Origin of the sequence: Arthrobacter sp. ok909 (genome assembly GCF_900104405.1) — a bacterium.
GTDB classification, from domain to species: Bacteria; Actinomycetota; Actinomycetes; order Actinomycetales; family Micrococcaceae; genus Arthrobacter; species Arthrobacter humicola.
Window position 1 is genome coordinate 57672 of sequence record NZ_FNJS01000011.1, and the last position, 87172, is coordinate 144843.

The 87172-nt window shown below is 64.0% G+C and carries 81 protein-coding genes and 4 pseudogenes; 43 read left to right on the forward strand and 42 right to left on the reverse strand.

Annotated elements, in window-relative coordinates; translation table 11 throughout:
- Position 1: 1 nt before the first annotated feature.
- The 16 genes and pseudogenes from BLR03_RS10965 to BLR03_RS25285 form a co-directional block, all read left to right on the forward strand.
- A complete protein-coding gene (locus tag BLR03_RS10965) occupies positions 2 to 1411 on the forward strand; it encodes an FGGY-family carbohydrate kinase (RefSeq protein ID WP_217639766.1) in 1410 nt (469 codons plus the stop codon).
- Entirely contained in the window at positions 1408 to 2208 is an 801-nt protein-coding gene (locus BLR03_RS10970) for a DeoR/GlpR family DNA-binding transcription regulator (protein WP_091252502.1), read from the forward strand. The genes BLR03_RS10965 and BLR03_RS10970 overlap by 4 nt, the downstream gene beginning before the upstream one ends.
- A complete protein-coding gene (locus tag BLR03_RS10975; protein ID WP_091252642.1) occupies positions 2205 to 3176 on the forward strand; it encodes a 1-phosphofructokinase family hexose kinase in 972 nt (323 codons plus the stop codon). The genes BLR03_RS10970 and BLR03_RS10975 overlap by 4 nt, the downstream gene beginning before the upstream one ends.
- A gap of 103 nt (positions 3177 to 3279) precedes the next feature.
- The gene (locus BLR03_RS10980; RefSeq protein WP_175460498.1) at positions 3280 to 4356 is read left to right on the forward strand and encodes a sugar ABC transporter substrate-binding protein; all 1077 of its coding nucleotides are present in this window, start codon (positions 3280 to 3282) and stop codon (positions 4354 to 4356) included.
- A 12-nt stretch (positions 4357 to 4368) separates the two neighbouring features.
- Positions 4369 to 5913 carry a sugar ABC transporter ATP-binding protein gene (locus BLR03_RS10985; RefSeq protein ID WP_091252506.1) on the forward strand — a complete coding sequence of 515 codons (1545 nt, stop codon included), beginning with the start codon at positions 4369 to 4371 and terminating at the stop codon, positions 5911 to 5913.
- Between the two features lie 38 nt (positions 5914 to 5951).
- Complete coding sequence (locus tag BLR03_RS10990; RefSeq protein WP_091252508.1) at positions 5952 to 7064, forward strand: ABC transporter permease; 1113 nt, start codon at positions 5952 to 5954, stop codon at positions 7062 to 7064.
- Positions 7051 to 7611, forward strand: a complete 561-nt coding sequence (locus BLR03_RS10995; protein WP_091252510.1) for a gluconate 2-dehydrogenase subunit 3 family protein — start codon at positions 7051 to 7053, stop codon at positions 7609 to 7611. Before BLR03_RS10990 ends, BLR03_RS10995 begins: the two co-directional genes overlap by 14 nt.
- Positions 7604 to 9301 (forward strand): GMC family oxidoreductase, encoded by a 1698-nt coding sequence (locus tag BLR03_RS11000; RefSeq protein WP_091252512.1) that lies wholly within the window; start codon positions 7604 to 7606, stop codon positions 9299 to 9301. Before BLR03_RS10995 ends, BLR03_RS11000 begins: the two co-directional genes overlap by 8 nt.
- A 105-nt stretch (positions 9302 to 9406) precedes the next feature.
- Positions 9407 to 10501, forward strand: a complete 1095-nt coding sequence (locus BLR03_RS11005) for a nitrilase-related carbon-nitrogen hydrolase (RefSeq protein WP_091252514.1) — start codon at positions 9407 to 9409, stop codon at positions 10499 to 10501.
- A 122-nt stretch (positions 10502 to 10623) separates the two neighbouring features.
- On the forward strand, positions 10624 to 11637 hold the full coding sequence (locus tag BLR03_RS11010; protein WP_091252516.1) for an alcohol dehydrogenase catalytic domain-containing protein: 1014 nt from the start codon (positions 10624 to 10626) through the stop codon (positions 11635 to 11637).
- Positions 11634 to 12734 (forward strand): Gfo/Idh/MocA family protein, encoded by a 1101-nt coding sequence (locus BLR03_RS11015; protein WP_091252518.1) that lies wholly within the window; start codon positions 11634 to 11636, stop codon positions 12732 to 12734. Before BLR03_RS11010 ends, BLR03_RS11015 begins: the two co-directional genes overlap by 4 nt.
- A gap of 75 nt (positions 12735 to 12809) precedes the next feature.
- Entirely contained in the window at positions 12810 to 13751 is a 942-nt protein-coding gene (locus BLR03_RS11020; RefSeq protein WP_091252519.1) for an aldo/keto reductase, read from the forward strand.
- A gap of 1300 nt (positions 13752 to 15051) precedes the next feature.
- Positions 15052 to 16206, forward strand: coding sequence for a galactose-1-phosphate uridylyltransferase (gene galT / locus BLR03_RS11035; protein WP_091252524.1), 1155 nt, complete (start codon positions 15052 to 15054; stop codon positions 16204 to 16206).
- 64 nt (positions 16207 to 16270) lie between these two features.
- Positions 16271 to 17443: a galactokinase gene (gene galK / locus BLR03_RS11040; RefSeq protein ID WP_091252526.1), complete on the forward strand. Its 1173-nt coding sequence runs from the start codon at positions 16271 to 16273 to the stop codon at positions 17441 to 17443.
- The gene (gene galE / locus BLR03_RS11045) at positions 17440 to 18426 is read left to right on the forward strand and encodes a UDP-glucose 4-epimerase GalE (RefSeq protein ID WP_091252527.1); all 987 of its coding nucleotides are present in this window, start codon (positions 17440 to 17442) and stop codon (positions 18424 to 18426) included. Before galK ends, galE begins: the two co-directional genes overlap by 4 nt.
- 235 nt (positions 18427 to 18661) lie before the next feature.
- A pseudogene (locus tag BLR03_RS25285) lies at positions 18662 to 19159 on the forward strand (hypothetical protein); the annotation flags it as partial.
- An 863-nt stretch (positions 19160 to 20022) separates the two neighbouring features.
- Here BLR03_RS25285 and BLR03_RS11055 read toward each other — a convergent pair.
- Both BLR03_RS11055 and BLR03_RS11060 read right to left on the reverse strand, forming a co-directional pair.
- Positions 20023 to 20481 carry an NUDIX domain-containing protein gene (locus BLR03_RS11055; protein WP_175460499.1) on the reverse strand — a complete coding sequence of 153 codons (459 nt, stop codon included), beginning with the start codon at positions 20479 to 20481 and terminating at the stop codon, positions 20023 to 20025.
- Positions 20482 to 20483: 2 nt separating this feature from the next.
- A complete protein-coding gene (locus BLR03_RS11060) occupies positions 20484 to 20783 on the reverse strand; it encodes a hypothetical protein (RefSeq protein WP_139184522.1) in 300 nt (99 codons plus the stop codon).
- A 302-nt stretch (positions 20784 to 21085) separates the two neighbouring features.
- Here BLR03_RS11060 and BLR03_RS11065 point away from each other — a divergent pair, with 302 nt between their 5' ends.
- Positions 21086 to 21334: a hypothetical protein gene (locus tag BLR03_RS11065; protein WP_254788395.1), complete on the forward strand. Its 249-nt coding sequence runs from the start codon at positions 21086 to 21088 to the stop codon at positions 21332 to 21334.
- A gap of 361 nt (positions 21335 to 21695) precedes the next feature.
- Here BLR03_RS11065 and BLR03_RS11070 read toward each other — a convergent pair whose 3' ends face one another.
- The 8 genes from BLR03_RS11070 to BLR03_RS11105 all read right to left on the reverse strand — a co-directional run bounded on the left by BLR03_RS11070 (position 21696) and on the right by BLR03_RS11105 (position 29489).
- Positions 21696 to 22541, reverse strand: coding sequence for a fumarylacetoacetate hydrolase family protein (locus BLR03_RS11070; RefSeq protein WP_091252534.1), 846 nt, complete (start codon positions 22539 to 22541; stop codon positions 21696 to 21698).
- A gap of 103 nt (positions 22542 to 22644) precedes the next feature.
- Positions 22645 to 23430: a 2-keto-4-pentenoate hydratase gene (locus tag BLR03_RS11075; RefSeq protein ID WP_091252536.1), complete on the reverse strand. Its 786-nt coding sequence runs from the start codon at positions 23428 to 23430 to the stop codon at positions 22645 to 22647.
- A 128-nt stretch (positions 23431 to 23558) separates the two neighbouring features.
- Complete coding sequence (locus tag BLR03_RS11080; RefSeq protein WP_091252538.1) at positions 23559 to 25142, reverse strand: aldehyde dehydrogenase (NADP(+)); 1584 nt, start codon at positions 25140 to 25142, stop codon at positions 23559 to 23561.
- 95 nt (positions 25143 to 25237) lie between these two features.
- Positions 25238 to 25654, reverse strand: coding sequence for an ester cyclase (locus BLR03_RS11085; protein ID WP_091252540.1), 417 nt, complete (start codon positions 25652 to 25654; stop codon positions 25238 to 25240).
- Entirely contained in the window at positions 25651 to 26217 is a 567-nt protein-coding gene (locus BLR03_RS11090; RefSeq protein ID WP_091252541.1) for a flavin reductase family protein, read from the reverse strand. The genes BLR03_RS11085 and BLR03_RS11090 overlap by 4 nt, the downstream gene beginning before the upstream one ends.
- 29 nt (positions 26218 to 26246) lie before the next feature.
- A complete protein-coding gene (locus tag BLR03_RS11095) occupies positions 26247 to 26753 on the reverse strand; it encodes a flavin reductase family protein (protein ID WP_091252542.1) in 507 nt (168 codons plus the stop codon).
- Entirely contained in the window at positions 26750 to 28051 is a 1302-nt protein-coding gene (locus tag BLR03_RS11100) for a flavin monoamine oxidase family protein (protein ID WP_091252545.1), read from the reverse strand. Before BLR03_RS11100 ends, BLR03_RS11095 begins: the two co-directional genes overlap by 4 nt.
- A gap of 37 nt (positions 28052 to 28088) precedes the next feature.
- On the reverse strand, positions 28089 to 29489 hold the full coding sequence (locus BLR03_RS11105) for an LLM class flavin-dependent oxidoreductase (RefSeq protein WP_091252547.1): 1401 nt from the start codon (positions 29487 to 29489) through the stop codon (positions 28089 to 28091).
- A 297-nt stretch (positions 29490 to 29786) separates the two neighbouring features.
- On the opposite strand from BLR03_RS11105, the gene BLR03_RS11110 reads away from it, so the two are divergent.
- From BLR03_RS11110 to BLR03_RS24720, 3 genes are all read left to right on the forward strand, one after another.
- Entirely contained in the window at positions 29787 to 31148 is a 1362-nt protein-coding gene (locus BLR03_RS11110; protein WP_254788397.1) for an MFS transporter, read from the forward strand.
- 92 nt (positions 31149 to 31240) lie between these two features.
- Positions 31241 to 32080 (forward strand): HpcH/HpaI aldolase family protein, encoded by an 840-nt coding sequence (locus BLR03_RS11115; RefSeq protein ID WP_091252548.1) that lies wholly within the window; start codon positions 31241 to 31243, stop codon positions 32078 to 32080.
- A gap of 20 nt (positions 32081 to 32100) precedes the next feature.
- Positions 32101 to 32289, forward strand: a complete 189-nt coding sequence (locus BLR03_RS24720) for a hypothetical protein (RefSeq protein WP_091252550.1) — start codon at positions 32101 to 32103, stop codon at positions 32287 to 32289.
- Between the two features lie 344 nt (positions 32290 to 32633).
- Here BLR03_RS24720 and BLR03_RS11130 read toward each other — a convergent pair whose 3' ends face one another.
- A complete protein-coding gene (locus BLR03_RS11130) occupies positions 32634 to 33248 on the reverse strand; it encodes a TetR/AcrR family transcriptional regulator (RefSeq protein WP_091252555.1) in 615 nt (204 codons plus the stop codon).
- Positions 33249 to 33381: 133 nt separating this feature from the next.
- Here BLR03_RS11130 and BLR03_RS11135 point away from each other — a divergent pair, with 133 nt between their 5' ends.
- The 3 genes from BLR03_RS11135 to BLR03_RS11145 are packed head-to-tail and all read left to right on the forward strand — an operon-like array spanning position 33382 to position 35860.
- The gene (locus BLR03_RS11135) at positions 33382 to 34368 is read left to right on the forward strand and encodes an aldo/keto reductase (protein WP_254788399.1); all 987 of its coding nucleotides are present in this window, start codon (positions 33382 to 33384) and stop codon (positions 34366 to 34368) included.
- Positions 34369 to 34390: 22 nt separating this feature from the next.
- Positions 34391 to 35422, forward strand: coding sequence for an aldo/keto reductase (locus BLR03_RS11140; protein WP_091252559.1), 1032 nt, complete (start codon positions 34391 to 34393; stop codon positions 35420 to 35422).
- 51 nt (positions 35423 to 35473) lie between these two features.
- The gene (locus BLR03_RS11145) at positions 35474 to 35860 is read left to right on the forward strand and encodes a nuclear transport factor 2 family protein (RefSeq protein ID WP_091252562.1); all 387 of its coding nucleotides are present in this window, start codon (positions 35474 to 35476) and stop codon (positions 35858 to 35860) included.
- Between the two features lie 167 nt (positions 35861 to 36027).
- Here BLR03_RS11145 and BLR03_RS11150 read toward each other — a convergent pair.
- Positions 36028 to 36563, reverse strand: a pseudogene (locus BLR03_RS11150) (ATP-binding protein); the annotation flags it as partial.
- Between BLR03_RS11150 and BLR03_RS11155 the strand changes: the two are divergent.
- Positions 36564 to 37270 (forward strand): annotated as a pseudogene (locus BLR03_RS11155) (quinone oxidoreductase); the annotation flags it as partial.
- 30 nt (positions 37271 to 37300) lie between these two features.
- Here the strand turns inward: BLR03_RS11155 and BLR03_RS11160 are convergent.
- Together BLR03_RS11160 and BLR03_RS11165 are read right to left on the reverse strand one after the other, a co-directional pair.
- On the reverse strand, positions 37301 to 38044 hold the full coding sequence (locus BLR03_RS11160) for an IclR family transcriptional regulator (protein WP_091252563.1): 744 nt from the start codon (positions 38042 to 38044) through the stop codon (positions 37301 to 37303).
- Positions 38045 to 38221: 177 nt separating this feature from the next.
- Entirely contained in the window at positions 38222 to 39625 is a 1404-nt protein-coding gene (locus tag BLR03_RS11165) for an MFS transporter (RefSeq protein ID WP_254788400.1), read from the reverse strand.
- A gap of 499 nt (positions 39626 to 40124) precedes the next feature.
- Between BLR03_RS11165 and BLR03_RS23965 the strand changes: the two genes are divergently transcribed.
- Both BLR03_RS23965 and BLR03_RS11170 read left to right on the forward strand, forming a co-directional pair.
- Complete coding sequence (locus tag BLR03_RS23965; RefSeq protein ID WP_139184523.1) at positions 40125 to 40316, forward strand: hypothetical protein; 192 nt, start codon at positions 40125 to 40127, stop codon at positions 40314 to 40316.
- An 82-nt stretch (positions 40317 to 40398) separates the two neighbouring features.
- Positions 40399 to 40773, forward strand: coding sequence for a CBU_0592 family membrane protein (locus tag BLR03_RS11170; protein WP_091252564.1), 375 nt, complete (start codon positions 40399 to 40401; stop codon positions 40771 to 40773).
- A 1103-nt stretch (positions 40774 to 41876) separates the two neighbouring features.
- Here the strand turns inward: BLR03_RS11170 and BLR03_RS11175 are convergent.
- A complete protein-coding gene (locus BLR03_RS11175) occupies positions 41877 to 42695 on the reverse strand; it encodes a tyrosine-type recombinase/integrase (protein ID WP_175460500.1) in 819 nt (272 codons plus the stop codon).
- Positions 42696 to 43202: 507 nt separating this feature from the next.
- Here BLR03_RS11175 and BLR03_RS11180 point away from each other — a divergent pair.
- The 3 genes from BLR03_RS11180 (at position 43203) to BLR03_RS11190 (ending at position 45867) form a co-directional block, all read left to right on the forward strand.
- Positions 43203 to 43436, forward strand: coding sequence for a hypothetical protein (locus BLR03_RS11180; RefSeq protein ID WP_011689691.1), 234 nt, complete (start codon positions 43203 to 43205; stop codon positions 43434 to 43436).
- A 220-nt stretch (positions 43437 to 43656) separates the two neighbouring features.
- Positions 43657 to 45483 carry a MarR family transcriptional regulator gene (locus BLR03_RS11185; RefSeq protein WP_254788402.1) on the forward strand — a complete coding sequence of 609 codons (1827 nt, stop codon included), beginning with the start codon at positions 43657 to 43659 and terminating at the stop codon, positions 45481 to 45483.
- Positions 45484 to 45597: 114 nt separating this feature from the next.
- Positions 45598 to 45867, forward strand: a complete 270-nt coding sequence (locus BLR03_RS11190) for a hypothetical protein (RefSeq protein WP_139184524.1) — start codon at positions 45598 to 45600, stop codon at positions 45865 to 45867.
- A 350-nt stretch (positions 45868 to 46217) separates the two neighbouring features.
- Here the strand turns inward: BLR03_RS11190 and BLR03_RS11195 are convergent, their stop codons facing one another.
- Both BLR03_RS11195 and BLR03_RS11200 read right to left on the reverse strand, forming a co-directional pair.
- The gene (locus BLR03_RS11195; protein ID WP_091252570.1) at positions 46218 to 46946 is read right to left on the reverse strand and encodes a hypothetical protein; all 729 of its coding nucleotides are present in this window, start codon (positions 46944 to 46946) and stop codon (positions 46218 to 46220) included.
- Positions 46943 to 47884 (reverse strand): ParA family protein, encoded by a 942-nt coding sequence (locus tag BLR03_RS11200; protein ID WP_091252572.1) that lies wholly within the window; start codon positions 47882 to 47884, stop codon positions 46943 to 46945. The genes BLR03_RS11195 and BLR03_RS11200 overlap by 4 nt, the downstream gene beginning before the upstream one ends.
- Positions 47885 to 48999: 1115 nt before the next feature.
- Here BLR03_RS11200 and BLR03_RS11205 point away from each other — a divergent pair.
- From BLR03_RS11205 to BLR03_RS11215, 3 genes are all read left to right on the forward strand, one after another.
- A complete protein-coding gene (locus BLR03_RS11205) occupies positions 49000 to 49329 on the forward strand; it encodes a histone-like nucleoid-structuring protein Lsr2 (protein WP_091252574.1) in 330 nt (109 codons plus the stop codon).
- A 209-nt stretch (positions 49330 to 49538) separates the two neighbouring features.
- Entirely contained in the window at positions 49539 to 50528 is a 990-nt protein-coding gene (locus tag BLR03_RS11210; RefSeq protein ID WP_091252576.1) for a polyprenyl synthetase family protein, read from the forward strand.
- A 26-nt stretch (positions 50529 to 50554) separates the two neighbouring features.
- The gene (locus tag BLR03_RS11215; protein WP_175460501.1) at positions 50555 to 51523 is read left to right on the forward strand and encodes a LacI family DNA-binding transcriptional regulator; all 969 of its coding nucleotides are present in this window, start codon (positions 50555 to 50557) and stop codon (positions 51521 to 51523) included.
- A gap of 3 nt (positions 51524 to 51526) precedes the next feature.
- On the opposite strand, the gene BLR03_RS11220 is transcribed toward BLR03_RS11215, so the two are convergent.
- The 4 genes from BLR03_RS11220 to BLR03_RS11235 form a co-directional block, all read right to left on the reverse strand.
- Positions 51527 to 51766, reverse strand: a complete 240-nt coding sequence (locus BLR03_RS11220) for a hypothetical protein (protein WP_091252578.1) — start codon at positions 51764 to 51766, stop codon at positions 51527 to 51529.
- 95 nt (positions 51767 to 51861) lie between these two features.
- Positions 51862 to 52668 carry a carbon-nitrogen hydrolase family protein gene (locus tag BLR03_RS11225; RefSeq protein WP_091252581.1) on the reverse strand — a complete coding sequence of 269 codons (807 nt, stop codon included), beginning with the start codon at positions 52666 to 52668 and terminating at the stop codon, positions 51862 to 51864.
- Positions 52668 to 53834 (reverse strand): M24 family metallopeptidase, encoded by a 1167-nt coding sequence (locus BLR03_RS11230; RefSeq protein ID WP_091252583.1) that lies wholly within the window; start codon positions 53832 to 53834, stop codon positions 52668 to 52670. The genes BLR03_RS11225 and BLR03_RS11230 overlap by 1 nt, the downstream gene beginning before the upstream one ends.
- A gap of 151 nt (positions 53835 to 53985) precedes the next feature.
- Entirely contained in the window at positions 53986 to 55413 is a 1428-nt protein-coding gene (locus BLR03_RS11235) for a cytosine permease (protein ID WP_091252584.1), read from the reverse strand.
- A gap of 355 nt (positions 55414 to 55768) precedes the next feature.
- Between BLR03_RS11235 and BLR03_RS11240 the strand changes: the two genes are divergently transcribed.
- On the forward strand, positions 55769 to 56215 hold the full coding sequence (locus tag BLR03_RS11240; RefSeq protein ID WP_139184525.1) for a transposase: 447 nt from the start codon (positions 55769 to 55771) through the stop codon (positions 56213 to 56215).
- Here BLR03_RS11240 and BLR03_RS23975 read toward each other — a convergent pair.
- From BLR03_RS23975 to BLR03_RS11265, 6 genes are all read right to left on the reverse strand, one after another.
- Positions 56136 to 56537, reverse strand: coding sequence for a hypothetical protein (locus BLR03_RS23975; protein WP_139184526.1), 402 nt, complete (start codon positions 56535 to 56537; stop codon positions 56136 to 56138). The genes BLR03_RS11240 and BLR03_RS23975 overlap by 80 nt on opposite strands.
- Positions 56538 to 56885: 348 nt before the next feature.
- Positions 56886 to 57623: a hypothetical protein gene (locus tag BLR03_RS11245; protein ID WP_139184527.1), complete on the reverse strand. Its 738-nt coding sequence runs from the start codon at positions 57621 to 57623 to the stop codon at positions 56886 to 56888.
- Between the two features lie 119 nt (positions 57624 to 57742).
- Positions 57743 to 58048: a hypothetical protein gene (locus tag BLR03_RS11250; RefSeq protein ID WP_091252589.1), complete on the reverse strand. Its 306-nt coding sequence runs from the start codon at positions 58046 to 58048 to the stop codon at positions 57743 to 57745.
- Between the two features lie 99 nt (positions 58049 to 58147).
- Entirely contained in the window at positions 58148 to 58966 is an 819-nt protein-coding gene (locus BLR03_RS11255) for a hypothetical protein (RefSeq protein ID WP_091252591.1), read from the reverse strand.
- Positions 58959 to 59648 (reverse strand): helix-turn-helix domain-containing protein, encoded by a 690-nt coding sequence (locus tag BLR03_RS11260; protein ID WP_091252593.1) that lies wholly within the window; start codon positions 59646 to 59648, stop codon positions 58959 to 58961. The genes BLR03_RS11255 and BLR03_RS11260 overlap by 8 nt, the downstream gene beginning before the upstream one ends.
- Positions 59649 to 59850: 202 nt before the next feature.
- Positions 59851 to 60294 (reverse strand): hypothetical protein, encoded by a 444-nt coding sequence (locus BLR03_RS11265; RefSeq protein WP_091252594.1) that lies wholly within the window; start codon positions 60292 to 60294, stop codon positions 59851 to 59853.
- 368 nt (positions 60295 to 60662) lie between these two features.
- On the opposite strand from BLR03_RS11265, the gene BLR03_RS11270 reads away from it, so the two are divergent.
- Positions 60663 to 61211: a recombinase family protein gene (locus BLR03_RS11270; RefSeq protein WP_091252596.1), complete on the forward strand. Its 549-nt coding sequence runs from the start codon at positions 60663 to 60665 to the stop codon at positions 61209 to 61211.
- A gap of 285 nt (positions 61212 to 61496) precedes the next feature.
- Here the strand turns inward: BLR03_RS11270 and BLR03_RS11275 are convergent, their stop codons facing one another.
- Positions 61497 to 62432, reverse strand: a complete 936-nt coding sequence (locus BLR03_RS11275; RefSeq protein ID WP_091252597.1) for a ketopantoate reductase family protein — start codon at positions 62430 to 62432, stop codon at positions 61497 to 61499.
- A gap of 378 nt (positions 62433 to 62810) precedes the next feature.
- Positions 62811 to 63857 carry an SLAC1 family transporter gene (locus BLR03_RS11280; protein WP_091252646.1) on the reverse strand — a complete coding sequence of 349 codons (1047 nt, stop codon included), beginning with the start codon at positions 63855 to 63857 and terminating at the stop codon, positions 62811 to 62813.
- A gap of 168 nt (positions 63858 to 64025) precedes the next feature.
- On the opposite strand from BLR03_RS11280, the gene BLR03_RS11285 reads away from it, so the two are divergent.
- Positions 64026 to 64532: a winged helix-turn-helix transcriptional regulator gene (locus BLR03_RS11285; protein ID WP_091252648.1), complete on the forward strand. Its 507-nt coding sequence runs from the start codon at positions 64026 to 64028 to the stop codon at positions 64530 to 64532.
- Positions 64533 to 65161: 629 nt separating this feature from the next.
- Here the strand turns inward: BLR03_RS11285 and BLR03_RS11290 are convergent.
- Positions 65162 to 65983: a hypothetical protein gene (locus tag BLR03_RS11290; protein WP_139184528.1), complete on the reverse strand. Its 822-nt coding sequence runs from the start codon at positions 65981 to 65983 to the stop codon at positions 65162 to 65164.
- A gap of 296 nt (positions 65984 to 66279) precedes the next feature.
- Here BLR03_RS11290 and BLR03_RS11295 point away from each other — a divergent pair, with 296 nt between their 5' ends.
- The 5 genes and pseudogenes from BLR03_RS11295 to BLR03_RS11315 form a co-directional block, all read left to right on the forward strand.
- The gene (locus tag BLR03_RS11295) at positions 66280 to 67047 is read left to right on the forward strand and encodes a DUF5677 domain-containing protein (protein ID WP_091252601.1); all 768 of its coding nucleotides are present in this window, start codon (positions 66280 to 66282) and stop codon (positions 67045 to 67047) included.
- Positions 67048 to 67465: 418 nt separating this feature from the next.
- Positions 67466 to 67795 (forward strand): DUF6221 family protein, encoded by a 330-nt coding sequence (locus BLR03_RS11300; protein ID WP_091252603.1) that lies wholly within the window; start codon positions 67466 to 67468, stop codon positions 67793 to 67795.
- 1272 nt (positions 67796 to 69067) lie between these two features.
- A complete protein-coding gene (locus tag BLR03_RS11305; RefSeq protein WP_091252605.1) occupies positions 69068 to 70576 on the forward strand; it encodes a sensor domain-containing phosphodiesterase in 1509 nt (502 codons plus the stop codon).
- A 2-nt stretch (positions 70577 to 70578) separates the two neighbouring features.
- Positions 70579 to 71295, forward strand: a complete 717-nt coding sequence (locus BLR03_RS11310; protein ID WP_254788404.1) for a response regulator transcription factor — start codon at positions 70579 to 70581, stop codon at positions 71293 to 71295.
- Positions 71296 to 71512: 217 nt separating this feature from the next.
- Positions 71513 to 71971: pseudogene (locus BLR03_RS11315) on the forward strand (transposase); the annotation flags it as partial.
- A 122-nt stretch (positions 71972 to 72093) separates the two neighbouring features.
- Here the strand turns inward: BLR03_RS11315 and BLR03_RS11320 are convergent.
- From BLR03_RS11320 to BLR03_RS11350, 7 genes are all read right to left on the reverse strand, one after another.
- The gene (locus BLR03_RS11320) at positions 72094 to 72510 is read right to left on the reverse strand and encodes a hypothetical protein (protein WP_091252606.1); all 417 of its coding nucleotides are present in this window, start codon (positions 72508 to 72510) and stop codon (positions 72094 to 72096) included.
- A 92-nt stretch (positions 72511 to 72602) separates the two neighbouring features.
- A complete protein-coding gene (locus BLR03_RS11325) occupies positions 72603 to 73601 on the reverse strand; it encodes a beta-ketoacyl-ACP synthase III (RefSeq protein ID WP_091252608.1) in 999 nt (332 codons plus the stop codon).
- Between the two features lie 110 nt (positions 73602 to 73711).
- A complete protein-coding gene (locus tag BLR03_RS11330) occupies positions 73712 to 73966 on the reverse strand; it encodes a hypothetical protein (protein ID WP_091252610.1) in 255 nt (84 codons plus the stop codon).
- 57 nt (positions 73967 to 74023) lie between these two features.
- On the reverse strand, positions 74024 to 74722 hold the full coding sequence (locus tag BLR03_RS11335) for a class I SAM-dependent methyltransferase (protein ID WP_091252611.1): 699 nt from the start codon (positions 74720 to 74722) through the stop codon (positions 74024 to 74026).
- A complete protein-coding gene (locus BLR03_RS11340) occupies positions 74719 to 74985 on the reverse strand; it encodes a hypothetical protein (RefSeq protein WP_091252613.1) in 267 nt (88 codons plus the stop codon). Before BLR03_RS11340 ends, BLR03_RS11335 begins: the two co-directional genes overlap by 4 nt.
- 17 nt (positions 74986 to 75002) lie before the next feature.
- Positions 75003 to 76742: a SulP family inorganic anion transporter gene (locus BLR03_RS11345; protein ID WP_091252615.1), complete on the reverse strand. Its 1740-nt coding sequence runs from the start codon at positions 76740 to 76742 to the stop codon at positions 75003 to 75005.
- The gene (locus BLR03_RS11350) at positions 76739 to 77134 is read right to left on the reverse strand and encodes an ArsR/SmtB family transcription factor (protein WP_091252616.1); all 396 of its coding nucleotides are present in this window, start codon (positions 77132 to 77134) and stop codon (positions 76739 to 76741) included. Before BLR03_RS11350 ends, BLR03_RS11345 begins: the two co-directional genes overlap by 4 nt.
- A gap of 442 nt (positions 77135 to 77576) precedes the next feature.
- Between BLR03_RS11350 and BLR03_RS11355 the strand changes: the two genes are divergently transcribed.
- Positions 77577 to 77951, forward strand: a complete 375-nt coding sequence (locus BLR03_RS11355; protein WP_139184529.1) for a hypothetical protein — start codon at positions 77577 to 77579, stop codon at positions 77949 to 77951.
- Positions 77952 to 78469: 518 nt separating this feature from the next.
- On the opposite strand, the gene BLR03_RS11360 is transcribed toward BLR03_RS11355, so the two are convergent.
- The 5 genes from BLR03_RS11360 to BLR03_RS11380 form a co-directional block, all read right to left on the reverse strand.
- Positions 78470 to 78721 carry a hypothetical protein gene (locus BLR03_RS11360; RefSeq protein ID WP_254788406.1) on the reverse strand — a complete coding sequence of 84 codons (252 nt, stop codon included), beginning with the start codon at positions 78719 to 78721 and terminating at the stop codon, positions 78470 to 78472.
- A gap of 118 nt (positions 78722 to 78839) precedes the next feature.
- Complete coding sequence (locus tag BLR03_RS11365; RefSeq protein ID WP_091252620.1) at positions 78840 to 79871, reverse strand: 2-keto-3-deoxygluconate permease; 1032 nt, start codon at positions 79869 to 79871, stop codon at positions 78840 to 78842.
- Positions 79872 to 79943: 72 nt separating this feature from the next.
- The gene (locus BLR03_RS11370) at positions 79944 to 80987 is read right to left on the reverse strand and encodes a zinc-dependent alcohol dehydrogenase (RefSeq protein ID WP_091252622.1); all 1044 of its coding nucleotides are present in this window, start codon (positions 80985 to 80987) and stop codon (positions 79944 to 79946) included.
- A 51-nt stretch (positions 80988 to 81038) separates the two neighbouring features.
- Positions 81039 to 82337, reverse strand: coding sequence for a four-carbon acid sugar kinase family protein (locus tag BLR03_RS11375; protein WP_091252623.1), 1299 nt, complete (start codon positions 82335 to 82337; stop codon positions 81039 to 81041).
- Between the two features lies 1 nt (position 82338).
- On the reverse strand, positions 82339 to 83604 hold the full coding sequence (locus tag BLR03_RS11380) for a RuBisCO large subunit C-terminal-like domain-containing protein (RefSeq protein WP_091252625.1): 1266 nt from the start codon (positions 83602 to 83604) through the stop codon (positions 82339 to 82341).
- A 271-nt stretch (positions 83605 to 83875) separates the two neighbouring features.
- Here BLR03_RS11380 and BLR03_RS11385 point away from each other — a divergent pair, with 271 nt between their 5' ends.
- Both BLR03_RS11385 and BLR03_RS24725 read left to right on the forward strand, forming a co-directional pair.
- Positions 83876 to 84742 (forward strand): GntR family transcriptional regulator, encoded by an 867-nt coding sequence (locus BLR03_RS11385; protein WP_175460502.1) that lies wholly within the window; start codon positions 83876 to 83878, stop codon positions 84740 to 84742.
- A gap of 479 nt (positions 84743 to 85221) precedes the next feature.
- On the forward strand, positions 85222 to 87172 hold a 1951-nt coding region (locus BLR03_RS24725; protein ID WP_139184531.1), incomplete at its 3' end, for a CHAT domain-containing protein.

An 87172-nucleotide genomic window follows, 5' to 3' on the forward strand; every position in this document is an offset into this window, starting at 1 on the left:
AATGGTGCTAACAGTCGGTCTGGATGTCGGAACTACATCAAGCAAGGCAGTAGTTGTCTGTGAAAACGGGAAGATCTTGGCTCAGGGCCGTGCCGGCACGCCGTGGGACACCTCGGCGTCCGGCGTGCAAGTCGCCGCTTGCGATTTGTTGGAATCAGCAAAGGCGGCTCTGTCACTAGCCCTGAAGGATGCGCCCTCCGGCCGGATTGTCGCGCTCGGCATTACCAGCATGGGTGAGTCGGGTGTCCTTGTTGATGCCCAAAGCCGACCACTCACTCCCATAATCGCGTGGCATGACACCCGGGACGGCCAGGAGCTGGCGGACCTGAGGAACCATGTCACGGAGGACGATTTCGCAAGGCGGACGGGTCTGCCCTTGCGGGCCCAATGGTCGCTGACGAAACACCGGTGGTTGCTGGACCATGTTCCCGCCGCCGGCCGTGCCGTGCGCCGTTTGAATATCGCCGAATGGATAGCTTTTTCGCTCGGCGGCGAAGCGGTCACAGAACAATCTTTGGCGTCCCGCACGGGCTGGCTTGACTTGGCGACCCGAGACTGGTGGAGCGACGCACTGGAGTGGTCGGGCCTCAACGTATCCCTCCTGCCGGAGCTGGTCACGGCCGGCACCAATATCGGCACCGTTGCGGCCGAGGCGGGCTTGAGCCGTCTAACAGGAGCCGCGCTCACGGTCGCAGGTCACGACCATCAGGCCGCGGTCGTCGGCGCAGGCGCCGGCGGAACAAGAGACGTACTGGACTCCTGCGGCACCGCAGAGGCCCTCGTTCGAACGATTGATCCCGGTCTGGAGCCGGGCGCTGTCCTCAAACTGACCCGGGCGGGCATCACCGTTGGCTGGTCGGCTATTGCGGACAAGTGGACGATGTTGGGCGGCACGCAAGCCGGAGTGATCCTGCAGACCACCCTGTCCATGCTCGGGCAGTCCACCCGTGACATCTGCCGTCTCGACGGGGAAGCAGCGGGCACCCGCACTGGCGGCCTTCGTCTCAGAGGCAAAGATCCCGCGTCGCTAACTCTCGAAGGGATTTCGGGCCACGTGACCCCGGCCCGGGTATGGATGGCCGCCGTGGACGCGGTCACAGCCCAGGCGGACGAAGTCCACACCGCGATGAACGCCGTGGTCGGTCCGCATGCCTCCATGGTGGTGACTGGTGGATGGTCCCGCAGTACGGCACTCCTCAAGGCCAAGGAGCGCGCCTTCGGTAAGGTGCGGCTCTCCTCGGTCCAGGAGACCGGAGCCCGCGGAGCGGCCCTGTTTGGCGGAATGGCCGCGGGCCTCTTTGGAGACATTCATGACTTTCCGGCGCCGGCCCAAACTCCCGCTGCGGCTTTCCCGCAGCAGGGCTCCCTCGTCGGGCCGGACAACACCTCAAGAGACAGGGTGCCGTCATGACCGAAGTCGAAGACGCTTCCCGTCAAGACCAGCGGCTGCTCTATCCGGAACAACGCCGCGAATTCATCCTAACCATGCTCCGTACAGAGGGACGGGTCGACGCAACAGGAATCGCCGAGGACCTCGCTGTAACCAATGAAACGGTCCGAAAAGATCTGGTGTTCCTGGAACAGTCTGGCCTGTTGCGGCGCGTACATGGCGGTGCGGTGCCCGTCGGTCGCCTGACCTATGAACCCGCGGTTGCCAGACGCACTGGCTTTGCCGAAGAAAAGACCCGGATCGCCAAGGCGGCCCTGGAACACCTTCCCGCGGGCGGGTCAGTGCTGATCGACGCAGGTTCGACCACTGCACGTCTGGCGGATCTATTCCCCCGCGACCGGGAGATGACGGTTTATACGAATACGCTCACCATCGCGGCCTCCCTACTTGACCGGCCTCTGCTGACCGTCTACACGTTTGGTGGCCGGATACGGCCGCTGACGGCGGCCCAAGTGGACCACTGGGCTGCAAGGTCCCTCGGTGAGATCAATGTTGATGTGGCTTTCCTGGGAGCAAACGCAGTGTCCGTGGATCGCGGGTTGACTACTCCGGACCCTGCAGAGGCAGCCGTCAAGAGGCTCATGCTTTCCAGCGCCCGCAAGCGAATCCTGTTAACTGACCACAGCAAGTTTGGCTGCGTAAGTAACTGCAAGCACGCTGATCTGGCCGATATCGACCTCATGATTACCGACGAAGGCGCGGACAGCCGTGAACTGAAGGCCCTGAGAGCGGCGGGAGTCGAGGTGCAGCTGGCATGATTGTGACCGTTTCGCCGAACCCCAGTGTGGACCGGACCATGCGCGTTGAAGCGCTGCCCCGCGGAGAGGTTGTACGCAGCCTGCGGACCTACAGCGAGCCGAGCGGCAAAGGCGTGAATGTGGCGGTTGCCCTGCACTCTCACGAAATCGACGTCCTGACGGTCCTGCCCGCAGGCGGCTTCGCCGGCACACAGATCACTTCGATGCTGGCCGCCATGGGTGTGCCCTACCTGGCCGTTCCCATCGCGGGCGAGATCCGCAGCAACGTCAGCCTCGTGGAACCCGACGCGACAGTGACAAAAATCAATGAGCTCGGCCCTACGCTCGACCGGGCGGAAGCGGCATCCCTGGTCGCCGCGGCCCTGAGCAGTATCGGCGAAGGCGACTGGATGGCCGCCTGCGGGACCCTTCCTACAGGCGAAGTCGAGTCTATATATGCAGAGCTGGTAGTCGGCGCACGCGTGCGGAACGCGCGCGTCGCAGTCGATACCTCGGGCGAGGCCCTGCGGAAAGTGCTGCAGTACGGGCCGGACCTGATCAAACCCAACGCCAGCGAGCTCGCGGAGCTCACCGGCAGGGCGATGGAGAACCTCGGTGACGTCGTCGACGCCGCTGCCGAACTCCGGCAACGAGGTGCACGGGCAGTCCTGGCCAGCCTGGGATCCGACGGAGCAATCCTCCTCGACGATTCCGGCTGCTACTACGGTCGCGCGCCCGTCGATAGCGTCGTCAGCGCCGTCGGCGCCGGCGACGCGCTGCTAGCCGGATTCCTGGCCGGCGGCGGAAGCGGAAGCCAAGCCCTGCGGCAGGGCATGGCGTGGGCGGCTGCCGCCGTCCAGCACGAGGGCACCCTCTATCGGGGCCAAGGCGTCCCGACAAATGTGGAAATCAGCAACGATCCCGACCGTAACCGAGCCCTCAAGGAACCTTGTACCGACTGGTATCAGCCGGGAGAATGCCCCCGCTAGTCCCCCGCCAGCAGTCTCTATGCCACGGCGGTGGTCTTACGTCCGTCATCTGGCTTGCCACCCCACCAATCTGTGGCTACACCCTACCCAATTTAGGAGCATCATGGTTACAAAACGCGCTACGCGCTTCGCTCTCATCTCCTCCCTGGCTGCCGCGACGATGATTTTCGCCACGGGATGCGGCGGGACAGCGCCCGCCGCTTCCTCGTCCTCCAACGAAAAAGGCCTGATCGGCATCTCGATGCGGTTCATCGCCGGAAACTCCTGGCTGAGCACCATGTCCGACGGCGCCGTCAAGTCAGGCCAAGCCAAGGGCTACACCATGGAGGCGGTCGATGCGCAAGGAAGCGCGCAGACCCAGATCCAGCAGATGCGCACCTTCATCAACAAAGGCGCCAAGGCGATCATCATCGAACCCGTAGGCGACCGCAACGTTGCCAGCGGCATCGAAGCCGCCAAGGCGGCCGGCATCCCGGTCATCGTCGTCAACGACAGGGTCTCGGAAGAGCTCGCCGCGAAGGTCTCCTGCAACGTTCACGACGACGGCGAGGCTACCGCAGCCCTCGTGGGCGAGAAAGCCGCCGCCGCTGCCGTGGCGAAGAAGGGCGAAAACTCCACCATCAGCCTGTACATCCAGGCGTTGTTCCCCCAGGAACTGGTCACGCAGAGCCGGGAGAACGGTTTCATGGCCGGCTGGGAGAAGTACATGGCCCAACACCCGGGCGTGACGACCAAGCGGATCCCCAACAACTACGGCGAAGCACTGCCGGACAAGACGTTGGCCGCCATGCGCAACGTCCTCGCCGGCAACCCGGATATTGACGTCGTGTTCAACCAGACGGACGTCGTCATGCCCGCCGTCACCGAGGCCCTCAAGGGCTCCGGACTAATGGACCAGCAAGGCAACACGAAGGTTGTCATCGCCGGATTCGACGGCGGAATGGACGTCATCAAGAGCATGGCCACCAACCCGTCTTCACCTATCGTCGCCGACGGCTTGAATCAGCCGGCCCTGCAGGCGGGCTACGCGGTGGATGAGGCGATCGCAGCGATGTCCGGCACTCCGACCGGCAAATGCAGCGGCTCACCGGCCACGCGTGTGCTCCCCGCTCTCGCCGTCACACCACAGGACGCGTCCAAGTACGTGACCGAGGGCCTCGCCTTCGCCGGCCAAGAGTAAGCAGGAGCAATCATGACAGCGCCCGCTGAGACTGCCTTACGGCCACTGATCGCCGTGGCCGGTGTTTCCAAGGCCTACCCTGGCACCCAGGCTTTGAGCAATATCGATCTGCACATCATGCCTGGAGAAATTCATGGCATTGCCGGGCAGAACGGTGCCGGGAAGTCCACACTGGTAAGGATTCTGTCCGGAGTGGAAAAACCTGACTCCGGAACAGTCCTCCTTGACGGGGCCCCCGTCAGTTTCGACAATCCACATGCGGCCCAGCGGGCGCGGATCATGACGGTGCACCAGGAACTCAGCCTGATGCCACACCTTTCCGTGGCCGAGAACATCTACGTCGGCGAGCTGCCCCGGACGGTGCTTGGAACTGTCGACTGGCGGACGGTCCGGTCACGGGCACGGGAGCAGCTGCTCCGCCTCGGGTTCGATCTCGACGTCCGGGCCTCCGTCGGTTCCCTGCCGATCGCGCACCGGCAGGCAGTGGAGATCGCCAAGGCTGTCAGCGGCAACGCCCGGGTGCTGATTCTGGATGAACCCACCGCTACATTGCCCCGGCACGACGTCCGCCAACTGTTTGACCTCCTCAACCAGCTGAAGAAACTTGGCATCGCGATCATCTACATCTCGCATCATTTCGACGAAATGTATGAAATCTGCGACAAGATCTCTGTGTTTCGTGATGGCAGGCGGGTGGCGGTCCATGAGGCCGACGCCAGCCGCCATGACCTGATCCTGCAAGCAATGCTGGGCGGAGTAAGCACGGAACAGTCGGCGAAACTGCAATTAGGCTCCAGCGAGACGCCCCGCCTGGGTGTGGGCCGAACCACGGGAGAGGTAGCCCTGGCCGTTAGGGGGCTCCGGGACGGCCATGACCTCCACGGCATCGACTTGACGCTCCATCGCGGTGAGGTGCTGGGCGTCGCCGGCCTGTCCGGGAACGGTCAAAGCCAGCTGGCGGCGGCCCTGTTCGGGGCGGAGAAATCGACCCAGCAGAGTTTCGAGATTAACGGCCGGAAGCGGCACACAGCGGATCCCGCAGAATCGATCAGGCTCGGCCTCGGGCTGTTGCCCGAGGAACGCAAGGCCCAAGGCCTGGCGCTCACGATGTCCGTGACCGAGAACATCACCATGGCCTCACTTGCGAAGTTTTCACCCGGGTTCTTCCTAAACCGGGGCAGCGAACACAGAGCCGCCCTCCGCATGCGGGACGCGCTGGCCATAAAAGTGGCGTCCGTGAGGCAACCCGTCGGCAATCTCAGCGGCGGCAATCAGCAAAAGGTTGCCCTCGCCAAGTGGCTGGTCAGCGGCGTCAAGACACTGATCATCGTGGAACCCACAAGAGGCGTGGACGTGGGTGCAAAGCTCGAAATCTATGAGCTTATCCGTCAGTTCGTGGAAGACGGCGGCAGCGTCATCGTGATCACCTCAGAAATCGATGAAGCGCTCATGTGCGACCGCGTGCTGATCCTCAGCCGTGGCCGGATCTCCGGGACCGTGGACCGTGCCGAGATCGACGAACACGGCGAAGCCGCCGTCCTTAATCGATTCAACTGATCACCCAAGAACCAGTTCTAACAATGGAGTTGTAACTCGTGGCCCTCAATACCAGTCCAGTCACCCCGCCTCAGCCCCAGACCTCCCGGCTGTCCGCTGCCGTCAATGCCCTCCGTACGTTCACCAGCTCGCTTGGCTCCAAGGGATATCTCTTCGTGGTCGGCGCCCTTGTGCTTTCGGTGGGGAGCGTTCTTTCTCCCTATTTCATGACGTCGCGGAACCTGATAGCCGTGCTCATTACGGCATCGGTTGTCTCCGTGCTTGCCGTCGGCCAGTATCTGGTCATCGTTACCGGCGGCATTGATCTTTCGGTCGGGGCCGTAGCCGCACTATCCTCCGTCACTGTGGGGCTTGCCCTGCAGGGAGGCATCTCGTGGCCATTGGCGCTGCTGCTGGCGCTGCTGGTCGCTGGCTTCGTGGGCGTCTTCAACGGTCTGATGATCGTCTATGGAGGAATTACCCCGTTCATAGTGACACTCGCGATGATGAGCATTGCCCGTGGAGTGGCGTACATCCTACAGACGGGGCGCCAGGTGGCCATTGACGATCAGGGTTTCCTGTCCGCTTTTACCGCCGATTTTGGGCCCCTGCCTGCCCCTGTCGTCATCGCCATGATCGTCATGATCGTCCTGGCCGTGACCATGTCACAGACGCGCTACGGACGTCGCCTGTTCGCGATCGGCGGGAACCCCGAAGCCGCCCGGCTTTCGGGTCTTCCGATCAAGCGGGACATCGTCGGCGCCTACTTCCTTTCGTCTCTGCTGGCAGGGCTCGGCGGCGTCATGATCGCTGCCCAGTTGACGGAAGGCAGCGCAATTATCGGCGAAGGATATGAGCTGAACGCCATCGCGGCCGTAGTGGTAGGCGGCGCCTCACTGTTCGGCGGCACGGGAGACCCCATCAGCGCGGTGCTCGGCGGCCTGATCATCGCCGTGATTCTCAACATCATGGATCTACTTGGAATCCAGGCCCAGCCGCAGCTGATCGTCAAAGGCGCAGTCATCCTCCTCGCAGTGCTGTTCACCAGCGGGGTGGGAAACAAGCTCCCTGGTGCGATACGAAAGCTCGTGTTCCAGAAGCGCTACACCGGGAAGGGTGCCGACCTCCCGTCCGAACGAAAGGAAAAGGAGAAGATCGATGTCGCCAAGTAGCGATACAACCGTGACCCAGTGGCAGTTCCTCACGCAGGCAGAGGCCGAGACAATCGAGGCCGTCTGCGAACGCATCTTCCCGAACGACGACGGCAGGGCGGGTGCCCGCGAGGCGCGCGTGATTATCTTCATCGATCGGACCGCTGCCGACGAGGACGAAGCCTTGCGCCTGTGCTACCGAGAAGGCGTCCAAGCACTCAATGCCCTCAGTAACGACCTGTACGGGTCCCCGTTCGCCAAATTGTCCGGCGACGCCGCGGACAGCCTCCTAGAGCGGATTGAGAATGCTGAGTCCTCTTCCCACCCGGATGTCCCCCACCCGCTGGAGACCTTCTTCGCGCTGGTCTGGGAACACACCATCCAAGGCATGTTCTGTGACCCGAAGTACGGCGGCAACTACGACACACTCGGCTGGCAGCTGGTCGGCTTCCCCGGAGCGCAATGGGGCTACAACGCCAAACAGATGAAGCCCGGGTTCGACTCGACCACCATCCCCATCAAATCCCTGGAAGATCTACGCAAAGAATTGAGGGGCACGAATGCCTGAAAAAGCAGAGGCCATCGTCATCGGCCTGGGCGCATCGGGCGGCATCATCGCTGAACAGCTGACCAAGGCCGGCGTGCGCGTCCTTGCCCTGGACAAGGGCCCGATGCACAGCAACGAGGAGTTCACCTTCAAGCATGACGAGGTCAAGTACTACTCCCGCGGCTCCCTCGTTCCCCAGCTGTCCACCGATCCGGTGACGTGGCGGCCGAATGAAGCGACCGAGGCCCAACTTCTGCCGTGGGCAGCCGGCGTCCGCGGCAACAGCGAACCGCTGCACCTGCCGCCATCGATCGGCCCCGGCGGCGGAACGCTTCATTGGGGCGGTGCCTCCTGGCGCCACCGCGACTCCGACTTCCGTATGAAGTCACTCATCGAGGAACGCTTCGGGCCCAAGGCGCTGGACGGCGACTCCACCATGGTGGACTGGCCGGTGACCTACGGCGATCTGGAGCCCTACTACGACAAGGTCGAATGGGAACTCGGCGTCTCCGGCCAGGCCGGGAACGTCAAGGGAATACACAATCCGGCAGGCAGCCCATTCGAATCCGACCGCCAGCGCGAGTACCCGATGCCGCCCTTGCGCCGGGCACCGGCCGACGACCGTTTCAAGGCCGCCTGTGAAAGACTCGGCTACCGCCCATTCCAGCAGCCCGCGGCCGTGGCCTCCACGGACTACAAGTCGCTGAAGGGCTGCGAATACTGCGGCTTCTGCCATGGGTTCCTGTGTCACGTCAACGCCAAGCAGTCCAGCCGTATCACCTCGGTGGAGGCGGCGCTCCAGACCGGCAACCTCGAAATCCGCTCCTCCTCCCGCGTCTTCCGGTTGAACCGCGACGCGACAGGACGCAGAATCACCGGCGTCTCCTACTTCGACGCTGATGGCGTGGTACACGACGTTGAATCGGACCTGGTGGTTGTCGCCTGCTACGCCCTCGAAAACAGCCGGCTGCTGCTCGCTTCCGGCATCAACGCCAACGGACAGGTGGGACAGAACTTTATGACCCACAGCTTCGGCTGGTGCACGCTGGTGTTGCCGGAGTTCAGCAACCCGTTCATGGCCCCGCTAGTGGCCGCCAGCGTGGTGGATGATCTCAACTGCGACGGCGTGCCGGACAACGACGAAGGTGTTCTCTGGGGATCCGTCCTCACGAGCATCCCCGGAGACCTGCAGCCCATCGAGGCCGCACACAACCTGCCACCGGGCATGCGCCGCTGGGGCGGGGAATTCAAGGACTGGTTTTCCGAGAATTACCGCAAACTCATGGGCATCCACAACCAAATCCCGAGTTTCCCGACGAAACGGTACTACTGCGACCTGGACCCGGTGGTAAAAGACAAGTTTGGGCAGCCCGCGCTTCGAATCACCCACGACTGGTCCCAGCACGACGTTGCGGCGCTGAACTACTTCGAAAGAGTAAAGCGCAACATCGCCGACGAAATGGGCGCCACCCAGTTCTGGTCCGAACCCAACCCGCCGGCTTACCACCTCTCCACCCATGAAGTGGGCACCCACCGCATGGGCGAAAATCCCGCGGATTCCGTCGTGGACATCTACGGCGAGTCCCATGAATGCAAGGGCCTTTACGTGGTCGGAGGCGGACAGTTTCCCACGCTGTCCGGCTACAACCCCACCCAGACCCTGCAGGCCCTCGCGTACCTGAGTGCCGACCGAATTCTGGAGAAGGTATAGCGCCTCCGGGTGATGCTTCTCCAGACCAGCAAGACCATCTGTAAACCGAACAGTCGGCCCGAATCCGGGCCGACTGCAGTGAAGAAAAAGAAAGAGAAGAAACCAATGGTTGACCCGTATTCCATCGTGGCCCTGTCCAACGTCGTCCACACGATCAAGAAGCGCGAAGACGCGATCGAAAACACGAAGCGCATCTGCGATTTCATGGACCCGGCCGTCATGGTCGCAGCCACCGACGGCGCACCCGTGAAGCTGGTAGTCCTGCCCGAGATGGCGATCCAGGGCATGCTGCCGGACTTCAAAGCCGGCAACAAGGAAGCCCACGAAGCATTCGCCATGACGATCCCCGGACCCGAAACTGACATCCTGGGTCAGAAAGCCCGCCAGCTGAACACCTACATCGCCGGTGAGCTCTACCTGGTCAAGGACGAGGACTTCCCGGGCCATTTGTTCAACGTGGCGTTCATCATCGATCCCAACGGTGAAGTCATTTACAAGCGCTACAAGTCCACGTCCGACGCCTACGAAGGCGGCGCGCTGGGCACCACCAACCCGCACGACATCTGGGACGAGTTCGTCGAAAAACGCGGCAACGGCAGCGTCCTGGACGCGTTCTTCCCGGTGGCCAGGACCGAGATCGGCAACATCGGCTACATCATCTGCCACGAAGGCGCCTACCCCGAGACCTCCCGTGGCCTGGCCATGAACGGTGCCGAGATCATCATCCGCGGCACCCTGATCGAACCGCAGGTCGGCGCCGGCATGTGGGACCTGCAGAACCGCGCGCACGCCATGTTCAACCAGGTCGTCGTCGTCGCTCCGAACCTCGGCCCGCAGCGCAACGACGACGGCAGCCTGTTCGACCTGTTCGGCGGCCAGTCCATGATCGTGGACCACAAGGGCAACGTGCTGGTGAAGCAGGCCGGCGTCAGCGGCGGCGACTCGTTCGTGAGCTCCGTCATCGACCTCGAGGCCCTGCGCCGCTCACGCAGCGCCAACGGCGTCACCAACTGGTTCAAGGACCTGCGCACCGAAATGTACGCAGGCATCTACGAACAGCCGATCTACGAAAAGAACCAGTATCTGACGAATCTCCCCGCCGAGGGCTGGCTGGCCCGCGAGGAGAAGCGCCGCGCAGGCAACATCGACAAGCTCATCGAACGCGGCCTGCTGGTCCCGCCGTCGGGCACCTCCCGCTAAGAGAGCATCCACCTGGTCCAGTGACCAGATAATGCGGGCGCCCGGGCCACCGGGCCGGGGCGCCCGCACCTTTTACCTTCCGTCGTCCTCCGAATTATCCGGAGCACCTGAAAGCGAGCCCCATGTACGCCGCCATCCTCCGCACCCACGGTCCCATCGAAAGCGACCCGCTGGACTACGTCGAAGTCCCCGAACCGACACCTGGCCCCGGCGAAATATCGATCGACGTACTGGCTTGCGGAGTATGCCGTTCCAATCTCCATATGATCGAAGGTGACTGGCTGCCGGGTACCCCGGCGAGCCTGCCGATCATCCCTGGACACGAGGTTGTCGGCAGGGTCAAAGTACTCGGCCCCGGCGTCACCAACCTGGCCGTGGGCGACCGGATCGGCGTGCAGCCCATTTGGTCTACCTGTGGTCTGTGCATTCATTGCCTGACAGGGAACGAGCAGCGCTGCCGTGCACGCCAGATCACCGGTGAAACACGGGACGGCGGCTATGCCGAAGTCATGCTGGCGAACGCGGCCTACGCTTACAAGATCCCTGACGGGCTCTCCGACGCCGAAGCGGCCCCGTTGCTGTGCCCTGGCATAACCGCACACGGTTCAGTGAAAAAAGCCCAGCTTTCCCCGGGCCAGAAAATCGGAGTCTTCGGCGTCGGCGGCGTCGGACATATGGTCCTACAGATGGCTGCACTCACCGGGGCCGACGTTTACGCCGTCACCAGGAGTGCAGCACACCGTGGCCTGGCTGAAGAGCTGGGTGCGAAGGCGTCCTATGTCCCGGCCGGGCATGAAGGCGGCCCGGTGCTGCCGGACGCCTCGCTGGACGCTGCCATTGTCTTCGCTCCATCGGATCATGCCGTGGCCGATGCCATCCGCGTGGTCAGGCCAGGCGGCCGCGTGGTCCTCGGTGTGGCCCAGACGGTGGGGCCCATGGACATCGGCGACGAAAAGACAGTGGTCGGCTCCGTGCTGGGCAGCCGCTGGGAGATGTCCGAGGTGCTGGGCCTGGCCTCCGACGGAAAACTACGCTCCGTGCACGAGGATTTTCCCCTCAGTGAAGCCAACCTAGCGCTGTCGCGGCTGAAGTCCGGTGACCTTCTGGCGCGGGCCGTGCTGATTCCGGGCGCATGAACACCGACGCCGCGGTACAGCCGCACCGGTTTCTCGTCGTCGGACGCGGCTGGCGCGCCGACTTTTACTTCCGCATCGCCCGGCAACTGCCGGAGCTGTTCACCTGCGTGGGCGCGGTCACGCGGACCGCCGAAGGCGGAGCGGAGATCGAGCGGCGGTGGCAGTTGCCGACTTTCCGCACCATCGATGAGGCTGTCGAAATCTTGCGGCCGGACGTAGCAGTGACCTGTGTTCCGCGGGAAGCCAACCTGGACGTGCTGCGGATCCTGGTCGCGCTGGGCATCCCCGTCCTGACCGAGACCCCGCCGGCGGTTGACGTTTTCTCGATGACTGAGTTGTGGAACGAGGTCGGCCACACGGGACTCGTTCAGGTGGCTGAACAGCACCCGTACCTGCCTACATTTGCCGGTGTCCGATGCCTGATCGAAGACGGAACTTTCGGCGAGGTCAGTTCTGCGTCCGTCTCCTGGACCCATGATTACCATGCCGTGGCCATCCTCCGGGCACTCATGGACACGGGCAGCGATCCCGTACGTGTCCTCGCAACCGCCCAGGATGTTCCCATCATGGCCGGGCCGGACCGAACCGGATGGCCCGAAAACCAGAATCTTGGGAGCGAACGCCATACCCTCGCCATTCTCGGCTTCGGCAGCAAGACGGGTTTCTACGATTTCACCGATACACAGTGGTTCAATCCACTGCGTCGGCGGCAGATCCAGGTACGCGGAAGCCAAGCGGAACTGGTGGGCGACCAGCTCACGTGGCTGGCGGACGACGGCGCACCTGTCAGCGCCCCGATCGTGCGCCGTCAACTCGGCATCGACGGCAACCTGGAGGGGGCCGACCTGGACACCCTGAGCGTCGGGGGCCGGGTCATCTACCGCAACCCGTTCCCGGGCGCGCGGCTCTCGGACGAGGAGATCGCCATTGCCGTTTGCCTGCTGAACACACTTCCAGGAAACCGTTCCCGGGGATACTCCCTTGCTGACGGTTGCCAGGACCACTACCTCTCCCTCCTGATCCATGAAGCTGCTGGGTCGGAAGGGAGCACCAACTCCAGTGTTCAACCTTGGTCAACGCCCAGCACTGCGCGGTGACTCTGTCCTGACCGTAAAACTACGACTTTTGACACAACCCATGGTCGTACACCACAGATAACCAAAGGAAAAAGCATGGAAAACCGAACTCTTGGCCGTACCGGGCTGTCAGTCTCACCCGTTTGCGTGGGAACGAGCGCTCTGGGCAGCCACCCCACCCAGTACGGTTACGAAGTCAGCACTGACACCGCCGTGGCGACCATCCGCAAAGTCATGGAAGGTCCATTCAATTTCGTCGACACGTCCAACGAATACGGCCACGGGGGCGACAGCGAACGCCGGATCGGCCAGGCCCTCGCGGAAGCGGGCGGTCTGCCGGAGGGCTTCGTCGTGGCCACCAAGGTGGACCCGATCGTCGGGACCAGGGACTTCTCGGGAGACCGTGTCCGCCGGTCCGTGGAGGAAAGCCTTGAACGGCTTGGCCTGGACCGTCTTCAGCTCGTCTACTTCCACGATCCCGAAAAGATTACCTTCGAAGAAGGCACCGCGGCCGGCGGTCCCCTCGAGGCCCTCATCGAACTGAGGGACCAGGGCGTGATCGAACACCTCGGCGTCGCCGGCGGCCCCATCGACCTTGAGCTGAAGTATCTGGCAACCGACGCGTTCGACGTCGTCATCAGCCACAACAGATACACCCTTGTGGATCAATCAGCCGAACCGCTCATTCAGGAGGCAGCCTCCCGGGGCGTGGCGTTCGTTAACGCCGCACCGTTTGGTGGCGGAATGCTCGTCAAAGGCCCCGACGCCGTTCCCAACTACTGCTACGGGCCGGCCAGTCAGGTCATCATCGAGCGGGTGCGAAAGATGCAGAAGCTGTGTGAGACGTACTCGGTGCCGCTGGCTGCCGCCGCTCTTCAGTTCTCCACCCGCGATCCCCGTGTGGCATCCACCATCGTTGGCATGTCCGAACCCGGCCGCGTCGACCAAACAGCACGTCTGGCCGAATGGGACATTCCGGCTGAACTCTGGTCCCAGCTCCTTCCCCTGGCCGCTGCCGGTACGGGAGAACTGGGCTAGCTAAAGGTCGAACTCGCGCCATCCTCTGGCTGACCTGACCGGCAATGAGCCATGACATCGTGCCACCACCCGCGCCGCGGGTCAACGATCAGGGCATGACCGAGATTATGTGCACGTCAGTGACCTGGCGAGGGCGCACCTTTGCTGCCATGGCACTGGAGGCGGGACGCGCTTACAACCTGGGCGAGGGCGAGTGTTTCGGTTCGCTGGATCATGGAGACCATGGCCACGGTGTCGATTCCGAACCGGAAAAGTGTCCCCGCCGCCCCGGTGATCCCGATCGGATCGTTGCTGCGGGGGAACCGGTCACGCGACTTCGGTTCGGAGATGCGCCAAAGCCTGGAAGAGATGGTCGCCAGAGCATTCGAGTCCTAGCTCCGGCCTGCGAAGTGGGCGGCCCCAACAGGAACGCCGACCAGACCATTCAGAAGGGCACGAACTCCGCTGCGACGGAACAGCCACCAACGCTCCGCTGATCGCGCCCATTGACTATCGGGTGTTCAGCGGAGAAAGGAGATACAGCATGATACGAACCATCGAGGTCGGACGAAATTTGAAATTACCGGGGCTAACCTTCAGGTCATTCACGACGATTTGGACAGGGCAGTCGATCTGGGGCGCGACCAAGCCATGAGGGAGGGCCGGCACGGCATACTGGTCACCCGCTTCGGACATGCATCCTTTGTCGTCGCGGTAACCGAAGACGTCCCCTACGGATTCACCTATGAGCGGGACGGATGACAACGGGCTGGGAAAGCCTTAACTCTGGCGACAGGGTAGGGATATACGACGGCGCCGGCTTTGTTGACTGGGGCGTGGTGGATGACGTCACAGCCGACGGATCGGTCGTCTGGGTATTCCTGGAACGTCAATTACGGCGAACACTGCTCCACGAGGAGGATAGGTTCGAGCTGAGGCTGCCCGAACCGCCGCCCCAAGAGTGAGCTGGCAAACCCAACAACGATTCGTCACCGGAACAGTACGCAAGGAATCCTGGGCATTGGCTTTCGGTGTTGTCGCTGTCGTCCGGCATCGGCCCGCCCAGTTCCTTCCATCTGCCGTCACGATGTGAATGGGGCTTGCGCCAAAAGCTCACATCTTTCCCAGAAAGGACGAGCGAGTCCCAAACTCATCTTCTTCGGCCTAAGCCTAGGTGTCCTAGTTGGCCCGACGTCGGGGCCAGCGAAGGGCGATTTGTTCTCGAAAACGGCCGCATCTCCCCGGTGGTGTTTCCGCACATGACCCGGCAGGCCGGTGTCGGCGGGCGCCCCTTGATGACTACAAACTTGAAGGACCACTTATGACCAGCATCACCAGTCCAACCGCCGCTTCCGGAACAGCAGCGTCGGCAACCCGGACGCTACTGGCCGACGGCCGTGAAATGCTCTATTTCGACGACCGCGGCACCATGTCGCCGGACCGGGAAGCCGCAGCGGACGGTCGCGAACTGCCGGTCCGCGGCCCGTCCGGGGAGGTCCGTTACGACGCTCTGACCGGGGAATGGGTGGCCGTTGCGGCGCACCGGCAGCACCGGACCCACCTCCCACCGGCCGATGAATGCCCGCTCTGCCCCAGCACGCCCGGCAGGGCCTCGGAGATCCCGGCGTCGGACTACGACGTGGTCGTGTTCGAAAACCGGTTCCCGTCCCTCGGTCCCGACTTCGCCGCGGCACCGGGTGCACCGGCGTGGGGAACCCGCGGGATAGCGGGCGGCCGGTGCGAAGTGGTGGCCTTCACCCCCGAACACAACGGCACCTTCGCGGGCCTGGGCACACAGCGGGTCCGCACCGTGATTGACGCCTGGGCTCACCGGACCGAGGCCCTGAGTGCGCTTCCCGGGGTGCAGCAGGTGTTCTGTTTTGAGAACCGGGGCCAGGACATCGGCGTGACGTTGCACCACCCGCACGGGCAGATCTACGCCTACCCGTACGTCACGCCGCGGGCCGCGGTAATGGCCGCGGCCGCGGGCCAATTCCACGAGGCATCGGGCGGCACGGCCACGCTGACCGGGGACATCCTGGCGAAGGAGCGCACTGACGGGTCCCGCATGGTCGCCGAGGGCGAGTTCTTCAGCGCCTATGTGCCCTTCGCGGCACGCTGGCCGCTGGAAATCCATCTGGTTCCGCACCGTCAGGTGCCGGATCTGGCGGCCCTGACCGGGCCCGAACGGGACGAACTCGCAGTCCTGTACCCGGACCTCCTCGGCCGGTTGGATGGCCTTTACAACAGCCCCACACCCTACATCAGCGCCTGGCACCAGGCCCCGGTGGATCCGGCGATGCGCCGGGCCGGATACCTGCACCTGCAGCTGACCTCGCCCCGGCGGGCCGCCGACAAACTCAAATACCTCGCAGGCTCCGAAGCCGCCATGGGCGCATTCATCAACGACACCACGCCCGAGCACGTCGCCCGGCTGCTCCGGGACGTCCCCACAGCACCGCAGCCCACGACCTGACCGCCGTTCGGCCCGGACCTGACGGTCCGGTCCGCCCATTGAACTGCCGCAGACAAGGAAGACCATGACCACGACTAAAACCGAGGCAGACCGCCAGGCCATAACGCTGACCGGGGCCTTCACAAACTATTTCGGCCACGAACCTGACGGCCTCTGGCGGGCACCGGGCCGGGTGAATCTCATGGGCGAGCACACCGACTACAACGAGGGCCTCGTCCTGCCGTTCGCCATCGACAGATCCACCACCGTCGCCGTCTCCGCCCGGGACGACCGGACAGTAAGGCTGGTTTCATCCTTCGGAGACGCGGAGGCGGTCGAGTTCAATCTGGACACCTTCGCCCCGGAAGATGCCCACGGCTGGTCCGCCTACCCGGCCGGCGTGGCCTGGGAGCTGGAACAGGCCGGTGTGCCGGTCCCCGGCTTCGAGCTTTATGTCTCCTCCGATGTGCCGGTCGGGGCCGGATTGTCCTCCTCCGCAGCGCTGGAATGTGCCGTCGCCCTGGCCCTGTCCGAGCTGAGCGGCGCAAGACTCGAGCGCACCCAGCTGGCCGACATCGGGCGCCGCGCCGAAAACAACGTGGTCGGTGCCCCCACCGGCATCATGGACCAGTACGCCTCGATGCTCGGAACAAGGAATTCCGCCGTCTATCTCGACTGCCGCGACGGCAAGTCCGTGCCGGTTTCCCTTGGCCTCGAAGAGTCCGGGCTGGTCTGCCTGGTCATCGACACCAAGGTCTCGCACGCCCACGCCAACGGCGGCTACGCAGCACGCCGGGCTTCATGCGCCAGGGGAGCACACCAGATGGGCGTGGGCGCCCTCCGGGATCTGGACAGCACCGACCTACCCCGGGCCGAGCGCACCCTCGACGAGGAAACCTTCCGCCGCGTCCGCCACATCATCACCGAAAACGAGCGCGTCGCCGGGACCGTTGACCTGCTGAGAACTCACGGTCCCCACGCCATCGGGGACCTGCTGGACGCGAGCCACCGTTCGATGCGGGACGACTTCGAGATCTCCTGCCCCGAATTGAACCTCGCAGCCGACACCGCGCGGGCCAACGGCGCTCTCGGCGCCCGGATGACCGGCGGCGGCTTTGGCGGCTCCGCCATTGCGTTGGTGTCCACAGACGATGCCGCACGCGTCAAGGACGCAGTCCTGACCGGATTCGCCGCGCGCGGACTGCAAACCCCGGACATCTTCGCCGTCCTGCCCGCTGACGGGGCGCAGAAACTATGACCTGGCTGATTACCGGAGCGGCCGGCTACATCGGCGCCCACGTCCTCGAAGCGTTCACCCGGGCAGGCATCCGGGCCGTGGCGCTCGACTCACTGGTCAGCGGACACCGTCACTTCGTCCCTGCATCCGTCCCGTTCATCCATGCCAGCATCTTGGACTGCGACAAGGTCACCCGCGCACTGCAGGAACACCGTGTGAGTGGCGTCGTTCACCTGGCCGGCTACAAATACGCCGGGAAATCAGTCACCGAACCCCTGGTGGCCTACGAACACAACGTCACCGGAACGGCGCTGCTGCTCAAAGCCATGGACCAGGCCGGCGTCCGCCGGATCGTGTTTTCCTCATCGGCCGCCGTCTACGGAACGCCGCCCGGGGAAATTGTCACCGAGGACACCCCCACCTTTCCCGAGTCGCCGTACGGCGAAACCAAGTTGATCGGCGAGTGGCTCATCCGGGACCAGGGCCGGGCCAGCGGCCTGACAAGCACGGCCCTGCGCTACTTCAACGTCGTTGGATCCGGCGACACGGGGATCTACGACTCCAGCCCGCACAATCTCTTTCCCCTCGTGCTCGCGGCACTGAAGGCAGGCAAACGGCCGAAGATTTTCGGCACCGACTACGACACGCCGGACGGGACCTGTGTCCGCGACTACATCCACGTCAGCGATCTGGCCAAGGCCCATGTCGCAGCCGCACAGGAGCTCGAGGCCGGCGGCCATCTGGAACCGGTCTATAACCTGGGCTCCGGCGCCGGGATTTCCGTACGGGAAATCATGGACACCATGGCAGCCGTCACCGGCCGGCAGTTCCGACCCGAACTCTGCCCGCGCCGGCCCGGCGATCCGCCCCGGATCGTAGCCATGGGCGACCTCGCCGCCAGAGACCTCGGCTGGAAAATGCGCCACAGCCTCGAAGACATGGTGGCCAGCGCCTTCGCCGCAGCTCCCCAGAACGACCCGGCAAACAGCATGCGGCCATCATGACCGAATACAACGTCAGCGACGGAGGGTACACGGATGTCATCGCGGTCAGGGTGCCGCCGTCCGCGAACTGCGCTACCTCCGGCGCGACCTGATTGTCCCCTTCCCACAAGCAGGTCCCATCCCCGACTACCGCGGCGTCATCGCGGCACCCTGGCCCAACCGGATCCGCGACGGAGTCGACCACCAGCTCCCGATCAACGAGCGGGAACGAAACTGCGCATAGCACGGTTTCGCTTTCAGCCTGGACTGGGCGCTCGAATCCCGCGATGCGTCCTCCGTGATCCTCGTCTGCCGGCTAGGCCCGGCAGCGGGCTACCCGTTCGCGCTCCGGCTCACTGCCAGCTACCGCATCGACTCTCGCGGCCTGCATTGCAACCTTGACGGCCGAAAACATCGGGAAAACACCGCGCCCTACGGCGTCTGCCCGCATCCATATCTGGTGGCGGCCCCGGCACCGCTGGATGAATGGACCCTGCAATTCTCGGCCGATACGTTCCTGAAGGTCACGCCGGATCGGCTGCTGCCGGTTACGTCCCGGCCCGTAGCTGGGCAGGACTACGACTTCGGTGTCCCACGGATCATTGGGGCCACCAAAAATACACCAGACCCAATTCGGCGGCATTTCTTGGCTTCTCGTAGGACGATGTGGTCGTTATTGCTGGCGCAGATCAGGATTCCAATAGTTTCGTTATGGTGCTGGCGCCGGAGTACGTCACCGACGAGCGCGACTTAGAAGTTGACTTGCCGGCATATTCGGGCTGGAATTTGCCGGTCTTGTCACTTCCAGACTCCGTCACTCTGTTGGAGCGTCGCCGATAGTTGTGATTATGACAAGCTGTACCGTGATTATTGCATCTGATGCACGATCGCCGGCCCCGGCCCTCTCCCATCGCTACGGAACCATTTCGACCAAAGAAACCGCATCTGACCGGGGCAAATGCTCCGACGACGGGTGATACGTTGGACGCTGTTATTTAGTGCAAGGAGTGGGTCTTCGGTACGTCCATTCCGCCATCCTAAGGAGGGGACTTCGAACTGCTAGTTGCCCCCGCTCTGGTTCTCGGTGACGCATGTAGGACAGCGGCCTCATCATTCATGAAACCCCTGCAGGCCGAGAGCGGATATTTCGTTAGCGTGATTGAGCCACCCGGTTAGATACTGCCCGGACGCGGCTGACCGTTCGGCCCCAATTGTCCAGATAGTGTCTGGACAATTGGGTTGGACAATTGGAACCTACAACCTCGCTTTGCCATACCGGCCCTGGCCATCTGGGCCCTAATCTGGATTCTGGACTTCGACCGGGGGCTGGAATCACGGGCCCAGGACTCATGTCCGCGGTGGGGTGGTTGGCGCTCGGGAAAGACAGACCTTGAATCCGCTCAAGCAACATCAGAAATAGTCCAAAGCTCTTTGGACGCTTAGGCCGGCGCTTACAGTACGAGCTCGCCGTGGCGGGTGTAAGTTTCCCAATGTGGGCGGATTATTGGCTGTCTTCGGTGCCAGAGCCTGGTTCTGCCCTTCCAGGGCTGCTACGAGGTGCCCCTCGTTTGGGGAGAGCCTGTTGCGCCTGAACGCAGCCGCGGGGACGCCGGGGCGTCAGCTGCCGAGGTGCCCGGTTGCGCCGAGCACGACATCCAGCCAGGAAACCCGGTTGGCGAAGCGGCGCGTCTTCCCGGGGGCAGTCCAGCGGTAGGAGTCATGCTCCCAGTCAATCTCTAGCCGGCGTCGCGCGGTCACGGCAGTGAAGGTGTGGACGACCCAGGACCCTCCGGAGTCATCATTGAGCAGCAGGGCAGGGCCCTGACGAAGATCGAGGAGATCCGAAGACTGCAGCCCCGTCTCCTCGAAGAGCTCCCGGTCTGCCTGCTGGCGCGGCGACACGCCCGCTTCGAGGAATCCAGTGACGCAGTGCCAGCGGCCCCTGTCGTGATTCAGGCGCTGACTGCGCTTGAGCAGTGCAATCCTTCCCCGCCATTCGATAACGACGGCGACGACGGCACGGGCTGGCGGGGCTATGAGCGCCTGATCGCCTGTCACTTCAGCGGTGATGCTCATAGTCATTCCGCATCCGCGCCGCGCTCCGGGAAGTCCGGCTCAACCCGCTCCCCGCGCAGGCCGCTGTCTCCGCTGAGCACGGACGTCAGGAATAGTTCAAGTTCGAGGCTGAGCGCAGAGTCCGCTTCGCCCTCCGGGACCCAGGAGCGGCCCTGCTCAAGATAGATCCCTTCCCAGGGTGAGCAGACAATCTGCCCGGCAGGGCCGAGCACCTGGGGTTCAACATGGTTCCGCGGGCCCGCAATAGTGCCGGACGGCCTGCGCGCCGCGGAGTTCTTTGAAAAACGATGAATGATAGACATTCGACTTCCCTTTCGATCCGGCCCAGGAACGTCTTCGTACCTGAGTTAGCGGCAGATGCTAAAAAATGAACGTCACGTTCATTCTTTGAACGACTGATAAGACTATGGCACATATCACACGCGCAATCAAGATCTGCGGGGCGGAATCTCTGGGGCCACTCCCTCGTTCCCGGCAGTCCTGGGCGCAATGAGGGCTCTTTGCGTGCCGGGTCTTGACCAAATCAGGACGCGAAGTTATAAATTGAACAACGCGTTCAAAATTTTTGAATGGTGGCTTCCACCACTTATACGAGAGCTCGAAGATGACCACACCTCCCATGACCCGGCAAGCGCGGGACGGCTCGCTGCCGGCCAGGCCTGTTCCGGACTGGTCCAAGCTTTCCCGCAACGACCTTGTTCACGTGCGCCACGGAAATGACACTCCTGTCACAGGACGAATCGACGTCATCGCGGCAGACCGGAGCGTCTTCTGGCTGATCCAGTCCGCGGGCCTCGGAAGGGTAATGATCTGCAGCGCGGACCATCCCGAAGTCATCAAGATGGCGGCCTAAGGCAGCCCACTGTCGGCCCGTTCAAGCGTGCTCTCGGGTACGCGGCAATCCCGGGCCAGGCCTCCCAGACGCCACATTGACACCAGACCACCACAGTGGGGCACCAGCTCATGAGGAGACCGCCAACGGACTTCATGGCCGTATTTTGCGGCGGCGCGAGGGCCGTTTGGGCGGGGTGCACGTCGATCTCGCTCGGCTGGATCAGCGATGGCCTGCTGTTCCAGGCATGCAATCTGACCGGAGCGGCAGCACCCGGAACGCTGCGCGACATACCCGGCTGAGCCATCACTGAGCATGCCACAACGATGGGCTCGGGAATGGCAAGCATAGAGGCGCGTACCTATGTACGCGCCTCTATGGGCTACTGCATCCGGTGGCGCATCTCGCCGACGCCGTCGATACGGGTGACGAGTTCGTCGCCGGGTGCGAGAAAGCGCTGGGGAACTCGTCCGACGCCTACCCCTGGTGGCGTGCCGGTAAAGATAATGTCTCCCGGGAGCAGCGTGGTGACTTTGGACAGGCGGGCGATAATCTCGGGAACCGGAAACACCATGTCCGAGGTGTTGCCCTTTTGAACTTCTTCTCCGTTGATGATGCAGCCCAGTTCGAGGCTGTCCGGGTCGTCAAATTCATCGGGGGTGACCAGAAAGGGACCAACGGGCCCGAAACCGGGGAAAGACTTAGCCAGGCTGTACTGCGGGGCGGGACCCTGGGCCTGCATCGTGCGCTCGGAGAGGTCCTGTCCCGCGGATACGCCCGCGACATGGTTCCACGCGTCCTTTGCAGGGATGTCCCTGCCGCCGCGGCCAATAACTGCCACGAGCTCGACTTCCCAGTCCACGGTTCCGGGCGGAAGCTTGATGTTTCCGTAGGGGCCGGCCAGTGAGCTGGAGAACTTTGTGAAGACGGTGAGGTCCTCGGGTACGGCAAGTGAAGCCTCTGCTGCATGGGCGGCGTAGTTGAGTCCGATGGCAAAGACCTGACGCGGTCGCGGTGCAGGGTTGCCGAACTCCCCCAGCGGCACGTGCGCCAGGGGCTTTCCGGGTTTGTTGTGAAGCCTGGCCGCGACTTCCGCAAGCTCGTCCCAGCGTTCGTAGCAGTCCTGGATGGCCGGGCTGAAACGCCCCCGGGTTGCCTGTGAGATGTCAATGAGGTGGCTGTCCGGCGTGACGAGCGTCAGTCGGTTGGCAATGTTGGCCAGGCGCACGCGTGGTCCTTCTGGTCGGGGGCGAGAAAGTGTCGAGCGGTTCGAAGCGTGGGTGGTGTGCCCGGCCTGTAGAGGGCCGCCGGGCACACCGCCTCATTTCCTGTCAGGCGGAGACGTCAAATTCGACAGTGCCCCAGCCTTCGAAGGTGCCGGACCAGCGGCCCGCTTCCTTCATGGGCACCGCTTGCAGGCAGCTTCCCGGCAGGATGACCTGTCCGGCTTCGAACTCGACGCCGTACTCGGCGAGGCGGTTGACAAGCCAGGCGACCGCCGCGAGGGGGTTGCCAAGGATGTTGCCGGTCGTTCCGGTGATGACTTCGCGGTCGTTAAACTTCAGGACGCCGCGGGTGTCGCGAAGGTTCAGCTCAGTGATGAGTCGCGGCGTGCCGCCGAGGATGACCGCGCCTGTCGAGCCGTTGTCCGCGAGCGTGTCCGGAAGTCCGATGGCCCAGTTCCGCACCCGGGAGTCGATGATTTCGATGGCCGGCAACGCGTAGTCGATGGCGTTGATGACGTCGGCGATGGTCGTGTTCTTGCCACCGAGGGGCCTGCGGAGGACGAAAGCCGGTTCGAGTTCCACGAAGGGCTCGATGAACTTGTCCAGCTCCAGGGTGGTTCCTTCAAAGGCGAAGCCGCCGGCCAGGAGGTGCCCGTAGTCCGGCTGGTCCAGGCCGAAGGCGTCCTGCATGACTTTGGCGATGTTCCCCAGTTTGTAGCCTACGAGCCGGTCGCCGTTTGCCACTGCATGGTCGACGTTGATCTTCTGAACTTCGAAGGCAGTGTCAGCGTCCAGGGACGGCCAGGTCTCCGTGGGGGCTGCGATCGGTTCGCCCTTCAGCCGGGCGGTGCGGAGGGTGTCCGCGATATCTTCAAGCGTGTTGGTTGACATGGTGAAATCCTTTGCGTGCTCGGCATCGCGTTTAGGGCAAGCCGTTTCGGGTGGGATTGGATCTCCGGCCCCGGACGATTTGTTGTTGGAGAGGTCTGTCCGGGGCCGGAAGCTTGTGCCGGGCAGGCTTAGCGGTCCTGCTCTGGCTTGCCGTCGACAAGACGGTGGACGTTCCACGGGTTGGCATCCTGCAGCGGCGCCGGCAGGAGTTGCTCGGGGAAGTTCTGGTAGGCCACGGGGCGCAGGAACCGGTCGATCGCCAGCGTTCCCACGGAAGTTGTCTTGGAGTCCGAGGTTGCCGGGTAGGGGCCGCCGTGGACCATGGCGTGGCCGACTTCCACGCCGGTGGGCCAGCCGTTGAGGAGGATCCTGCCGACCCTGCGTTCCAGTGCGGGTATCAGGCCCGAGGCCGCAGAATAGTCCTTGTCAGCGACGTGCAGGGAGGCCGTGAGCTGGCCCTCGAGCTTGCCGGTGGCCTCGATCAGGTCGTCGACTCCTTTGTAACGCACCACCAGGCTCGCGGCACCAAAGATTTCCTCGTGCAGGAGGGGGTCGGTGGTGAAGACGTCCAAGTCTGCGCCGAAGACGGCAGGGGCCGGAGCGTTTTCGGAAGGCCCCGGGGTTCCCTCGCCGATCAGCTCGACTTCGGGAACGGATGCCAGGGTGTTGTAGCCGTGCTGCCATGCGGAGGCGATGCCGCCGGTCAGCATGGTCTGGCCGGAAAGCTTGGTGACGGCTTCCGTGACAGCTGCGGCGAAACGTTCCCCGGCCTCGCCGGCGGGTACGAAGACCAGCCCCGGTGCGGTGCAGAGCTGCCCGGAGCTACCCGTTACGGAGGCGACATACTGCTGTGCGAGTGTTTCGATGTCGCCTTCCAGTGCGCCCGGGAAGACATAGACGGGGTTGATGGAGGACATTTCCGCGTACACCGGGATCGGTTCCGGGCGGGCTGCGGCCGTGCGCATCAGCGCGGTACCGCCGGCGCGGGAACCCGTGAAGCCGACTGCCTTGATGGCGGGGTCCGCAACGAGTGCCTGGCCGATGCTCGAGCCCGCACCATAGACAAGGGAGAAGACTCCGGGGTGCAGGTCAAGGTCGCGGACTGCCTTGACGATTGCCTGGCCCACGAGCTCGGCGGTCCCCGGGTGGGCATTATGCGCCTTGACGATCACCGGGCAACCTGCTGCGAACGCGGAGGCTGTGTCTCCGCCGGCCACGGAGAAGGCCAGCGGGAAGTTGCTGGCGCCGAAGACGGCGACGGGGCCGATCGGAATCTGGCGCTGCCGGATGTCGGCCCTGGGCAAGGGCGTCCGCTCAGGCAGTGCGGGGTCGATCCGGACTCCGCGGAAATCTCCTTGCCGGACGACGTCGGCGAAGAGGCGAAGCTGTCCCGTGGTCCGCGCCCGTTCGCCGCGCAGCCGGTCAAGACCAAGTCCGGTCTCGGTCGAGGCCCGTTCAATCAGTTCATCACCGATGGCGTCGATGTTCTCGGCGATGGCGTCCAGGAACCTGGCATGCCGTTCCGGTTCCAGTGCACTGAATGAGTCGAATGCGTCGGCGGCCGCTTCGGTGGCCTTCCTCAGCTGCTGCTCGCTGACCAGCGTGTAGGCCGGCTCCAGCTGTTCGTTGGTGGCGGGATTGATCCCGTGGACCGTGCCGTTGGTGCCGGGTGTGGTTTCCCCTGCGATGAGGGAATGTCCTTCAAGTGTCATTGGTGCGCCTCCTGGGGCGGTTGAAAGCCTGCTGGGGTCGGCGGCACCTCGACGTGCCGCCGACCGGGGTTGTTGGGCCGGCTCGACTGAAGTGTTCAGGCGTTGCCGGCGCCCAAGTGCCAGATGCCGAGGGCTGAGAGGAGTTCGCGCGGGTCCCAAACAACCCATTCTTCGGCGAGTTTGTCGCCGTCGAACCGAAGGAAGGATGCGCCTGTTACGGTGATGTTGCGTCCCGTGGCGGGCACGTCCATGAACTCGCCCTGGTGCGTGCCCCTGGTCTGCCAATGGATCGCTGCGGTCGAGCCATCTTCAATGATGTGCAGGATTTCCGTGGTCGTGTCCGGGAACGCGACGTGTGTGGCTTCGATGGTTTTCCTCAGGCTGGCGTAGTCTTCGCTGCCGGACTTGGAGCGACGGACGTAGTTCGGTGAAAGCAACTGTTCGAAGGCGGCCAGGTCTCCGTCGCCCCAGGCGCGGTTCCAGGCGTTAAGAATGGTTTCCCGCCGGCTCATGATGCGCTCCTTGCTTCTGCTGGTGCCGATTGTGCTGGTGCCGGGATCTCCATGGGCAGGTACTGTCCGAATTTCCCGCCCCTGAACAGCAGCGCGTCGCCGCTTCCTTCGTCCATGTTGGTCACGGCTCCCACCACCATGTAGTGGTCGCCCACCACAACCTCTGCGGTGACGACGCAGTCGATGTAGGCCGTGGCTCCGTCCAGGTGCGGGGTTCCGAGGGGGCCGGTGGTGCAGGGCAGCCCTTCGAACTTCTGCGGTCCCTTCCGGGACAGGGACCGGCAGATGCCGATCTGGTCGTCGGAGAGGATGTTGGCCGTGAAGTTCTGCAGCTTGCGCAGCTTCGGCCAGGTGGAGGACGACTTGTCGACGCAAAACATGACCAGGGGCGGGTCCAGTGACAGGGACTGGAAGGTGCCGACCACCAAGCCGAGCTTCTCGTCGTCGTCGTTGACGCCGGTAATGGCCGTGACGCCGGTGGGCAGCTTGCCCAGGATCTGGCGGTAGTAAGCGGGCGTGATGTCAGCCACGGGGCTGGCGGCGGTTGCTGGAGTAATGTCCATGTCAGTGTTCCTTGATCAGGTGAATTGGATCAGGCGACTTCGCGGAAGCTTCCGAAGCGGCCGCCGTGGAAGATGAGGGGGGCGCCCTCACCGGGCGTCATGTCCAGCACACTGGCGATGACGACGACGTGGTCGCCGGCGACGAACTGCTGTTCGATCCGGCAATCGAACCAGGCGAGGGACCCGTGGATGTGCGGGGTTCCCCAGCCGGACTCGGACCAGCCAACGGAGCTGAGTTTGTCCTCGCCCTTGGCGGACAGGGCGCGGCAGACCTGCTCCTGGTCCTCGGCGAGCAGGCTGATGCCGAACTGCTCGGCCGCGGCGATCCTGGGCCAGCTCGTGGACGTGTGCATCACGCTGAACGTCACGAGTGCGGGTTCCATGGAGAGGGATGCGAACGTCCCGACGATCATGGCGTTCTGGGCGCCGGTTGCGGGGTCTGTGGAGCAGACGGCGGCGACGCCGGTGGGCAGGTGGCGCATGACGGCGCGGTAGAGCTGCGAGTCGATCGGACGGGCTATGGCTGGAGCGCTCATGACTCCGCCCTCAGTTCAGCGCCGACGTTACGGGCTGCCCGGAGTCCGCTTTCAATCGCCCCGTCGAAGAAACCGGCCCAGATGTTCGCGGTGTCGCTGCTGGCGAAGTGCAGCGCGCCTTCGCTGGCCTGCTGTGCCTGGTGGTATTTGGTGAGCTGGCCGGGGCGCTGGATCTGCCAGGTTTCCTCGGCGTAGGGGTCTTCGCCCCATTTGTGTCCGGTGACCTCGAGGACTTCCAGGTCGTCGCGCCATACCTTGATGGCTTCCTGGACTTGCTCGGGATCGGTGACATCGATGCGGGTCGCGTCGGCGCCGAAGCCGACCAGGACGGCGTCGGTTTCTCCGACGAACTCGGTGCGGATCACGGACAGCGGCTTGTCCTGGGCGGAGTAGGCGAAGAAGGGCTTGATGGGTCCCTTGACGCGGATCCAGGCCTTGACGCCCTGGGATGCGGTCCTTTCCCGGCTGGGGGCGAGCTTGCCCTCGGACAGGGCGGGCTGGACATCGAGCTTGTGCAGCACATTCTGCGGCAGGGTGATGACCACCTTTTTGGCCTGGATCTCCTTGCCGTCGCCGTAGCTGATGGTGGCGCCGTCGCTGTGGTGGCGGACGCTGGTCACCGGCGTGTTGCGGCGGATGTCGGCGTTGGTGTCCTCGGCAATGGCGGTGACCAGGGTGTCGTTGCCGTGCTTCAGGCGGTAGATCGCCGAGGCCTCGTGCATCAGGTGCCAGTGCCCGGAGGATCCGGCGGCCCAGCGCAGGGCGTTGACGTAGGCGCACTGGTCCAGAGGTGCGTTGAAGTGGCCCACCCAGGCGGCCTCGTTCGCGTTGCGCTCGTCCTCGGAGAGGTCCAGCTTGTCCAGCATTTCCTGCAGGTTGTACTGGTCAACCTCGGCAAGGTTCTCCACGGTCAGCGGCGCGTCCGGTCGGGGCAGCCACTTCACGGTGTCTTCGAGCAGACGGGTCATGCCGGGGTCGATCAGCTTCATGAAGTCATCGAGGTTGCCGCGGCGCACCTCGTTGCCGGCCAGCCAGTAGGTTTCTTCCGAGCGGGGGCCGCGGGAGACCTCCAGGCCGTAGCGGGTGACCTCGGCCCAGACATGGGGCTGGGTCCAGTGCAGCCAGTTGCCGCCGAGCTCCAGGTTCTGGCCCAGGCGGCGCTCGGTCCACAGGCGGCCGCCAAGGCGATCGCGGGCTTCCAGGACAACCACGCTGTGGCCGCGGTTGCCGAGCTCGCGGGCGGTGATGAGGCCGGCAAGACCGGCACCGATGACGACTACGTCAGTCTGTTCAGTCATTGGAATATCTCCGTTGATATGTAGTGGGCGGCGGGTCTTAGCGGGGGGCTTCGCTGAGGTGCTTGGTGCGGTGTGCCGTTGCGGGGTGCCCGTCCAGGGTGTACTTGTGGCCGGGGAAGAGCTTTTCGCGCAGGGTGACCGGTTCCTGGTCCTCCGGGCGTTCAGGGGCGACAATTCCCTGGGCGCGGAGCTCCGGCAGGGCAAGTTCAATGAATTCTTCCCAGCTGCCGGGCTTGGTGGTGTAGCTGAGGTTGACGCCGTCGACGTCGGCCTCGTCGCGCCAGCGGCGCAGTTCGGAAGCAACTGTCTCCGGGGAGCCGACAATGGTGGAACCGGTGCCGCCGACGGCGAGGAATTCCGCGATCTGGCGCGGCGTCCAGTCCCGGTCCGGGTCGGCCTTGGAGAACATGTCCACCATGGACTGCCCCGCCTTCGTTCCGACGGACCGCAAGGGAGTATCGAGGTCGTACTCCGACATATCGATGCCGGTCCAGCCGCTGAAACGGGCCAGGATGCCGTCGATCGGCGCGTTGTCCACGGCCTTCCGGTACTTGGCCTGGGCTTCTTCATCGGTCGGTGCGACCACCACGGTGAGCAGGATGACGATCTTGACGTCCCGGGGATCGCGGCCGGCGTCTGCCACTGCCTGGCGGAGCTTGGCCACGGTGCGCTTGGCGCCCTCCACGGAGGTGCTCTGGATGAACACCGCTTCGGCGTGCTTGCCGCCGAACTCCATGCCCCGGGCGGAGGACCCGGCCTGGAACAGCACGGGGGTGCGCTGCGGGGAAGGCTCGCACAGGTGGAACCCGGGCACCGTGAAGTGCTCACCGGCGTGGTTGATCGGGTGCACCTTGGCCGGGTCGATGTATGTTGCCGATTCGGCGTCCCGGACGACGGCGTCCTCCTCGAAGGATTCTTCCCAGAGCTTGTAGACGACTTCCATGTACTCGTCGGCCATGTCATAGCGCTCCAAGGGGGTGAGCTGCTGTTCCTTGCCGAGGTTGCGGGCGGCGGCCTCCGAGTAGGAGGTCACGATGTTCCAGCCCACGCGGCCGGAGGTGAGGTGGTCCAGGGTGCTGAACTTGCGGGCCAGCAGATAGGGCGGCTCATAGGTTGCCGAGCACGTCACGCCGAAGGTGAGGTGCTTGGTCACGGCGGCCATGCCGCTGATCAGTACCGTCGGGTCATTGATGGGGAACTGCGCGGCGTCGCGCAGGGCGGCATCCCCGTTTCCGCGGAAGACATCGTGGTAGCCGACGTTGTCGGCGAAGAAGATGCCGTCGAAGCCGGCCTTTTCAAGCATCCGGGCGACGCCGGTCCAGTACTGGAGATCGGTATAGCGGTGGCCCTGATCGCCGTCGTTGCGCCATGACCCGGACGTCAGGTGGGAGGGGGCGAAGACATCAAAAGCAAACAGGCTCAAAGGTTCATTTTTCATGGCAGCGGTGCTTCCTTGGACTCGTGCCGGCAATGCGACAACTTCACTGGCAACGTTCATAATTTGAACACTGCGTTCAATTTAGATTGTTACGTGGCTCACTGTCAAGGGGTGGGACGCAGATCCGCAAGTTCGTCGAGAACCCTTGACAGCCAATATGGTGCGTGTCATATTTTTGATCACGACGTTCGAAAACTGAACGTATGAGCCTTGAATCTTCAGGCCATATCTTTTTCGCCGACTGCCCAGCCATCGGCCCCCCCTGGTTAGAAAAACACGAGAACAAGGAAGTCCATCGTGAATGCACCTGTCACACCGGCCCCCGGGCCGTCCTTGAAGTCACCGGCCGCCCTGGACCCCCAGAAGAAGCGGTTCCTGTACAAGCTCAGCGCGGTGATCGCCGGCGGCATGTTTATCGACGGCTTCATCCTCGGCGGCATCGGCCTGGTCATGCCGGCCTTGACCGCGGATCTGAACCTTTCCGCCACCTGGCAGGGGCTGATCGGCGCCTCTGCCCTGATCGGCATCTTCTTCGGCGGTCCCATTGGCGGGGCCCTGGCCGACAAGGTCGGGCGCAAGCCGATGTTTATCGTGGACCTGGCCGTCTTCCTGGTTGGCTCTGCGGCCCAGTTCTTCGTGGCCGAGCCCTGGCAGCTGTTTGCGATCCGCCTGCTCATGGGCATGGCGATCGGCGCGGACTATGCGATCGGCTGGCCGCTGCTTGTCGAATTCTCCCCCGCCAGGCTGCGGGGCAAGCTGCTGGCCTTCCAGGAAGTGGCCTGGTACGTCGGCTATTTGCTCTCCTACGCGGTGGGCTACTTCATGTCCACGTCGCTGCACGCTGACTGGCGCATCATCCTGGGCATGAGCACCATCCCCTCGCTCATTGTGTTCCTCCTGCGTCTGGGCTCCCCCGAATCCCCGCGCTGGCTCATCAGCAAGGGCAGGACTAAGGAGGGCCTCGCCATTGCCCACGAATACATGGAGGAGGCCGACGTCCAGGACATGGCGAACGAAAAGCCGGCGCGGGCCAGCTTCAGCAAGCTCTTCTCCCGTCAATACCGCAAATCAACGATCTTCGTCTGCATGTTCTGGGTCTGCAATGTCACCCCGTACTTCGCAATCGCCACCTTCGCACCCATCGTGCTCGAAAGCCTCGGCGTTGAGGACGGATTGGCTGGTGCCCTGCTGCTCAATAGCGTGGTCGTCGCGGGTTCGCTGGCCTCGATGTACCTGATCGAACGGGTCGGACGCCGCAAACTGTCGATCCCGCCGATGTGGATTGCCGCCGTCGCACTGGTCATCATCGGCCTGTTCGCGCATGTCTCGCCCATGATCATCCTGATCTGCTTCATGACCTTCTCCTTCTTCAACGCCGTCTCCACGGCGCTGACGGGCGTGTACCCGGGCGAAGTTTTCCCCACGGAAATCCGAGGTCTCGGCGTCGGTTTCGCCGCCGCGTTCTCCCGGATCGGGGCTGCTGCAGGAACATTCATCCTCCCCATGTCGGTCGACAGCCTGGGCGTTGGCATCACCATGATGATCGCCGCCAGCATCTGCGCCCTGGGCGCCATCATCTCCCAGTACCTGGCACCCGAAACCAAGGGCCTCAGCCTCAGTGACACCTCAGCGCCGCTGGGCAAAGCACTAGTGAAGTAACTGCGTGCGGACACGGGCGCCTGGCCGGTCCAGCCGGTCAGGCGCCATTCCGTGGGCACCAAACGTCTTTTGACGAACAACAGGAGAAACGCATGAAGATCTACGGCGAAAGCGAACACCACAGCGGCCTTCCGACCCCGCGGCTGACTCTCGACGACGGACAGCCGCACCCGGGCGCCTGGGTCAGCTTCCGCGATCCGGCGGTGGTGGACATCCTGGCCGCCGAGGGATTCGACTGGATCTGCATCGACGGCCAGCATGGCGGCCCCGAGACCCACGAGATGCAGCCATTGATCGAAGCCGCACAGCTGTTCTCAGTGCCGTCCGTTGTCCGCGTTCCGGGCCACGACATGGGGACGATCGGCCGGGTCCTCGACGCGGGCGCAAAGGGAATCATCTTCCCCACCGTCGAAAGTGCAGCTGTCGCGACTGCCCTCATTTCCGCGTGCCGTTTCCCCCCGTTCGGGAAGCGAAGCTATGGCCCCACCCGGCGCAGCCCCCGCTACCCCAAGCCGGTTCCAGGCAATCGGCAGGACGACACGCTGTGCATCCTGATGATCGAAACAGCAGAGGGCCTGGCCAACCTCGACGCCATCCTGGCTACCGGACCCGACGCGATCTTCGTGGGACCCTACGACCTCTCCCTCAGCCTGGGCAGCACCCTGGAGCAGCTCACCAGCGAAGGGGAGGACGGCGTCCTGGCCGGCATCGCCCGCCGCTGCACAGCAGCAGGCGTCACGCCGGGCATCTACACGGGCGAACCGGAACTGTCCGAAAAAATGGTCGCCCTCGGTTTCCGCTTCATGCCCACGGCGTCGGACACCGGGCTGCTCGCCGTCGCAGCACGCAACGCCGTGTCAGCCTCGAAAAGACTGGCAGCAGCAAGGGCCACGAGCCATCCGTCGTCGCCGGCCGAAGTTGCCGCAGGATGACAACCCAGAAGACTCCACCCATGCCCTACGCCATGCAAATCCTCCCCCCGGCGGTCCCGAAGTCTTCAAGCGGATCGCCACCCCGCGCCCAGTCGCAGGGCCGGGACAGTTGTTGGTGCGGCGTCACCGCCGTCGGCGTCAACTTCATCGAGACGTACCAGCGCAAAGGTGTCTACGCTGTCGACTACCCCCTGAGTGTGTCAACTTAAATTGGCCCCGGTAGGACGTGTATTTTTGGCCCCAGCAGTCTGATGGCGTCGGTCGCTACTGCCGGACGTGCAATTGAATCAGTCCTGTTGGGGGAACACGTCCACTATGAGGCGCCCTCTTAGGTTTGGGTTCGTTCCATGGTGCTGGCCTTGACGTTGTGGCGACTCGCGCGGTTGTTCCAGCAGGGCGAACCGCAGTTTCTTGGTCGTGCTGCCCTTGGCGCTGGCTCTACCGGCCATGTGGCCCTGCGCATCGGTGGTCGTGGCGCAAACCCTCGTGGAGCTGATCGGCGTGGTGTTCCGGTTCCTGCCGATGGTCATAAACAAGCCGAGTAGGGGAATCACTAGCCTTCCCATGAGGCGATGGCGCGTTCGACATAGGTTGTGACAATGGCGCGTATGTCGGTTGTCGGATCGAGGAGCCATTGCAAGCCGACGCCGTCCAGCATCGCCGTAAGCAGCCGCGCCTCGATCTCGATCTGCGCAAAGGAAAGGGGCGCGATGTCACCGATCCGGGCAGCTTCGCGCAAATGTGCCGCGAGGGTTGTCAGGTTCGATGTGTAGCGCTGGGTGATGAAAGCGTGTGCCGGGTGGGTCGGGCTGGAGGCTTCAGCTGCGATGGTGGTGAACAGTTCGAGCAGGCCGCGGTTGTCCTGGTGGGCGGCCATGACCTCTGGCAGCCGGCGGAAATAGTCCAATCCGCTGACATCGGTGAGTCCGTTCTCCACGGTCCGTCGGTCCCATTCTTCCAGCACGGCCGTGAGCAGGCCTTCCTTGCTGCCGAAGTGCTGGATCAGGGTGGCGTGGTTGACGCCGGCCTGCTCGGCGATCGTGCGGAGGGAGCCGCCGGCGAAGCCGTGTTCGCCGAAGACATCCATGGCGATGCCAATGAGCTGCTCGCGTCGGCGAACCCCTGTGCGGTAGGGGCCCCGTGTTCTGGTCTCCGCGCTTTCTGGCATGTCACTACTTTCTCATGACCATTGCCCAAATATAACCACTCGGTTAGGATTTAGCTTCAACACGGCTTCTGACCGCTGGGGACCTCCTGACTGGCTGCTGCGCGCGTCAGTCAAAAGGTCCCGACACTCGAAGATGGGAATCCTTGAGATGAAGTACTCCGTTCTCGGCCCGACCGGCGTGCGCGTGTCCCGCATCTGCGTCGGCACGGCGACCTTCGGCGTGGCACCGGGCCCACAGGAATCCGATGGCGTCGTGGGGGCGGCTTTGGATCTGGGCATCAACTTCTTCGACACCGCGGATGTCTACGGTTCAACGTCGACGTTCGACCGGCCCGGCGCTCCGCCGGCCGCAGAGCGTGAGTCCGCCGAGGAGATCCTCGGCCGCTCCCTGGCCGGCCGGCGGGATGAGGTGGTGCTGGCGACCAAGTCCGGGGAGCGGAGGTTCGATCCGGATGCCGGTCTTTCGCGCCGGTACATCATCCAGCAGGTCGAACAGAGCCTGCGCCGGCTGCGCACTGACCGTATCGACCTCTATTACGCGCATTTCCCGGATCCGAACACGCCCTTGGAGCAGACACTTGCCGTCTACGACGATCTGATCCGACAGGGGAAGCTCCGGTATGTCGCTTTGTCCAATCACACGGCGTGGCAGATGACCGAGGCCCTGTGGATCGCCGATGACCGCCGTCTGGTCTCCGCCCCCGTTGCCGCGCAGGTGATGTACAGCCTCTTGGACCGAAGCGCCGAGAAAGAGTTGACCGCCGCGTGCGTGCGGTTCGGTCTGTCGATCATTCCGTATGCGCCGCTGCACGGCGGTCTCCTAGCCGATCTGTCGATCTTGGACCGGCCGATCGCGGGAGGCAAGCGCTATGGCGGGCCTGGATACTCCGATACCGAGATCGCCGTCGCCCGCCGGCTGGACCAACTGGCCCGCGATTGGGGCCTGGGGATGCAGCAGGTCTCGCTCGCGTGGCTGCTGTCCCGCCCGGCGGTGGCATCGGTGATCGTCGGAGCCGAGACGGCCGACGAGCTCCGCGCCAACGCCGCCGCAGCAGATGTCGAGCTCACCAAGGAACAGTTGGATGTGGTATCGGCGCTGACTGCCGGGACCACGTCCTGACCGGAAGATACGAGGAACTCTGATGATGTACTCACGCCTTGGCCAGACCGGTGTCAGGGTCTCGAAGATTGCGCTGGGCACCGCCACCTTCGGGGTCGCCCCGAACGCGGAAGAGGCAGACAGGGTCGTCGGTACTGCGCTTGACCTTGGCATCAACTTCGTCGATACGGCCGATGTGTACGGCAACATGCCCGTATTCGACCGGCCTGGAGCCAAACCTGCCGCGGAGCGCGAACCGGCCGAGCAGATCCTCGGCCGTGCCCTGCGCGGACGCCGTGACAAGATGGTGATCGCCACCAAGTCCAATGGCATCGTCGGGCTCGGCGTCAATGACCGGGGGCTGTCTCGCCGGCACATCATTACCCAGGTCGAGGAGAGCCTACGGCGCCTGCAGACCGACTACATCGATCTCTACTACGCCCACGACCTCGACCCGGACACCCCGCCGGAACAGACGTTGGCGGTCTATGACGACCTGATCCGGCAAGGCAAGATTAGATACGTCGGGCTATGCAACCACCCGGCTTGGCAGGTCACCCGCGCGCTGTGGATCGCTGATGACCGCCGTCTGCAGGCTCCCGTCGCCGCCCAGGTCAAGTACAACCTCATCGACCGCGCCGCCGAGCGGGAGCTCGCACCGGCGTGCGAGCAGTTCGGCCTGTCGATCATTCCCTATGCCCCGCTGCATGGCGGACTTCTCGCCGACCTCGCGGTCCTGGATCGCGAGGTCTCGGGCGACGAACGATTCGGCGCGCCGGGGTTCTCCGAGGCGGAAATTTCCCTTGGCCGCGAGGTGGATCGACTCAGTCATGAATGGGCTTTGGGCCCTTACCAAGTCGCCCTGGCATGGCTGCTGTCCCGCCCCGCCGTCGCCTCGGTGATCGTGGGGCCGGAGACTGTCGATGAGCTTCGCGCGAACGCCACCGCCGCGGACATCATGCTTGAGCAGGCCCAGTTGGATGCCCTGACGGCTTTGGCTATCCAACCACCGGCTTTCCACCATCGCGCCGGTGACGGGCCGCTCAAGCCGACCACCGCAGATTCGATCGTCTAATCCGGCATCTCTTCGAACTTTTCATCACCACCAAACAGTTAGGACGCAACCATGTCCCGTGCAGACCAGAGCACCGTCGACTTCCTGACCGAGTACTTCGCTGTCATCGAGAAGAAGGATTACGAACGTCTCGGCGACTACTACGCCGACGACATCACCCTCACCTTCGCCAACGCACCGACCGTCAAAGGTAAGGACGTCGTGCTGGCGCAGATGACTGTGATCGGCGGCAAGGTCGGGTCCTTGGCCCACCCTCTGGTCAACATCTGGCAGGAGGAAGACGGCGTCGTCGTGTTCGAGGTCGACAGCTCCTGGCGCTTCCTCGACGGGGTCGAAGTGACGATCAGGGCCTGCTCGATTTTCACCATCGCCGACGGGAAGTTCACCGACCAGCGCATCTACGTCGACAACGGCCCCATCAACTCCTATCTCAGCTGAACCCAGCAGCGAGAACGAGCCATTCGAACGATCACTTATGAGCGGCATGCCAAATGGCCAGACACATTGGAAACGCAGGGAGACCGCTCCTGCGCTGGAAGTCTCAAGTCGATCCTGAAACGCACATTCCTCTGAAGAGCGTGACCACCGTAGGCACCGGCTCAGGCTCACTGTTGCTTCCGTGTGGTGGCCAGGCAGTAGGAATCTGTGCCGGTTTCGATGATGGTGCCGTTGAAGGTCAGGCGGTCCACGATCGCGGCACAAAGCCTTGGGTCGGTGAAGGTTTTGGTCCAGCCGGAGAACGACTCGTTGGAGGCGATCGCGATTGAGTTCTTCTCTTCGCGTTCGGTGAGGACCTGGAAGAGGAGTTCGGCGTCGCGGCGGTCCAGTTCCATATAGCCCAGCTCATCAATGCACAGCAGATCGACCCTTCCGAATCGGGCGATGGTCTTGGCCAAGACCTTCTCATCGGCCGCCTCCACAAGCTCGTTCACGAGCCGGGTTGCCAAGGTATATCTGACCCGGTAGCCCTTCTCCGCCGCGGCAGTGCCGAGGCTATCAGCAGATGGGATTTGCCGGTCCCGGAGTCCCCGATCAGACATAAGGGAGCGCCTTTGGGGATCCAGTCCCCAGTTGCGAGGGTATGGATGGTGGCAGGATTGATGTTCGTGTTCGCCTCGAAATCGAAATCGCCCAACCACTTGCCGACAAGGCGTTTCCGGTGCCCGACGGCGTCCCTGACGATGTAGCCGCAGCATTACTGGCCCCAGGCATCACAGCACACTATCTGATCAATTCCAGCTACCGGGTTCAGCCCGGCGAAACGGTCCTGACCTACGCCGGCGCCGGGGTGTCGGGAAGCTGTTGACCCAACTGCTCAAACATCGCGGGGCCACCGTGATCACCACGACGTCCACTCCGCAAAGGCCCGTCAGGCCCGGAAGGCCGGCGCTGATCATGTCCTTGAGTACGCGCAGGTTCCGGAGCGCGTGCGCGAGCTGACCGGCGGCCGAGGCGTCGACGTCGTGTATGACGGCGTCGGCAAGGACACCTTCGAAGGTTCCCTGGACGCGCTGCGTGTCCGCGGCACGCTCGTGCTTTTCGGCGGCGCCTCCGGGCAGGTGCCCCCGTTCGATCTGCAACAGCTCAATACGGTTCGTTGACCGTCTCCCGCCCCAAGCTCGATGACTTCCTGCTCGATGCCGAGGAGCGGCGATGGCGGTCGCAGGAACTATCCGATTTGGTCACCGAAGGGATCCTGAAGGTCGAGATCGGCGCGCGTTTCCCGCTGGAGCAGGCCGGAGAAGCGCACGCTGCGCTGGAGTCGCGGACAACCAGGGCAAGGTCATTCTGGTACCAGGTGCGGACTCCGCCCAAGTCAACGGACCGCAGACGTTCGCCTCACCCTGAGGCTCGGCAGCCCGAGAACGTCAGGCAATGTCAAAGGATAGCCTTGGCAATCTCGTCCGCTGCCTGTCGGAGCCTCTCGACGGTGGCCGGCAGGCGGCCGGTCCTCAGGCGCTCACCCGGTCCGTTCGCCGTGATGACGCCTGTCAGGCGCCCGCTGATATCACGTACCCCGCATCCGACCGTGAAAAGGCCCTCTTCGAGCTCGTTATCCAGCGTGGCATAGCCCTGCTTCCTGACCTCGTGAATTTCCCGGATCAGATCACTCCGCCGGTTAATGGTGTGGCGCGTGAAGCTCTCCAGCATGTCAGGCATAACTTCTGCGATCTTTTCGTCGCTCAGTTCGGCCAGCAGGATCTTGCCCGTTGCACTTGCATGCAGGGGATACTTCCGGCCGATGTACTGCTGGGGCACATTGAGGATCCGTGAACCGGAACTTTCTGCGACGAGGTCGTAGTCCAGGTCGCCGTTGACGATCGCGAAGCCAATCGACTCGTTGAGGTCGGCGGCCAGGTCATCCAGGATCGGCTGGAGGCGCGCCGCCAGCCCGGATATCGGATCAGCCAGACGCCCGAGGCGGGCGATCTCGAAGCCGAGTTTGTAGAGGTTGTCGTCGCGATCGACAAACCCGATCTGCTCAAGCGTCAGGAGCAGGCGGAAGGCGGTGGGACGGGTCATCCGGACGGCCTGAGCAAGTTCAGTCACGGTGATCCCTTGCGGGTGACGCCCGAGTTCCCGGAGCAGGGCACCGGCTTTAATGACCGATTTGTTGGTCATATCCGTGGGTTCTTGCGCCAGCTCTTCTACGTCTGAGTCAGTCACTTCTACACCGTTCGTCGGGGGACTTATGGGCCGAGGACGCCTGTATCGTGTGTGCACGACGAAACAAGAGCCCTCTTTCCAATCCTAGGCCTCCAATTTGAATGTCGTGTTCATTTAGTTGGCAAGCTGGGCTTAACCTCCAATCCGCCGTTGAGCGGCATGGTCACTGGATGGCTGCTTGACCGCAGCCTTACCGAAGGGCGCAGACGCTTCACTCAAGCTCAGCCCCCGGGTTTCCGGCGCCAGGAACTGGGAGACTACGGCTCCGATGATGCAGATGGCCGCGGCGAAGAGCATGGTGATTCCCGCGCCGAGTCCGTCCACGGACAGCGGGAGGATGAACGTTCCCGCCGCTGCACCGATGCGGGAGACGGCTGCGCCGAAGCCTACGCCGGCGCCCCGGATCTCCGTGGGGAAGACTTCGCCCGGGTAAACCCCAGTGAGTGCTGTCGAGACGGCGTTGGCGAAGGAGAAGGTCACGAAGCAGACCAGGATGACGAGCGGTGATATGTGCGCGAACAGTCCGATGATGACGAGGGCGACGGCGGCAGCCCACATGGGCGGGATGGAAAGCTTGCGGCGCCCGACCCGCTCGATGAGGAACATCGAGGTAAGGGAGCCAGCGACGACGACGCCGTTGAGGAGGAGGGCGCCGGCAAGGCCGTCTTCGACGCCCAGGCTCTCGAGCACGATGGGCGCGAAGGTCGCAATGGCGAAATATGGGGTGACATTGCAGACCCAGAAGACGCAGATGAAGATGGTTGCCCTGCGGTACTCCGGCGAGAAGAGCTTGCGGAAGCTCGTCTTTTCGCGCCTTTCAGCTTCCAGTTCACGGACGTCGGAAGGCTCCATGTACTCGTTGGCGATGGCCATGGCTTCGTCCATGCGTCCTTTGTTGAGGAGCCAACGGGGTGACTCGGGTGTGCCGAGACGCAGAAGGAACACGATGAGCGAGGGGACGGTGCTCATGCCCAGGATGACGCGCCAGTCAGCGTGGATCGCCCTGGACATGACGTAGCCGATCGCGTAGGAACTCAGGTAGCCGACGTACCAGGCCACTTCCTGGAAGGCCAGCAGCTTGCCCCGCAGTTTTGCGGGTGAGAATTCGGCCAGCAACGGCCAGCCGATCGCATAGTCCGCGCCGATTGCCATCCCCATGACGAGGCGGACTAGGAAGAGCTGCCAGGCCTCCCCCACGAAGAATTGTGCGGCCGAACCCATCAGGAAGACGGCCAGATCGACGATGAACATCGGCTTGCGTCCGACTTTGTCGGCCAGGTAGCCCCCGATCGGTCCTCCGAAGAAGATTCCAATGAGGGCCGACGCCCCGATCAGTCCCTGCCATGCGAAGGAGAGGTTAAGGTCGGCACTCAGGGCCGGCATGACCAGACCGATGCTTCCAAGGATGAAGCCGTCGATGTACATGCCGCCGGCGATGATGGCGCTGAGCTTGTAAATGAATCGCGTCTTGCGCGGATCCGGCGTCGTTCGCATCGTTTCGGACGGGCCATTGACCGGGTCTACAGGTGGATTCACGGTGAACTTCCTTGTTCTCGTGAGTATAAATCCCGGCATGGCCGTCAGGCGACTGCTTCCCTAAGACGCGACCAGAGGCTGACGGACGCGGCTAGTCCGCCATGTCGGGGAAGAGCGCCCCTCGTAATCCGCCATTGGACTCTGCACAGTCGCGGACTGGACATTCTTTTCCATGGCCGGCGTGGTCTCTGCCGGGTTCCGGCTTCCCGCGCCGATCCTGTCCCGTCGTGTCATCACCGATCACACCCACAGCTAGAAGAAAATTGAACGTGACGTTCAATAGATGAACTACTTCCATTGTGACGCAGTTCACTCACGCGCGCAATAGAGAAAATGAACGTCGTGTTCACTTTTTTGTTCACGATGCGCTCATGCCACACAGCCCCCTTGCGAGCGGGAAGTGGCATATGTCATGATCCTTCTGTGTTCACAAGATGAACGTCCCGTTCATTGCTGAACGCCTCACATGTCTGCCGATAGCTTCAGAGGGGAAGCCATCATGACCATCGCCCAGCGCCGCTTTTCTGTAGCCCTGCGACACCGTCGGGCCCCCCGACATTGGGGCACCCAGTCCAGGCACGAGGCCGCGGTCACCGAGGTCCGGCCCAGCCCACCGAGATCCCGGATCACCGCGGCACCTTGGGAAGGGCTGTACCTTGAAGTCGACGAAGCCGCGGACAGCGGCGCCTGACACATTCGCCAATGGCCCGACCGAAAGTAAACTCCGAAAGCCCAGCAGCTAACACTGTGGGCCCGCTCTTTGAAAGGACACCATGGAAGTGCTCTGGGAAATCGCCGGATGGGCAGGCGCGGCTCTGATTCTGACCGCCTACCTGGCCGTCTCCATGGGCTGGTTGAAGGCCGGCAGGCGCTTCCAGACGGCAAACCTCGTCGGCGCTTGTGCCTTCATTGTCAATGGCGCGGTCCACGAAGCATGGCCTTCCGTGGTCACGAACATCGCATGGTTCCTCATTTCCGCCGTTGCGATTCTTCGCATGCGATCAGCGAGCCAGCCGCCCGTGCCGGCTGCCGATGCTCCACAGTTTCCAGGCCTCCCCGACACGACCGGCCAGCTCGCTGTTATTGAGGTTCTGGCCAGTGCCGTTCATAGTGACGCCGACGGGCGTGCGCCCAAGCATCAGGCCTGAGCCCGCCTGCGCACGCGCAGCATTGACTTCCTTCCCGGTCCCCGCCACCGACCGTAGGAGACTGCTGAAATCATCGCGGATCGGGCGCTTCGGCTGGACTCGTGTACCTGATGGTTGAGTTGGGTTATGCAGGGACGCGAGGACGCCCAACGCGGGTATTGGATGTGGACGCGCTGCCCGGTGAGTTGTTGGCTCCGGGCGGCGTCTTCGCTTTCTGACCGAACATCGGGGGACGTCGGTTTCCGGGAGTTCGAGGGCGCTGCGCCCGTCCGGTCCAGCGATTTGTTCATCATCATGTTCATAAGTACGCTCCGCGACCAGCCGTACTCGACGGCGGCGGAGGCACATCAGGAACGCTGTTCCGGGGTTTCGGCCTCTTCCTGAGCACGGTGATGTGACCCCAGGGCAATTGTGCAACAGGCTGTTTTCGGTACTCCCAGCCCATCTGCCGGCTCCGGATTCCAGCAGGGCCAGGGAAGCTGGTGCCAAGAGCTGACGGACAACTTCGCGGGGCAACGCCTTGCCGGGGACATCCACGCCGCGGGTAATTCCTCCGGGATGGTCCGCGCGGGTCAAAGTGAAACTGTCCGGTAGTCCCGCGGCGGCACCGCCCGCTTTGGTCAGCCCCCATCGGCGGAGATCTTCCAGAACATGATTGAGGAAACGCACGCACCGTTGTTGGCCGCTGAGGCTGAGCAACGCGCTCTCACGGAGTTGTCCCAGCCGGATCAAGTGCGCCGTGATGTCCTCCCGGCCGAGCCGTGTGGCGTCGATCCCGGCGTCCGCCCGTTCCCGCAAGGTCGCGGAAAGCAAGGCGAGGGAAAGGACCACATCGTCCATGTAGCGGGCACTGACACGGCGAAGGGCACCGCGCAGCACCCACTCCTTCGCGACCGACAACAGCCGCGGCTGGCTGATGTCTGTCGCGCCGCGACCGGCACGGTCGGCCCGGCCCCGGAACCGGGCGGGGGAGGCGGCCGGGGCGTACCCAAAAACCCGCAAGTCCCAGATGTCCAGGGGAAGTTGTGCCTCGATGGCCGCCGATAACGGGTGCCCGGCCAGCGGGTGACTTGCCGCTGGATCGAGTAACCGTGCGACCGCTGTCACGAATGCACCCGGGATGTCAGCCGTTCAGTGAGTCGGCCAACCGCCGCGCGGCGGCGGCCGTCGCTGACGTGGATGTACGGATCAGCCGACGAGGGGCTGCTCCACCCCAGAAGGGCCTGCAGTTCATCGCGGGTTGTTCCCGACGCCAGATGCTCAGAAGCCGCGAAGTGCCGCAGCATGTGCGGGTGGATGTGACGCAGACCCGCCGTCCGGGCGAGCCGCTCGATGATCTTGTGGAGGTTGCGGGGCGACATCGCGTAACCGCGGGTCAGCCCGTTCAGCGTGGCGACGAGCATGTCGTTGTCTGCGGCCTCGCCGCAACCGTCGCGCTCCAGCATGTAACGGTCGTAAAGGGCGAGCAGAATCCCCGGTGCGGGGACGGCGAAGTCGAACTGTGCTTTGGACCAGGCGCCGTTCGGGTTGCGGCGTCGGACGACGTGGATGTGTTCGCCCGGGACACGGCACAGACCGCTGTTACCCGGTTGGGCCGGCAGTCCGAGTCCGGCCGCGTCGGGCACGAGGTGCAGGTCCTGGCGTCGCAGTCCCAGCGCCTGTCCGATCCGCATCCCGGTCAGTGCGAAGAGAAGGATCAGGAACCGGTCGCGGGCGGTCGTGGCGGCATCGAGAAGAGCGGTAACTTCTGCTGCCGTCGCCTGGTCCGGTGCCGTTGCGCGTCGGGACTCACGGCGTCGGTGCCGTACCCGCGGGCCTCTCGCCGAGTGGAACTCCCGTTCGTCGGGGAGCTCGTATAAATCGCTGAGAAGCCGGGCAGGCAGCGCGCCCTCGGTGATCGCGAACCGGTAGAACTCACGCACGGCGACGAGGATCCGGTTGGCCCGGCCCGGCGTCCGGGGCGAGCCGGCGTTCCGTCCGGATCTCTGGGGTTCTGTCGCGAGGTAGGCCGCGAACAGGTGAAGATTTCGGGCTGCCTGCTCAAGGTCTCGACCGCTTTGTTGCGCCCACGTCAGGAATAAGGCGATGCCCCGACGCCGCAGTCACCCACGATGTGTCCGAGTTCAGCCCCTCCGCCGCCCATCTTCCAGTTCGGCAGGGTCGCTGGAAGATCGACTCACGTCGGCAGGTCGGGCTGTCGTCCCACCAGGAAGATAGAGTTTCAGCGCAGGTCTGCGAAGCCCAAGAAAAGTGCAATGCGACACGCGGAGTCGTTTTCTGTAAACAAATCCCCGGATGTCGCCGATAGCAGTGCTAATTTCGACTCAGTCGATAGCTGTAAACAGAAACCTCAAAGTGGTCGACTTCAAGTAGCACCAGCGATGAAGCAGTCACAACCGCAGGTTGTGCGAGATTCAAAGGACATGACCATGAGCGCAGTAATCAATCGTGGAGGCGGACGACCCAGCAAGGGCCTACGCAAATACATTGGCTTCCGCACGCAGGCTAAGACCGCGGAGGACGTTCAGATGATCGCTGCCGCCAAAGGCATGACTGTCACTGACTACGTTTCCTCCGCCGTCGACCGGTCCTTGCGCGAAGACCTGGCATTGCTGGATCATTTCGCCCATCAGGAGGAACTGCCGATCCGCATAGCCTCATAACAGAAGAAGGCCCGCACTAGGCGGGCCTTCGAAGCTGAAGATCCACGATCCGGGAAGCTTGCCGGCGAACAGATCGTAGATCGGATGGAAGACCTTCACAGGACTTCATTTGTGTTGCAAAACCGATCCTGCAAGATCGGCCTTTAGTCATTCCCTCGACAGGAACAGAATCATCGTACAACAGCACGCCCGCGTGCTGCCAGCCATATACGGCGCTGGCGTGTCGCGCGGGCCATCCTCCACACACAGCCCCGCTCAGGCGTGGGCTGCCTTGGCGCCTATCCTCGCAGGTCAGCCCCGGGTTAGGCTCTCACGGGACGCAGGTAAGACGTACCCGCAGAAGCACGAACGGGCCCTCACTGAGGCGCTGCCCACATTCCCGGCGGCGGTCCGCATTTTCGGCAAAGACGGCACCTGCGCCGCGATCTTCCTTGACTTTGACTCCTCGGTCGCAGGTGTCGACTGGGTTTTGGCAGATGTCCGGGCCGTTCAGACCTGGCTGCACTCGGTCGGTGCGCGGTGGATTGAGGATTACTCGCCTAACGGCGGCCGGCACGTGTACATCCCGCTCGAGCAGCGGGTCACGTTTTCTGAAGCGCGTGATCTTGTCGAGGCGCTGGGTACCCGCTACCGGAGCCTGGACAAGACCCCGCACCAGAACCTCCTGCACGGTTGCATGCGCACACCCGGTTCCCTGCACAAGCGCGGCGGCTACCAGGAACTCGCGATGAGCCTGTCCATGGCGTACGACATTGCTCGTCGGCCCAACTCCGCCGATATCTGGACCGCGATGACCGCTGACCTGGCGGGGGAGATCAACGCCGTCCGGGCGCTTCGGCTCGAGCAGACTTTCACGCCCGTCACCGAGGAAGCCCCGGCCGTCAAGCACCCGGCCGGCCGGATGTCCCGAGTCATGCAGCTGATGGCCCAGACCGGGCTTTACGACTCGAACCGGTACGCCACCGATTCGGATGCCCGCCAGGCCATCGTCACCGGGGCCGCAGCTGCCGGCCTTCAGCTTGTGGACGTCGAACGCCGCATGATGCAGGGGACCTGGCCCGGGCTGGCTTCCTTCTATGCCCGGTATGCCTCCCGCCACCGGGTCCCGGCGCTGCGCAGAGACTGGATCAACGCGGTCGCCTACCTGAGCAAAAACCAGTCAACCAGGGGCGGGAATAACAATGTCCGTAGATCCCCCACAAGCCAGCCAAGTACACAGCCCCCCGTACTAAAGGGCTTGAATCCAATTTCGTTGAATCCCGATGCGGAGCATCGGTTCATCCGGACGTGGCGGAATGCGCTGCGAATCAGGGAGGTCAACTACCAGGAATCACGAACAGGCATGGCGCGGAGGATGGTGCTCAGGGCACTGGGGGAGGCAGCCCACCTGACGGCGTCCCGGTTTATTGAATTCGGCGTCCGGTCCATCGCCGTCGCGACCGGACTGGATCACACCACTGTCGCCTTGCACCTCAAGGCCCTGCGGTGTGAGAAAGACCCCCTCGTCACCCTGGTCGAGGAAGCTCGTGGGACCAGGGGCGATCTGTATATGCTGACCGTCCCCGAAGAGCTAAAGACGGCAGCCGAGGAGGCGTCCTGGCAGAGAGGAAAAATCCACGCCCTGCGCCCTGCATTCCGGGAGCTGGGTCTGCCGGCGGCATTTGTTTACGAAGCGCTGGAGCACTCCCCCGCACTGCCGATCGCTGAACTCGTCCGGGCCACGGGCCTTTCACGGTCGGCAGTGAACGAGGCCCTGGAAGTACTCGCTGCCTGGAACCTGGTGGCCCGGGGCGCCGGCAAGTCCTGGTCGGTGGTGTCATCGACGTCGTTGAAGCAGCTCGCCGAACACCTCGGGGTGCTGGAAGCTGTCGCTGCGCAGATGCAAAGGTACCGGAATGAGCGGATCATCTGGCGCGAATGGCTGGCCAAAAACGTCAACACCGTCGCCGAGCTCCTCTCCCCCGGTGAGGACTATCCCTGGGAGACATTCGAAGGCCCGCCTGATGATTGGGCGTTGGCGGACATCGCGTTCGGCCGGGCCGGATGAGTTTGGTTGACGGGTCGGTGACTGGGCGTGTCCGAAACGGGCCACTCCCCTGTTCTGGCGCGGAATTTTTCGTTGACGAGCAGCGCCGTTGCGGCCGCCGTACACATGAGTCTCATGACGACGAAGATTCACCTGGTCGTTGCGGCAGACCCTTCTCAGGACAGCGAAGAGTTTGGATCATGCCATGTCGGTTGCACCACATGGCAGCCGGGCACCCGTCGGTGCAAAGTCTGGACGCACGAAGAGCTGTTCCGCCTCTGCGAGGCCGAAGTGGCAAGCATGTGGGCGGACACGCGGTCCCTGAAGTTTGCTCGGATGCACGCTCACCGCGACGCCGACATAGTGAAGACCCCCGCCCGTTTCGAATTCATCCAGACGTCGTAAGCGTGCTGGAGGAGGAACTCGGAAGCTGGATGCGGGGTGCCGTCAATCGAGACGCAGAAGACGGCTGGAGCGGCATTGAGGTCGTCAAGGAAGTTGCGAACACCAGGAATGGGCTCCGCCACGACAGGACCCTGCGCGTACTGTTCGCCTACGGCCGCATCGATCCCAGCGAAGTGAAGGCAGCCATGGCCAAGCACGACTTCAAGAGCCTGTGTTCAGCACCCAGCGGTAGAGGACTGCCAACGAGCCACTCCCCCATTCCTCCGGCCGGACGTCGCGGCTCCCGGTTTTGTGCCATAACGCATGCCATAAGCACTATGGGAAGTCATGCTTGACGGCCTGTGCGAGGTCTAGCTTCGCTCCCCCGCGGCCTGGACCACCTGGTTGTGGAGCTTGAAAACTGCCGAGACGAGGGCGCTCCGTGATGGGGCGTCGAACTCGGTGACCTTCTCATCCAGCCAGGCAATCTGCACGCCGTCGAGGCGCAGCTGGATCTGGATGCCGGCCTCTCCCCTGCGCCGGGGCGCACGGCGGGGCATGCCGGAGATGGTCAGCAGGGTCTCTGCCACAAATTCCCCCGCAATCTGCTCATCGGTCAAGGTCTCGAAAGCGTCGATGAGGAGGTCGGCGTACGTGGTCCGTTCCCGGTAGACCGTGTCTTTGACATCAGCGAGCAGTTGCGGCGGCAAGTACACCCCGACGTTGCGTAGCGCCCCGGGCACCGCCTCGGAGGCTGTCTTCTGTGCCGGTGCAGCCTTCTTGGCCGCCGGCTGCTGCGGTGCGGTCTCCGGCGCGGTGGCAGGCTCCGGTGACGGCTCGGGCTGTTGCGCCTTCGGCTCCGCCGCCTCAGGAGGCGCCTGCTCAACCTTTGGGGCCTGCTCCTCTACGGACTCGGGTGCGGCCGTAGGCAGTGCTTGAATGGGTTCCCGTGCAGGAGCCTCGGTAGGGTCCTTCGGCGCGGTCACCTCCGGTCCCTGGGTACCCCTCCCCCGCTTCGGCGGCAACAGGCCCTGCAGTCCTACTCCGCGGGCCGGTGCCACGGGTGCGAAGGCTCCTGCCAGGCTCTGGCGGCCGCTCATGCGTGGTTACCGCTTTCGATGTCGTTCAGCCGGGCAAGGATCTCGCCTGTCAGCTGCTCGTACTCTTCAGCTAGTCCCCCGGCGTTGCGGGAGAAGAACCCCTCGGCGGGCTTCTCCCCCGCCCGGAGAGCCTTCAGGCGCTTCTTCTGAGCGTCGGTGACGGCGCCCTCGAGCTCGTGGAAGAGCAGGCCCTTGCGGCGGGCGTCGGCGCTGGCACTCTCCAGGTTCCGGATCCGGGTCTCGAAGACCGGGGCAACCGTGCCTAGCATCTCCTCCAGGGTGTCGCGGACACTGCGTTCCAGACGCAGCGAACGCGGTCCGACACCGAACAGGACAATGCCGGCCAGCTGCAGGGACGGGTTCCGGTCCCGTACGGCCATGAAGCGGCGGGCGATGCGCTCCACGCCGTCGATGCTCGCGTCGTCGGAACGGGTGGGGATGACGACGGCGCTTGAGATCGCAAACGCGCCTTCGACGAGGATCCGCTCCCCTGGTGGAGTGTCGATCAGGATCAGGTCGTAATCGTCTGCCAGCGGCGCCAGAACGCTGTAGAGCATGTCGCCGAAGTCGCCGGCATCGGAGCGGCTGGACCGGGACACCATGAGGCCCTGGATGTCTTCGAGGTCCTGGCCGCCAGGGATGACGTCCAGGTTTTCCCGGACGTTCCGGAGGATCATGGGTTCGGTCCCGGCAATGAGGGCTTGGAAGAGCTCGCGGCCGCTCTGCCGCTCGTAGCCGAGGTCCCGGGCCAGGTCACCCTGCGGGTCAAGATCCACCATGAGAACCCGGGAGCCGGCCAGGGCGACGTACCCGCCGACGTTGGCCGCGGTGGTCGTCTTGCCCACTCCGCCTTTGCCGTTAGCCAGGGACACGACCCGGTCAATTGCCCGTGTTTGGTGGGTTTTCGGGGGTACGGGGGCTTGCAGTGATCGTGCCATCGGCCGGTGACTCTCCTACGTGGTGGGTGGCATTGCGCTCTGCCCTTAACGCTATGTGCACTCCGCCCGGATTGATGGCAGTGACACGCATAGGACGGATCACAACTCGTCCGGTTGAGTGGTCCGCGGGACGCTGAGCGGTTTGCCCCGCTGGACTACGTGCCTACTCCCCTGTTGGACGTCCGGGTGGCTGTCGTGCTTGTCCTCACGTGGATGCCCGCGTCGGACTTCCTGTTGGGTGGTGGGCATGCACTCGTATGTAGACCCCTGTAGTGCTCTCTGCGCGTGTTCCAGTTGATCAAAGGGCAGGTGCCACCGTTGTGGCTCAAGTGAGGACAATTGCCTGAAATGCCATGGAGAACCAAGCTTGGCATGCAACTGTACGTTCGGCGTTGAGAGTAACGGGACATTGTGCGGGCCGTTCCACCATGCGAGCAGCTAGAGATACCACTGTGCCGACTACGGGGCGGAGGACGTGAGAGGCAAGAGCAAATCCAGCCGGAGATCATGCTCAGTTGAGTGCAGTTACTCCCGTTGAAGCCCTGGCTTTACGTGCTACTTGTCGTTCGGGTGTCCATCCAACGTGACTTATGGCAGACCTTATGGCATGAACGGCAATAGTTCGACCGGTGTATCTCCCCGCGTGCGGGTCAACGAGGGCTCCCACCGGTATTTCAGGCAGTGCTCCCGCGAGTGACCACGTGCTCTATGGTAACCGGGCCCTGTGCAGTGAAGCCCGGCGCGGGAGTGTCGGGAGTTTTAACCCAGTCGTGCTGCTACCTCGCTGATGGCGTCGATGACGTCGATGTCGATCCAACCATGGAAAACGACATCTGCGTTGGACAGGCCCTTCTCTGCGTCCGCTTGGGGTATACCTCTGACTGACGTCAGTTGAATGTCGGCAACTGCGTCAGATTGGGGTCTGTGGGGCATTTCCTGACCTCTTGTAGTCAGGGTCTATGGGGTCACCCTGACATTCGTCGGTGGGTCTGTAGTCAGTGCCCGATGTTTGGTCTGCGGTCTCAAGGTCGCTGGAAGTGAAATAGTGTTGAGCGCAAAGGCCGGCGTTGGCTGTGGGGGAGGCGTCAGCGTGAACCACGAGCGAAGGACCCCTGTTGGCCCGTAAAATCCATGTCCAGCTGATCGATGATCTTTCTGGAGAGGACGCCCAGGAGACCATTCGTTTCTCCGTCGATGGCGCCGATTACGAAATCGATCTCTCTGCAGACAACGCCGCTGAGCTGCGGGGATTGTTGCAACGATATGCGGCCAAGGGCCGGCGTCTGGGTGGCCCGTCCGGTCGCAGAGCCGGCCGCGCTGTGCCGATGGGTCGTGGCGAGACTCAGAAGGTCCGCGACTGGGCCGCGGAGAACGGGTACAACCCCAGCTCGCGGGGACGCATTAGCCAGGTCATCAAGCAGGCCTACGACGCTGCCCAGGGTTAGCCAAGGTACCGAGGCGAAATCGATACATTGAACTGATGCGGGGTGCTATGGCGGCCCGGCGCATGTGCGGACGCCGGATCGCGGAAACCGGTCCGGCTCGGCGACGTTCCCGCAGCTGATTTAGGGGCTCGCTGGCCCGGTGACTCGTCCTTCCATATGTAGATGCCATAATTAGAGAAACGTTTCTTCACTGGATTTATGGAGCCCCGTTGCAGAGTTTGGAAGTGGACGGCATGAAAAGCGATGTCCGAGACCTGGTGCTTCAGTGCGCATCAAACACGGGGCAAGGTCCCCTCGACAGGGCCCTTGTCCCTGCCGTTGGGGCGGGAAAGATGCTTCGCTCCAGGCTCGTCCTTGAGATTGGCACGGCTCTAAACCTGGGGCCTTGTGAACAGTTGGTTGCTGCAGCGGCAGCAGTCGAACTGCTTCACGTCGCTTCCCTGGTGCACGATGATCTGATCGATGGCGCGGAGTTCCGGAGAGAGGTGCCGGCCGTGCACGTTGCGGTAGGCGCCGGCACCAGCATTCTGGCAGGGGACTTGCTGCTGGCCCGGGGGATGAATTTGGCGCAGCAGGCCGGGGCCCTCGCGGCGGCCGTCTGGCAGTCGGCATTTGAGCAACTGACACTTGGGCAGCTTGCGGAATCGCAACTGTCACTGCGCTCGGCCGAAGCCGATTTTCTCGGGTATATCTCACTGAAGACGGCGGCTCTTTTCGGTGCCAGCTGCCAGATGGGAGCCATTGTCGCGGGGTCGCCCTTGTCGAGCGTGGAGCACGCCCGGCTGTTTGGCTGGAATTTCGGGATGGCATTCCAACTGCTTGATGACCTGCTCGATATTCTTGGGGATCCGGACGCGCTCGGGAAACCTGTCGAAACTGATCTTCCCAATGGTGTGTACGGTGTCGCCGCCTTGAAGACCATGGCAGGGGAGCGACGCCGATTGGAAGACGCTCTCGCTGCCCGGCAGTTCAGCGCGGCCTACGCCCTACTGCGGTCGCCTGCCACTATTCGGCATTCCCTTTCCTTGATCGAAAGCTACTCCGATGCTGCTGCGGAGGCGTTGCGGCAGGTTCTTGGTGCAGACGGCGCCGAGGACCTGGCCGTGTGGGCGCGGGAGTACGTCAGATCGGCACTTACAGATGGAACAGCAGAAGAGTATCGGTCGTTGCTGCCCAATCACTGGAGAGGGGAATCCTGATGTCCACCAGAATTACGATCCGGCACGTGGCCAAGGCGGCCGGCGTATCAGTCACGACGGTTTCTGATTCGCTGAGCGGCAAAGGCCGGTTGCCGGACGAGACCCGGAAAAAAGTTCTCCAGACAGCCAAAGAGCTGGGATACCAGGCGAGTTCTGCCGCGAAGAGCCTGGCGTCAGGCCGGACCGGCATCATTATGATGTCCATCGCTGCGCCGGGGACGGCCGTTACGTCCATGTGGAATGTTGAATTCTTCGTCCGGGTCATGAGCGCTGCCTCGGAGGTCGCCTCAGCTAAGGGGTACGCCTTGGCTATGGCGCCGCTCGGTGATTGGGCGGGGTCCTCGAGGCTGCCCTATGACGGGGCAATAGTGGTTGACCCTGTCAAGGAAAATACGCTGGTTCAGCGTGCTCTGGTGGACGGACGGCCTTTGGTCACCGTCGGAAGGCTCGACTCCGAGGCTACGAGCTGCGTCGACAACGATTTTTCCGTCATTGTGCCGGAGGTCTTGGATCATTTGTGGCAGCAGGGAGCCAGACGTCCGGCTCTGATTTCCAGCCCTGTCAGTGCTTCGTATGCGGCCGACTGTGTTCGGGCCTACAGGAACTGGTGCAGCGCGAATTTGGTGGAGCCCCTGATCGAGGTCGTCTCGGGCAGTCTGTCGGAGGACACGGGACGACAGGCCGCGGTCAATCTGCTGAGCAGGACGGAAGCTCCTGACGCGATTTTCGCAACACTGGACCGGTTGGCACTTGGCGCCTCGATGGCAGCAACAGCCGAGCGGGACGTCATGATCGTGAGCCTGGGCGATAGCTCAGCGGCAGCGGGCGCTTCTGTGCCTCTGACCGCCGTCGAACTGAACCCGGTCGAGATCGGGCGCGCAGCGGCGGAAATGCTGATCGAACAGATTGAGGGTAAGCAGGACATCAAGAGCGTGACGGTGCCGGCCCATCTCGTCGTCAGGGCCAGCACCGGCGCCAGGCCGCGGTCCAGCTGATTCTCAAGGGTGCAGCAGCTCGGTGCGGAACTCGTCGTGCTCTACGGTCCGTCCATACGCGACATCCGGACTGACGGCAACCGTGAAGACAGTCGGTTCGTGGCGGGTCACTTTCACCCCCTGCCGGCCTTCTCGCATGGCGTAGTCCTGCGCCGCCGCCACTGCCTCATTTAACTTCTGTTCAATTGTCTGTGGTGTGAAGGCCCGAATGTAGGCCACATGTCCGTTGCCGGCCGATGTCATAGCAATTACCTCCGAGAGGCCGGGGGGCCGTCCCTGACGGGTTCTCGTTGTCAGGGACCGTCATCAAGCCGGTGTTGTTGTGCGTTGTCATGCGACTAGTAGAGTTCTGGCCTGAGGTGCTCCAGGTAGTCCACGGCGCGGGCCACGGCTGCGCCGATAGTTACAGAACCCGTGAGGGTTTCCTCCCCCGGTCCTGCCTGGCCAAGGACGGCCCCGTCGGGGCCGATGATTCGGGATCCGCCAACGAAGTCAAAGGGTCCCTCGGACCCGGGACGGTTCACGTAGAGGTGGGGGAGCCTGTTGTCCAGGGCGCGCGCCCTGCCTGCGAGTTCGTGGTCTCCGTAGTAGGGATCCATGTTGGCCGCGATCGAGACAATCACGTCGGCGCCGTCCACGGCCAGTTTGCGTGCCGGTTCGGCGAGTTCGATATCGAAACAGATCAGCGGGGCCACAGTCAGTTCTCCGAGCTTCACGCACCGCAGATTCCCTCCCGGGGTGAATGCTTCCGCCTCCCCGTCAAAGAGGTGGGTCTTCCGGTAGATGCCGGCTATCGCGCCGGTGGCGTCGATCATCAGCATCGAGTTGTAGGGGCGCGGTCCGGCCTGTTCGATGAATCCAACGATCAGGGCCGTCCGATTGTCGCTGCATGCGTTTCTGAGCACTGTGACAGGCTGGCTTTCCGGGGATAACTGCAGCTCCCACAGGTCAACGGTGGTGTAGCCGGTCAGGAACAGTTCGGGGAAGATGACCAGGTCAGCGTCGTGATGTTCCTCGAGAATGCTGAGAACGCGGTGTACATTCTCATCGATCCGGCGAGGAACCGGCTCCTGCTGAGCCAGGACGACCCGGACTGTCGGTCCGGTGCGGGCTGTGCCCGCGGGAGAATGTACACCGCGCGACATTAGACCAGCTCCAGACCGTAGCCGGCCGGTGACAGGCGGCGGACGCCGTCGGACTGGACCAGGTAGTTGTCCTCGAGTTTCAGGAGCATGAATTCGCCATCGACTTCGATCCCGGTTTCGGGTTCGAGCGAGATGACGCTGTTCTCCACAATGACCTGGTCACGGTCAAAGAGGCCGTGGCGGTAAATCGTCGGCAGTTCGCAGGCCCGCAGCCCGACGCCGTGTCCGATGGCGTAGGGCGTTGTCGGCAGTCCTTCGCCGGCCAGGTAGCTGTTCACCGCTTCGTCCACTTTGGAGACGAGGACGCCCGGTTTGGCCGTATCTTCGGCGATGCGGTGGGCGTTCAGGAGCTTTTCGTAGACCGCACGGATCTCGGGCCGCGCCTCACCGCCGACGAAGCCGGTCCGGGCGATGTCGGATGCGTAGCCGTGCTGGCCGTAGACGCCAATGTCGAAGAAATAGGGGTCGCCTTCGCGCAGCACGCTGCCCTCTGCGAACCATCCTCCGTTGCCGCGGCGGTGGTTGCACAGGGAGTGGCTCAGGAACTCCGGACCTGACTCCTGGAGCTTGCCCATGACGGCGGCCAGGATGTCGTGGTCCGTTGCGCCCGGGACGGCTGCGGCGATGCCGGCTTCGGCTCCGATGGAGTTCACGATGCTGGCGTCTTCGAGCAGGATGATTTCATCCGGGGTCTTCCGGATTCTGATGTCGTACAGTTCCTGGCCGACAGAGACGAATGAGGTCTTCGGGAGACCGGCCTGGAGCCGGCCGAGGATGGCGGGATCGATGAGTTCGATACCGACCTTGGTGGCTCCCTTGAGAGCCGAGGCCAGCCCCCGCGTCCACGTTTCGGGATGGCCGACGACCGGCGCCCAGGAGGGCATTGCGTGGATGGCGGTGATCCACGGAAGATCGGGCACGGGGTTCGCCTGGGTCTCGTCCACCCAGGGGGTGAAGATTTCGGCGTTTCCGTCCCTGTCGATGACGGCCGCGAACCAGTCGAAGGCTTCGGCGATGATCTGGGTGCGGTAGTCCGTCGCGTAGCGGATATGGTCGAACCCGGTCAGGAGCAGGTGGGAGAGCTGGTTGCGTTGCATGAGCTCGGCGACTGCCGTGCGGCGGTCCTGGCGGAGCCTGTCGATGTTAATGCTGGACCAGTTGTACATGATTTCCTTCTCAGATGGTGGGTGGGTTTGGGGTTCAGGGTGTCGGTGAGGCCTTGCCGTGTCAGGCAGCGACGGTCTCGACTGGGGCAGGTTTGATGTGCTTGCGTCCGAGCAGGTAGTAGAGGCCGCCTGCGACGACGGTGCTGGAAAGTCAGGACAGGTCTGTGCCGCCGAGGGCGACCGCGACGGGCCCCTCCACTCCGGGGATGCCGGTCTGGAGGAAGAGCCAGCCTGCGAAAAGCCCTACTGCCAGCGAAATCATTCCCGGCCAGTTCACGTCATTGCTCCATCTGGGGGAGAACGGACTGTACAGCTCAGATACCGTGATCCGCTGGCGCCGCAGGATGAAAAAATCGACGACAGTGATGGCGGCCCAGGGTGAAATCCAGACCACGAGGACGCTCATCCATTGGGAAGCGGAGTTCGCGAAGTTCCCAGATTGAAGGAACAGCCACAGCACCAGCGATCCGACGATGCCGCCGCCGAGGGCAATCTTCCATTGGCGGGCCTTGATGTCCAGGGACAGCACGGCCAGGACCGAGGAATACATCACGACAATGTTCGTGGCAATGGGTCCATGGAGGATCAGGACGAGGATCGGCAGAGCCAGGGCACCAAATGCGGCAAGGACCAGTTCGGCCGGATCCGTTCCGCCGCCGGCCGAGGCAATATAAGCGCCGAGGAAACCCAGCCAGACGACCGGCACAAACATCCCGAACGTTGCAGACAGGAACACTTTGCGGGCCGGCAGTGAGGGACGGGTGAAGCGGGTGAAGTCCGCGGCATACACGAACCAGGTGATGCCCCACCCGATGCCGATAGCCGTCATTACCTGGCTCATGGCCGCGATCTTGTCGCCTCCGGAGAGGGTCCCCGGAGCAAAGCTCGGATGGACATTTAGCGATGCAACCACCGTCATGACGAGCATGACGACAAGGATCACCGGCATCGTCCAACGTTCGAACTTCTTGATGGCGTTGAAGCCCCAAGCCGCAAGCACCACCTGGATGGTCATGATGATTGCGGCGATCGAATATCTCACTGCATCGCCGGGCTGGACTCCGACTTGTGCCAGAGCCGTCATGGCGAGATCCAGGACGATCCACGTATTGACGCCCACCCAGCCCATCGGCATCAGGACCATGACGGCAGCCACCACTTTGGCGCCGCGGCGCCCAAGCGCGAGACGGGCCAGCATCATCGCGTTTACGCCCGTCCTGTGGCCCATCAGGCAGAACAGCCCGAACAAGGCTGATCCAAGAGTGTTGCCCACAAGGATAACCAGGAGCGTTTCGCCCAAGCTCAATCCCAGGCCAAGTCCAACCGTTCCAAGAACCCAGTTGATCGGGGCCAGGTTGGCGCCGGCCCAGATCCAGAACTGGTCCGCACTCCCGGAGGTTCGGTCCCTGGACGGTATCGGAGAGACGCCATGATCTTCGACCAAGGACTCCGGGCTGGGGGAGCCTTGCGACTCCCTGTCTACTATCGAGGCCTCATTAATCAATGGGGCCACCTCCAAAATGTTAGTGAGCTCCGAGCCGTCGGCCCGGGCACAGTTCGGCCGGAATATTGAGCGCATCCCCGAGTGCGCGACTGCAGAAACGTTTCTGCAAATGCATGTGCTCTACATCGCTTTGAGCATCTGCATATATGATTGCAGAAGCGTTTCTGCTTGTCCACTTAAGTTTCCGCCCCGTTAAGGCAGATGCCCGTCAGCACGTGAACGCGATCCTGCTGCGCCACGGCATAGCTACCCGAAAGACACCCGGTGGACGCAGGAACACAGCCGGTGGCTGCACCGCTAGCACTTTGGGGAACCGGCGCTGCAGTTCACCTACGAGGCCGATGTCGAGCAGGCGGAGCTGCTCGCAGGGCGCCTCAAAAGGATCGACAAGCAGGTCGCCGCGACGGCGGCGGCGCGCCGGTACGCCCCGGTGATTGACGCGTTGATGTGCCTGCGGGGCATTCAGCTCACGACGGCGTTCGGTTTGGCCGTGGAGATTGGGGACTGGACCCGTTTCACCGGTTCGTCCATCGGCTCCTACCTCGGCCTGGTGCCCAGCGAGGAGTTCTCCGGCCAGTCCAGGCACCAGGGACCGATCACCAAGGCCGGGAACACCTACGCCCGCAAACTCCTCATCGAAGCCGCCTGGCAGCACCGGCGCCCCTACGCCCGGCCCGGGGAACGGCTGCTGCGCCAGTTCGAGCTCGTCGCCCCGGCAATCCGCATCGGCGCCCTGGAAGGAAACCACCGGCTCCACCGCGAATGGGAACACTTCGATGAACGCCACAAAATGCCGGTCAAGGCCAACACCGCGATCGCCCGGGAGCTCGCCGCTGGTGCTGGTCACTGGCCGCACCGCTCTGCTCCTGCGGTGTGAACAGTCCGATGAACGCCCCGACGGACAACCCGACCACCCAGGCAGCCTTGCGCATGGCGTCACGGTTGAACTTGAGCGCCTTCGCGGCGAACGCGACCACGAGGACGGCGAGGATCCCGGCGCCCGCGTAGATGGTGCCGAACGGGGCCAGCTGCATCGTCCAGAGCCCGGCGACCCAGGCGATGAAGACGAACGCGGCGATCCCGACAATGGAATGGGTGCCGTTCCGGTGGCCGCCGGAGATTTTCCCGATCCCGGCACAAATGATGTTGGACAGCGGCGGCAGCGAATAGGCGATCGTGGCGTTGAGGTTGGCCCGCATCGGACGCCAGCCCGGCCCCGGCGACAAAGAGGGCGCCGGCTGACAACACCAATCGGGGAAACCGGCATCAGGCCCAGACCGATATCCAAGGCCTGCGGCAGGAACGGGGCCTTCTCGGCGACAGCGGTCAGGTCAACGTGCAGGTTGGTGGCCAGCGCAACCCAGGCGGCGGCGCCGCAGGCTTCGTGGTGGGCTCCCATCATCGCGGGGCGTCCTTTCACATCGGAAGAATTGGTCTTCCCCTGATGTGTGCGGCTTCTGCCGCCGCCGTCGTCGCTTCATGCGGCAAAGCAAAGTCCGGCCAGCCATGACTGCCCGGACTTTCGCCGGAATAGATCGAGTGCGCCGCTAGGCAGCCGGGGCCGCTGCGGTCTTCTTCTCGAGGGCCCGGACTGCCTTCTGGATCGTGGCACCGTATCCGCCGTTCAGCGCGGTGTCCTTGATCTTGTTGGCCTGGGTGTCCAGGTCAGCCGGCGCGGCGTCCTTGAGAGTCTTCAGGTCCGTCTGCAGGTTGGCCGGAAGCTTGGCGAACAGCTTCGGGTGGCTGATGAGCTGGTCGGCGACCTTCTGCAGCCCGGCGCCCGGGTTGGCCGAGGTCAGGGCAGTGCGCAGCTCCTGCCGCAGCCCGGCCGCGGCGGTGGCGTTCTTCTGAAAGTTCTCGGCGCGTTTCTGGAAGTCGGCGCCGTACCCGCCGGAAAGGGCCGTGGTCTTGATCTTGAAGGCGTCTTTCACCCGGTCAGCCGGGGCGGCATCCTTGAGCGCCGTCAGGTCCGCCTGCAGGGCGGCGGGGAGCTTGGCGAACACCCGAGGGCGGTTGACCAGGGCGGTTGCTGCCTTCGCGGCGCGGTCGCCGGCGGCCTGCGGGCTGTTCGCGTTGAGACGCAGGAAAGCTCCGAGGCCGTGCAGGCCGGCGCGGGCTCCCGTTTTGGCATCGGTTGACGGGGCTGCCGTCGAGGCTGCCGAAGTGGACGGCGATGAGGGGGATGCTGAGGCGGCACCGACACCCACGGCGGCCATGGCGCCGGCGGCCAGGACCGCTGCTGCTCCCACGCCGAGACGGGTCTTCAATGAGGGGGTTGTCGGCATTGCTACCTCTTTCGTTCCGCTTGCGAATCGTGCGGGCCGGGTCGCTTGTCCGGCCCGAAGTGCCCTCTCACCGTAGGAGCCGAGGCTGGGCGGCAACTGATAGCAGCCTCCGGATCCACTCAGTTTTCAAGCGCAGCTGCCCTGCTTAGTGCAGTCGGGCCTGCAGGTCCGTGATCGAGGCCGAGAGGGCCCGGGCGGTGTCCCAGGTTGCGGAGAGGTCGCGGACCCCCGGCGGCTTCCAGCGCGTCCCGGACCGGGGTCCGGTGCCGGCGGGTGAGCAGCTGCACCGGACCCGCGTGGACGAACCGGTCACGGCGGAACGGCAGCTCGGACGGGTAGCGTGCCGCGGGCAGCGCGACGGTCGGGGCGGCATGCCCGAAAGTGGAGAAACGGCCGGACCGGGTGCGGGGCTGAAGGAGTCTCATGCTCTTCTGTGTGCGGCTGAGCCGTCACGCGGCCGCCGCCCGCCACCGCCGGGGCGGCGGCCAGCACCCCGGCCGCGCGACGACGACGTAGCGGGAGGGTCAGCCTTTGAGGCGGTTGATGAGCGGGGAGCCGTTGTGGTTGGCGGCCAGGATCCGGAGCGCATCCCATGCCGGTGTCCGGTCGGCGGGGCCCAGAAGCTGCCAGGACCGGTGACCGGTGTCGGCAAGCACCTTGTGCAGGGCCTGGATCCGGGACCTGTCGCTGCCCTTCATCTGTGCCGCGGTTACTAGTGGGGTCTTGATGGTGGCGCAGAGCACCACGGCGTCATCGAGGTGCCGGTCCTTGTCACGGGAGTCCTCCAGGTACGCGGCGCCTTTGAGGACCAGGGCGCCGAGGGTGTTCGGGATGCTGATCAGCACCGGCCCGTCCCCGTCAACGGTCATCCGGCAGTTCACGGTCCGCTGCAGCGCCTGGGTGCCGCCGGCGACCTTGAACGGTTTGCGGCCACCGATCGTGGGCACCCTGGAGGGGGCCGCGTGGTCGGCGATCATCACGTCGATCTGCTGTTCGCCGCGTACGAACCGGTGGGCCGGGGCGTCATGCGCGATGGACGTCTCCAGCGTGTACCCGAGATCGGTCAGGACCCCGATCACCGCCGCGGTCGTTGCGGCCCCGGTTTCGATGTGCAGGATGATGTCGACGTCCGCCGTCGGCCGGGAAACGGCCAGGCCGGCCGCGGCCGCGTGCAGTTGCACCATGAGGCCGCCGACCAGCGTCCACTGGCTCGAGGGCAGGGCCCTGGCCAGCTCGATGCACTGCGGCCACGGTGAACCCCAGCCACCCGGCGGAACCGGGACGTCCCAGGTTTCCCGGCCGGCCGCCACAGCGGCCACGTCTGTCGTGGCCGGCTCAGACATGGAGCAGTCCGTTGATGACGCGCTGGCCGGCGCTGCGCTCACGGGTGGCCAGGGAACTCATCAGGTCCACCGCGATCGCGGCGACCGGCACCCGGCCCTCGGCGAAAGGCTCGGCCAGATCGACCTCGTGGATGATCGCGTTCCCGTCCGGGTCTTCGACCAGGCCGAACGCATCGGCGAGGGCGGCCGCGTCGCCGGCCATGACGTAGCCTTCGGCGATCCCGCCGCCGCCGGCCATGCCGAAGGTGCGGGCGGTGGACTCGTCGCGCATCGCGGTGGCGCCGCTGGCGATCAGGTGGCCGGTGAGCGCGGCCAGCCCGTCCGGGGTGGCCCGGTAGCGGAGGGTCTTGTCCTTGTTGCGGGCCAGGACGGCCACGGCGTCGGCGTCCAGCTCGCGCAGCCGGCTTTTCAGCCGGGACTTCTCCGACGCGGAGATCCACGTCGGATTCTGGCCGGAGAGCAGCGCGAGGGCGGCCCAGGCGGTCTTCGCCGTCCAGGCGCGGCCGCGGCGGGTGCCGGCGGCGGCCAGCCGTTCGACGGAGGACCGGTCGATGAGGAGGGCCTTGCCCGCCCTCCCGGTGGCCGTCAGCTGGCCGGAGCCGAGCAGCCGGTGGATTGACATCGTGCTCCGATCGAGGCGTGCGGCGGCCTCCGCCACGGTCATGTCCCTGGCTGCATCCATACGCTAATAGTTACGTGTCTAACGGTTAGCGTCAATACGCTAACCGTTATGTTTCTGTCGGTTAGTGTCAACGGACAGGGGGTGGCCCAAGTCGATCGAGCGGGCCGGTACCTCGAAGTTGACGCTGACCGTGGCCTTCCCCAGCTGTTAATGCCCTCAACCGATACGGGGGCATTGTGCGTCCTGCTACGAGCGCGCACGTTCACGATGGCCGGACAGTTCTGCCGGTGCCAGGGCGTCCCGGCCGTGCCGGTGCAGCTGATGGGCGGGTTCCCGTGAGTTGCCGCCGGTGGCCCGCCGGTGTGCAGGCGGGGTGAAGGCCGGCAGTCGAGCCGGAGCCCAGAACATCGCGGAGCGACGTGAGTGCGGCCTCGGCGTTGCGCAAGTGTATGGCGTCCGTGGTCCCGAGCGGGGCCAGACGCCGGGTCAGGAGACCCAAGGCGGCCAGGACATTGTCCAGGCCGGTAAGTGCACGGACGATCCCGGCCAGGTCTGAGGGCGGGGGAGCCGCTGCGAAGAAAAGGATTCTGCGGCAAAGCCGCGTGCAGGCTTTCGCGTCGTCGATACGGAAGGCCCGGATCATCGACGAACCGACGGCCGCGGCGCTGGTGAAGGCCAGCGCCAGGTCTGGATCAGTCGGGTCCATAACCCCATTGTGGTCGCCTCGCTGTCTGGAATACCAGTCACTCCCGTAACACAAGCGTCCGGTCGTGCGGAACCTGCGCGTGTCGCCGTTTCTGACGCATCCGGTATGGAGAGTGCGCCGCGCGGCGTAGAACGGTTCGCCCTTGCGGTCGCGGTGCCCACGGTGGCCTGCTGGACGCGGCATCGAGCACTCATCTGGCATCTCAAATAGGATCGATTACTGAGACGGTCGGGGCCGCTTTTCAGGTGGCGTAGGAGTATCGGTGATCTTGCGGTTCGACACGCCACTCCTCAGTCTCAGAATGCCGTCCAACAGCGTTTGCTGCCACAGGGCAAATTGTTCGGGATTAAGAGAATAGCGGGGCGGCCATGGCTGTGATCGGGTACGCGAGGGTTTCCACTACGGAACAAAACCTTGATCTTCAGCTCACTGCACTTCAGGCCGCCGGCGCGGCCCGGACCTTTGCCGATAACGGTGTCAGCGGATCCACGGTCGAACGCCCTCAGTTATCCAAAGCCCTGGACCGGCTGGAGACCGGCCACGTGCTCACCGTGTGGAAGCTCGACCGTCTGGGGCGCAACACCCGGCACGTCCTGGACATCATCGAGGACATCAGGGAACGGGGAGCTGGTTTCCGTTCGCTGACCGAAGGACTCGACACAACTGGTCCCATGGGCACCGCCAAGTTGACGATCATGGCTGCATTCGCGCAGCTGGAGCGCGACACGATGATCGAACGCACCAGGGCCGGACTCGCTGCGGCAGCGGCCAATAATCGCCACGGCGGAAGGCCACGCAAAGTGGACGACGCTGCCGCTGCCCGGGCCAAGGAACTCAAGGGAAAAGGAATCAGTGCCTCCGACATCGGCAAGATGCTCGGAGTCTCGCGCGCCACGGTCTACCGGTACCTTCGATAGGCAGACGACTGCGGAAAGTGACCGCGAGCGTAACCAGTGTCCGTCGTGAATCGTACCGAAATTGTCCGCGCAACGGGTGATCGTGGCGGCACTTTTGGGACAGCCTAAAAGGACAGTCCGGTTACGTTGCGTTCCGCGGATGCGTGTCAGTTTCCGTAGTCGTCTGCACGGAATGTCCGGAGTCGTCTGCACCAGCTGCAGAAGCAATCGATCGTTGCTCCAGCCATGGATGCGATTCACTTGAACGCTGCGGGTCTCTGGTTGTTGTGCCGCTTCCAGGATGTTTCAGGCTGGGGCCGAGTCGAAGATCCCTCCACCGGTGGGGTTGATGTGGTGGGCCCGCACCTGTGTCACGGCGAGATCCAGCAGCGGCGTATCGACATTCAGGATTCGTGCCCGGGCCGCGAGAGAACCGAGAAGGTGCTCGGCTTCGACTGCTTGCCCCCTTTGCAGGTCCCGGTAAAGCGAAGAGGTGAACGGAGACCCCGGAGCTGACAGGATGTGCAGGCTCTGCTGATGCCCTGGCTCGCTCACCGGGTAGCCGGCTGCTGCCGCAACGTTTTCGGCCTCGGCGATGGCTTGCAGGATTTGGGGGCGACCTCCTGCTTCGAGGATCGCGCCCACATTGTTACGTAGCAGGCAGGTGAGAGCTCCGGCTGCGCTGATGAACGCCCACTTTTCCCAGAGTTGCTGCATCATCGTGGTCGTGATGGTCAGGTCGATGCCGGGAACATCGAGGGTTTCCGCGAGGGAGGGAGGAATCGGGTCGGCCGTCAACGACCCGACGGTCATTGTGGACAGTGGCGTCATCTGCCGGATGGCACCGGAATCGTCGACCATGGCGACGATTTTCACGAGACCACCGATCACCTGCCCCGGATATGCGTCTTCGAGCACGTCAATATGGTCAAGACCGTTGAGGAACGGCAGAATCAGCGTCTTCTTTCCGATCGCCGGGCCGGCCGTATCGAGGATCCCCTCGAGTGCGGGTGCTTTCACCGCAATCACCACCAGGTCGTAATGATCACCCTCAGAGATGCTGGTGACGGCTGTAACGGCATGCGTCCGGTCCCCGTCCGGGGCGAGGAAGCGCAGGCCATCGCTTTGCAGGAGCCGCTGGCGTCCAGGACGAACAAAGTACGTGACGTCCCTGCCCGCTTCCTGGAGCCGAGTTCCAAACGCACCTCCGGTAGCTCCCGCGCCAACAATCAATACCCGCATCCATACTTCCTTCCAATCGTCCCCCGGTAAACAACGCGGTCAGAGGACAGCGTTCTGACCGTTTCAAGTCTCTCAGCCCCTCGTAGGACTCAGAACCGGAGGTGTTGTATCTACAGGAGTCGTCAAGACTGGGGGTGTCAAAAACGAAAGATTCAGAGAACGCCATGAATCGAGAATCGGCGTCGGAGATCCAGATTCCCTGACTTGGACGTGGTCTGACGACTGATGGGACTCCCAGGGGTCCCGTCGCCCCACACAGAGTAGGACCGGGCAAAGCCGCCCGGTCCTACTCGTTATGCGGCCCATCACCGGGCTGGTAAGCAATGAATGCTAATCGGAGGGCCGGAGAGTGGCTGGGGCAGCTGGCGACCGCTCGGTCTAGACGGGGACCCGGGCGTGGTTCTGGCGTTTTTCGGATTTTCCGGCGATGGATGCCGCGACGCTTCGTCCGGCGATGATCAGGATGAATGCTGTTGCCAGGGCAAGGACGGTCCAGGAATAGATTTCCCTGCCGGGAAGGTTCGATGCGGCGAACCAGCGCACGGCGTAGTTAGCCGTGGTGGCGACGGGGAAGGTGAAGACCCAGAACAGGGGGCTGAAGGCCAGCTTGCGGTATTCCCCGATGAGCAGAAGCTGCATGAGCAACATGATAATCAGCACACCGGTGAGGCCGAGCTGCAGCGCTCCGATGGGCCCCGGATGGGAAACCATCCACGCGACACTGGCTGTGGCCGGCGCCGCGAGATAGGCCGACAGTCCGGTGCGGGCTGCCGGGGGAAGCTCGCCGGCGGTCATCAGCCGGACGGTGACGACGGTTCCCACGACCATCCAGAAGAACGCGCCGATGCCGAATGCGGCCAGCGCCGCATCATGTGCGTGCACGCTGGAGAACCCGATGCTGGCGACGAAGGATCCGGCCACGACGGGCAGAAAGTAGCCCGGATGAATGGACTGCATTGATACTCCGCCGGTGACCCAGTGTGCGAAGAGCTTGGTGGCGACGACTGCCAGGGCGGCGATGAACGCTATGCACACCCACGCGCCCAACGTAGGAAGGTATTCGCTGTAGTGGGCTGAAAGCAGGATGCCCACCAGTGGAATGAATGACGCAAACGGGCCGGCCACCTGGTGTCGAAGGTCGGCCCGGAAGGCTCCTTTGCGTCGCAGGCCCCGCAGCAGATAAATGGTGGTCAGGCCGAGCCAGATGGCGCTGGCTACTCCGTAGAGGACTTCCTCCGGCCAGGACGGCGCCCCGAGAGTGACGCGGGCGGCGGACCATCCGGCACCCAGGCCGGCCAGGCCCAGCGGAATACCGAACAGGCTTAACGGCAGCATGCCCGAAGGGGCGGCAGGCGCGGAGGCATCGGGCGACGGGACGCGCGCTCCGGACGTTGTCGGCTCGGGCCTAATGTCAGTCAGTGTCATTCCGTACTCCTCGAAGCTGGGGTCGTCAGTGGGCTGGAAGTCATCCTGGGGATCGGCCTGGCTTGAGTCATTCCGTTGCCAGCGCGTAATATCAAAGTACAAGCTTTCTTTAAGAAAGTAAATAAGCTTGCTTGAAGAAAGTCAAACGATCCTTTGAAGGGAATCCTGATGCCGCTTCGCACTAGCTGGTCGGAAGACGATTGCCCCATTGCCCGGGCAGCAGACGTCCTGGGTGATCCCTGGTCTTTACTGGTGCTGCGGGAGGTCTTCATGGGCAACAACCGGTTCGACGGCTTAAAGAAGGAGCTCCGGGTCGCTGACAACGTCCTCAGTGAACGCCTTCGGCGTCTGGCCGGGGCGGGTCTTCTGGTCGCCGAGCCCTACAGTGCGGGAACCCGCCCTCGGAAGGAGTATCTCCTCACCGCAGCCGGGACCGACGCACTGCCCGTGCTGCATGCACTCACCGTGTGGGCGCAGAAAAACACACAGTCTCCGAGCGGGAAATCTTTGCGCATTATTTGCACGACCTGCGGGACGGTTTCCGCCTCCGGTGCCTGGTGCGAAACGTGCGGGGCGGAACTCACGGCGGCAACCACAGCATGGGACCACCCGAAATCTACTAAAAATCTCATCGAGCTCGCCACGGCCGCCCCACAGCCAAATTCCGACGACTGACTCCGCGGCCTGACGCGCGCGGGAGAAGCCTATGTCCAGCCGCGAGACTGTCCCGGCAGCGTTGCTCATTCGATAAAGATGACAGGAAGAATTGGTGTTCTCGATAACGAAGGATTTCAAGAATGCATCGAATCGAGAACCCCGGGCCGCCCGCTCTTCAATGACCATCGGAATGGAAGCGGGGCTTCTGACTTTCTCCACAGATCGTTACTTCTGGAGGTGGAGTAGTGACACGCTGTACTTGACGCTTTCTGTCTCCGGGGGCGGCGTATGAAGGCAGAAAATAGACCCAGGATAAGGAAGCAGACGGGCATACCCAGAATTGACGGCACTCACGCCACTCTGAACCATGAAGTCTTGCTGCGTCGCGGGTTGCGTCTTGAATACGCGACCCTGGGCTGGTGCCGCGGCGATCCCCCATTGCTGGCGGCACTCCCTAAGTGCCGCCCCTGCGACTCCCCCAGTCTTGCAGGGGCGGCGCTCTGGCGACTACTACCCACGGCCCGCACGTTCCGGGCTTCCCAGAACGTGGCGAGTTTCCCCTTCTTCTTAGGAACTTGGCCGCCAGCCTCATGCAGTGCCCGGCGAAGATCCTTCAACGCCGACAACGAACCGCCTAAATTCCTTTGCTACTCGGGTTTAGCGTTCGGGTTAAGAGAGCGCCGCAGCCTGGCCGCACTCGCCATGTGACCGTTCGCTTGCAACATATTTGCAGCAGACTCCACGAGCTCCCGCATCCGCTGCACTTCGATGCGGGCAATCAGCACCTCGCGCCAAAGAACATCATGATGTTTTCCCACCCAGTCGCGCCGCATCTGGAACGACCGGCGAAGCGCCTCGTCCCACGCCTCAAACTTCCTTCCTCTTGGCGGGGATCCATGTTGCCGCCATTCGTATTGCCGTTCTTCGAAGTCCCGTTCTTCCCTCTCGACTGCGCGAAGAACAACTTCGGGGTGCTGAGCGGCAAGAGTCCGAGCCACTCGCGCTGCCGTCTCAAAGGGGACGATAAAGCGTTCCCCTTCCTTGAAGGCCGTTGGCGGCGACGTGAGGTCGTCCTCCGGGATGCCGCACAACCGGGACAAGGCGCTGACATCTCCGATCTTGTACGGAGAGATGCCGGTTCTCCCGCCACAGCCGTCGATCATCCCCATAGGGGTCAGTGAGTCCAAGGTGACGCCAACTGCCCAGTCGATGTCGTCGCTGACTATCGATGCACTCTTGACGGCAGCCCACCGACGCTCTCGGGCGCTGAAGGCCTCGGCGTCAGCCCACTGGCATTTGAGCCGCCCGTCCGGGACCCATTCCTCGAGCCCTTTAGCGTCAGGATCTTCGAAGCGCACCAAAGAGTACTCATATTTCCGCCCAGTGCCCCGTCGATGCTTTAGAAACCGGACAGGCTCCAGCGGGTGCTTACCTGTTTTGCGATACGCCCATATCTCGCCGGGTTCCATGCGTGCATGTTATCGCAGCAGTCAGGTGACTTGCGGGACTCCTTTAGTGGCAGGATCGAGTGCAGTGCGCAACGGGATCCAGGAACTCATAATCGGGCTCCAGCTCCTCAACTGGAGAGCGGCCGGGGTCTGACTGCCCATAGAGTCCGGCACATGGCTTATAGGTGACGACGTGGTAATCAAGGTCAACTTGGAGTGGCCCAAAAACTGGACAATAATCCTTGGAGCCAAAGCCAGGGCTTACATGACTCTGGTTCGAAGCCGTTGCAGTGTGACAGCACAGACAGGACTCATTCTTGGATGCCCAGAGGCAGAAAGCTTTCCGTCGGATTTTCTTCAACCTGAAATCCATCCGGTTGCACGGCCCTGAGCCAGCGTCGCTTGAAATTGAGGATATTGATCGTGATGAGTTCAATAACTGGTCTGCGGTAGCCGTTGCGTGGGGCTGGACGACACGTGTGGCGCGATCATGCGAAGCAGCCATTCGCATGTCAGATAACGGGTTTGATGAGGAGGCGGCGCCACTCTTACGCTCCGCGACGGAGCATGCCATGTGGTTATGGTGGATTCGAAAAGATGGGGGCAAGGTCCTAGAGGCACTCCAACGGCAGCAGGCTACCAGCCTGCAAAAGCTGCTAGGAGCGCAGGAAATCGGTTGGACCCTGGACTCTCCAATTTTGGATAATATCGACGCACTGATTGGACAAGCCACTAGGAGACACGCAGAACTTGACGCTTTTGCGCACCTCTCCCACCTAGCAAAAAGGTACCGAGACGATCTTGGGAATTTGTATCAGGCATGGCTGGTCGATACGCAAAACTCGCACCCGACGCTTCAAAGCGGTGCCGCATACTTCAAGACCCTGGCCGATGGGCAGCCCCAGGGCCCAGGATTTAGGCTGCTCCATAAGTCCGATTCGCAGGAGCACAATATTGCCGCCAAAGCTGTCATCATGTTTCATGTAGCGCTAACCGCTTATTCTGCTGTTGCAGGCCTAGACGATTACTACTTGCCGAAGCTGGATAGAGTTACAGAGCAGATTGGTCAACTCTCGCGTTCATGAATAGCAGGATCGCCGTGGTGTGTTAGGGGAGTAATTGCCGTTGGTCGGAAAGCCGACAGTGGCAGTTGGTATCCGTGTGGGTCACAATGTCCAAGGCGCCGGGAACTTCTGCCTGGATATATTAGGGGCATTAAGATGAAAAAGACTCTTTTGTTGGTTGTTTGCGCCGTGGCGCTCTCAGCGTGCGGGTCAGCCGTCGAAGCGGCTGGCCCCGCCCCGACGGTAACTGTGACAGTGACGGCGCCTCCGGTTACAGTCTCTGCTACACCCCAACCGGTAGCCGCATCTCATCAAGCATCGCGCCCACCGCTTCAACATCAATCTTCACCACGGACCGGACATTAGCCGCCAGCACCGACTTATTACGCCTGCACAAACCGCATGACGCTTGACTGGACGCTGGTGCAAGACTGGCGGCATGAATATTGTCGAATTTCTTGAGGCCCGCATCGCCGAACAAGAAGCCGGCATCCAGGGCCGGCACTTTGCAGGGGGCCACGACTACGAAACGGTGGCAAGCGACGATATGGCGGTCCCTCCGTCCCTTACTGAAGCCTTACTGGCGGAATGTGCCGTGAAGCGGAGGATCGTGGCTGATTGGAAGCTCGCTGCCCAGGAGGACGGCATCACCGATCCCGCAGATGCTGAGGAACCAGTCGCCCTCGCCCGCCGTTCCATGCTGATTGTTCTAGCCGCCGGCTACAAGGATCACCCTGACTACGACAACGACTGGACGCTACACAGCTAAAACGAGCGCCTACCGGACGGCAAGACGCTCTCCCAACGGGGAGCCCGTAGGTTCCGGCTGTCGCCGTATCGGGCCTTTCATAGGGTCCCACTGGCACGTGCCCCGTTCTACGTGACGGCAAGGGTTTGCACAGCCAGCATGGTTAGCTGACGGGGGTTTGTGCTTTCGGCGGCCCCTCCATTACCTGGGGGAGATGGAGGAGCCGCACCTGATGGTACTGCGTCGGGTACTGAGTCTCAATGGCTCCGGCGCACCCATTGCCAGCTAGGGGCCGTGCGCTTACCCTTGCGTTGGGAGTGGCCCGAGCAACCGTTGGGGGCAGGCCACACGGCAAGTGCGCATCGCCGATCCCTGCACACTGCTGGCTCCATGGTCTCAACGCGATGGAGCCAGCTTGCAGGACTGCTCGGTCTGAATTGCGCTCCGCAAGACGCAAGCAGGCGGGGGGTTCGTGTGGCCCGGAGCGCAAGTCTTGGGCCAAACGTTTTTGTTGCTTAGCGGACGTGGCTGATTGCTTCGGCCCAGTAGCCTTGTTCGGCTTCGGTGATCTGGCGGTTGCCGTTTGCCTTGTATTCTAGGGGTTTTCGAGATTGGCCATATTTCCCCGGTCATGGGTTTTTGCGGACTGGTCACGATGTCGGGGCTGCCCCCGCCACCCAAAGCTGGCCAGTGCCACAAGTGATCCACCGGACAGGGCCAGCAGGGTTCGCGCGTGGGAGTCCTCTTCGAAGAATCTATGCGGCCTGACTACAAGTGGCCGTCTCCTTTGAACACAGGAGCGGTTGCGCCGTGACTGCATTGGGTGCACCGGAAACATCGTCGCAAGGGGATCCGGGAAGTGCCAAGCTCAGGTGTTTGGCAGGTTTAGCGCAACTTCCGGGTCGAAGATAAGCGTGCTTGTTAGTGTGGGGGCAGGACGTGGGGCCCGTCGAGAGCGTCACTCTTCGCGGACGGGTCGGGTTCCTGGCACGGGCCGCGATCCTGTTCCAAGCAAAGGTCTCAGCCGATGCGACCATTTCCGGTTTTTTCGTCGTCGTTGCCTCGGCCGCCACCCAGCCGGGATGCGGCTCTCGAGGCGTTCCGTGGTGACTGTGTTGACTTGGATCCTGCGGGCCCTGTCGTCCGGGGCAGCGGCGGCCCGTGTCGGCGGTGTGGCGCCGTGGGCGATTTCCGGTGCGGAGATCAAGCGCCGGGTCCGCATGGAAGAGCAACGCCACGACCGGGAAACCGCCGGGGAACAGGCTTGGCCGGTACCGATACGAACGGGGATGCATGACGGGCAGGGAGCAGGTCGCACCAAAGGTACGGGACATATTGGTGGTCGTGCTGGCGGTCCAGGTTGTCTTCGCCCTTACGGCCGGCGCCGTCCTGATCATGGATCCGGCTAAGGTACTGGATGATCCGGCTGTTCAGTGGCTGGCCGGCACGGTGATCGTGATGCCGATCCTCGTGGCCGTCCTTCTGGCCGTGAGGTTCCACCGCAGCCACCGGGCCGAGAGAACCCGCACCGGGGCAACGGCCCAACTGATGGACACGGTCCTGAGCACCAGCCACGAATGGGTCTGGGCCGTAGACGCTCAGGGAGTCTTCACATTCTCCAGCCCGACCAGCACCGGGTTGCTGGGCTGGTCGCCGGCGGAGCTGCTGGGCCAGCACTGCGGGCTGGTCATCGAAACCGGGGACCTCGCCCGGGCCAAGGCCGATGTAGCGGAAGCATCGGGGCCGGGCTGGCGGGGTGTCATGGTGCGGTGTCGGCATCGAGACGGCAGAGCCGTTTGGATGGAAGTCTCGGGGAGGGCTCGTCCCGCGCGGGAGGGCCGGAGCGGCGGGTTTGAAGGGACGAGCAGGGTGCTGGCGCCGCTGACGGCACGCCAGAAATCCGACTCCCACAGCCGGGCCCGGCTTCGCCGGATGATCGAGGAGAAGATGCTGCTGACCGCGTTTCAGCCCATCTACAGCCTCACCACGGGTCAGCTCCTCGGGGTCGAGGCGCTGACACGGTTCGTCGATGAGGACGGCGCAGGCACGGAGTTCTGGTTCACCGAGGCCGCCGTGGCGGGCCTCGTGCCGGAACTTGAATTTGCCGCGCTGGAGACCGCGGTGATGACCGCTCGGGGTCTTCCTCCCGGTATTTATGTGGCCCTGAACATTTCACCGGAGACCTGCCTGGACCCGCGGCTTCCGGGCCTTCTTCAACGTTCGGGCCTGCCGCTGACGAGGATCGTCCTGGAACTGACGGAACGCCTGGAAGTGCCCGAGTACGGTCCCCTCCTCTCGATCCTGGCGCCGCTACGGCAACGCGGGCTGCGCATCGCGGTGGATGATGCGGGCTCGGGCTTCGCCTCGATGCGGCACGTCCTTCACATCCGGCCCGACATCATCAAACTGGACCGCAGCCTCATTGCCGGGATCGACGACGATCAAGGCCGATGCGCCCTCGGTGCGGCGCTGGTCGAATTCGCCCGGCAGATCGGCGCCACCCTGGTTGGAAACGCCCGCGGAGCTCGCCGCCGTGGCAGGGATCGGCATGACGGCCGGACAGGGCTATCTGATCGGCAGACCCTCGATCCATCCCAGGGACTGGGCCGCCTGGTACGAGACATCAGGCCCCGGCCCGAGCCGACCGAAGTGAACAAACCCGGCTCTCTCCCGACGGAGTGGAGCCCTTTGACCCTGGCACCGGCGTCTTCCTATGGGAGAAAATCTTCCGTGGGTGACCCTCGGATTGACGGGACCTGCACGAGGTTGCGGGTCGGTGGCGCTCCAGCAACAGGAGTCTAAACATGGGTGTGCCCTTAGACACCGTGGTTGCCCGGGAACGGTCCCCGGGCCCGGTGTGCGTGTTTGTCGTCATTCATCACGAGCTCGCCCGGCAAGGCCTGAGGGTCGTGCTCGAGGAGGCAGGTCTTGAGGTGGTCGGCGACTGCTGGTCAGCGGCTCAAGCCGGCCGTCGGATCGTGGATGCGGGCACGGATGTGGCGGTGCTGGACGGGCTTCTTCCTGATGGGACCGGAATTGAAGTCTGCCGGGTTGCGCGCTCGGTTGATGCGGATCTGCAGTGCCTGCTGATGACCAGCTACGTCGACGACGAGGTGCTTCGCGGCGCCGTGCTTGCCGGAGCGGCAGGTTATGTGCTCCGGGAAGTCCGCGGCCACTCCCTGGTCGAGGCCATCCGTCGTGCCGCCACGGGGGAATCGCTCCTGGGGCCTGCCGTCGTGGAGAGGGTGAGGGCGTGGTTCGCCACAGCGACGGCGGACCGCAAAGCTGTCGACCTGACCGGCGCGGAGAAGGATGTGGTGGCCCTGATTCTCGAGGGTCTGAGCAACCGGCAGCTCAGCGAGGCGCTAGGTCTGACGGAGACGAGTGTCTGTGATCTCGTGTCCGCGCTGCTGGTCAAACTAGGGTTCGGACGCAATATCGTGCCAACGGGTCGCCCGGACGACGCGGCGGGTCGTGAACTGCGGATACCAAGCCGTCAGCAGACAGGATCCCTGTCTTGAGCGGTGCATTTTTCCGATGACAGTGTCGCTCTGGCGTTTCGCCCGACAGGCCATCTTTCCCGGATGAGACGAGGAGACGGTTCCCGTCATCTTCGCGGATTTCCTGCCCGCCCGGCCCTCCGCGCTGTCCGGGCTCGAACGCGAGCAAAGCCGGGACGATGTCTTCCACCAGCGCTACGAAAACTGGCTCAACGAACATTGACGCCTATAGGAGCATCAATAGTGGGACGAGATGTCCCGTGACCTGCGCCCGGTCTTCGCGGCACCCTCCGAGGGCGCCGCGAAGGAACGCTTCGTCGAGTTCTCGACCAAGTGGGGCCGGCAGGACCCGGCGATCACCCGGCTCCGGGAGAACGCGTGGAGCGAGTTCGTGCCGTTCCTGGACTGCGACGTGGAAATCCGGCGGGTCATCTGCAGCACCAACGCCATCGAGTCCCTCAACGCCCCGCTACCGGCGGCGGTCAGGGCCAGAGGTCATTTCCCCACCCTGCAGGCGGCCCTGAATCGCCTGTATCTGGCGACCAGGGCACTGGACCCGACGAGCAAAGGCAGGGCACGATGGGCCACACGGTGGAAGCCGGCACTGTATGCCGTCCGTCGACATCACCGTCGACGGAAGAATCAACTAAATGCCAACCGTGGATCGACCGTTAAACGGGCATTCCCCCGGCGATAGAGCGGGGCAGCGTTTGGCTGACTTGTCGGATACCAGCGGAATCCGGCTCGGGTGCCCTTGTTGTTTCTTTGACTTGCTGTCTGGTGTCAGGGCCCGCGAGTGCGGACCGGCTTGTTTGGCAGTTAGCCCTGGGGCGGGGATGGGACGCCGGCGAGATAGTCGAGGCAGGCGTCGTAGTCGGTCATGACTTCTTCGAAGCTCCGCAGTCGGGGCTGGGTGCCGGTGCTGGGATCGGCGCTGTCCGATCGGGTTAGTTGTGGTTGGCAGCTGCGCCTGCTGGTGGTCAGGGTTGCGATGCCCCAGTCGGTGCTGGCTGGGGTGGTGGTGATGCCGACGCCCTCGAAAGGATCGGCGAGGAGGTTCCGGGCGATGGATGCCCACGCGATGAGGTGGAACCTCCGGGCCGTTTCGAGTTGTTGCTCGTCCCCGCTGGCCCAGGCCTGCTGAACTTTCTCGGAGAGCTTGTTCCATTCTTCGGCCGGGCGCACCAGCAGGTGGGTGGCGCGGACCTTGTCCTGAAGTTCTTTCAGCAGTGGCATGGGTGTTTCCCTTGTCTTTGACGGGGTGTGAGGTCATGGTTGTCGGCCTGTTCGGGCACGGCCGATCGGCCGTGCCCGAGGCGCCAGATGCTTCAGGCTCCGGACGCGGTGCCAGTGGCCGGGGTGCGGACTACTTGCCCGGCGTAGGAGAATCCGCCGCCGAAACCGAACAGCAGAACGGGGCTGTCGGGCGGAAGCTGTCCGCTACGCACCAGCCTGGCAAGGGCGATCGGGATACTGGCCGAGGACGTGTTCCCCGAGGTGACGACGTCACGTGCGGTGATCTCGCGGGAGATTCCGAGTTGATCGGCGAGGGGCTCGATGATGCGCAGGTTGGCCTGGTGCGGGACGAACCCTGCCAGCTCGTCCGGTCGGATGCCGGCGATCTCGCAGGTTTTTCGGGCCAGCGTGGCGGCCTCGCTGATGGCCCAGCGGAACACGGACATGCCTTCCTGCTGGAAACGGAGTTTGGGTTCTTCGATCCTGACAGCGTGGGACAGTTCGGGGACTGATCCCCAGTGGACTGGTCCGATCCCCGGAGTTGGTGAGGCGGTGAGCACGAGGGCGCCGGCGCCGTCACCGACGAGTACGCAGGTGGTCCTGTCGGTCCAGTCGGTGAAGGCACTGAGCTTCTCGGCCCCGATGACCAGGGCGGTGTTGGCGGCCCCGGAACGGATGGCCTGGTCAGCGACGGCAAGGGCGTGCGTGAACCCCGAGCAGGCGGCGTTAAGGTCGAAGACGGCAGGGTTCCGGGCACCCAGCGCGGCCGAGACCCGCCCTGCGGTGCTTGGGGAGCGGTCCAGTGCGGTCACGGTAGCAACGACGACCAGGTCCAGATCCGCGGCTTCGATTCCGGCATGTTGAAGGGCGTCCCGCCCGGCTTGGGTGGCCATGTCCGCGACGGACTCGGTGTCGGCGATGCGGCGTTCCTGGATCCCGACCCTGCTGCGGATCCATTCATCGGTGGTATCCACGATCTGGCTCAGTTCCTCGTTATCCAGGATCCTTGCGGGCTGGTACGAGCCGGCCCCTGCGATCCGGGAGCCCCGGGCTGTTGAGGGTTTTGGTGCGGACACGGTCGGTGCTGTCATGTTTTGCTCCTGAATATCGGGACCGGTCGGCCGGGGCCTATGAGGCGGGGCAATGCAGAATGCGGGCAGTACGGGGATGGGTGGTGCAGGTTCCGGGAGCGGGCTGTCCGTCAGGGGTGTTCCCGCAGTGTGTTGAAAAGTTCAGAAAGGTTCATGCCCGCCGCCGCCGCCGCGTCGGCGGGTGGCACTTGGGCGGCCATGGCCCGGCACAAGGCCAAAACCAGGCCGGATGCCTCCGTTCCGGAACCGTAGTGTTCGGACAAATCCGGTTTGGTGCAGCCGGGTGCGGGGACGGCATGACCGTGCGCTGGCAGGTAGCCGTCCCGGGCCGCGGCGGCCTCGATACTTTTCAGGTGGTAGTCCATTGCTTCCTTGTCCCCAGTGTTTTCTTGCTCTCTTGGTGGTGGGTGCGGGTTGGGCGTTTACGATGCCGTAGGCGGGGACTGTGCCGGCGCGGCCGGGCTGCGGGCCAGAACGACGCAGTCCAGCGCTGGGCGGCGGGAACCGGGAACGGGACGGGACCGGGTCTCGGCCGTTTCAACCTGCAGTCCGGCCCGTCTGGCCCAGCCGGCCACACGGGCGCTGTCATGCAGCGCGGCTGCGTTCCGTGGCCCGGAGGCGCTTTCGCGGGGGTCGGCCGGGTCGTGGCCGATGTACAGGAACAGCCCGCCGGGGGCCAGGCCCAGGGCTGTGCGAGCTATGGTGCCCTCCAGATCCCGTTCGGGCAGGTGCAGGAAGGCGGCCAGAACAAGGTCCAGGCTTCCGCGTGCCGGTGCGCAGGTGGTGACGTCGGCGACGGACCACGTGATCAGGTCCATAACGCCGTCGGCGAAAGCGCGCCCGCGCCCGATATCCAAGGCTGCGGCGGAAAAGTCCATGGCTGTCACGTGCCAGCCGCGTCCGGCGAGCCACACGGCGTTGCGGCCGTCGCCGGCCCCCAGATCCAGGGCCCGTCCGGGGGCAATCCCGTTCAGCATGGCGCGGACCGAGGAGCTTGCCGACGCCCAGCTGAAGTCGTTCTCGGTGTACCAGCGGTTCCAGGCTTCCGCGTCCGCGGGGTACCCGGTCCCTCCGGGCCTGGAGTGCTTCCACACCGGAAGCGCCATGCCGTCCACGCTCATGGCCGGCTCCTGCCCGGGCGCACCGCTGTTGCCCCTGCGGGCCGGCCCGGTGAGTTGTTGCGCCGTCGGAACACGGCGATCCCGGCGCGGATGCCGACGGTCGGGCCGGTCAGTACCGCCGCGGCCAGCCAGGCCGGGTTCGTGGGCCCCGCGAAAAGTGCCGGGAGGTCGAACAGCAGAAGGGCCCCCGGTCCGAAACCCAGGAGGTATTGCGGCAGACGGTCCGGTTCGGTCCGGGATTCCAGGGGTGCTGTTGGCGGCAAAGGATGCTCCTGATCATTCAGCGGACCGTGGTGCGGCCGGGAGTGGCTGCCGCGACCGGGCCCCGGTCGGGATCCTGGCCGGCGTCGGGTGCTTTGTCCCGTGCGGGAAGTTCTGCGATGCGGGCGGCCCTGGCGCGGGCGACGTGGCTGCGGGCGTGTTCCACGGCCGGGGGCAATTCCGCGAACAGGTGTTTGTGGTGGCGCAGGGATTCCAGAACGCCGACCTTGGTGACGAGGGCCAGGTGGCGCTCCTGGATTCCTTTGATCAGTACGGTGATGCCGCGGCGTTCGAGGGCGTTGACGATGTCGGTGATGACCCTGGCCCCTGTTGCGTCCAGGACCTGGAGCTGTGACATGCGGATGATGACGACGTCGACATTGCGGATCGCACTGACCCGGTCCAGGACGCGTTCGGCGGCGGCGAAGAACAGGGCCCCGTCGAGGCGGAACACGGCGATGTGTTCGTCCCCGTCCTGGACGGGGCCGGGGATCTCTTCCCGGTGGACGCCGCTGGACTTGACCAGGGCGCGCAGAGCGAAGAAGGACGCGACGGCGATGCCGATTGCGACTGCCTCGATGAGGTCGAAGGACACGGTGATCAGCGCGGTGACGAAGAACACGACGGTGTCGGCCCGCGTCGAGCCGATGACGCTGCGCAGCGTGGTGGGGGAGACCATGCGTGTGGCAGTGACCATCAGGACCCCGGCCAGGGCGGCGAGCGGGATGCGCGCGACCGGGCCGGTGGCGAGGTAGACCACGGCCAGCAGGACGAGGGCATGGGTGACGGCGGCGAGCCGGGTCCGGCCGCCGGAGCGGATGTTCACTGCGGTGCGGGCAATGGCCCCGGTGGCGGGCATGCCCCCGAAGAACCCGGATGCGACGGAGGCCAGGCCTTGGCCCAGGAGTTCACGATCGGCGTCGTAGGGTCCGGTGTCGGAGATCGACGCGGCGACCCGGGCCGAGAGCAGCGACTCGATTGCTGCCAGGGCCGCGATGGTCGCGGCCGGCGCTGCCAGTGCGGTCACGGTGCCCCAGTCCAGTGAGGGCAGGAAGGGTGCGGGCAGCGAGTCGGGCAGGGTGCCGATCCGGGCCACCGGAAGGTCCAGGACCTGGGCGGCGATGCTGGCGACGATGATCGCGATCAGCGAGCCCGGGATCTGCGGGTGGATCCGGGGGGCAGCGATCATGATGACGGCGACCAGGACCACCAGGGCCGCGGGGGCAAGGACGGCTGCCGGGGACAGTGTGCCGAGGCCCTGTGCGGCCGATACGGCGGCGTTGCTGCTTGGTCCGGCCTTGACGCCGAACGCGGCGGGGACCTGCTGGAGGAAGATGATCATGGCAATGCCGAGGGTGAAGCCCTCGATCACCGGCCAGGGAAGGAGCGTGACGATGCGGCCGAGTTTGAGCAGCCCGGCGGCGACCACGATGACACCGGCGAGGACCGTCACGGCTGCCAGAGCGCCGATGCCCTTTGTTGCGATGACCGGGCCCAGAACGACGACCATCGCGCCGGTCGGGCCCGAGACCTGAATATTCGATCCGCCGAAAACGGCGGCGATCACCCCGGCGATGACTGCGGTGATCAGTCCGCTGGCCGCTCCGGCGCCGGAACTGACCCCGAAGGCCAACGCCAGCGGCAACGCGACGATACCCACGGTGACCCCGGCGATGAGATCCCCTTTCCAGGTGCGGGGCAGGTCCGCATAGTCCCTCCGGCCGGGCAGAAGCGCCCGGGCCGAGGTCAGGGCCTTCATCGTGAGCTGCCGGCGGCGGCAGCCAGCGGGGAAGCAGCGGCCGGAGATGTGGCCTCGGAATGTTCGAGCTGCTCGCGGGTGGTGTGCAGCATGTCGTTGAGCAGCAGCCGTGCCACGGACAGCAGGTCAGCGACCTGCGGGTACGCCAGGGAATAGAACATCTGCAGCGCCCTGCGTTCGCCCTTCACCAGGTGGTAACGGCGCAGCACGGACAGGTGCTGGGACAGATGCGAGGCCTCCAGACCTGTTGCGGCGAGCATGTCAGTGACCGACACCTCGGGCGCCGCGGAGAGCAACTCCAGCACCCTGATCCGCACGGGATGCGCCAGACCCTTGAAAAGATTGGCCTTCACTTCATATAACGGTGCCCGGAAATCCGAAAACTCGTCCATGTCTGCCTCCCGGCCTCTCACTGCGAACCTCTGCTTGACTATTTGATGCTTCTATCATCCAATGTAACAGGGGATGGACCAGTCTGCCCCTGCCGGGCCGCGACTTCCGCGGACCGGACGGACACGTCACACCGGACCAGGGCATCCGCAGGTACTCTTGCCCGGCCGGGGAAGGGGACACCATAATGCCTTTCCCGACAAAGACCCCTCCGGCCGCCACGGCATGCCGGAGGACAGAGTCCCGGCATCTGGGCGCCGGTTCCCAAGTGCCGGGCCGGCCGCGGCACGACGCGGCCTTCGGACCCGCTGCCCGGACCCTGCCCCCCGGGTCCGGGCAGTGGCCCGGACGGCGGGCGGCGTGATGCGGCCGCTGCCGGCACCCGGACAAGGGCGGTCCGCGCCCGTTCCTGCCCCCGTGCCTCCGGCTCCGCTTATCGCCGGGGTGTCTGTGGACACCTCCGGCCCGGACGTGCGCGTGGACTTCGAACTGACCAGGCCGGCAGGCAAGGGGAGCTACCTGGTGGGGCTCCTTGCCGGCGACGGGGACCGGACCACGATCCGGCACCTCACGGTCAGCCTCCGGGACGGGCGCGTCACCGGCCTGTCCACTTACGATTTCGGGACCGTCACCCGCACGGTGCATCCCCGCGGCGGCGCGTCCTGCGCGGGTGTTTCCGTCACGGCGATGTTCCCGCGGGCCTCCCTGGCCGGGCTGGGGGAGGATCGCCGCATCACCGCGTACAGCTCCCTCAACGGACAGGAACTCCAGACGGAGGTTCCCCTCACCCGGGTGGTGACGGGAGGCCTCACGGTGTGAGCGGACGGCCCGCGGATTTTCCCGGCAGGGCCCGGGTGCTGGCACCGCCCGGGACCATGGAATCCGCTTCACGAGGGAACCGGCAGGCAACGCCGCTGCCGTGGAGAAACAGCTCGATGCCCATCTGGGGCAGTGCGGCGGCCTGCGTCAACGGACCGCGGCGCAACGCTCGCCGACGCCGCGCCGGGCATCGAAGGACTCGGAGGACTCCGCACCGGGCCGGACAGGAACCGGCCCGCGCCAATGCGCCTCAGGGCCGAAACCGGTCTTTTCATCGGCACCGTCCTGGTCCGGGCATAGCGGCGATTACCGTCGAGAAGAGTCGCGTCGAGGTGAACACATCGTCCGCCTCGCCTCAGCTGAAAGAGCATCTCGAACGGCCCCATTCGGAAGTCGCGAGCCTGGTCGGGCTACTACCAGATAATGAAAAGGAACCATCGGCGGAGGCCTTGAAGGACTTGACGTCGACCGCCCTAGAGCCCGGACAAGCAAGATGACTCTTAGAAACCGCGCACGGGCTAGGGGAAGATTTTGTGAATGACTGATCCGTCGCCGTGAAAGATGAGGATTCTGCTTTGGCCGTCGATCCAGACCCAAAAGTATGAGGCATCTTCGCCGACGTCATCCACCGTGCCGTGTTCGGGCGCACATCCGGTTCGTTTGACGATCACTCTGTCGCCCGGGTTCAGGTGGATCCCGTTGTGGTAACTAAGCAGGCGGGTTTGGGGTACGCGGAATGCGACGTTCACCGGCTGGGTGGCTGCATCCATGGCGTTCCTTCCGGTGCATTTGGCGTTTCCGTCCATCAGGTCCGGGTCTACAAGGATCGGGCGGGGCGGGCACTCGTGTGCACGCCCCGCTCTTTAGTAGATCTATTACCGCCAGGGGTCAGTTCTGGCGTTCTACTGCATGCGTGGGGGGCACCGCTTCCTGCTCGGCGGAGTTGTCTTCTTTGTCTGCTGGGTCCGTCTTTTTCTGCACCCGGCGGGCCCATGATGAGGTCACGATCGGGCAGAGTACTGCGGAGACGACGACCGAGGCTGCCACGAGGACGGTGGCGTGTTCTGCGGCCGGTGCGTAGACGGGGTTGGCTGCGGCGACGATGGCGGGGACGAGCGCGGCGTTTCCGGCTGTGGTGGCTGCAGCGAGGCCGGCAACTCCGTCACCGCCGGTGATTTTGTCGGCCAGCAGCAGCACGGCGCCGCCGGCGAAGACCACGAAGAGGCCAAGGCCGATGCCGAGCAGCCCGGCTTCAACGACGGCGTTGAGGTTGATGGTCAGTCCGAGGGCCAGGCCCAGGAACGGCACCATCGCTGGTACGAGGGGAGCCAGGAGGTTCCGCATGTTCTTGTCCAGGTTTCCGAGGAGCATGCCGAGTGCCAGCGGGAGGATGGCGCCGACGAGTGCCTGCCAGGGGAATGCTGACAGTCCGGCGATTCCCAGGGTGACCATGGTCAGGAAGGGGCCTGATTCCAGGGACAGGATGGAGTAGGCGCCTGCGTCCCGTTTGCGCCCGAACTGGCCCATGAGTGAGATGTAGAGACCGCCGTTGGTGTCGTTCAATGCGGCGACGATTGCGAGGGTTGAGAGGCCGGCAAGGATCCCGGATTCGATGGGTGCTTCGCCGAGGAAATGCCCGGCGATGACGCCGACAAGGATGGCGAAGAGGATTTTTGAGCCGAGCAGGACACCGCCCTTCTTGAGGATGTAGGGCGTTGATTTGACCTCCAGGGTTGCCCCCAGGCAAACGAAGAACACGGCAAGGAGCGGGGTGAGGCCGGTGAAGAACGCCCCCGTGAAGGAGCCGAAGAACTTTCCGGCGTCCGGGGCCAGGGTATGGATGACGGCGCCGATGCCAAGGGGCACCAGCATCATTCCGCCGGGGACTTTGTCCAGGGCTTTCTTGATGGGAATCGACATTGATTTCTCCTGTGGATAGCTGGGGGCTTGGTCGGTGCGTTCTGCGGGGCAGATTCGCGGGTGGGTGTGTGTTTAGCCGAGGCCCGGGATGAGCAGGACTTTGCAGGCGTCTCCGGTGAGCAGTTCGACGGCGTCGTCGATTTCGCTGAGCTTCTTGCGGTGGGTGATGAGCCAGTCCAGCTCCAGCTTCCCGGAGTCCAGCAGCAGCAGGCTTTGTTCCCAGGTTTCCCAGAGCCGGCGTCCGAAGATGCCGCGAAGGGTGATGCCTTTTTTGTTGATGTATGCGGCGATGTCGACTTCTGCGGGGCGGCTGGGGTGTCCGACGGTGATGACGGTGGCTTCGCGGCGGACGGCGTCGAAGAGGGTTGTCAGGGTGCCGGGGGCCCCGGAGCATTCGAAGGCGACGTCGAAGCCGCCGCGGCGGCCGGTCAGTTCGCGGCAGTGCTCGACGATGCCGTCGTTGGGGTGCAGGGCGGTCGCGCCGAGCTTTTCGGCTTGGGCCCTCCGGTAGGGGTTGGGGTCGACGGCGATGACGTGTGAGGCGCCCATGAGCAGGGCGAGGTTCACGACGACGAGGCCGACCGGTCCGGCTCCGCTGACGAGCACGGCCCGGCCCGCGACGGAGTAGTTGGCGCGCTGGATGGCGTGCACGGCGACGCCGGCTGCCTCGAGCAGGGCGCCGGACTCGAGGGAGAGGCCGGTGGGGAGCTTGACGCAGATGTCCTGCGGGACGGAGGCGTACTCGGCGAAGACACCGTCGATGTGCATGCCGAGGATGCGGGTGCGTTCGCAGGTGTGCGCGTCGCCGGTGCGGCAGGGGAAGCACTGGCCGCAGGTCAGGTGGCTTTCGAGGGCAACCTGGTCGCCAACCTTAAGCCCGGTGACGCCGGGTCCGACCTCGATGATGGTTCCGGCGCCTTCGTGGCCGAGGATGACCGGGAGGTTGAGGTTGAATGCCTGGGCTGAGGGGGTCCATTCGTAGAGTTCGCGGTCGGTGCCGCACAGGGACGCGGCTCCTACTTCGATGACGACGGATCCTTCTGTTGCCTTGGGGTCGCCGGCATCGGTGACGTAGGTGACGCCTCGCTCGGCTGCGTTCTTAACTACTGCCCGCATGGGGGCCGCCTTTCGTTGGTTCAGGTGCTGCGTGGAGGAATCGTTTGTGGGTCAGCCGGGGAGTTGGCCGGCGAAGCGGCGCAGGACGTCGGTCGGGCCGACCTGTCCGCCCTTGAGCAGGAGCCTGCACCGGCCGACAGCGGAGGCGCCGTCGGCCTGCAGGATTGGGCCGGCTGTGACGAACTGGTCGGAAACGCGCAGCTGGCGAACTCCCATGGCGATGAGTGCGTGGCTGGAGGTGTCACCACCACACACGGCGATGTCGCGGGTCAGCCCGGCATCGGCCATCCTGGCGGCGATGCCGCCGATCAACGTGCCAACGTAGCCGGCGTCCACCGGCGTGCCCGCGCCGTAGCGGGGGTCCGCCGATCCGCGGGTGGTGTGCACGACCACGTTCCGGCCTGCCCGAAGGGCAGCAGAAACCCGGTCATCGAGGGCGGCCACGAGTGCGGTGTCATCGCGCCGCAGCAGTTCGGCAGGCACGGGAACGTCCTCCCAGCCATTCGATAGGGCATCGTTGATTTGCTCCGCCGTGGTGCTGGAGGCTGAAGCGCTGACGGCCAGCACGGGTCCGGACGGGCGTTGCGGTCCGGGTGTGCGCGGAGCCTGGTCCGAGATGGACCGCGCCAGCGCTGCCATGATGCCGCCGGATCCCACGACGATGGATGGGCCGTGGCCGTGTTCTTCCCGCGTGAGGGCTTCTGCAATGGCGTCCATTTCGTGTTCATTCACGGCATCAACCACGAAGGCCTGTGCCCCGGGGTCCCGGCGCCGGTCCGCCCAGGAGTCCTTGAAGGTGCCGTCACCATAGGCGGGCAGATGGATAGCCCCGGGCACCTGGGTGCCGCCGAGCTGTTCGGCCAGGACCTTGCGGAGGTCCGCCTCGGACATGGGCGTGGAAGGATGCCGTGACATGACCGGGTGGCGGTCCAGCCGGTAGACTTGGCCGGCGTAGGTCGCGTAGTGGTTGCTGAAGGCGGTGTACCGCCCGAAGCCCGGCTGGGCCGGCACCACGGGAATGGGCCCGTGCAGCGGAAATTGCTCGTGGAGCAGCTGGATCCCGCGGCCGATGCTCCCGACAGTGACGGAGCTGTCGAATGTGGAGCAAACCTTGTACAGCAGCACCTCCAGATTCAGGGCCGCAATCCCGGCAAGGTCACGGGTGACCAGATTGTCGAACGCTGTTCCGGACAGGGACCGGGCCGGTCCCGCGAACCCGACGACGTCGGTGTCCGTGGGCAGCGGCGCGTCCCCGATGACAAGCGCAGCCTCCAGCCCGTAGCGGTGGGACTGGGCCAGGACGTCGGCGGCTCCGGTGAGGTCGTCCGCGACGAAACCGAAAGCCGGCATGTCAGGCACCCTTCCCGAAAGTCTGAACTGCGTGCAGGAGGGCATCGTCCCCCGTTTGGGCCAGCTTGTCCGCGGCGATCGCAAGCGGCACTCCCTCCACGGCTGCTTCCCAGGCCTGGCGCAGGGTACGCACTCCGGCGCCGGGACCGTCCGGGTGGGCGGCAACCCCGCCGCCGGCCAGCATCATCAGATCCGTGGAACCAACCGCGTCAAACGTGGGACCGGGAGTAGTGACGTTCTGCCCGGAGGACAAGACGGGAAGCGGTGCGATGGTCTGCCCCAGAGGTTCGAGAAGGCTGCGGATGTTCGCCGCGACCTCTTCGTCGAGTTCGTAAAACTTACTGCCCAGCCCGCTGGCGTGCAGGTGGTCGGCGCCGGCAAGGCGGGCCATCTGCTGCCAGACCCGGTAGTCCATGCCCAGGGCCCGGGACCGCATGGACGCGGCGAGGCCCGCGCGGTGGCCGTGGATGGGGACCTCGGCGAAGCTGCGGAGCAATGCCAGGGCCGGCATTCCCATCACGGGGATGTTCAGCATCACACAGCGGCCCCCGGCTTCAACCACCAGGTCGTGGCGCTTCTGCAGTCCGGCGAGGTCACCGGTGATGTTGAAGGCATACATGGTCGAGTGGCCCGTGACCTGCTCGGCGGCGCGGATTTCCTCGGTTGCGACCGCGACCCGGCGTTCCAGCGGCAGGTACGCCGGATCAGTCATGAGCTCATCGTCCTTGATCAGGTCAATGGATGCCATCGCCAGATCCCGGACGACCAGCCGGAACTCTTCTTCCGAGAGCCCGACATTGGGTTTGACGATGGTGCCGACCATCACGCCCTGGACGTCATTGATGAGTTTGCGGGTCCCCTCGATGCCGAAGGCCGGGCCAGGGTGGGCGGCGACGAAGTCCTCGGGCAGCTGCATGTCTTGGAGCCGGCAGGCGTACAGATCGCCCAGCTCGAAGAGATTGCCTGCTATGGCAGTCTGCAGGGTGGCCAGGTCGGTGCCGACGTTCTCCATCGGGAAATCAACGGTCACCAGAGCGGCACGGACTTTTTCCGGGTTGGCCCGTGACGGCAAGGAAGGCCGGCAAAAGCCAAGCTCCTGAACATCGGCTATCCGGGCGGCGTGCCGTTCCCGGATCCGGGACGATTCACCGGGCACCGGCAGGAAGGTTCCGCTGGACTGCTCGCCCGCCATAATGGCCGCGGCCTTCCCGGGGTCAATCTCAGACTCTAAGTAATAGGTGCAACGCACCGAGCGCGGGTCGCGCATGGACTCTCCAATTCGAGGGGTTGTGAAACTCATGTGTCCGACTGTCACCTGCAGGTACTTTCACTTCGCTCACGCGCCGATGCGGGCTCAAGCAGGTGACTCGCACTTCGGGTTCAAGGAATCTCCTGTGATTCCCCGACCGAAGTTGTACGTATCTTTGATACGTACAATAATAGGTGGTGTAGGTCACGTCAAGCCCGGCCGATAACACTGCAGCCCGCCAGGGACACAGCGGGAGGGCTAAGATTTGCACAGCGGCAGAGGAGTTAGCGTGAGTTTGGAACCAGCAGAAACAGCGTCGGAGCCGGCGGGACGCGCCGGGGGGTTGAACCGGGAAGCCGGAGGCCCTCTTCATGCACAAATCCGGGACATCCTGCACCGGCAGATCGTGGACCTCGCACTCCCTCCAGGTTCCTCCCTGCCCACCGAAGAGGAACTGCAAAGGCAGTTCGGCGTCTCCCGCAGCGTCGTGCGTCAGGCCCTGTCCGGCCTTTCTGACCTCGGCCTGATCCGACGCCAGCGCGGCCGCGGTAGCGTCGTGGCCGCAACACCTGTCCTCCGCCGGCACGTTCAACGTGCGGGCGGCCTGGATGAACAGGCTGCCGCACACGGCCAGCGCCTGCGCACCCACGTTCTTGCCGTAGAACCATCCGAGCCACCCCAGGCAGGCATCGAGGCCCTCAACACCACCAACACGTGGAAAATTGAGCGGGTCCGCTACCTCGACGATCTTCCCGTTGCCTTCATGCGCACCTGGGTTCCGCGCGACTTCTTCCCGCACTTCACCGCAGAACTACTCGAAAATGCGTCACTCCTCGGCCTGATGCGCGACCATGGTTACCACCCGGCCGGCGGGCCCCGTCAGGTTCAAGCCGTGTCCTCAGACCCTGACCTGGCCCGGAAACTGAACATCAACACCAGGGAACCACTGCTCCTGCTCCAAGGCGTAACACGGGACGCCCTCGGCCATGGTCTCGAATGGTTCAACGTCTGGCACAGCCCCAACACCGTCTTCGACGTCGACGCACAAGTCACCAGCCAGCCCGGACGCGTCTCCCAAGAGCACATCCGCCGCCTACGGAACCTGACCCAGCAACTCGAATCAGAACTAGCCGACCTCGAACGAGGAGCACGCTAAATCGCGCCCCCACGGCCAACCGACCTATGACATCTGTCGGGACACCTAAAGAGTTGGGAGTCGACGCCGGCAGGAAGCAGGCGCACCATTGCGGGCCGCCAATACCTTCTCCCGTTTGGGCCTGGCTTGTCGCATAACCTGTGTGCCACACAGAGGTTTCGAGACACCGAGAGGGACTAGGAGTAAGGAGTCCGCTGCCCACAGGCGTAGCCACAGATGGGACTGTCGCTGTTCTTGTTGACTCCGGATCTTAGGCGGCCGTGAGCGCGGTTCGGTAAGGCGGTGCCGATTAGCCAGCGAATCCTGAAAATCTGCGGCCGGTTGAATCGCTCAGTACCGGTCGTGGTCCGGGCCGGAAGTCTGTTCTTGTGGTCTGTGGTTCTGTGCGCCAGTCTTGAGTTATTCGCGTCCGGCGCGCCGGGGACACGGCTTTTGCCGGTCGGCTTGGCACGGTGGGAGCACGGGTCTGGAAGGCCGCGATGGACGGTGACATTGAGCTGGAGATCGGTTCGGGGCAGGGCGGCTACACCGTCCGTGTGATTCGCGCCCCGGCGGGGGGCGAAACGTCCGGCACTTTCCAGCTGGACGTGGAGGCGGTACTCGCCAGGATCACCGAACTCGAAGCGACGGTCCTGGCCTCGGCCGTACCGGCGCGGCGGACGATACCGCACGGCGAAAAACCCCTGCACGACGTGGGGGTGCACCTGTTCCAGTCGCTGTTCACCGGGCAGGTGAGGGACACGTACCGGGCGAGTCTGGGTGCGGCCCAGCACAGCGGCGGGCAGTTGCGTGTGGTGCTCAGGCTTGCCGCTCCCGAGATGGCGGCCCTGCCGTGGGAGATGCTCTTCGACCCGGAGACCGAGTCCTACCTCTGCCAGGAGATGCCGCTGCTGCGGCGCATCCCCGCAGCGGACTTCAACCCGCACCCTCTCGAGGTTAAACCGCCCTTGCGGATCCTGGGCATTGTTGCTGCTCCATCTAATCTGCCCGGGCTGGATGCGGATGCGGAGAAGCAGTACCTGGCCCAGGCGCTGGCGAAACCGATCGCTGACGGGCTGATCGAGTTGGTCTGGGCAGAGCAGGCGACCTGGGACGGTATCCAGACCATGCTGCTTGACGGGCCCTGGCACGTGCTGCACTTTATCGGGCACGGAGACTATGACATGAGCCGGCAGGAGGGCAGGATCGCGCTGGAATCAGACACCGGCCGTAGCGCCATGGTGGAGTCCTCCCGGCTGATGCATCTGCTCAGGGAAGCCGAACCGACCCCCCGGCTGGTCGTCCTGAACTCCTGTTCGTCTGGGGAAGCCGGAAGGGAAGATTTATTCTCCGGGACAGCCGCCGCCTTGGTCCGTGGTGGGATCAGTGCCGTGGCCGCGATGCAGTTTACCGTCAGTGACAGGGCAGCGATTGCGTTCGCCCGCGGGTTCTATGCTGCGATCGCGCACGGCCGTGACGTGGACAAGGCTGCCGGCAGCGGACGCCGGTCGATTCTGGGTCTGGGCACCTTGGAGTGGATGACACCGGTGCTGTATGTGCGCGGAGGCTCCACCCGCTTGTTCACCCTCACCAGTTCGCCCGTTCCCCTCGAGCCCGAAGCCGTACCCCAGCCGGTGCTGCCGGAGCGGCGGCAGCAGGCCCTGCTGCGGACCCTCTATGTCCAAGCCAGTTTCGAACTGCGCACGAAAAACTACGGGCCTGCCATCGAACTGCTTGATGAGCTGTTGGGGATCGAGCCCGGGTATCGTGATGCCGCGGAACTGCGGAAAACCGCGCAGAACCGCCGGGAACTGGCCGAGACCTACCGTGCGGCCCGTGAGGCGGAGGACGCCGGGGACTGGGAAGAAGCAGTCCGCAGCTATGCACTAGTCCGGGACGACCCTGACTTTGCGGATGCGGCCGCCCGCGGGGAAGCCAGCGAAGCACATCTGCAGGTCACCGACCTGCAGGACATACTGCGGCTCCACGCCGGAGCCGGTGCCTGGCAGGCTGTTCTGGACACTGCCTCGGAACTGGCTGCCCTGGACACTGCCGCCGCTGATCCGGACGGGCTCGCCACCCGTGCCCGACTGGAAATCCTCTATGCGCGTGCCCGCCAAGCCGAAGAAACCGGCGATCTGGACGCCGCCGCCCACGCCTACGCTCAGATCCTCACGACGGATCCGGGCTTCCGCGACGCCGCGGTCCGCCATAACACCGGCGGGAGTACCACGGGAGCATCAAGCATCCAGGACCGGCCCGTCGACCTCTCACCATTCAGGGCCGCTGATCACCTGTCCCCGATTTCGGGCACTAGTCCAGCTCCCGGCACTGAGGTATTGCTGCACCCTGACGGCTATGTTTATGCGGTGGCGTTCAGTCCGGACGGGACCCGCCTGGCCACCGGCAGCGAAGACAGGACCGCTCGGATCTGGGACACGAGCACCGGCA

Coding starts and splice junctions, on each gene's coding strand:
- BLR03_RS10965 (WP_217639766.1), top strand. CDS start 2: ATGGTGCTAACAGTCGGTCTGGATGTCGGAACTACATCAAGCAAGGCA.
- BLR03_RS10970 (WP_091252502.1), top strand. CDS start 1,408: ATGACCGAAGTCGAAGACGCTTCCCGTCAAGACCAGCGGCTGCTCTAT.
- BLR03_RS10975 (WP_091252642.1), top strand. CDS start 2,205: ATGATTGTGACCGTTTCGCCGAACCCCAGTGTGGACCGGACCATGCGC.
- BLR03_RS10980 (WP_175460498.1), top strand. CDS start 3,280: ATGGTTACAAAACGCGCTACGCGCTTCGCTCTCATCTCCTCCCTGGCT.
- BLR03_RS10985 (WP_091252506.1), top strand. CDS start 4,369: ATGACAGCGCCCGCTGAGACTGCCTTACGGCCACTGATCGCCGTGGCC.
- BLR03_RS10995 (WP_091252510.1), top strand. CDS start 7,051: ATGTCGCCAAGTAGCGATACAACCGTGACCCAGTGGCAGTTCCTCACG.
- BLR03_RS11000 (WP_091252512.1), top strand. CDS start 7,604: ATGCCTGAAAAAGCAGAGGCCATCGTCATCGGCCTGGGCGCATCGGGC.
- BLR03_RS11005 (WP_091252514.1), top strand. CDS start 9,407: ATGGTTGACCCGTATTCCATCGTGGCCCTGTCCAACGTCGTCCACACG.
- BLR03_RS11010 (WP_091252516.1), top strand. CDS start 10,624: ATGTACGCCGCCATCCTCCGCACCCACGGTCCCATCGAAAGCGACCCG.
- BLR03_RS11015 (WP_091252518.1), top strand. CDS start 11,634: ATGAACACCGACGCCGCGGTACAGCCGCACCGGTTTCTCGTCGTCGGA.
- BLR03_RS11020 (WP_091252519.1), top strand. CDS start 12,810: ATGGAAAACCGAACTCTTGGCCGTACCGGGCTGTCAGTCTCACCCGTT.
- galT (WP_091252524.1), top strand. CDS start 15,052: ATGACCAGCATCACCAGTCCAACCGCCGCTTCCGGAACAGCAGCGTCG.
- galK (WP_091252526.1), top strand. CDS start 16,271: ATGACCACGACTAAAACCGAGGCAGACCGCCAGGCCATAACGCTGACC.
- galE (WP_091252527.1), top strand. CDS start 17,440: ATGACCTGGCTGATTACCGGAGCGGCCGGCTACATCGGCGCCCACGTC.
- BLR03_RS11055 (WP_175460499.1), bottom strand. CDS start 20,481: ATGAGCATCACCGCTGAAGTGACAGGCGATCAGGCGCTCATAGCCCCG.
- BLR03_RS11060 (WP_139184522.1), bottom strand. CDS start 20,783: ATGTCTATCATTCATCGTTTTTCAAAGAACTCCGCGGCGCGCAGGCCG.
- BLR03_RS11065 (WP_254788395.1), top strand. CDS start 21,086: ATGACCACACCTCCCATGACCCGGCAAGCGCGGGACGGCTCGCTGCCG.
- BLR03_RS11075 (WP_091252536.1), bottom strand. CDS start 23,430: ATGTCAACCAACACGCTTGAAGATATCGCGGACACCCTCCGCACCGCC.
- BLR03_RS11080 (WP_091252538.1), bottom strand. CDS start 25,142: ATGACACTTGAAGGACATTCCCTCATCGCAGGGGAAACCACACCCGGC.
- BLR03_RS11085 (WP_091252540.1), bottom strand. CDS start 25,654: ATGAGCCGGCGGGAAACCATTCTTAACGCCTGGAACCGCGCCTGGGGC.
- BLR03_RS11090 (WP_091252541.1), bottom strand. CDS start 26,217: ATGGACATTACTCCAGCAACCGCCGCCAGCCCCGTGGCTGACATCACG.
- BLR03_RS11095 (WP_091252542.1), bottom strand. CDS start 26,753: ATGAGCGCTCCAGCCATAGCCCGTCCGATCGACTCGCAGCTCTACCGC.
- BLR03_RS11100 (WP_091252545.1), bottom strand. CDS start 28,051: ATGACTGAACAGACTGACGTAGTCGTCATCGGTGCCGGTCTTGCCGGC.
- BLR03_RS11105 (WP_091252547.1), bottom strand. CDS start 29,489: ATGAAAAATGAACCTTTGAGCCTGTTTGCTTTTGATGTCTTCGCCCCC.
- BLR03_RS11115 (WP_091252548.1), top strand. CDS start 31,241: ATGAAGATCTACGGCGAAAGCGAACACCACAGCGGCCTTCCGACCCCG.
- BLR03_RS24720 (WP_091252550.1), top strand. CDS start 32,101: ATGCCCTACGCCATGCAAATCCTCCCCCCGGCGGTCCCGAAGTCTTCA.
- BLR03_RS11130 (WP_091252555.1), bottom strand. CDS start 33,248: ATGCCAGAAAGCGCGGAGACCAGAACACGGGGCCCCTACCGCACAGGG.
- BLR03_RS11135 (WP_254788399.1), top strand. CDS start 33,382: ATGGGAATCCTTGAGATGAAGTACTCCGTTCTCGGCCCGACCGGCGTG.
- BLR03_RS11140 (WP_091252559.1), top strand. CDS start 34,391: ATGATGTACTCACGCCTTGGCCAGACCGGTGTCAGGGTCTCGAAGATT.
- BLR03_RS11145 (WP_091252562.1), top strand. CDS start 35,474: ATGTCCCGTGCAGACCAGAGCACCGTCGACTTCCTGACCGAGTACTTC.
- BLR03_RS11160 (WP_091252563.1), bottom strand. CDS start 38,044: ATGACCAACAAATCGGTCATTAAAGCCGGTGCCCTGCTCCGGGAACTC.
- BLR03_RS23965 (WP_139184523.1), top strand. CDS start 40,125: ATGACCATCGCCCAGCGCCGCTTTTCTGTAGCCCTGCGACACCGTCGG.
- BLR03_RS11170 (WP_091252564.1), top strand. CDS start 40,399: ATGGAAGTGCTCTGGGAAATCGCCGGATGGGCAGGCGCGGCTCTGATT.
- BLR03_RS11180 (WP_011689691.1), top strand. CDS start 43,203: ATGAGCGCAGTAATCAATCGTGGAGGCGGACGACCCAGCAAGGGCCTA.
- BLR03_RS11190 (WP_139184524.1), top strand. CDS start 45,598: ATGACGACGAAGATTCACCTGGTCGTTGCGGCAGACCCTTCTCAGGAC.
- BLR03_RS11195 (WP_091252570.1), bottom strand. CDS start 46,946: ATGAGCGGCCGCCAGAGCCTGGCAGGAGCCTTCGCACCCGTGGCACCG.
- BLR03_RS11200 (WP_091252572.1), bottom strand. CDS start 47,884: ATGGCACGATCACTGCAAGCCCCCGTACCCCCGAAAACCCACCAAACA.
- BLR03_RS11220 (WP_091252578.1), bottom strand. CDS start 51,766: ATGACATCGGCCGGCAACGGACATGTGGCCTACATTCGGGCCTTCACA.
- BLR03_RS11225 (WP_091252581.1), bottom strand. CDS start 52,668: ATGTCGCGCGGTGTACATTCTCCCGCGGGCACAGCCCGCACCGGACCG.
- BLR03_RS11230 (WP_091252583.1), bottom strand. CDS start 53,834: ATGTACAACTGGTCCAGCATTAACATCGACAGGCTCCGCCAGGACCGC.
- BLR03_RS11235 (WP_091252584.1), bottom strand. CDS start 55,413: ATGCGCTCAATATTCCGGCCGAACTGTGCCCGGGCCGACGGCTCGGAG.
- BLR03_RS23975 (WP_139184526.1), bottom strand. CDS start 56,537: ATGCGGGCCAACCTCAACGCCACGATCGCCTATTCGCTGCCGCCGCTG.
- BLR03_RS11245 (WP_139184527.1), bottom strand. CDS start 57,623: ATGCCGACAACCCCCTCATTGAAGACCCGTCTCGGCGTGGGAGCAGCA.
- BLR03_RS11250 (WP_091252589.1), bottom strand. CDS start 58,048: ATGAGACTCCTTCAGCCCCGCACCCGGTCCGGCCGTTTCTCCACTTTC.
- BLR03_RS11255 (WP_091252591.1), bottom strand. CDS start 58,966: ATGTCTGAGCCGGCCACGACAGACGTGGCCGCTGTGGCGGCCGGCCGG.
- BLR03_RS11260 (WP_091252593.1), bottom strand. CDS start 59,648: ATGGATGCAGCCAGGGACATGACCGTGGCGGAGGCCGCCGCACGCCTC.
- BLR03_RS11265 (WP_091252594.1), bottom strand. CDS start 60,294: ATGGACCCGACTGATCCAGACCTGGCGCTGGCCTTCACCAGCGCCGCG.
- BLR03_RS11270 (WP_091252596.1), top strand. CDS start 60,663: ATGGCTGTGATCGGGTACGCGAGGGTTTCCACTACGGAACAAAACCTT.
- BLR03_RS11275 (WP_091252597.1), bottom strand. CDS start 62,432: ATGCGGGTATTGATTGTTGGCGCGGGAGCTACCGGAGGTGCGTTTGGA.
- BLR03_RS11280 (WP_091252646.1), bottom strand. CDS start 63,857: ATGACACTGACTGACATTAGGCCCGAGCCGACAACGTCCGGAGCGCGC.
- BLR03_RS11285 (WP_091252648.1), top strand. CDS start 64,026: ATGCCGCTTCGCACTAGCTGGTCGGAAGACGATTGCCCCATTGCCCGG.
- BLR03_RS11290 (WP_139184528.1), bottom strand. CDS start 65,983: ATGGAACCCGGCGAGATATGGGCGTATCGCAAAACAGGTAAGCACCCG.
- BLR03_RS11300 (WP_091252603.1), top strand. CDS start 67,466: ATGAATATTGTCGAATTTCTTGAGGCCCGCATCGCCGAACAAGAAGCC.
- BLR03_RS11305 (WP_091252605.1), top strand. CDS start 69,068: ATGACGGGCAGGGAGCAGGTCGCACCAAAGGTACGGGACATATTGGTG.
- BLR03_RS11310 (WP_254788404.1), top strand. CDS start 70,579: ATGGGTGTGCCCTTAGACACCGTGGTTGCCCGGGAACGGTCCCCGGGC.
- BLR03_RS11320 (WP_091252606.1), bottom strand. CDS start 72,510: ATGCCACTGCTGAAAGAACTTCAGGACAAGGTCCGCGCCACCCACCTG.
- BLR03_RS11325 (WP_091252608.1), bottom strand. CDS start 73,601: ATGACAGCACCGACCGTGTCCGCACCAAAACCCTCAACAGCCCGGGGC.
- BLR03_RS11330 (WP_091252610.1), bottom strand. CDS start 73,966: ATGGACTACCACCTGAAAAGTATCGAGGCCGCCGCGGCCCGGGACGGC.
- BLR03_RS11335 (WP_091252611.1), bottom strand. CDS start 74,722: ATGAGCGTGGACGGCATGGCGCTTCCGGTGTGGAAGCACTCCAGGCCC.
- BLR03_RS11345 (WP_091252615.1), bottom strand. CDS start 76,742: ATGAAGGCCCTGACCTCGGCCCGGGCGCTTCTGCCCGGCCGGAGGGAC.
- BLR03_RS11350 (WP_091252616.1), bottom strand. CDS start 77,134: ATGGACGAGTTTTCGGATTTCCGGGCACCGTTATATGAAGTGAAGGCC.
- BLR03_RS11360 (WP_254788406.1), bottom strand. CDS start 78,721: ATGGATGCAGCCACCCAGCCGGTGAACGTCGCATTCCGCGTACCCCAA.
- BLR03_RS11365 (WP_091252620.1), bottom strand. CDS start 79,871: ATGTCGATTCCCATCAAGAAAGCCCTGGACAAAGTCCCCGGCGGAATG.
- BLR03_RS11370 (WP_091252622.1), bottom strand. CDS start 80,987: ATGCGGGCAGTAGTTAAGAACGCAGCCGAGCGAGGCGTCACCTACGTC.
- BLR03_RS11375 (WP_091252623.1), bottom strand. CDS start 82,337: ATGCCGGCTTTCGGTTTCGTCGCGGACGACCTCACCGGAGCCGCCGAC.
- BLR03_RS11380 (WP_091252625.1), bottom strand. CDS start 83,604: ATGCGCGACCCGCGCTCGGTGCGTTGCACCTATTACTTAGAGTCTGAG.